This is a genomic window from Streptomyces sp. NPDC087787, assembly GCF_044743035.1.
Taxonomy (GTDB): domain Bacteria; phylum Actinomycetota; class Actinomycetes; order Streptomycetales; family Streptomycetaceae; genus Streptomyces.
Genome location: NZ_JBIUVQ010000003.1, coordinates 236,347 through 348,126, shown reverse-complemented (window position 1 = coordinate 348,126; position 111,780 = coordinate 236,347). Strand labels below are relative to the sequence as shown.

Genomic DNA, 111,780 nt, shown 5'->3' with positions numbered 1-111,780 from the left:
TGGCCATCACGGCGGCCGAGCACTGGCAGGGCGCCGCCCGGGGACACGACAACGCGCTGTGCATGGTCGTCTCCACGGGTGTCGGCGGCGGACTGGTCCTCAACGGGCGGCTCCACCCGGGCCCGACCGGCAACTCCGGGCACATCGGCCACATCAGCGTCGACCTCGACGGCGACCCGTGCCCGTGCGGTTCGCGCGGCTGCGTGGAGCGCCTCGCGAGCGGCCCGAACATCGCCCGCCGGGCCCTGGCCCAGGGCTGGCGCCCGGGCCCCGACGGCGACACCTCGGCCGCCGCGGTGGCCGCCGCCGCCCGCGCCGGGGACCCGGTCGCCATGGCCTCCTTCGCCCGCGCCGCCCGCGCCCTGGCCGCGGGCATCGCCGCCACCGCGACCCTGGTCGAGATCGACATCGCGGTGATCGGCGGGGGAGTGGCCAAGGCGGGGGACGTGCTCCTCGCCCCACTGCGCCGGGCCCTGACAGACTACGCCACCCTCTCCTTCGTACGGCGTCTGAAGGTCGCCCCGGCCCAGACCGGCACGGACGCCGGCCTGGTGGGAGCGGCGGCGGCAGCGCTCGCGGCGCGGACGGACGTCACGGCGGCCGGGGTCTGAGGCGGCGGCCGCCGCCCCGTGACCGCGGCTCAGCACACCAGGCGGGCGTCCGCCCAGTCCGCGTGGTCGGAGTCGATGCCGTCGCCGCCGTCCGTGACGACGAGGCGGACCACCTGGGCGCCGGAGACGTCCGCCGACAGCGGCCGGGCGCCCATCGCGTTGGTGAGCACTCCGGTGGCGGCTGCCTTCCGGCCGTCCGCCCAGATCTCGAACGCCACCGTGCCCCTGCCGTCCTTCTCGTCGTCGACGCCGACGTCCGCGGTGACCGTCCGGCACGACGCGCCCGTGTAGAACTCGACGGCGCTGTCCGCGTGGACGCCGAGCCCCTTGGCGTACACCACCCCGCCGAGGGTGATCGGATGACCGTCGCCTGCTGCGCTCTCCCCGTTGCTGGTGTCGCGCTCCACCGGGCCGTAGCCGTTGGCGGCCGACAGCCAGGGGAGGTCGCTGAGGTGCGACGTCCCCGCGGGTGGCCGCACCACCACGCCGGCGGCGAAGGCCAGCGCGCCCTCGACGCGCACGCCGCCGGGGGAGCGGTGGCTCGTCCTGAGCGTCAGGTCGTATGAACCCGTCGGTGTTCCGGCCGGTGCGCTGACCGTCCAGCGGGTGCGCAGCGCCTTCCCCGTCGGGACGGCCGGGGCCCGCACCGCGGACTCGGGCCGTACCGTCCAGCCCGCGGGGCCGGTCAGGGACACGGCGACCCGCGTGGCCGGCGTACGGCCCAGGTCGGTCACGGTCGTGGTGAGCGTCGCCGGCCGACCCGCCTCCAGCAACAGGCTGCCGTCCAGGCCGAGTTCGACGGCGGGCGGGTTCGCGGCCCAGTCGCGGTCGGGCTGGACCCGGACGAGGACGGTGCCGTGGGCCGGAACGGTCGCCGAGATCGTGCCCGCGGTGTTGTAGGAGCGGTGCTCCCACAGGTCGCGCAGGGTGTAGGCGGCGGCGCCGGGCAGGCCCACGGCCCGCGCGGTAGTGGCGATGCGCTGCGGGCTGCCGGTCTCGTTGAACAGGGCGACGGCGCGGCTGCCGTCCTTCATCTCCTTGGCCACCACCCAGCGCCCGTCCTCGGAGGAGACGACGGCACCCTGCCGGCCCAGCGGGTCCTGGTCGACGGCGATGACCTCCCGGTTGCCCAGGATGTCGAGGGTCGCCTCGGATGCCTTGCGCAGGTCCGAGCCGATGAGGAGGGGCGCGGCCATCACGGACCACATCGAGAAGTGGGTGCGGTACTCGGTGTCCGTCATGCCGCCGTTGCCGACCTCCAGCATGTCGGGGTCGTTCCAGTGGCCCTGACCGGCGTACGGGGCGAGTGGCAGGTTCTGCTTCAGGATCGACAGCATCGAGCCCCAGTTGTCGCTGATGTCGTCGGTGGTGCGCCACAAGTGCCCTATGCCGGCGGCCCATTCCCAGGGCTTGTTCTGGCCCCATTCGCAGATGCTGTACACGATGGGCCGACCGGTCGCCTTCAGCGCGTCCCGCATGGTGGTGTACCGGAGCCTGGCGTCCACGCCCTGGTTGTTGCAGTTGTCGTACTTGAGGTAGTCCACGCCCCAGTCGGCGAACTGCTGGGCGTCGCTGTACTCGTGGCCGAGCGCGCCGGGGAAGCCTGCGTTGTTGCACGTCTTGGTGCCGGCGCTGGTGTAGATGCCCAGCTTGAGTCCCTTGGAGTGCACGTAGTCGGCGACGGCTCCGATGCCGCCCGGGAATCTGACCGGGTCGGCTACGAGCCTGCCGTTCGCGTCGCGGGCGGGCAGGGCCCAGCAGTCGTCGAGGTTGACGTACTGGTACCCGGCGTCCTTCAGGCCCTTGGTGACGAAGAGGTCGGCGATGCCCTTGACCATGGACTCGTCGAACTCGGCACGGCAGTTCGTGGAGTTCCAGTTGTTGAAGCCCATCGGAGGGGTGAGGGCGAGTCCGTCGGCCCGCGTGGGCGTGACGGAGGCTCGGGCGGAGGTCGCCGGGGCGGGCGCGGCGACGGCGGGGACTGCGAGTTCCGTGGCGCACAGCAGTCCTGCGGCCAGGGCCCCGACCACGGTGCGGCGGGCGGTGCGCGTGTGCGGGTGACGCATGAGAACGCTCCTCCGGACTCGCGAAAGTTGAGATGACGTCATGTCCGCGTCATCAGTGCGCGGTTATGGTAGGACGTGTTCAACTCTGTTGGAAGGGGGGCCGTAACGGTTGTTTGAGGCGCAATGTCCTGTGCGGCGCAGCCGCCGGAGCGGGCATGGGCTCGACGAAGGACTGTGTGCTCCCAGTCGGGTGCACGGCCGTGACCCCCGGGCGGCCGGCGCAGTTGAACCGAGCATGAAGAAGCGCAGCATGCTCGCCCTCGCGTCCCTGGCCACCGGTTTCGTCGTGGCCGCCGTCTCTCCGTCGCACGCCGTCGACCACGACGGGCTCGGCGACCGGAGCGTGAAGGACATCGTGGGCACCGTCGACCAGGTCGTCGGTGAGGAAGGCCTCGCCACGGGCGACGACGCGTCCGGGCAGCACCACGGCTGACGCCCGTCGGCCGAGCGCGGCGCCGGCACCCCCACCGCGGGGGTGCCGGCGCCGTCCTGTGGGCAGCCCTCAACTGGGCTGGTTTCCGTGGCAGGGTGGAGCGGGCAAGCCACAGGGGGCCGACAGCAGAGGGGGACCCGTGATCGTCTGGATCAACGGCGCTTTCGGTGCGGGGAAGACGACCACCGCACGGGAACTGATCGAACTGATCCCGAACAGTACGCTCTTCGATCCCGAGGTCATCGGCGGTGCGCTGGCGCATCTGCTGCCGCCCAAACACCTCGCCGAGGCCGGCGACTACCAGGATCTGCCGATCTGGCGGCGCATGGTGATCGACACGGCGGCCGCGCTGCTCGCCGAGCTGGGCGGGACCCTCGTGGTGCCCATGACCCTGCTGCGCCAGGAGTACCGCGACGAGATCTTCGGCGGGCTCGCCGCCCGCCGCGTCGCCGTACGGCACGTTCTCCTGGCCCCGGCCGAAACGATCCTGCGTGAGCGCATAGCCCATCGGGAGGTCCCGCCCGACCTGCCCGACGGCGAGATACGCGTCCGCCAGTGGGCCTACGACCACATCGAGCCCTACCGGACCGCCCTGGCCTCCTGGCTCACCGCCGACGCCCACCCCGTCGACACCAGCGCCCTCACCCCGCACGAGACGGCCGTCCGCATCGTCGAGGCCGTCAGCAATGGTGCCGCGCCCGTCTGCGACATCGTGCAGACCCCGGAGCCCACGGCCGAGACCGTCGCCTCCGGAGTGCTGCTGTTCGACGAACAGGACCGCGTGCTGCTCGTCGACCCCACCTACAAGCCCGGCTGGGAGTTCCCCGGCGGTGTCGTCGAACCCGGCGAGGCCCCGGCCCGCGCGGGGACGCGCGAGGTCGCCGAGGAGACGGGTGTACGGCTGGACGAGATGCCCCGGCTCCTCGTCGTCGACTGGGAGCCGCCCGCACCGCCCGCCTTCGGTGGTCTGCGCTTCCTCTTCGACGGCGGCCGCCTGGACTCGGCGGCGGCCACGCGCCTGCTGCTGCCCGGACCCGAGCTGCGCGACTGCCGCTTCGTCACCGAGCGGGAGGCCGCCGACCTGCTCCCGCCCGTCCGCTACGCCCGGCTGCGCTGGGCACTGCGGGCCCGCGAACGCGGCGCGGCGGTGTACCTGGAGGCGGGCGTGCCGGTCGGCTGACGCCCCGTGCCTACGCCGATGGCGCGGACTGCGCGGAGCTGTCGCCGGCGCCTCGCAGTTGACGGAGGCGCAGTAAACCCCTCACCACCACAACGCGCAAGCCCACGCGGCACGACGCTGCCGCCGTGGCGATCGGACGACGCGCCCTGGGACACCCGATCCGGCGTCGGACGACACCGCCCCCACACGACCGGAGCGATCGTGTGGGGCATCGGACCGTCCAGGCCCGACCGGGCACCCTGGGGCGTGAGGGACCCCGCCCCCGCGTTCCCGGACCACGGACACGATCCGTGCCGCCCGGACGCGGAGCGAAAGCGGGCGACCAGTGTGCCCACAACCGTTCGGGGCACACGGCTGAGCACGAGCCCTGGACCCAGGACTCACTCCCGCTCAGTCCATAGGAACGGTCAGCTCGCCGCGTAGTTGCGCAGGAACAGCGCCTCCGCGACCGACAGGCGCTCCAGTTCCTCGGGGGAGACGCTCTCGTTCACGGCGTGGATCTGCGCCTCCGGCTCGCTCAGGCCGATCAGCAGGATCTCGGCCTGCGGGTAGAGGGCGGCGAGGGTGTTGCAGAGCGGGATGGAGCCGCCCTGACCGGCGTACTGCATGTCCTGGCCGGGGTAGGCGACCGCCATCGCGTCGGCCATCGCCCGGTAGGCCGGGCTGGTGGTGTCGGCGCGGAAGGCCTGGCCCTGGCCGATCTGCTCGGTGCTCACCCGGGCGCCCCAGGGGGTGTGGGCCTCCAGGTGGGCCTGGAGCAGCTTGGTCGCCTCGCCCGCGTCGACGCCCGGCGGCACCCGCAGGCTGACCAGGGCACGGGCACCGGCCTGCACGGACGGGGTGGCGCCGACGACCGGCGGGCAGTCGATGCCGAGCACGGTGACGGCGGGGCGGGCCCAGATGCGGTCGGCGACCGTGCCGGAGCCGATAAGCTCCACGCCGTCCAGCACCTTGGCGTCCTTGCGGAACTGCTCCTCCTCGTAGGCCAGGCCGTCCCAGACGGAGTCGCCGGCCAGGCCGTCGACGGCCGTCGAGCCGTCCTCGGCGCGCAGCGAGTCGAGGACGCGGATCAGCGCGGCGAGCGCGTCCGGGGCGGCACCGCCGAACTGGCCCGAGTGCAGGTTGCCTTCGAGGGTGTCGACCTGGATCCGGACCATGGTCATGCCGCGCAGGGTGCTGGTGACGGTGGGCAGACCGGCGCGGAAGTTGCCGGTGTCGCCGATCACGACGGTGTCGGCGGTGAGGAGTTCCGGGTGCTCCTCGGCGTAGCGCTCCAGGCCGCCGGTGCCCTGCTCCTCGGAGCCCTCGGCTATCACCTTGACGTTGACCGGGACGCCGCCGTCGGCCTTCAGGGCACGCAGGGCGAGCAGGTGCATGATGAGGCCGCCCTTGCAGTCGGCGGCACCACGCCCGTACCAGCGGCCGTCGCGCTCGGTCAGCTCGAAGGGCGGGCTGGTCCAGCCGGCCTCGTCCAGCGGCGGCTGCACGTCGTAGTGGGCGTAGAGCAGGACCGTCCTCGCGCCCTCGGGACCGGGCAGGTAGCCGTAGACCGACTGGGTGCCGTCCGGAGTGTCGAGCAGAGCCACGTCCGTGAAGCCCTCGGCGCGCAGCGCGTCGGCGATCCAGTTCGCGGCGCCCTCGCTCTCGCTCCTCGGGTACTGGTCGAAGTCCGCCACCGACCGGAAGGCCACCAGCTCGGCGAGTTCCGCCCGCGCCCTGGGCATCAGGGACGCGACGGTCTCCGCGACCGGATTAGACGACATGGGCACGCTCCTTGTAGGTGCGAAGGAGAACTCATGGGTATCGGGGAGATACTTCCGAGCACTTCTGTATTGCGGATGATCGTGTCAGCGTAGGCGCGACCCTGTGTACGGGGCACGTACGCTGCTGATCCTCCCACAGCGGCCCACCACCGGGGCCGCCGTAGGATGCGGGAGACAGCAGCGGCAGGCGGCTTGATCGGGAGCGGTAGACCATCGTGAGCAGCGACAACTCTTCGGCGGACGACGTGCAGCGGGTGTGGGACGTCGTCGTGGTGGGCGCGGGACCCGCGGGGGCCTCGGCCGCCTACGCGGCGGCGGTCGCGGGACGACGCGTGCTGTTGCTGGAGAAGGCGGAGCTGCCCCGCTACAAGACGTGCGGCGGGGGGATCATCGGCCCCTCGCGCGACTCGCTGCCGCCCGGCTTCGAGCTTCCGCTGAAGGACCGCGTGCACGCGGTGACCTTCTCCCACAACGGCCGCTTCACCCGCACCCGCCGCTCCAGGCAGATGCTGTTCGGCCTGATCAACCGGCCCGAGTTCGACCAGCAGTTGGTCGAGCACGCGCAGAAGGCCGGCGCCGAGCTGCGGACCGGCGCCGCGGTCTCGCGGGTCGAGCAGCACGGTTCGGCGGTACCGGACCGGCGCACGGTCGCCGTGGTGCTCCAGGGCGGTGAGACGGTGCTCGCGCGCGCGGTGGTCGGCGCCGACGGCAGCGCCGGCCGGATAGGAGCCCATGTCGGGGTGAAGATGGACCAGGTGGACCTCGGCCTGGAGGCGGAGATCCCGGTGCCGGAGACCGTCGCCGAGGACTGGCGCGGACGGGTGCTCATCGACTGGGGGCCGATGCCGGGCAGTTACGGCTGGGTCTTCCCCAAGGCGGACACGCTGACCGTCGGGGTGATCTCGGCGCGTGGCGAGGGCGCCGCCACCAAGCGGTACTTGGAGGACTTCATCGCCCGGCTGGGCCTGGCCGGGTTCGAACCGAGCATCTCCTCGGGGCATCTGACGCGCTGCCGGGCCGAGGACTCGCCGCTCTCGCGGGGGCGGGTGCTGGTGTGCGGGGACGCGGCCGGACTCCTCGAACCGTGGACGCGCGAGGGCATCTCCTTCGCGCTCAGGTCCGGGCGGCTCGCGGGGGAGTGGGCGGTGCGCGTCGCCGAGGCGCACGACGCGGTGGACACCCGGCGCCAGGCCCTGAACTACGCGTTCGCCATCAAGGCGGGGCTGGGCGTGGAGATGGCCGTGGGCAAGCGGATGCTCGCGGTGTTCGAGCGGCGGCCGGGGATCTTCCACGCCGTCCTGACCGGCTTCCGGCCCGCCTGGAAGGCGTTCAAGGAGATCACGCAGGGTTCGACCTCGCTCGGTGAGCTCGTCCGCACCCACCCCATGGCCCACCGCGCCCTGACGGCGCTGGACCGGCGGCCGGCGCCGCCCGCCGCCGAGGACACGGTCAGTTCCTGACCGTGATGCGGAAGACCGGGTGGTCGGGGGCGGACGCGGCGATCTCCTCGTCGGAGGACTTCGCCGTGACGCCCTTGAAGTACCCGTCGACCTGCCAGCCCCACCGCTCCAGGTAGGTCCGCAGGACCGGGAGCTTCTCGGCGTCGGGCAGCTCCACCGCGGTGAACTCGCGGACCTTCCGCCCGACGCGCAGTTCCCCGCCGCCCGCCGCGCGCATGTTGCGCACCCACTGGGAGTGGCCGCGCGCCGAGACGAGGTACTGCGCGCCCTCGTACGTGTGCGGGTTGACGGGAATGCGCTGCGGATTGCCGCTCGTACGGCCGCGCACCGTCAGCTCGGCCGAGCCGGCGAGGCTCAGCCCGCGGCGGGCCAGCCAACCGATGACGCCGTTGAGACGGACTGCCGTCGGGCTGCCCTTGAGGTAGTACGGCGACGAAGACGAGGAGGGCGAGGAGGACGACGAGGACGACGACATGGTGACCCCCATGGGTTCGGTTCGGGAGAGCAGTGCTCTCGTTCGATGAACAGTGTGGGGTGGATCGGCGATCCAAAGCAAGAGCAGTGCTCTTTTTTGTGTGCAGTGCTCTGGATTCATGGAACACTGGTCGGCATGAGCACCGCACAGGGAGCCCGCGCCCGGGCCAGGACGGAGATCACCGCCGCGATCAAGGACGAGGCCCGCAGACAGCTCGCGTCCGAGGGTGCCGCCAAGCTCTCGCTGCGTGCCGTGGCCCGCGCGCTCGGCATGGTCTCCTCCGCGCTGTACCGGTACTTCCCGAGCCGGGACGATCTGCTGACGGCGCTCATCATCGACGCCTACGACTCCGTGGGCGAGGCCGCGGAGGCGGCGAACGCGGAGGCGGCCGGCGCCGAGCCCCTGGCGCGCTGGACCGCCGTGTGCGAGGCGGTGCGCCACTGGGCGCTCGTACACCCGCACGAGTACGCCCTCATCTACGGCACTCCCGTGCCCGGTTACACCGCCCCGATGACCACCGTCCCGGCCGCGGCCCGCGTCGGTCTGGTCCTCATCGGCGTCGTGCGCGACGCCCATGAGCGGGACGGGTTGACCGGGCCGCCGCTCCCCGCCGAGCTGCGGGGCGAGGCCGAGCGGATCACCGCGGACCTGGCGCCCGGCCTGCCGCCCGAGGTGGGGCCCGCGCTCGTCGCCGCGTGGGCGCAGCTCTTCGGGCTGGTCGGGTTCGAGCTGTTCGGCCAGTTCAACCGGGTCGTGGAGGACCGCGAGCCGTTCTTCCGGCACGCGGTGACGCGACTCGCGCACGGGATCGGGCTGAGGGCCTGACCGCAGCCGGGACGGGACGGGAACCTGCCGGGCGTTTGAGAGGGCGCCGTGCTTTCGGGGCGGCGTGAGGGCGCGTACTTCCCGGGGAGTAGGTGTGATCACCTCGTCCGGCTGACGCCCCCGGCGGCGCCGGCGTCTAGCGTGGCGGTCATGACGGAGCAGCGCGTACGCCGGGGCGGCCCGCCGCAGTGGTGGCGGCACGGACCCCCGTGGTGGCACCGTGCCGTCGGCGAGGAGGCGGAGCCCGGCCGCCGTCGGCCATGGCTCTCCACCGCGCTGTTCACCGTCTTCGTGCTGGTCGGCACCCACTTCTCGGCCCACAACCAGCGCGGCCACCGGGAGCCCTTGGACGCCTTCGGGTTCGCGTTGCTGCTCGTGACCTCGGGGATGCTGCTGTGGCGCAAGCGGTGTCCGGCGTTCGTGGTGTGCGGCACGGCGGCGACGACCCTCGTCTACTACGCCGCCGGATACCCGTACGGACCCGTCTTCCTGGCCGTCGTGGTCAGCTGCTTCAGCGCCGTCGTCGCCGGGCACCGCAGGGCCGCGTGGGCGGCGCTGGGCACCCTGTGGGCCGCCCACGCGCTGATCTCGCTCTGGCTGTACCGATGGTTGCCCCCGCCCGGGGACACCGCGGCCTCCTGGGGACAGGAACTGGCCGTCGCCACCTGGGTGGTGGCCGTCGTCGCGGTCTCGGAGCTGGCCCGGGTGCGCCGCGAGCAGTGGGCCAAGGAACGCGCCGAGCGCGCCCAGTCGGCCCGGCGGCGGGCCGACGAGGAGCGGCTGCGGATCGCCCGTGAACTGCACGACGTCCTCGCGCACAGCATCTCCGTCATCAACGTCCAGGCGGGCGTCGGCCTCGCCCTGCTGGACACCGACCCGGAGCAGGCGCGCACGGCGCTGGCCACCATCAAGGCCGCCAGCAAGGAGGCGCTGGGGGAGGTTCGTCAGGTGCTCGACACCCTGCGTACCCCCGGTGACGCCCCCCGTGCTCCGGCGCCGGGCCTCGGCCGGCTGTCCGAGCTGGTGGACCAGGCGGCGGCAGCCGGGCTCGCCGTCGAGGTGCAGGGGGCGCCGCCGCGGCTGCCACCAGGCACGGACCTCGCCGCCTTCCGCATCGTTCAGGAGGCGCTCACCAACGTCGTACGCCACTCGGGATCGCGGCACGCGCGCGTGCTCCTCGACCACGGCCGCCGCGCGCTGCGGCTGCGCGTCGACGACGACGGGCCCGCCACCGGGGCGGACGCCGGCGGCAGCGGCAACGGCCTGGCCGGGATGCGGGAGCGGGCCGCCGCGCTCGGCGGCACCATCGACGCGGGCGCGCGCCCCGACGGCGGCTGGCGGGTGCTGGCCGTACTGCCCCTGACGACCGAGGAGGAGAACCGGTGATCCGGGTACTGCTGGCCGACGACCAGTCGCTGGTACGGGCAGGCTTCAAGGCGCTGCTCGACGCCCAGCCGGACATAGAGGTCGCCGGGGAGGCCGCGGACGGGGAGGAGGCCCTGCGCAAGGTGCGCGAGCTGAGCCCCGACGTGGTGCTCATGGACATCCGCATGCCGCTGCTCGACGGACTCGCCGCGACCCGCCGTATCACCGGCGAGCCGCGGCTGAAGGACGTCAAGGTGGTCATGCTCACCACCTTCGAGCTCGACGAGTACGTCTTCGAGGCGATCCGCTCGGGTGCCTCCGGCTTCCTGGTCAAGGACACCGAACCCGACGAACTCCTGCGCGCGGTACGGGCGGTGGTCGGCGGCGACGCCCTGCTCTCTCCCGGCGTGACGCGGCGCCTGATCGCCGAGTTCGCCGCCCGCTCCAAGGAACCGGCCGCCGCCGGCGCCCTCGCTCAGCTCACCGAACGCGAACGCGAGGTGATGGCCCTGGTCGGTATCGGCCTGTCCAACGAGGAGATCGCCCGCCGCCTCGTCGTCAGTCCCCTGACCGCCAAGACCCACGTCAGCCGCACCATGGTCAAACTCGGCGCGCGCGACCGTGCCCAACTGGTCGTCCTGGCCTACGAATCGGGCCTGGTGCGCCCGGGCTGGCTGGGCTGACCGCCCGGAGCGGCGCGCGGCGGCTCGTCGGCGCCGTCCACGGCGAAGCCCGTGCCGAACGTGTCCTGGGCGCCGCCGCGAGCGGCCTCGGTGTCGCCCCCGGGCGCGGTGGCGTGCGGGTACGGGGCCTGCGGTCCGGCTGCGCACCGTGCCCGTGCCACGGCAGCGCCCCGTGGCCGTCCCGGACGCCCGCGCCCCGGTGCCGGGCCCGTCCGCTCGGCGGTGGGTGCCGGTCCGGCGGCCCGGACGGGACGGTACGGCGCGGTCTCCGCCGGAGGCGACGGCACTGGACCGGCGTAGGCCGCGTTGCGATACTCCATTCGGCGGGTTGGGCTGGAAGGTGACTCATTGCCCACGTTCCGGACGGCGATCATGACGATGTCCCCCTTCGGCGCCTCCTTCGGCGGCCAGGACCCGTTCTCCGAGATCCTCAACCGTTTCTTCGGCATGACGCCGGGCGCGGCGCCCCCGCAGGTGCAGCGGGTGCCGATCGGACGGCTGCTGACCGACTCCGCGCGCGAGCTGATCAACCAGGCCACCGGGCGGGCGGCCGAGGACGGCAGCTCCGACCTGGATACCGAGCACCTGCTCTGGGCGTGCACCCAGGTGGAGCCGGCCCGCGGCCTGCTCGCCCAGGCCGGAGCCGACCCGGACCGCCTCGGCGCGGCTCTCGCCGAGGCGCTGCCCGGCGAGAGCGGCACCCCCTCCGCGCAGCCCGGCCTCACCCCGGCCGCCAAGCGGGTGCTGCTGCGCGCCTACGAGCACTCGCGGGCGGCCGGAGTGTCGTACATCGGCCCCGAGCACATCCTCGGCGCGCTCCTCGACACCCCGGGCGCCGCGGCGGCACGTGCCCTCAGCGCCCACGGCATCGAGACGGACGCGCTGCGCCGCAGCGCCGACACCGCCTCCCGCCCCGACACGGCACCCGGCGGCGCCGAACCCCGGAGCGACACCCCGACCCTGGACCAGTACGGACGCGACCTGACCGAGGAGGCCCGTGCCGCGAAGCTGGACCCGGTGGTGGGGCGGGCCGCGGAGATCGAGCAGACCGTCGAGGTCCTCTCCCGCCGCACGAAGAACAACCCCGTGCTGATCGGCGAGCCCGGCGTCGGCAAGACCGCGATCGTCGAGGGGCTGGCCCAGCGCATAGTCAACGAGGACGTGCCGAAGACCCTGGAGAACAAGCGGGTGGTCGCCCTGGACCTCACCGGACTGGTGGCGGGCGCCCAGTACCGGGGCCAGTTCGAGGAGCGGCTGAAGAACGTCATCGACGAGGTCAAGGCGGCCTCCGAGTCGACGATCCTGTTCCTGGACGAACTGCACACGGTGGTCGGCGCCGGTGCCACCGGCGAGGGCGCCATGGACGCGGGCAACATCCTCAAACCGGCCCTCGCCCGTGGTGAGCTGCATGTCGTCGGCGCCACCACCCTCGACGAGTACCGGCGGTACGTGGAGAAGGACGCCGCCCTGGAGCGCCGCTTCCAGCCCGTCATGGTGCCCGAGCCGAGCGTCGAGGAGACCGTGCAGATCCTGGAGGGGCTGCGCGACTCCTACGAGGCCCACCACCAGGTCCGCTACAGCGACGACGCCCTCGTCGCCGCGGCCGAGCTGTCGGACCGCTACGTCACCGACCGGTTCCTGCCCGACAAGGCCATCGACCTGCTCGACCAGGCCGGCGCCCGGGTGCGCCTGCGGTCCCTGGGCCGGTCCACCGAGGTCGTCGAGCGTGAGGACCGGCTGGCCAAGCTGCGCCGCGAGAAGGACCAGGCCGTCGCCGCGGAGGCCTTCGAACGGGCCTCCGAGATCAAGGACCGGATCGCCGAGACGGAGACGGAACTGGAGGGTCTCGCCGAGCGCCGCGAAGGCGTCCTTGAGGTGACCGTCGACGACATCGCCGACGTGCTGTCCCGGCGCACCGGCATCCCCGTCGCCCAGCTCACCGAGAGCGAGAAGGAGCGGCTGCTGAAGCTGGAGGACGCGCTGCACTCACGGGTCGTCGGCCAGGACGAGGCGGTGACCGCGATCGCGCAGGCGGTGCGCCGCAGCCGCGCCGGCATGAGCGACCCCAACCGGCCTGTCGGCTCCTTCCTGTTCCTCGGCCCCACCGGGGTCGGCAAGACCGAACTGGCCAAGGCGCTCGCCGAGTTGCTGTTCGGGGACGAGGACCGGATGGTCCGCTTCGACATGAGCGAGTTCCAGGAGAAGCACACCGTCTCCCGGCTCGTCGGGGCCCCGCCCGGCTACGTCGGCCACGAGGAGGCCGGCCAGCTCACCGAGAAGGTGCGCCGCCAGCCCTACAGCGTGCTGCTCTTCGACGAGGTGGAGAAGGCGCACCCCGACGTCTTCAACACCCTGCTCCAGGTCCTCGACGACGGCCGCCTCACCGATGCCCAGGGCCGTACCGTCGACTTCCGCAACACCGTGCTCATCATGACCTCCAACATCGGCGCGCAGCGGATCCTGGTCCACCACGGGAACGTCGCAGCGATCAAGGACCAGCTGATGGAGGATCTGCGCGGACGGTTCCTGCCGGAGTTCCTCAACCGCATCGACGACATCATCATCTTCCACGGCCTCAGCGAGGAAGACCTCGGCCGGATCCTGGACCTGCTCCTCGACCACAGCCGCCGGCGCGTGCGCGCCCAGGGCCTGGACCTGGAGGTCACCGACGCCGCGAAGAGGCTGCTGATCGCCCACGGTCACCAGCCCGAGTTCGGCGCCCGTCCGCTGCGCCGCACCATCCAGTCCGAACTCGACAACCGCATCGCCTCCCTGCTGCTGAGCGATTCGGCCGACCCCGGTGACACGATCGTCGCGGACGTCGTGAACGACGCCCTGGTCTGCCGGGTCGAACACCCGGAGGTGCCCGGCCGGATGACCTGATGAGGCAGGCCGGCGCGGGGGACGGCCGGGATCAGCCATCGGCGCGGCGCCCGCTGCGGCGCGGCGCCGGATCAGCGCCGTCCAGCAGGGAACGGTGGCCGGGCACTCCCTGGGGCGAGGCGGCCTCCCCCGTCCTCCACCCGCCGTCAGCCGGTCTTCCATCCCCAGGGCGTGTCCGCGCGCGCCCACTCCTCGTCCCACTGGGCGAAGCGCCGGCGGTCGAGCCGGGTCCGGGCCAGCTTGGCACCGCCGATGACGACACCCGCGGTGGTCGTTCCCGCCCAGAGGCCGCCCAGGGTCGTCTGGAAGGCGATGTCGGCCGATGAGGCCGGCGGGGGCGCCGGCAGGGCCCGCCCGTTCGTCCACACCGTGACGTGGTCGCCGGGTGCCGCGGAGACCGGGACCCTGGTCCGGCCCGTGTGCGCCGAGCCGTCCGCGTCCGTCCAGCGGACCGTCCCCCACCCCAGGGCACTGCCCACCGGCCGGACCGCCCCGCGGGCAGCCTCCTGCGTCACCACGGCCCGCACCGAGTGGGTGTCGGCGCGGACCCGCTCCGCGGCCTGCTGCATCGCGCCCGCCGTCAGCACGCCCGCGAGGACGCCGCCCGCCACGGCCAGGACCCAGGCGACGAGCAGGATCCACGCCTCGACCACGTCACTGGTGCGCCGGAGCGGATTGCGCCGCCAGCGCCACAGCCACACTCCCGAACGACGTGCCACCTTCGACACCCCCTCGTGAGCATCGACGGCCCCTACTGCCAGTGTCCCCCCGGAGGCGGTCCAAGGCCTGCGGGGAGCCCGGAAAGGGACGGCCGGGGCCGGTGGCACGGCCCCCGTGGGACCGCCGTGGAACGCACGGGCCGACGGGCCGCGCCGGGTCTTTCGGACACGGATCGGTTAAGGCTTTCTCACCGGGCCGTTGCCGTACGGTGAGCACGCCATGATGGAACCATGACGCTCGCCGCGCGTGCTCTCGCCCAGCTGGCAACCTGGCCGGACCTCTCGGAGGCGGTGCCGAGCTGCGGCAACGGGCAGGCGCTCAGCTCGGCGGGCGGGGAGATCGCCCACTTCCACTCCGACCGCGACGTCGACCTCCGCCTGACCGTCCGGGCGATCCGCCGCCTGGAACGCGACCTGCGGCGCTTCGCCGCGATCCGCGTCGTGCCGGGCTCCTCGTGGGTGACGGTCCGCCTCGACGGCTCGGCCGACGTCGATCTGCTGATGAGTCTGACGAGCGTGGCGCTCAAGGCCCAGCAGGGGCCGCCGGACGACGGCCGGACCGCCCCCTGCGGCTGCAACGACGTCCGAGGCGTGGGCTTCGTGCGGCTGTAGTCCGGATGCGGGACCGGCGCTGTCACACGGTCAGCACCCGCAGGCCCGCCTCCTCGAACGCGCGCACCGTCTCCGGCCCCGCCGCCGTGTCCGTGACCAGGGTGTCCACCGACTCGGCGGCGCAGATGCGGGCGAAGGCCCGCCGGCCCAGCTTGCTGGAGTCGGCGGCCACGACGACACGCTCGGCACGCTCGCACAGCAGCCGGTTGACGGCGGCCTCGGCCTCGTCGTGCGCCGCCGCGCCGTGCGCCACGTCGAAGCCGACCACCCCGAGCACCGCCACGTCGAGCGTGATCTGACTCAGCACCCCGTCCGCGAGTGGCCCGATGAGCTCGTACGACTGCGGCCGCGCGACTCCTCCGGTCAGCACGATCTTGAACTGGGGCCGGACGGCGAGCTCGTTGGCGATGTTGAGCGCGTTGGTCACCACGGTCAGCGCGGGCGAGCCGACGGCCAGGTCGGCGCGCACCGCCAGGGCGCGGGCCACTTCCGTGGTCGTCGTGCCGCCGGTCAGGCCGACCGCCTCGCCGGGCGCTACGAGTTCCGCGACCGCCTTCGCGATCCGCTGCTTCTCGGAGGCGTGGCGGGCCGTCTTGTACCGCAGCGGCAGCTCGTAGGAGACGCCGTGCACCACGGCCCCGCCCCGGGTGCGGACCAGCATCTGCTGCTCGGCGAGCTGGTCGAAGTCCCGCCGGATCGTCGCGGCCGACACCCCCAGTCCGGACGCCGCGTCCTCGACGTCCAGCCGGCCGCGCTCCACGAGCAGCTCCAGCAGTGCCTTCCAGCGGGCGTCGCGTGACATCCGCCTCCTCCGTTCCCTCGATCCTTCGTGACCCTAACGCACCGGGAACACCTCAAGATGCTTGATTGTGCTTGAAATTCGGCGCTATCTTGCAGAAAAGCGCATCCGCTGGAGCAGGAGGAGGGGCCGTGAGCCATGTCGAGGACGAACTGACCAGTCAGCCCGAGTGCTGGGCCCGCGTCGCGGCCGACGTAGCCGTCCACGGCCGGGCGCTGCCCGCGCAGGGGGAGCGGGTCGCCATCGTCGGCTGCGGCACGTCGTACTTCATGGCCCAGGCCGCCGCCGCGCTGCGCGAGGGCTCCGGGCAGGGGGAGACCGACGCCTTCGCCGCCTCGGAGTTCCCCTGTGAACGCTCCTACGACCGGGTCCTCGCCCTCACCCGATCCGGCACCACCACCGAAGTGCTCGACGTGCTGCGGGAGCTGAAGGGACGCACCCGGACGACGGCGGTCACCGCCGACGCGGGCACCCCCGTGATGGACGCCGCCGACGAGATCGTGGTCCTGGACTTCGCGGACGAACGCTCCGTGGTGCAGACGCGGTTCGCGACCACCGCCCTCACCCTGCTGCGCGCCCACCTCGGCCTGCACACCGACGAGGTGGTCGTCGACGCCCGCACGGCTCTGTCCGCCCCACTGCCCGAACAGCTCCTCTCCTGCGAGCAGTTCACCTTCCTGGGCCGGGGCTGGACCGTCGGACTGGCCAACGAGGCCGGGCTGAAGATGCGCGAGGCCTCGCTGTCCTGGACCGAGGCGTACCCGGCGATGGAGTACCGGCACGGCCCCATCAGTGTCACCACGGACGGCACGGCCACCTGGATGCTCGGCCGGGCACCGGACGGGCTCGCCGAACAGGTCCGCGCCACGGGCGGGTTGTGGATCGAGGGCGAACTCGATCCACTCGCCGAACTGATCCGCGCCCAGCGGCTCGCCGTCGCCGTCGCCGCCGCTCGCGGCCTCGACCCGGACCGGCCCCGCCACCTCACCCGCTCGGTGATCCTCGCGCCCTGACGCGCCGTCACCCGATCCAGCACCGGAAAGGACAGACCGTGCCGCTTGCAGCCACCGGCGAGCTGGTCGCCCGCGCCGCCGCCGCGCGCTCCGCAGTCGTCGCCTTCAACATCATCACGCTGGAACACGTCGAGGCCGTCGTCGCCGGGGCCGAGGCGGCCGGCGCACCCGTCGTCCTCCAAGTCAGCGAGAACGCCGTCTCGTTCCGCTACGGACGGCTGCTGCCGCTCGCCCGCGCCGCCGCCACGGCGGCCGAACGCGCCGCCGTACCCGTCGCGTTGCACCTCGACCACGTGCAGAGCGACGACCTGCTGCGCCAGGCGGCCGACGCCGGCTTCAGCTCCGTGATGTACGACGCCTCCCGGCTGCCCTACACGCGGAACCTCGCCGCGACCAGCGCCGCCGCGGCCTGGGCACACGCCCAGGGGCTCTGGATCGAGGCCGAGTTGGGCGAGGTCGGCGGCAAGAACGGCGCGCCGCCGCTGGACGCCCACGCCCCCGGCGCGCGCACCGACCCCGCCGAGGCGCACGCGTTCGTCGCCGGCTCCGGGGTGGACGCCCTGGCCGTGGCCGTCGGCAACGCCCACGCCATGACCGAGCGCACCGCGGCCCTCGACCACGACCTCATCAAACGGCTCTCCGGAGCGCTGGACGTGCCGCTCGTCCTGCACGGCTCCTCCGGCGTCCCCGACGGCGAACTGACCGCCGCCGTCACCGGGGGCATCGCCAAGGTCAACGTCGGCACCGCCCTCAACATCGCGATGACCGCCGCGATCCGTGACTTCCTCGCCGCCCACCCGGAGGCCGTCGACTCCCGCAAGTACCTCAGCGTGGGCCGCGAGGCCATGGTGGGGGAGGTGGAGCGCCTCGTCGGCGTGATCGGCTCACGCCGTACCGCTCCTACCTCTTGACGGCCCGCAGCACCACGAACTTCGGATCGCTCGCGACGAGCCGGCTGTTGCCGAACAGCCGGCGCAGCTTGACGTGGTAGCCGAGGTGGCGGTTGCCGATCACCCACAGCTCACCGCCGGGGCGCAGCGCGCGCCGCGCCCCGGTGAACATCCGCCAGGCCGCCCCGTCCGTGGTCGCCTGGTGCGAGTGGAAGGGCGGGTTGTTCAGGACCAGGTCCACGCTGCCGGCCGGCACCCCGGCCAGCGCGTCGCCGACCCTGAACTCGGCCTGCCCCGGCACGCCGTTCGCCCTGTACGTGTCCTCCGCGGAGGCGACGGCCTGGAACGACTCGTCCGTGAACAGCACTTCGGCGCCGGGGTTCGCCAGCGCCAGCGCCGTACCGACGACGCCGTTGCCGCAGCCCAGGTCCACCACCCGGCGGCCATCACCGGCTTCCGGCAGGTGCCCGAGGAAGAACCGCGTGCCGATGTCGAGCCGGTCGGCGCAGAAGACGCCCGCGTGGTTGACGACGGTCCGCCCGGAGGCGGCGCCGATGCCGCCGGGCAGCGTGTAGGTGTGCGGCCACGGGTTCGCGGGCCGCTCCAATGAGGGATCCGGCGTACAGAGGATCAGGCGGGCCTTGCGCCGCGCGAGCGAGGTCCGGGTGGGACCCAGGATCCGCTCGAACAGCGCCAGCGTGGAGGTGTGGATCTCCTTCACCATCCCGGTGCCGACGACGACCGTGCCCTCGTGCACCGAGGGCGCCAGGCGCAGCAACTGGTCCTCCAGCAGCGCCAGGCTCTTGGGCACCCGCACCAGCAGCACGTCGATCCGGCCGGGCGGCGGATCCTGCGTGGTCAGCAGGCGTACCGTGCCGGGCTCCGCACCGCACCGGGCGAGGTTCGCGCGGGTCGCCTCCTGGGTGAGGAAGGAGTCGGTGATCTGCACCGGCTGGTGCGCGGCCAGTGCCGTGACCAGGGCGCCCCAGCGGTCGCCGACGACCACGACGGTCCCGGACAGTTCGGTGCCCTGCTCGTCGAGGTGCCCCAGCAGGTACTCGTCGGAGGCGTCCCAGGCCCGGAGCCGGTCACGCGGGTCCTGCGGGAACCGGGCGAGCTCCAGCTCGCCCCACGGTGTGGTCATACGGTCGTTCATCGCCCGTCAAGGCTAGCGGAGCGCCAGCTCACGCCGCGTCCGGCAGGATGGGAACCATGGATGCCGAGCTGTTCCCGCGCGACCGCAGGCAGATGGCGCCGGGCGCCGTGCACCTGCCGGACTGGCTGGATCCGGGCCGGCAGCGCGCGCTGCTCGCCGCCTGCCGCGAGTGGGCCCGCCCGCCGGCAGGCCTGCGCACGGTGCGCACACCCGGCGGCGGCACGATGACCGCCCGGCAGGTCTGCCTGGGCCGGCACTGGTACCCGTACGGCTACGCCGACACCGTGGTCGACGGCGACGGCGCCCCGGTGAAGCCGTTCCCCGCATGGCTGGACGAGCTGGCCCGCGGCGCCGTGAGCGACGCCCTGGGCCCCGGCGCGGCCGGTCCGGCGCCGTACGACATCGCCCTGATCAACTTCTACGACGCCGACGCGCACATGGGCATGCACCGCGACAGCGACGAGACGTCCGGCGCGCCCGTGGTGTCGCTGAGCCTCGGCGACACGTGCGTGTTCCGCTTCGGCAACCCCGAGACCCGCGCCCGGCCCTGGACCGACGTCGAACTGCGCAGCGGCGACCTGTTCGTGTTCGGCGGCCCGTCCCGCCTCGCCCACCACGGCGTACCGCGCGTCCATCCGGGCACGGCACCGCCCGAGTTGGGGCTGACCGGACGGCTGAACCTCACCCTCAGGGTGAGCGGCTTGTGACCAGGACCGCCGGACGAGTCGCTGGCCGACGGATGTGCGGATCATGGGAGACTCACCCCCATGAGCGGCAAGGCGGACCCCCGGACGCCGGGGGAAGGGAGCACCTCCAGGACACGGCTGGACCGGGGGCGCGGCGCGCTCGGGCCCGCGTTGGAGCTCGTGCACACCGGCCGTGCCCCCACCCGCGCGGTCCTCACCGCCGAGCTGGGGGTGACCCGGGCGACGGCCGGCGCGGTGGCCGCCGAACTGGAGGCGCTGGGCCTGATCCGGGTCGACGCCCGGCCCGCCGCGGCGGCCGGTTCCCAGGGGCGCCCCTCGCACCGCCTGGCGGTCGCGGAGGATGGGCCCGTCGCCCTCGCCGCGCAGGTGCACGCCGACGGCTTCCGCGCCGCCCTGGTGGGCCTCGGCGGCCGGATCGTGGCGACCGCGCCCGGTTGCGGGACCGTCGACGCCGACCCCGCGAAAGTGCTCGGCTCCGTCGTCGAGGCCGGCGCCGAGCTGCTGCGCACGACCGGCCTGCGCTGCGTCGGCGCCGGACTCGCCGTGCCGTCCGCGGTCGCCGAACCGGACGGCCTCGCCCTCAACCCGCTCCATCTGGACTGGCCCGCCGGAGCGCCGGTCCGCCGTATCTTCGCGCAGTACGTGCGCGCCGCCGGGATCACCGGACCGGCCTTCGCCGCCAACGACGTCAACCTCGCCGCGCTCGCCGAGCACCGGCACGGCGCCGGGCGCGGCGCGCGCGACCTGCTGTGCGTGGCGACCGGGCACCGGGGCGTCGGCGGCGCGCTGGTCCTGGACGGGCGGCTGCACACGGGCAGTTCGGGCCTGGCGCTCGAGGTCGGCCACCTCACCGTCAACCCCGAGGGCCGTCCCTGCCACTGCGGCAGCCGCGGCTGCCTGGACGTCGAGACGGATCCGCTGGCGTTCCTGACCGCCGCAGGCCGCGAGATGGGCCCCGAGGTGTCCCTGCTGCGGCAGGCCGAGGACCTGGTCCGCGACCACTACGACGACCCGGCCGTCCGCGGGGCCGTCGAGACCCTCGCCGACCGCCTGGGCCTGGGCCTGGCCGGGCTGGTGAACATTCTCAACCCGGACCGGATCATCCTCGGCGGACTGCACCGCACCCTGCTCGACGCCGCCCCCGACCGTCTGCGCGCCGTCGTCGCCGACCGTAGCCTGTGGGGCCAGAGCGGTGTCGTCCCGGTCCTCTCCTGCACCCTCGACCACAACAGTCTGGTCGGCGCCGCCGAACTGGCCTGGCAACCGGTCCTCGACGACCCCCTGACAGCCCTGACCTGATTCGGCCCCGGCGCCCTGGAGCGGCGGGGGCGCGGACCCGCGTACCGCGCCTGGTGACCGCGCGCCTCCACGTGCCCCGGATGCCCCCCACGCCCCGACCCGTGGCCGGGGCGTGCGGTCACCGGGCCCTCGTACTTCCGGCGCGGCAGGCCGCATGTCCCCGCCCGCCGGACCGCGGCCCGCGCCGGATCAGCCGGGGCCTGCCGCACGGAGGAGCCGCCGCACGCCCCCGTACTCCCCGGGAGGTAGCCGCACTGCCGCTGGCCGTACGACGACCCGGAGCCCCTCCCCGAGCCACTGTCGACGCAGCACCGGAGAACTCTCCGCGGCTTTCTCGGCAGACCCCTCTAGGGAGATGAACCAAGATGCAGACCCTGGCGAACTGGGACGGCGGCCCCGGGCCGTGGATCCTCTTCTTCCCACTGTGCTGGGCGGCCGTCGCCGTCGGCGTCGTCACACTCCTGCGCCGCACCGCCCGGCGCGGCCGCGGCACCCCCTGGCGCGGCATGGACACCGGGCTCTGGCGCGGTCCGGACGGGCGTCCCGCCCCCGACTCGCCGCTCGCCGTCCTCGGCCGGCGCTTCGCCTCCGGCGAGATCGACGAGGACGAGTACTGGCGCCGGCTGTCGGTGCTGGAGGAGCAGTTCGGCCGCACCGGCAACGGCGGTGCCCGGTGACCACCACGCCCGCCTCCACCGCCTCTTCCACCACCACGTCCGCGACGGCCGCGCGGGTCGTCGACGCCGTGAAGGTCCGCGGCGCAGGCGACACCGCCGTACGGGCCCTGGACGGCGTGAGCGTCGGCTTCCCGGCCGGGCGCTTCACCGCGATCATGGGCCCCTCGGGTTCCGGCAAGTCCACGCTGATGCACTGCGCGGCCGGGCTCGACACGCTCACCTCCGGCAGCGCGTACATCGGCGACACCGAACTGGCCGGCCTCGACGACCGCCGGCTGACCCTGCTGCGCCGCGACCGCGTCGGCTTCGTCTTCCAGGCGTTCAACCTGGTGCCGACCCTGACCGTCGCCGAGAACATCACGCTGCCGCTCGGCCTGGCGGGCCGGCGGGGCGACCCCGAGTGGATCGACGCGCTCGTCGAGGTCGTCGGGGCGCGTGGGGTTGTGGCCCGTGGCCGGGGCAGGGCCCGCGACCTGGTCCCGGCCGGGTCCTGGTCACGGTCCGGGGCCCGGTTTCGGCCCGTGGCGCGGTTTCGGCCCGCGTTCCGGTCTTGGCAGCGGTCCGGTCATGGCCCGCGGTCCGGTCTCGGCCGCGGTCCGGTCTTGGTAGCGTCGCCGGTCATGGCCCGCGTTCCGGTCTTGGCAGCGTCCCCGGTCATGGCCCGCGTTCCGGTCTCGGCAGCGTCCCCGGTCTCGGCAGCGTCCCCGGTCACGGCCCGTGGCGCGGTTTCGGCCGCGTCCCGGTCTCGGTCCGTGGCCCAGTTATGGCCCGGGGCCCGGTCACGGCCCGTGACGCGGTCATGGCGCGCGTCCCGGTCTCGATCCGGGGCCCGGTCACGGTCCGTGGCGGTCACGGTCCGCTGTCCGGTCGCGGGTATGGCCCGCGGCCCGGTCACGGTCCGCGGTCCGGTCGCCGTCCGCGGGCCGCGCGGGCCGTCAGCCGTCATGGCCCCGGCCTCATCGCCCACGCCGTCGCCCGATCGGGCGACGGCGTGGATGTGGATGTGGACGTGGTCAGCCGACCACGGCCGATCCGGCCGGGGCGTGGACGGGCCGGACGGGCCTTATGCCGTCGAGCGCGGAGGCGGCTTCGGCCAGGCGGCGTGAGGAGTGCTCCCCGGTCACGAGCGCCGGCACCCGGGCCGGCACCGCGATCGAAGGGGCGGCGGTCGGCAGGATGAACCAGACGACCTTCCCCTGCTCGCCCTCCGGCCGCGCGCCCCAGCTCTCGCTCATCGCGGCCACCATCGCCAGCCCCCGCCCTTCGGTGGCCAGCGGCGCGATGTCGCCCATCTCCTCCACCACGGGAAGACGCGGGTCGTGGTCGCGCACGGACACCGTGAGCCGCTCGAGCAGCAGTTCGAGCTCCACGGTGCACAGCTTGTCGGGCTGGGCGTGCTGGTGGACGTTGGTCAACAGCTCCGTCACACCGAGCGCGGCCCGGTCTATCAGAGCGTCAAGATGCCAGTAGCGCAGATGCGCCGATACGATTCTGCGGACCTGGCCGATCCGCGACGGCAGGGCTTGGAGCTCCACCGTGCAGTGCCTGCTTGGGTGACTGATCACGGCTGCGACTCCCCGACGTTGAGGTCCGGAAGAACACGACGTTTCGGATGCAGCAGGACGCCTGCGTGACATTGCCGCCTGCTGTCTGGCCGGCGGGCTGGTTCGCAGCGTTATCGCCGGTAAACCCTGAGTGACGTGAGACCAGCGTGACCCACGGGGTGATGTCACGCAACTCGCCTTGCTCAGCCGCCGCGCCCAGCCGCCCGGCGGACGGCCTCGACGAACCGGCGGGCCGCGGGCGGCCCCGGTTCGCCCGGTGCGGGGTCGTGCTCGCCCAGGGTCAGCAGGTACCGGTTGCCGCCCAGGTCGGCCAGTGCCCGGTCGTCCGGGGCGTACCAGGGCTGGGACGCGCGCACCGACCGCACCGGCGCGCTGTCGATCTCACTGCCGTAGCTGGTCAGCAGCTCCAGCCTGCCGTCGCGGATCCGGACCCGTCCGGCCCGGGTGAGTGAGCGCAGCCGCTTGTCGATCCGTACGCCCGTGGCCGTGAACTCCGGTTCGGCCATCTCCCCGCCCCTTCGTGCGTGTCGCCTTCGTGCCTGTCGCCGGCTCCCGTCCCGCCCGGTCCACGAGCCGGCCCGGCTCGTTCCAGATTGCTGTGCCCCGTCGGGCCCTTTGCCCCGCCGCGGTGCAGTCTGCACGCCTTCGGCACGCAGCACCAGTGCGCGGGGAGCGCTCGCGGGCGGCACCCGGAGCACTCGCGCGCATGCGCTCCCCGACCCGTGCGCCCCCTTGTCGTCGGCCAACCCGGGCGAAAGGTGCTCCCAAGCGTCGCCTTGAGCCGCTCAAAGGTGTGTTTATGCAGGTGAGAAGCGTGTTGAAGGTGTCTATCATCGAGGGCGTCCGGCCGCGCGCGACGCCGCCGGCGCACAGCGTAAGGAGCCACGCCGTGAGCACCACCGAGCAGCGCAGGACCGGCGACACCCTCGACGTCGACCGCAGCGACAGCGGCTACCGGGACTGGCTGAAAGAAGCCGTCCGCAAGGTGCAGGCCGACGCCAACCGCTCGGCCGACACCCATCTGCTGCGCTTCCCGCTGCCCGAGGCGTGGGGCATCGACCTGTACCTGAAGGACGAGTCGACGCACCCGACCGGCAGCCTCAAGCACCGGCTGGCGCGGTCGCTGTTCCTGTACGGCCTGTGCAATGGCTGGATCCGTCCGGGCCGCCCGGTCATCGAGGCCTCCAGCGGCTCGACGGCCGTCTCGGAGGCGTACTTCGCGAAGCTGATCGGCGTGCCTTTCATCGCGGTCATGCCGCGCACGACCAGCGCAGAGAAGTGCCGCCTGATCGAGTTCCACGGCGGGCGGTGCCACTTCGTGGACGACCCGCGCACCATGTACGAGGCCTCCGCCGCCCTCGCGGCCGAGACCGGAGGCCACTACATGGACCAGTTCACCTACGCCGAGCGCGCCACGGACTGGCGCGGCAACAACAACATCGCCGAATCCATCTTCCGGCAGCTCGAGTTGGAGCGCTTCCCGGAGCCGGCGTGGATCGTCGCCACCGCGGGCACCGGCGGCACCTCCGCGACCATCGCGCGCTACGTCCACTACATGCAGTACGACACCCGTATCTGCGTCGCCGACCCCGACAACTCATGCTTCTTCGAGGGCTGGACCACCGGCGATCCGGACGTCACCTGTGACAGCGGCTCGCGCATCGAGGGCATCGGGCGTCCGCGCATGGAACCGAGCTTCGTCCCCGGGGCCGTCGACCGCATGATGAAGGTGCCTGACGCGGCCGCCGTGGCCGCCGTACGCGCCCTGGAGAGGGCCATCGGCCGCAAGGCGGGCGGCTCCACCGGGACGGGCCTGTGGAGCGCCCTGAAGATCGTCGCCGAGATGCTGCGGCAGGGCCGCCGGGGCAGCGTCGTGACCCTGTTGTGCGACCCGGGCGACCGCTACCTCGACAAGTACTACTCCGACGCCTGGCTGGCCGAACAGGGCCTCGACAGTGCCCCGTACACGCGCACGCTGGAGTCGTTCCTGACGACCGGGGTGTGGCCGGGCTGAGGCGGCCCTCGACGGCGGGCCCTCAGATGTCGGTCTCGTCCTCGGGCTCGCCCGCCACCACCAGCCGCAGGTGCTCCGCGATCTCGGCGCGTGCCTCCGCGGGCAGCCCCGCGTCCGTCACCAGCGTGTCGATCCGGTCCAGCGCGGCGAAGGAACTCAGGCCCACCACACCCCACTTGGTGTGATCGGCGACCACCACCACCCGGCGCGCCGACTGCACGAGGCGCCGGTTGGTCTCGGCCTCCGCCAGGTTCGGCGTGGACAGGCCCGCCTCGGCCGATATCCCGTGCACACCCAGGAACAGCACGTCGAAGTGGAGCGCGGCGATCGCCTGGTCGGCCACCGGACCCACCAGCGAGTCGGACGGGGTGCGCACCCCGCCGGTCAGCACGACCGTCGCCGCGCCCGTCCGCTGACCGGAGGTGCGCTGCGCCGAGTGGAAGACGTCGGCGACCCGGACCGAGTTGGTGACCACGGTCAGATCCGGCACGTCGAGCAGGTGCTGGGCCAGCGCGTACGTCGTCGTGCCGCCCGAGAGGGCGATCGCCGTGCCCGGCGCGACCAGCCGGGCCGCCGCCCGCGCGATGTCCTCCTTGGCCGTCAGCTCCAGACCCGACTTGGCCTCGAAACCCGGCTCGTGCGTACTGGCCTCGACCACCGGTACCGCGCCGCCGTGCACCTTCTCCAGCACGCCCTGCCGGGCCAGCGCGTCCAGATCGCGGCGCACCGTCATGTCCGACACGCCGAGCTTCCGGGTCAGCTCGTTCACCCGGACACCGCCGCGGCGCCGGACCTCGTCCAGGATCAGGGCGCGCCGCTGCTCCGCGAGGAGGTTCCCATTCTCACTCACGTGTGCTCCGGTTCCTTTCGCCTCAAGCCGTCCGACCCGCCCCGCGCGCCCGTCGGCGACGAGAAGGACCGTCATGCCCTCCGGGGCGTGGACGTCCCATCCTGTCATGGGGCGGTTCCCACCGCGTCGGCACCCGACCCACGCGCACACCCCGCCTCGCCCCCGTGCGCGGCTCCCGTCACCAGGATCGGGCACCGTCGCCCGCGGCCCGCGGCCCGCGGCCGGCGGCCGGTGGAGCGCCCGGCCGCCGCCTCGCCCTGGCCGCCCTGGTGCCCGCCGCGCTCACCGGGCTCCTGTGGTACCTGGCGCACCGCACCTGGAGCGCCTACGAGTCCACTCAGCCGATCTCCCGCGACCCGGAGCCCGAGGACGGCACAGGCAGCGGATCCCTGAGCCGCCCCGGCTTCTGGTACGGGCGCCGCTTGGTGGCCCGGCTGCGCGCCGCGCACACCGCCGCGGGCCTGCTGACGGTGGCCGCGACGATCGCCGTGCCCACGGGGCTCTCGACCGCGGCCACGGCGGCGACGGGGCCCTCGACACGGCGGGCCGGCTCCTGCTCGCCGCACTGCTCGTGTGGTCCGCCGCCATGATCCGGGTCGTCTGCCGCCGCGGCCGCACCGAGGACCTGCTCGACCGGCAGGTGGACGGCCACCTCGTCCGGCGGCTGCCGCTCGGCGCCCTCCTGCTGCTCCTGCTCACCGCGGTGTACGCCGAATGGTCCCGCCCGGGCTGGGGAGTCGACAGGCCGGCCGGCGGGGCGACACCGCCTTCGGCGGCATCGCACTGGGCCAGGGCCTCCCGGTCGTCGCCCTCGCCGTCGTCGCCCACGTCCTGTACCGCACCCGGCCCGAGACCCGGGTCGCGCTCCGGGGCCCGGGCGGACCCGCGGTCGCGGTGCCGGCCTGCGCGCTCGGGGGCGTGATGTCCGGCGGGGTCTGCCGGCGCGTGGCCGACTGGCTGGACGGCACCGGCGCCTCGATCCCGGGCCCACCTGTCCTGCTGACCTGGCAGGCGTCCGGCATCCCGCCGCTGCTCGTCGTGCTGCCGGCACTCTGCGGCCGGCCGGCCCTGCGTGCCCGGCGTCCGGCCCGAGCCGAGCGCCCCGCGGTGGAACGCGACCACCCCGGCCTTCCTACTACCAGGCGGACCCGGCCTTCGACGAGGAACGCCGGTGGCTGCTCGCCCGGCTGCGCCCGGACCTGCCGGCACCCCGCGACGGGCAGCCCGACGTCCCGGCCGGAGAACCGCACAACGGCCCCGAGCCGCCGGACGATCCCGCCTCTCAGGGCAGCGCGGGCAGGTCTTCGGCGTAGAGCAGCGTCAGATCGTCCGTGCTCGGCTCGGCGAGCTGGGCGACCCGCCCGGCGTGCCGCTCCACCATCGCCTCGAAGGTCTGCCGCGCGGTACGGCCGTTGCCGAACGCGGGGCCCTTGGGGACCGCGGAGAAGTACGCCAGCAGGGCCTCGGCCGTGTCCGGGGCCAGCCGGTACTCGTGCTCCTCCGCCTGCTGCTCCACAATCCTCAGCAGCTCGTCGGGGCCGTAGTCGCTGAAGGTGATGGTGCGGGAGAAACGGGAGGCCACACCCGGGTTGACGGACAGGAAGCGCTCCATCTCCGCCGTGTAGCCGGCGACGATCACCACCACCGCGTCCCGCTGGTCCTCCATCAGCTTCACCAGCGTGTCGATGGCCTCCTTGCCGAAGTCGCGCCCGGCGTCCTCCGGGGAGAGCGCGTACGCCTCGTCGATGAACAGCACGCCGCCACGGGCCCGTTCGAAGGCCTCCTGGGTGCGGATCGCGGTGGAGCCGATGTGCTCGCCGACCAGGTCGACGCGGGACACCTCCACCAGATGGCCCTTCTCCAGGACACCGAGGGAGGCCAGGATCTCGCCGTACAGCCGGGCGACCGTGGTCTTGCCGGTGCCGGGGGAGCCGGTGAAGACCAGATGACGCTTGACCGAGGCGGCCTTCAGACCGGCCTGCTGACGGCGCCGGCCCACCTCGATCATGTCGGTCAGGGCGCGCACCTCCCGCTTGACGCTGTCCAGGCCGACCAGTGTGTCGAGTTCGCCGAGGACGTCCTTCGCCGTCCGCGCGGGCGCCTCCGGTTCGGCGGCGGCCACCAGCGGCTCCTGCTCGGTGGCGCGCTGTCCGGGGATCGCGCCCAGCAGACCGGTGGTCGGGAGCGCGGTCTGCACGGCCGTCTCCCGGGCCGCCGGCGGGCGTACGCCGCCGCTCTCGTCGCTGGTGCAGTCCTCGACCACGGGGCCCGACCCGTTCCCGGCGTCCGGCCCGCCGTCCGCGAACTCGTAACCCCCGCGGGCGCATCGCTCCGTACGGCACTTCCTGAGCGTCGTACGGCAGCCGTCGATCACATGGAAGCCGTAGCCGCCGCTGCCCGTCACCCGGCAGTCCAGGAAACTGCCGCGACCTCCGGCGGAGACGTAGAAACCGGCCTCGGCGGGGGAGGCGACCGTGCACCGCTCGATGGTGGGGTCGGCGCCCTTGGTGACGATCACCCCGGTCTGGATGTCGTCCAGGGTGCAGTTGTTGAGGGTGCCGCCGCTGCCGTGGTCGCGGAACCAGGCGCCCGTGGCCGCGTCCTTGATCCGGCAGTCGTCGAGCTGCGCGGTGGCGCCGTCGCTCACCGACACCGCCGTGTTGCGCACCTGCGACAGGTCGCTGTCGACGACGTCCGCGCGGGAGCCGCGGTCCAGCACGAACAGCGCGTCGGGCACGTCGTGCACCCGGCAGGAGTCGAGCACCGCGGTGGCGCCGTCGCTGACCCACACCGCCGGGTAGTCGCCGGTGCTGTCGAAGATCTCGCACTGGTTGGCGTCCACGCGCGTGCCCGGGTCCCACACCGAGAGGCCGTTGCGCCCGAACTGTCGCACCGTCGTCCGGGTCAGCGTGAGCACGGAGCGGGAACGCAGGTCCACCGCGTTCTCCGGAATGTCGTGGATGCGGCAGTCGGCCAGGGTCAGCACGGCGTCGGTGTCGAGCGTGACGCCGTCCCCGGCGGTGCGGTGCACATCGCAGTCGGTGAGGTGCGCGGTGGCGCGGCCGGTGATCTGGACACCGCTGCCGCGGACCTCGTAGACCTCGCAACCCACCGCCTCCAGGGCGGAGTTGTCGCCCGTCGCGGTCAGGCCCGCGCCGGAGACGTGGTGGACACGGCAGTTCTCCAGCCGGGGGTGGGCGCCCCCGCGGACCGTCACGCCCGACTGCCCGGCCGCGACGACCTCGCACTCCTCGAACACCCCGCCGGCGCCGTCGAGTACGGCGATGCCGACGCCGGCCGGGTTGTCGACCGTGCAGCGGCGCACGGTGGGCCGGGCGCCGCCGCGCACCTCGATGCCGACCGCGGACCGGGTCACGATCCGCACGTCCCTGAGTTCCGGCGCGCCCTCCTCCACCAACAGGGCGGGCGCGGTGGCGTCCTGGCCCTCGACGTGCAGGTCCTGGACCACCGCGGAGGCGCGCACGGTAAGCGGCACCCCCTCGGTGGGGGCGATGCGCACCGAGCCCGGGGCGCCCTCGGGGCCGCGCAGGGTCACCGCCCGCTGTACGACGAGGTTCTCCCGGTAGGTGCCCGGGGCGACGGTGAGCACGTCACCGTCGGCCGCGGCCTCCAGCGCGGCGGCGAGCGATGCGTACTCACCCGTGCGGCGCCGCCACCGCGATGTACCGGTGTGCGTCACCTGGACCGTGCCCTGTGCCATGGCGCTGCTGTGCCCCCACCTCGTGGTACGCGGGTTGGTTGATGCCGAGTGCGTCGGCCGGTCCACCGTAGCGTGCGCGCGGACGCTCGGTTGACCAGAGCCCAAAGGCCGTCAGCTGCCGGTGCCGGTACGGCCCCAGTCCGGGCCCGCGCGGTCCCAGGCCTGGTCCCAGAGCGCGTACCGCCGGCGGTCCAGGCGCCAGACGATCAGCCGGCGTATCCCCTCCACCAGGAGCGCGGTCAGCATGCCCGCGCCGCAGCCGGCCAGCACGGCATGGGTCGTGGCCGTCGTGGAGTCCAGGGGCCGGGTCACCGTCCGGCCGTGCTCGTCCGTCCACAGCGTGAAGTGGTCGCCGGGGCGGGGGGATCTCAGGGTCGTGGTGACCGGGCCGTGCCGGCGGGTGCCGTCCGGGGCCGTCCAGTCGGCGAGGACGCGGCTGCGCGGGTCCCGTCCCGTGGTGATCTCCGGATCCGGATCGAGCCGGTTCAGCCTCTGCACCACCGTGGCCGTCACCGGGTGCCGGGACCGGCCCTGTTCGCGGACGGACTGCTGAAGGGCGTCCTGGGCGAGGAATCCGACGAGGCAGCCGATCACGGGGGCGGCGACGAGGACGAGCAGCAGCGCGACCAGGGTCACCCAGGCCTCGGCGAGATCGGTCCCGCGCCGCAGCGGGTTGTGCCGCCAGCGCCGGAGTCCGGCGATCGTTCGCACCGTTGTCGCACCCCCTTCCCCTCCGCGACGACTCCGGTCCGTGATGACTACGGCCGGAACCGTTCGCCCGCTCGTCGGCCGAAGAGAGAGGGAAATCACCTCGGGCCGGTGAATCTCATCCATTCCTCACGAAAGCCCAACGACCGGGCCCCGCTCCCGGGTTCCCGGCCGCGGCCGGTGGTCATTCGAGGACGGTGACCGGGTCGCCGAGCCGGATGGTGCCGGTGGACTCGGGCACCAGGTTCTGGCCGAAGATCAGCTCGCCGCCGAAGCGGCGGTGGCGGCCGAGGGTGCGCAGCGGCTCCTTGCCGCGGACGCCGGTGTCCTGGTCGGTGGTGGTCACCACGCAGCGTCCGCACATCTTGACGACCCGGAAGGCGACCTCCCCGATCGCGATGCGCGTCCAGTCGTCCTCGGCCCAGGCGGGGGTCCCGGCCACCACCACGTTGGGCCGGAAGCGGTTCATGGGGAGCGGGCCCTCGGCGGCGTGATCCCCCTCGGCGATCAGGGAGTTGAGGGAGGCCAGGGAGGAGACGGCGGTGAGCAGCAGCGGGAAGGCGTCGGCGAAGCTCACCGTCTCGCCCGGCAGGGCGTAGTCCGGGTCGACGGGCCGGCGCGTGGCGGGGTCGTCCAGGTGGACCAGACGCACTCCGTCCCCGGCGAGGGCGCCGCACCAGGCGTGGGCGGCCTCGTCCGCCGGGACGGCCTCCACCTTCTCGCCGAAGATGTCCACGGTCACCGTCTCGCCGGGCGGGGGGACGGCGACCGTGACCGGGGCCCGTCCGGGCGCGGAAAGACGCAGACCGCCGCCGGGCTCGGGCTCGGCGGCGGCCAACGCGAGGTGTGGCTGCTGGCGTTGCGTGACGACCTTTCCCCCGTCGTCGATCAGCGCCCAGCGCCGGTCCCCGGCCAGCCCCCAGGGCTGGACGACGGCTTCCGCGAGCGTGACGGCTCGCAGCGCCTTGACCGGGTGGATGTGCAGCGCGTGCAGTTCCGCGTTCCCCATGACCTCATCCTGACAGGAGGCACGGACAGCCGGGGAGCGGATCAGTATCCGCGGTACTGCTGGTTCCCGTACGGGTCCTGGTAGGGCGCCGGGGCGGGCCGGGGGGTGGCGGGACGCATGGCCTCGTAGCCGGTGCCGGGCGCCATCGGGCGCGGTGGCTGCGGCTGCTGCGGGCCTGGGTACCCGCGCGGCGCGGAGGCCTGTTGCGGGATGTAGGCCGTGGGCGCCGGCTGCGGGGGAACGGGCTGCGCCGCCTGCGGGTAGCCGTAGGAGGGCTGGGACGGGGCCGCCGGGAGGGCGGGCAGCGCCGAGGGCAGCGCGGGCAGGTGACTGCCGGTGCTCATCTGGCTGCCCGGGCTCAGGTGGCTCCCCGAGTCGTACGGGGCCGGAACACGGATGGGAGCGATCTGCGGGGTACCTCGCTCGGCCACGAGCGAGTCGTAGATCGGGGTGTCCGGGAAGGAGGCGGAGTAGTAGCCGCCGCCATAACTGGAGCGGGGGGAGGTCATGGCCATAAGTAAAGCCCACGATGTGCTGGTTGGGGAGACCGATAAGAGGGTTGTTTTCCGTGTCGGCGGTGACGTGAGGTCGCCAATCTGAGCGAACTTGGCTAAAAAGGGGCATCGGGCGATGCTTGAATGGTGTATAGGCCGATCTTGAGGCCGGGTTACCGGCGGTCGGCCAGCGTGTTCCGGTCCTTTGTCATGGGAGTTCGGCGGGACCGGGACTAGGTTGGTCGGGTAGCGAGCCGACGGACTGCCGGGCACGGCCTGTCCGACACGTGATGGGGGCGAAGGATGTCCATGCCGAAGGGGTCGAACACGCCGGTGCCCGCCACCGCCCTGCGCGTCGAGGTGGGCTGGCGCCGCGGACCGGGCGTTCCCGACGCGGACGTCTCCGCGCTGCTGCTGGCGGGCGGAAAGGTACGGTCCGACGCGGACTTCGTCTTCTACAACCAGCCGGCCCACCCCTCCGGCGCGGTCCGCCACCAGGGCAAGGACACCCTCGGCGACCAGGTGACCGACACCCTGCTCGTCGACCTCGCGCGCGTGGAGCCCTCGATCGAGAAGGTGGTGCTCGCCGCCTCCGCGGACGGCGGCACCTTCGGACAGGTGCCCGGCCTCCACATCGAGGTACGGGACGCCGCCGGGGGGACGGTGGCCGCGCGGTTCGACAGCACCGGCGCGACCGTGGAGACCGCGTACGTGCTCGGTGAGTTCTACCGCCGCCAGGGCGCCTGGAAGTTCCGGGCCGTGGGGCAGGGCTACGGCAGCGGGCTCGAGGGCCTGGCCACGGACTACGGCATCACCGTGGACGAACCCCAGCACACGCCGCCGCCCCCGGCGCCGGCCCCGCGGGCACCCGGCATGGCGCCGCCGCCCGCGCCGGCCCCCTTCCCGGCCACGCCCCCGCCGCCGGTCGGCCCGCCGGTGCCCCTGCCGCCACCGGCCGCGGCCCCGGTCACCATGCCCGCCTCCGGCACTCCCGTGCCCGCGATGCCCGCATCCCCCGCACCCGCGCCTGCCGCGCCCACGCCCGCGGCCGCCCCGGTCCGCCTGAGCAAGGTGACGCTCACCAAGGCGGCCCCCTCGGTGTCGCTGGCCAAGCAGGGCGGAACCGGGGGCGCCATGCGCGTGAACCTCAACTGGCAGGTGCGCAAACAGTTCTCGGGCTGGGGCAGCAAGCGCGGCCGGGCGGTCGCCATGCACAGGGACCTCGACCTCGACCTGTGCGCCCTCTACGAGCTGTCGGACGGCCGCAAGGGCGTCGTCCAGGCCCTCGGCAACGCCTTCGGGGCGCTGCACCGGCCGCCGTACATCCATCTGGACGGCGACGACCGCACCGGCGCCGCAGCCGACGGTGAGAACCTCACCATCAACCTCGACCACAGCGGCGACTTCCGCCGCATCCTCGTCTTCGTGACCATCTACGAGGGTGCCCGCTCGTTCGCCGACCTGCACGCCACGGTCACCCTCCAGCCGCAGCACGGCGCCCCCGTCGACTTCTCCCTCGACGAGTGCACGGTGCCCTCGACGGTGTGCGCCCTCGCCCTGATCATCAACAACGGCGGCGACCTCGTGGTCCAGCGGGAGGCCCGCTACCTGGTGCCCGAACGCGGCGTGAGCCCGCAGCGCACCATCGACCGCGCCTACGGCTGGGGCATGAACTGGACCCCCGGCCGCAAGTGAACGGCCGCCGGCTCACCCCTCGTCGGGCACGGCGTCCGGACGCGCGTACGTGCGGCCCTTCCAGGCCGCACCGCGGCCCCGGTAGTGCAGCACCGCCGAGTCGACCGTCATCAGCAGATACAGGAACGCGGTGAACGGCAGCAGGGGAGCGAGCCACAACCGCTGCCGGTAGTGACGGAGCATCGGGACGTACGTCGCCGTCATCACCAGCCAGGCCGCACCGCCGGCGAGCGCCGTCACCGCGTCGCCCGCCGCCAGGCCCACGGCCAGGGCCACCGGCGGCACCAGGTACACCAGCGCCAGCCCGGCGACCGTGCCGAGCAGCAGCAGAGGGTTGTGTCGCAGCTGCGCGTAGGCGCTGCGCGAGACCATCCGCCACAGGTCGCCCAGCCGCGGATAGGGGCGCACACTGTCCACCCGCTCGGCCAGCCCCAGCCAGATGTGGCCGCCGCCGGCCTTGACGGCCCGGGCGAGGGCCACGTCGTCGATCACCGCCTGCCGGATCGCGTCCGGGATCCGCGCCCGCTCGGCGGCCTCGGCGCGCAGCAGCACACAGCCGCCCGCGGCCGCCGCCGTCCGCGCGCCGCGGCGGCCGATCCGGCGGAACGGGTACAGCTGCGCGAAGAAGTAGACGAAGGCCGGTACCACGACCCGCTCCCACCGGCTCTCCGCCCGCAGCCGGGCCATCTGCGAGACGAGGTCGAAGCCGCCGGTGCGCGCCGCCGCCACCAGTTCGCGCAGGCTGTCCGGCGCATGGGCGATGTCGGCGTCCGTCAGCAGGAGGTAGGCGGGGCCACGCGCGCGTGCCAGGCCGATGCCGTGCCGTACCGCCCACAGCTTGCCCGTCCAGCCGGCGGGCGGCTCACCCGGTGAGGCCACGCTCAGCGGCAGCCCGCCGTGGAGCCGAGCCAGTTCGCGGGCCAGCTCCCCGGTGCCGTCGCGGCTGCCGTCGTCGATCAGGAAGACCTCCGCGCGGCCCGGGTAGTCCTGGGCGAGCAGGGAGGGAAGGCTCTCCGGCAGGACGGCGGCCTCGTCCCGCGCGGGAACGACCACGCACACCGGCGGCCAGTCGTCGGGCGGCGGGTCCTCACGGGGCGGGAGCCTGACGTCCGTACGCCAGAAGAAGCCCTGGCAGAGCAGCAGCCACAGCCAGGCGGCGAGTGATCCGACGGCACTCCACTCGATCACGCTCACCCGCGCAGTCTGCCCCACCCGGGCGGCCGGTTCGAGGGGATCGACTATCGTGGCCGGGTGAAGATCGCGCTCATGGACTCCGGGATCGGGCTGCTGGCGGCCGCGGCCGCGGTACGGCGGCTGCGCCCCGACGCGGAACTCGTGCTCTCCCTCGACCCCGCGGGCATGCCGTGGGGCGCGCGCACGCCGGAGAACCTGACCGAGCGCGCCCTGGCCGTCGCCGAGGCCGCCGCCGCGCACAGTCCGGACGCCCTGATCGTCGGCTGCAACACCGCGACCGTGCACGCGCTCACCGCCCTGCGCGCCGCCCTGGAACCGGACCTGCCGGTCATCGGCACGGTGCCGGCGATCAAACCGGCCGCGGCCGGCGGCGGGCCCGTCGCCATCTGGGCGACGCCCGCCACCACCGGCAGCCCCTACCAGCAGAACCTCATCCGCGACTTCGCCGACGGCGTGCCGGTCACCGAGGTGCCCTGCTGGGGCCTCGCCGAGGCCGTGGAGCACGCGGACCAGACGGCGATCGACGAGGCCGTCGCCGCGGCCGCCGAACTCACCCCGGCGGACGTGACGACCGTCGTCCTGGGCTGCACCCACTACGAACTGGTCGCCGAGCGGATCCGGGCCGCGGTCCGGCGACCGGACGGCCCGCCGCAGGCCCTGCACGGCTCGGCGGGCGCCGTCGTCGCCCAGGCGCTGCGCCGGCTCGGCGCCCGGCCCGAACCGGAGGCCGGGACCGAGGGGCGGGTGACCGTGCTGCTGAACGGACGGGAGGGCGCCCTGCCCGCCCCGGCCCTCGCCTACGCGGAGGGCCGCCTCCTTCAGCAGGCCGCCCCCGTCCGCTGACCCGGGCGGGCCACCGGACTCGTCCGTCCAGGTACGGCCGCCCCCGGTCCGGTCACTCTGCGCGACGCGCTACCGGCGCAGCGAAACCTGAGTAACCTCATGGGTATGAGGGACCACCCCGAGAACAGTTCCCATTCCGAGGTGTGGACCGGACGGGCCACCAACCGGATGCAGTGGCTGCTGGCGCTCGTCGGCGCCGCCTGCATGGCACTGGGCATCGAGTTGGCCGTCGACTCCGCCTGGAACTCGGGCGTCGCCCCGCTGGTGATGTCCGTCGTGGGCTGCATCGCGGCCGGACTGCTGGTCCTCTTCGGCACCCTCGCCTTCGTGCACGTCGCCGTGCGGGTCGACCACGAGTGCCTGGAGGTCCGCTGCGGGCACATCGGCCTGCCGCGCCGCCGCATCCCGCTCGCCCATGTCGCGGGCGCCGAGTTCGCCCCCCACGTCACCCCGCGCCACTGGGGCGGCTGGGGCTACCGGTGGCGGCCCGAGAAGGGCACCGCGGTCGTCGTACGACGCGGTGAGGGCGTCGTGCTGCGCCTGTGGGACGGCCATACCTTCACGATCACGATCGACAACGCCGAGGCCGCGGTGCACGTGATCAGGGACCGCCTGCACCCCTCGGCCTCCGGGCGGGTCTGACCGGCCTGACCAGCACGCGGACGACGACGGGCCTGATCGGAACGGCGAGGACGACCGGCCGTACACTCCCGGAGTGACCGTCACCGCAACTTCCGTCGACGCGTCGGACCCACTGCGACCGCAAACCGCGCCCGCGCCCCTGAGGACGAGGCTCCTCCGGCTCGTGCCCGCCGCCGCTTCCGCCCTGTCCGGCGTCCTGCTCTACCTCAGCTTCCCCCCGCGCCCCCTGTGGTGGCTGGCCCTGCCCGCCCTCGCGGTCCTCGGCGGGGTGCTGCGCGGACGCACCTGGAAGGCGGCCCTCGGCCTCGGCTACCTCTTCGGCCTCGGATTCCTGCTGCCGCTGCTGGTGTGGACCGGCGTGGAGGTCGGCCCCGGTCCGTGGCTGGCGCTCGCCGCCGTCGAGGCGGTCTTCGTCGGGCTGGTGGGGGCGGGTGTCGCGGCCGTGTCCCGGCTGCCCCTCTGGCCGCTGTGGGCGGCGGCCCTGTGGACTGCCGGCGAGGCGGTACGCGCACGCGTACCGTTCCACGGCTTCCCCTGGGGCAAGATCGCCTTCGGGCAGGCCGACGGCGTGTTCCTGCCGCTGGCCGCGGTCGGCGGCACCCCGGTGCTGGGCTTCGCGGTCGCCCTGTGCGGCTTCGGTCTGTGCGAGGCCGTGCGCCTTGGGGTGCGAAGGCGGCGCGGAGACGCGGTACGGGGTCCGGCCGCGGCTGCGGCCCTGCTGAGCGTCGCCGTCCCGGTGGCGGGCGCGGTGGCCGCCCGGCCGCTGGTGAGCGACAGGGCCGAGACCGGCACCGCGACCATCGCCGTCATCCAGGGCAACGTGCCCCGGGCGGGCCTGGAGTTCAACGCCCAGCGGCGTGCGGTCCTCGACTACCACGCGCGTGAGACGGAGCGGCTGGCCCAGGCGGTGAAGGCGGGCAGGGCCCCCAAGCCGGACTTCGTGCTCTGGCCGGAGAACTCCTCCGACATCGACCCCTTCGTCAACCCCGACGCGAGTGCCGTGATCAGCATGGCCGCCAAGGCGGTCGGGGTGCCGGTCTCCGTCGGGGGAGTCGTGGAGCGGGGCGGCGAACTGTTCAACGAGCAGATCCTGTGGGATCCGGCCAAGGGGCCCGTCCAGACGTACGACAAACGGCAGATCCAGCCCTTCGGCGAGTACCTTCCGCTGCGCCCCCTGCTCGGGGCGATCAACAAGAACTGGACGTCGATGGTCCGGCAGGACTTCAGCCGGGGCACCAGGCCGGGCGTGTTCACCATCGACGGCACGAAGGTGGGCCTGGCCACCTGCTACGAGGCGGCCTTCGACTGGGCCGTGCGTGACACCGTCACGTCCGGCGCGCAGCTGATCTCCGTGCCGAGCAACAACGCGACCTTCGACCGCAGCGAGATGACCTACCAGCAGCTCGCCATGTCCCGGATCCGCGCGGTCGAGCACAGCCGCACCGTCACCGTCCCGGTGACCAGCGGCGTCAGCGCGATCATCATGCCCGACGGGCGGATCACGCAGAAGACCGGCATGTTCGTGCCCGGCCACCTGGTCCAGAAGGTGCCGCTGCGCTCCTCCGAGACGCCCGCCACCCGGCTGGGCACCCTGCCGGAGATCGCCCTGGTGCTGGTCGCGGCCGGAGGACTGGGCTGGGCCGTCGGCGCCGGACTGCGTCGGCGACGCGCCGGGACCGTGTAGCCCCGGACCGCGGGGGCGGCGTGCCTGGAACGCGTACCGCGCCAAACTGCGCGGGTGGCGCGCCCGGCACGTGTGACCGTACGCCGGACGTACGCCCCCCGGATGCCCCGGACCGGGCCAAGGCCCCGGGCGCCCGCCCGTTAGGGTCGGCTCCATGGCCATTCCCGACTTCATCCGTACGCTCCGGGCCTCGGCCGGCAGCCAGTTGCTGTGGCTGCCCGGAGTCACCGCCATCGTCTTCGACGACGACGGCAGAGTGCTGCTGGGCCGCCGCTCCGACACCGGCAGGTGGTCGGTGATCGGCGGCATCCCGGACCCGGGCGAGCAGCCGGCCGCCTGCGCCGTGCGGGAGGTCCACGAGGAGACCGCGGTGCACTGCGTCGCCGAGCGGGTGGTCCTCGTCCAGGCGCTGGAGCCCGTCACCTACGGCAACGGCGACGTCTGCCAGTACATGGACATCACCTTCCGCTGCCGTGCCGTGGGCGGCGAGGCACGGGTCAACGACGACGAGTCGCTGGAGGTGGGCTGGTTCGCGGTGGACGCGCTGCCGGACCTCGACGAGTTCAGCGTGTTCCGGATCAAGCAGGCCATGTCCGACGCACCCACGTGGTTCAACCCCATTGAATTGGCCTGAAGTATGTGCCGTGCCCATATGTGGTGCGGCGGGCGACCTGCCTAGGGTCACCCCATGACCTCGCCGCTCCCCGCTCCGCACACCCCCTCGCTCGACCTCGGCGGCCGCACCGCGCTCGTCACCGGCGCCGCCGGCGGCATCGGCCGCGCCTGCGCGCTGCGGCTGGCCGCCGCCGGGGCGAGGGTCAGAGCCGTCGACCGGGACGCGCCGGGCCTGGACGCGCTCGCCGAGCGGGCGGGCGGGCTGGCCGGCTCCGTGGAACCGCTGGTGCTCGACCTCACCGACCTCGACGCCGCCGAGCGGGCGGCCGTGGGCACCGATGTGCTCGTCAACAACGCCGGCCTGCAACTCGTGCGCCCCATCGAGGAGTTCCCGCCCGAGGTCTTCCACACCGTGCTCACCGTGATGCTGGAGGCACCCTTCCGCCTCATCCGCGGCGCCCTGCCGCACATGTACGGGCAGGGGTGGGGCCGGATCGTCAACATCTCCTCGGTGCACGGCCTGCGCGCCTCCGCCTACAAGTCGGCCTACGTGGCCGCCAAGCACGGCCTGGAGGGACTGTCCAAGACCACCGCCCTCGAAGGCGCCCCGCACGGCGTCACCTCCAACTGCGTCAACCCCGGCTACGTGCGCACGCCCCTGGTCGAGGCGCAGCTCGCCGACCAGGCGCGGGCCCACGGCATCTCCGAGGAACGCGTGCTGTCCGAGGTCCTGTTGAAGGACAGCGCCGTCAAACGGCTGCTCGAACCCGAGGAGGTCGCCGAGGCCGTGGCATACCTGTGCGGCCCGCAGGCCTCCTTCGCCACCGGCACCTCGCTGGTCATGGACGGCGGCTGGACCGCGCACTGAACGGGCCGTCCGGCCCACTGACCGGCCGCCCCGGTTCCTCTTCGCGGCCGGGTTGTCCACAGGCTCCAGCGGAGAACCGGCCGATGGGTGATCCTGTGGGCATGTCCAGCGATCACGTGCAGTCCGCCCGGCGACCCGCCGTCAGGATTCCGGCCGGCAGCGCCGAGACCCCGTTTCTCGAGCTGCTGGCCCGGGGCGCGCCCACCGCTGCCTACGAACAGCCCGTGCTGCTCGCCCGCGCCGAGGGCCGGCCGGCCGAGTGGATCGACGCGCTCGAACGGGCCAGACAGAACGCCCTGCGCGTCCGCGCGGAACTGGAGGGCCGGCGGCGCCGCGAGGCGGAGCTGTCGGCACTGTTCGAGACCGCCCACGACCTGGCCGGCCTGCGCGACCTGGACGCGGTGCTCCCGGCCATCGTGCAGCGCGCCCGCTCGCTGCTCGGCACGGACGTCGCCTACCTCACCCTCAACGACCCCGCGCGCGGCGACACCTACATGCGCGTCACCGAGGGCTCGGTGGCCGCCGCCTTCCAGCAACTGCGCCTGGGCATGGGGGAGGGGCTGGGAGGCCTGGTCGCGCAGACGGCCCGCCCCTACGTCACCGACGACTACTTCAAGGACGCCCGCTTCCAGCACACCGGAAGCATCGACGCGGGCGTGCGGGACGAGGGCCTGATCGCGATCCTCGGCGTGCCGCTCATGCTCGGACCGCAGGTGATCGGCGTGCTGTTCGCGGCCGACCGGCGGGCCCGCGTCTTCGAACGGGAGCAGATCGCCCTGCTCGGCTCCTTCGCCGCCCTCGCCGCTGCGGCCATCGACAGCGCCAACCTGCTCACCGAGACCCGCTCGGCACTCGCCGGCCTGGAGCGCGCCAACGAGATCATCCGCGACCGCAGCGGCGTCATCGAGCGCGCCTCGGACGTCCACGACCGGCTCGCCGAACTGGTCCTGCGCGGCGGCGGAGTGCACGACGTGGCCGCCGCCGTCTCCCAGGTGCTGGACGGCACCGTCGAGTTCGCCGAGGCCGCCGCCGCACCCGCCGACGCCCTGGAGGCCTCCCGGGCCGAGGGACACGCGGTGCCGCACGGCCCGGACTGGATCGCCGCCGTCGCCGCGGGCGGCGAACTGCTCGGGGCGCTCGTGCTGCGCGGCCACCCCGGCCTCGACCCCGTCGACCAGCGCACGCTGGAGCGAGCCGCGATGGTCACCTCGCTGCTGCTGCTCGCCCGGCGGTCCGCCGCCGAGGCCGAACAGCGCGTCCGCGGCGAACTGCTCGACGACCTCCTGGACGCCCGTGACCGCGATCCCCGCCTGCTGCGCGAGCGCGCCGCCCGGCTGCACGCCGACCTCGACGCCACGCACGTCGTGCTCGCCGCCTGCCTCGGCGCCCCGTCCGCCGACGCCGAGCAGGAGGCCGCCGCCCGCCACCGTCTGTGGTCGGCGGCCTTCCACCTGGCCGCGACCCGGCACGGACTGGCCGCCGCCCGCGACGGCGGCACGGTCCTGCTGCTGCCGCTTCGCCGCGGGGACAGCGCCACCCAACTGGCCCGCCGCACCGCCCGACACCTCGGAACCACGGTGCGCGAGGCGGTCACCGTAGGCGCCTCCGCCCCCGTCGAGAACCCCGCCGCCCGCCCCGAGACCGTCGCCGCCGCCTACGAGGAGGGGCGGCGCTGCCTCGACGCCCTGCGGCTGCTCGGCCGCACCGGCGACGGCGCCGCCGCCCAGGACTTCGGCTTCCTCGGCCTGCTGCTGGCCGGCGACCGGGACATCGCCGGCTTCGTGGACCGCACCGTCGGCCCGGTCGTCGCCTACGACGAGCGGCGCGGCACGGAGCTCATACGCACGCTTGAGGCGTACTTCGCCCGCGGCATGAGCCCGGCACGCACCAAGGACGCGCTGCACGTCCATGTGAACACCGTCGCCCAGCGCCTGGAGCGCGTCGGCCGGCTGCTGGGCCAGGACTGGCAGACCCCGGCCCGCGCCCTGGAGATCCAGCTCGCCCTGCGCCTGCATCGCCTGTCGGGACCGGCGCGGAGCTGACCCCCGTACGCGAGCGGGCCCACGGGGCCGGCCGGCCCGGGGGAGCGGGCGGAAGCAGACGGATCAGACGGGACCCGCACCCGTGACGGGGTCGGCCGGTGGCGGGCAGGGAGCGGCGTCCGGCGGGTTCAGCAGATGGGCGACGTCGCGGGCGGCGGCGGTGACCTGCTCGTCGGTCGCGTCCAGTCCCTGGGCCGCGAAGAAGGCGAGGTTGACGCTGAACAGGGCCATGCGGATGCGCAGCGCCTCCTCCACGGAGGCGTCCGGGCCGGTGAGGGCTTCGAAGAGGGCGGTGAGCCGCTCGAAGACGTTCTCCCGGCCGGGATGCAGTTCCTTGACGACGTGCTGGTTGGCGAAGGCGAACCGGATGGCCTGCAGGCCCTGCTGGGAGATCAGGTCGATCATCCGGTCGATGACCTGCGCGCGCAGTCGTGGGCCGGGAGGCTGAGTGCGGGCCCACTCGACCAGGTCGTCGAGGGCCGCCAGATGTTCGGTGAACAGCGAGCGGACGATGTCTTCCTTGCCGTCGAAGTGGTAGTACAGCGCCGCCTTGGTGATGCCCAGCCGCTCGGCGATCTCCCGCAGGGAGGTGGCGTCGTAGCCCTGGGCGGCGAACAGTTCCAGGGCCACCTTGCGGATCTCGGCCTTGGTGTCGCTGCCTCGCCGGTGTCCCGCGCCCGCCATCTACACTCGCCTTCTTCCTGCTGCGCCGCGCCCGACCGCTCGCCGTCGCCCGGGATCTCGCTTGCCAGCTTACCGTCCGGCAAGTAATTTACTTAACGGCCGGTAGGTGACCCTTCGTCGGCCGCCGCTGTCGCACACCTCCGCTCCTCGGTCCTCCCCGGGCCACCATCCGGAGCGAGGTTCTCCCCGTGCACCGTCCGTCTTCGCGGGCGCTGGGGGGCGGTGTGCCACGTGCGGCCCGCCACCTGCCAGAACTCCAGCTTTCAAGAAAGGCAGTCCCATGTCGTCGACCGCAGCCCATCCCGACCAGGAGTCACCGCCCCGCTTCACCCACCGCGAGATCATGGTGACGATGAGCGGTCTGGTCATCGCGCTGCTGCTGGCCATGCTCGACAACATGATCGTGGCTCCCGCCCTGCCGACGATCGTGGGCGACCTGGGCGGTCTCAATCACCTGGCATGGGTGACCACCGGCTACATCCTGGCCTCCACCGCCGCCACTCCCATATGGGGCAAGCTCGGCGACCTGCTCGGCCGCCGGATCACCTTCCTGTCCTCCATCGTGATCTTCCTCATCGGCTCGGCGCTGTGCGGCATGTCGCAGAACATGGGGGAGCTGGTCGGCTTCCGTGCGCTCCAGGGCCTGGGCGCGGGCGGCCTGATGGTGGGCGTCATGGCGGTGGTGGCCGAGATCGTGCCGCCGCGTGAACGCGGGAAGTACCAGGGCGTGATGATGGCTGTGATGCCGGTCGCCATGATCGGCGGTCCGCTGGCCGGCGGTTACATCACCGACCACCTCAACTGGCGCTGGGCCTTCTACGTCAACCTGCCGCTCGGCGTGGTCGCGCTGCTGGTGTGCTGGTTCACCCTGGCCAGGCTGCCGCGCGGCACCGGCCGGGTGCGCATCGACTGGACCGGGGCCGCCCTGCTCACCGTCTGGATCACCGCGCTGGTCCTGATCACCAGCTGGGGCGGCAACGAGTACGACTGGTCCTCTGCGGTGATCATCGGCTTGGCGGTGCTCACCGTGGTGGCCTTCGCCGCCTTCGTGCTCGTCGAACGCCGCGCCGCTGAGCCGATCATGCCGTTGTCGGTCTTCGGCAACCGCAACTTCTCCCTGGCCGGGGCGCTCAGCTTCATCGTCGGCTTCGCCCTCTTCGGCGGAGTGACCTTCCTGCCGCAGTTCCAGCAGTTCGTCCAGGGCTCCTCCGCCACCAACAGCGGCCTGCTGCTGATGCCGATGATGCTCTCCTCGATGGTGCTCTCGCTGGCCGGCGGTGCCGTGATCAGCCGCACCGGCCGCTACCGCAGCCTGCCGATCGCCGGCAGTGTCCTGATGGCCGTCGGTCTCGGCCTGTTCGCCACCATGGACACCGGCACCTCCCGCACCGTCACCTCGCTGTACATGATCGTCCTCGGTGCCGGCATGGGCTGCCTGATGCAGACCACCATGCTGATCGCGCAGAACAACGCCCCGCTGAAGGACATGGGCGCCGCCACCGGCGCCGCCACCTTCCTGCGCAACATGGGCGGTTCCCTGGGTGTCTCGCTGCTGGGCTCGGTCTACGCCACCACCCTCACCGACTCCGTCGTCTCCCACGGCGGCATGGCGGCGGGCTCCGGTGGCTCGGCCTCGGTGTCGCAGATGACGCCGGAGGTGCTCAAGAGCCTGCCCGAGGCGGCCCGCCAGGTGTTCCAGCAGGCCGTCACCGAAGGTGTCGGCTCCGTCTTCACCTGGGGCGCCGCGGTGGCCTGCGTGGGCCTGTTGATCGCCCTGTTCATCCGCCACGTACCGCTGCGGGGCTTCGACGCCCCGGCCGGTGGCGACACCGTCGCGAAGCCCGGAGCGGCCCTGGACGACCAGGCGGCGCCGGCCGGCGCGGCCCCGGCCGGCGGCTGAGGGCCCAGCACCGTCGCACGACGACGCACCAGCGCGAGAGCCCTGCGGTCCGACAGGAACCGGCAGGGCTCTCGCACTGCTGCTCGTGCTCGTGCTCGACGGAAGCGGTCGCGGGGGGCGCGGAAACTCGGAGGCGCCGCCTCCCGGTGTCTCGTACGATCGGCGCGCACCGACCGTCGAGTACCACTGCCGAGTACCACCAAGGATCTTGTGAACCACTCCGATCTCCGCGCCAAGGTCCCTTCGCTCGCGGCCGGCATGGCCGCCGCCGAGCACAGCCCGGACGTCCAGTTGTCCCAGACCCGCCACCGTGCCGCGCTGGTGGCGGGCTGGCGCATCCCTCCCGGCTCGACCGTCCTCGAACTGGGCTGCGGGCAGGGCGACATGACCGCCGTCCTCGCGGAGGCGGTGGGACCCGAAGGGCGCGTGGTGGCCGTCGACGTGGCCGAGCCCTCCTACGGAGCACCGGTCACGCTCGGGGAATCGGCGGCCAGGCTCACGGCGGGCCCCCTCGGGCCGCGCATCGAATTCCGCTTCGGCACGGACGTTCTCGACCCGGCGGTCGGCTTCCCCGAGGGCGCCTTCGACCACGTGGTGCTCGCACACTGCTCCTGGTACTTCGCCTCACTCGGGCAACTGCGGGACACCCTGGCCCGGGTACGTCCGTGGGCGCGGCGGCTGTGGTTCACCGAGTGGGACATGACGCCGGCCTCCGACGGGCAACTGGCTCACCTGCTCGCCGTGCTGATCCAGGGCCAGATCGAGGCCGCGGGCTCGCGCGGCCAGGGCAACGTCCGCACGCCCTTCTCCCGTGAGGCGCTGCTGCGGCTCCTGCCCGAGGCCGGCTGGACGGCCGACGGCGGCGGTCCTGTGGACACCGGAGAGCTGCAGGACGGCGACTGGGAAGTCGCGGCATGCCTCGAACTGGCCGGATCGCAGGAGCGCCTGGCCGTGCTGCCGGAGCCGGTGCGACAGCTCGTCCTGAGTCAGGCCGACGTCCTCCGGGCCCTGGCCGAGCCGCGCGGCAACCGTGCGCTCGCCGCGTATTCGGTCACCGCGCGCTGACACCCCGCCTGCCCATCAACTCCGCTGCGAGTCAGTGCCGTTGGCGCCCCCTGTGCTCAGCACTACCGTTTGAGAGCGCTCTCACGCCTCGCCCGCCGGCTCAGCAGGACCGGCCCGGCGCGGTCCGTCCACCCCTGACGGGCCGCGCCGACCGCCGCGTCGCACCGCGGCCTTGTAGCGTATGCGGGTAACTGCACGGAGTGATCATGGCCGGGGCGTCCGCACGGAGACCTCCGGCCGAAAGAAACGAGGTTGCGATGAGCCTGACGAAGCCCGAGGTCGACTTCCCCGGAGGCGACGCCCCCGACGACTTGCAGATCAGGGACATCGTCGTCGGGGACGGAGCCGAGGCGAAGGCCGGCGGCATGGTCGAGGTCCACTACGTCGGCGTCACCTTCGCGTCCGGAGAGGAGTTCGACGCCTCCTGGAACCGGGGTCAGCCCTTCCGGTTCCCGCTGGGGGCCGGCAGGGTCATCAAGGGCTGGGACCAGGGCGTCGAGGGGATGCGGGTCGGCGGCCGACGCGAGCTCATCATTCCCCCGCACCTCGCCTACGGCGACCAGTCGCCCAGCCCGCTGATCCCGCCGGGCTCGACGCTCATCTTCGTCGTGGACCTGCTCGGCGTCTGACGGGACGTCACCGCTGCCCGGCCCCGCGCGTCGAGCGGGGGGCCGGGCAGCGCCGTGCCAGGCAGGACGCCGATCCGCTCCCCAAGGAGGGCGCCGACACGGCCCCGCTGTACTGCCCCCGGCACGAATGGGCCGGCCGCTGCCGCGACGCGGTCACCGGCCGGCTCCGTCGTGGGTCTGGCCGCCGCCGGTCCGGGGGCCGTGCCAGTCCAGGCACATGACGGTGGCGTCGTCGGCCAGATGTCCGCGGCAGGCGTAGGTGACCGTGGCGGTCACGATGCGGACGACCTCGCGGGGGTGCTCGTCGGCGGTGTTGCGGATCAGGAGTGGCAGGTCGACGAACTCGGCTTGGCGTTCTTGCAGGCCGTCGGTGTACAGCACGAGACGGTCGGCGGGGCGCAGGTCGAGGTCCTGCACACGGTAACGGGTGGACGCGGGGACACCGAAGGGCAGGTTGGGCTCCAGAACCACTTCCTCGACCGCGTTGTCACGCAGGCGCAGGGGCCGTGGGTGGCCGGCGTTGACGACCTGGGCGCCGCTGCCGTCGAGGGCGATGCGCAGGAGCTGGCCGGTGGCGAGGGTGTGGCGGCCGTGCTCGATGAGGGCCTGATGGATCCGGCCGGCCTGCTCGGTCAGGCCGGCTCCGGCGCGGCGGGCTCCGCGGGAGGCGTTGACCAGGAGGGTGGCCATGAGGGCGGCGTCGACGTCGTGGCCCATGGCGTCGGTGACGGACAGGTGCAGGGTGTCGTGATCGAGGGCGTAGTCGTAGGTGTCGCCGGCGATGCTGTCCGCGGGGACCAGGGCGCCGGCCAGGACGAACTCCGGTGCCTCGCACGAGGGGGCGGAGGGCAGCAGCTGGCGCTGGATCTCGGCGGCCAGACTGACCGGCGTCGTGCGCTGCCCCCAGTGGTAGAGGTCGGTGAAGCGGCGGTCGGCGACGACGATGTACGCCAGCGCGTGCGCGGCCTCCTCGACCTGCTCCAGCATGTCCTGCGTGAAGTCGGGGAGGAACAGCTCCAGTACGCCGATGGTGTCGCCGCGGTTGGTGACCGGGGCCATCACCCACTGGCCCCGCTCGCCCTCAGTGACCTGCACCAGCTTCTGGGAGCGCAGGACCTCGTCGTAGACGCTGCCCGGCAGGTCGATCTGATCGGCTCGGCGGCCCTGCTGGGTGGCCGCCTCCTCGCTGACCCGCACCACCTTCTGGCCGACGATGTCGACGAACAGGAACGACACGTACCGTGCACCGAACCGGTCGCGCAGATTGCGCGCCACCACATCGAGAGACGCCACCGGTGCGGCGTCCTCGGCCGCGGCGAGCACCTCACCCAGAACGATCTGCTTGTGTGCCATGGCCGCCTCCCAGCCTCTTTCTTCGCGTGCCCCATGTGGCCGCTGGCATCACACTCTGTCGTGACCCTTGTAGATCTTTGGAGGTATTTGCGTATTTCCTGTCATGCGTGGGGCACGTAGGCAGCAGAGGCCGTTACTTCCGTGTGCGACCGGAGCGGGCCGGTGGAGGTCACTCGTGACGCAGCGTGACGGCGCCATCCGGCGCATGCTGACGGGGCTGCTGGCAGAAAGCCACGTCACGCCGTTCGAGGGCCTGCCCTCACGCGTGGCCCACCACGCCGCGGCAGCCGGCTTTCACGATGTTGTGATCTACCTGGGTGACCTTCGGCGCGAGGTCCTGCGCCCGGTCGTCGGTGACGGGCTCGATGCCGCCGCGGACGCCCCGGAGGGCGGTGCGGACCTGAGCATCGAGGGCACCGTCGCCGGCCACGCCTATCAGCACGGTCGCATCGTGTCTGCCCCCGGGAGCGCGGACGGCCCCCAGGGATGGTGGGTGCCGCTGCTGGACGGCACCGAACGTCTCGGCGTGCTGCACGTGACCACCGCCGAGGCCGGGAAGGACGCACACCAGGACATGCTGGCACTGGCCTCGCTGGTGGCGGTGCTGGTGGTCGGCAGCCGGGACATCAGCGACTCCTACGCCCGCCTGACCCGTACCCAGCCCATGAACGTCGCCGCGGAGATGCAGTGGACGCTGATGCCGCCGCGCACCTACGCCGACCACCGGGTGGTCATCAGCGCCGTGATGGAGCCCGCCTACGAGGTCAGCGGCGACGCCTACGACTACGCCACCTCCACCGGCACCGTCCACCTGTCGATCTTCGACTCCATGGGGCACGACACGTCGGCCGGTCTGACCGCCAACCTCGCCATGGGTGCCTGCCGCAACCACCGCAGGCAGGGCACCGGCCTGGAGCATCTCGGCGATGCCGTCGAGCGGGTGCTGCTGGAGCAGTTCGGCCCGTCGCGTTTCGTCACCGGCATCCTGGCCGACCTCGACACCACCACCGGGATGCTGACCTGGACCAACCACGGCCACCCTCCGCCCGTCGTCATCCGCGGCGGACGCTGGACCACGCTCCTGCGGTGTCCGCCCGCACATCCCATGGGCACCGACCTGGGCCTGCCCACCGAACCGTGCCGCGAGCCGCTCCAGCCCGGCGATCGTCTCGTCCTCTATACCGACGGCATCACCGAAGCCCGCACTTCCGGCGGTGAGGAGTTCGGTCTCATCCGCTTCATCGACCTCCTCATCCGCTATCACGCCGACGGGCTCAGCGTCCCCGAGACCCTGCGCCGCCTCATCCGCGCCCACCTGCGCCACCACGGCGACCAGTTGCAGGACGATGCCACCATCCTGCTCTGCGAATGGCTCGGCCCCCACGCCGACTTCGTCACCGGGGCCGCACCCTTGGCAGGCGTGCCCGACCTGACGGTCGGCGGAGTGCGCGCCGGCTGACGGCGTGAGCCGAGGCGCCGCTCACGTGTCGTCAGGACGCCCCGCGCCGGCGCCTGATGGGCTCGCCCACCCGGTGCAGGTGGGTGAGTGCCTCGCGGTAGGACTGGAACAGGCCGGTCTCGTGGTACGGCACGTCGATCTCCGCGCAGTACGCGCGTACGACGGCCTGGGCCCGCCGCAGATGAGGGGTGGGCATGCTCGGGAACAGGTGGTGCTCTATCTGGTAGTTGAGCCCGCCGAGCATCACGTCGGTGAGCCGGCCGCCCCGCACGTTGCGGGAGGTGAGCACCTGGCGGCGCAGGAAGTCGGGGCGGTCGTCGCCGGTGAAGGTGGGCATGCCCTTGTGGTTCGGGGCGAACGTGCAGCCGAGATACACACCGAACAGGCACTGGTGCACGGCGAGGAACGCCACGGCCTTGCCGGGGGAGAGCACCACGAACAGCGCGGCCAGGTAGGCCGCCATGTGCAGGAAGAGCAGAGTGCCTTCCAGCAGGCGGCTCTTCATCGACGGTGAGCGCAGTGCCCGCACGCTCGCCACATGCAGGTTGAAGCCCTCCAGCGTCAGCAGCGGGAAGAACAGGAACGCCTGGTGGCCGCCGATGAAGCGGGCCAGGCCGTTGCTGTCGCGGGCCTGCTCGGTGGACCACACCAGGATGTCCGGGGCGACATCGGGGTCGAGTTCCTCGTGGTTGGGGTTAGCATGGTGGCGGGTGTGCTTGTTCATCCACCAGCCGTAGCTCATGCCGATGCCCAGGTTGCCGAAGAGCCGGCCCCAGATCGCGCTCGCGCGGCGCTTCGGGAACACCTGTCGGTGCGCCAAGTCGTGGGCCACCAGGGCGACCTGGCCGAACATCAGGGCCATGAAGGCGGCGACCGCCAGTTGCCACCAGGTGTCGCCCAGCACGACGAAGGCCGCCCAGCCCGCCGCCAGCAGCCCGATCACCAGACCGAGCCGCACCGTGTAGTAGCCGGGCCGCCGCCGCAGCAGACCCGCCTCGGTGATGCGCTGCGACAGCCGGGCGAAGTCGCTGCCGGCGTCGCGGCGGGACCTGGGGGGACGCACGGCGGTTGGTGCGGTGGTGACCGGGGCGTCGGAGGAAATGGTCATGCGGGCGAGTCTGGCCGCGGCCGGCCCCTCGCCACCAGCCTGTCAGCCGGAGGCCTCGTGGGGGGCCGGGCCCCCGCCCACCCGGGGGGTTGTCCCCACCCCTCTACCGCCTGAGCTGGGCATTCGCAGGTGTGTCACTGGGGGCAGGCCTGACGGACGCGGGCGATCAGCAGCGCGACGTCGTCGTGGGAGTCGGGGTGGTGCAAGGCGTCCAGCAGCAGATCGCAGGTGTCCTCCAGCGGGGGCTGGGGACCGGCGAGCCGGTCGAGCAGCGCCTCGAGCCGGGTGTCGAGGGCCTGGTCACGGACCTCGACCAGGCCGTCGGTGTAGAGCGCCAGCCGGTCCCCGGGGGACAGCGCGATGCAGGTGGACCTGAAGGGCACGCCCCCGACGCCGAGGGGCGCGCCGGTGGGCAGGTCCAGCAGTGCGGGGGCGCGGTCCCGGCGGATCAGGACCGGCGGCAGATGGCCGGCGGAGGAGAGGTGGCAGCGGGACCGGTGCGGGTCGTGCACGGCGTAGACGCAGGTGGCGAAGCGGTGGTCGAGGTCCGAGGTGGTGCGGTCCAGGTGCTGGAGGAGGGCGGCGGGGTCGAGGTCCAGCGTGGCCAGGGTGCGCGTGGCGGTGCGCAGTTGGCCCATGGTGGCGGCGGCGTCGATGCCGCTGCCCATGACGTCGCCGATCACCAGGGCGGTCTTTCCGCCGGGCAGCGGGACGACGTCGTACCAGTCGCCGCCGACCTCGTAGGCGGCTCCGGCGGCCCGGTAGCGGCAGGCGATCTCCAGGCCGGGCCGGTGGGGCGGTCGCAGCGGCAGCAGGCTGCGCTGGAGGGTCTCGGCGGTCTGCCGCTGCTGCTGGTACCACAGCGCGTGGTCGATGCACACGGCGGCGCGGGCGGCCAGTTCGACGGCCAGGAGGACGTCGTCGCCGTTGAACGGGACCGGGTTGCGGGCGCGGGCCAGGTCCAGGACACCGAGCACCCGGCCGCGCACGATCATGGGCACCGCCAGATAGGAGTGCACCCCGGCTCGGGCCAGAACCGTGGCCGCGTCCTGGTCGGCGGCGATGCGGCCCAGGTCCGTGCTGTCCACGTGAGGGACGAGGAGGGGGCGCCCGGAGGTCACGCACTGGGTGACCAGACGGTCGGGGCCGTAGCGGGCGATCTGGCCGGCGCGGTCGGCGGCGCCGGTGGCGGGCGTGGGATAGGCCGCTGCCACCGCGAGAGCGCGGAAGAGGAGGTCGCCGCCGGAGAACACCTTGGAGGGGCCCTTGCCCTCCAGAACGGCGTCGAGCACGTCGACCGCGGCCAGGTCCGCCAGGGCCGGCACGCACATCTCGGCCAGTTCTCCGGCGGTGGTGTCCAGATCGAGGGTGGTGCCGATGCGCGCGGAGGCGTCGGCGATGCGGGCCAGGCGCTGCCGCGCCGCGATGGCCTCGGTGGCCGCGAGATGCTGCTCGGTGATGTCCACCAGTGACACGGCCAGGCCCAGCACCCGCCCGGCGGCGTCCTCCATCCGGTAGTACGAGGCCGACCACGAGTGGTCCCGGCCGGGGTCGGAAGGGGTGGGGGTGACGACGACCTGGGCCAGCACCGGGGTGCCGGTGGTCAGCACCTGGCGCATCGCGGACTCGATGGGGTCCGCGTCCAGGAAGGTGAGGACCTGGCGGACGGTGCGGCCGACATGGTCCCGGGCGGGCACTCCGTTGATGCGCTCCAGGGCCGGGTTGACCACGATGTACCGCAGGTCGGTGTCCAGGACCGCCAGCCCGATCGGGGACTGGGAGATCAGCTGCGCGGACAGGGCGAGATCCCGCTGCACGCGTTGCAGGATCTCGTGCTCCGTGATCACGCCGAGCCTGCAGTGCTCCCCACGCTCTCCCTGGAGCACCACGCTGTGGCACTCCATCAGCCGCGTGCTGCCGTCCTTGTGCCGGGCGGGGAAGACCCCCGCCGCTCCCCCCTGCGACCTCACCCGGGCGAACAGGCCCGTCACCTGCTCCAGGTGCTTGCCGTCGACCAGCAGCCGGCGCGCGGGCCGGCCCAGGGCCTCTTCCGCGGGGTAGCCGAACAGTTGCTCCGCCTGCGGGCTCCACCAGATGATCTTCCCGTCCGTGTCCAGGACCACCGCGGCGAGATTCAGGACGTCCAGGAGCGCGCCCGGCAGCGAGGGGAAGCCCCCGACCGGTCCGAGGTCGGCCCGGACGGATTCGGCGACACTCATGCCACCCCCTCCTTCCGCCACCGCGGCAGGGCTCTCGTGCTGGTCCGGTCCGTTCCGGCCGACACGTCCATCGTCCCCCCGGACCGGCCGCCCCGCAGCTCCCCCCGAAGCCGTCCGACGACCGCCGCACCGCCGGCCGCGGGGGAGGGCGACGGCCATCTGCCCGCCGTCGAGGCCGGGGCCCGTCGGATCGCGTCCTGCTACGTGCACGCGGAGGAGCATGTCGTCGCGTCGGCCGGCGCCCGCTCCGTGCTCGCCGCGCTGTGGCCCGTCGACGACGAGACGGCGCCCGATCTCATGGCCGACCACCACCGGCGTCCGGCGCGCGGGGTGCCGCCGGCCGCGGCGCCGGCCCAGGCGCAGCGCCACGCCTCCGGGACCCTGCCCCCGGCCCCGTGGGCCTCCTTCGTCCACGTGGGCCGATGACCGTTCGCGCTCCACAGGGGCTCAGACGGCGGGCTTGCTGCCGCCGTCGACGACGTGCTCGGCGCCCACGATCGCCGAGGCGCGGTCGGACACCAGGAAGGCGACCAGCTCGGCGACCTCGTCCGGACGGACGGGCCGGCCCAGCGGGATCCCGATGTCCGCCATCAGCCGTGCGCGCGCCTGGTCGTAGCCGGTGCCCGCGTGGTCGGCGAGCGCCTGGACGAAGGAGCGGCCCCAGGAGCTCTCCGTGAATCCGGGAGTGACGCTGTTCACCCGCACACCGAAGGGCGCCACCTCGTTGGCGAGGCCCTTGCTGTAGTGGCTCAGCGCCGCCTTGGCGGCTCCGTAGGGCACCCGGTTCGGGTTCGGCATGGAACGGGACAGCGACGAGACATGGACGACGCTCCCTGTGCCGCGCTCGACCATGCCGGGGACCAGCGCCCGGTCGAGTCGTGCGGCGGAGAAGACGTTGACGTCCATCACCAAAACTGCCAGACGTGGTCACTCTGCTTCAGGAGCGGCACGTGCTGCTCGCCGTCCGCGCCCACGGTGTGGACGAGGATGTCGACGCCGCCGAGCCGGTCGTGGACATGCTGGGCGACGGCCTCGATGCCCGCGGCCGTGCCGACATCGGCCTGGACGAACAACTCGGTCGCCTGCTCGGGCGGCGGGGCGGTGCGGGCGGTGCGGGCCACCGTCGCGCCGGCGCGGCTGAGCCGGTCGACGATCGCCCTGCCGATCCCGCGGGTGCCCCCGGTGACCAGGGCGCGCCGGCCGCTGAGCTCGTCGGGGCCGCTTCGATCGGCGGTGTCGGCTGACATGGATTTCCTCCGTGCTGGTCGGACTGGGTCTTGCCTGCATGCAGCCTATGAAGACCCTGCTGGACGACCTATGACCGTAAGAGCCAGGAATTTGTCCATCCGTCTACCGGCAGCGGGGCGCTGTGTACGATCGGACAGTGGACGTAGTCAGCGACGCGGTCGCCACCATTCGCACCGGGCGGCCGCACGCGGCTCGCAGCCGCCGGACGGCGCCCTGGGGGCTGCGGTTCCCGGCCGCCCGCGGAACCGGCTTCCATGTCGTCCTGCAGGGGCGGTGCTGGCTGTTGTTCGAGGGCCGTGATCCGGTGCCGCTGGGCGCGGGGGACGTCGTCCTCGTTCCGCACGGCCAGGAGATCGCTCTCGCCGACTCGCCCGACAGCGAACTCGTCGACGTGGCACGGGAGATGGACGACTCCTGAACGCCGGCGCCCGACCCCGTCGCCGCCACCGACGAGCTCACCGTCCTGATGTGCGGCTCCTACCAGCTCGAACGGGCCGGCGCCCACCCGTTGCTCGCCGAGCTCCCCGCCTTCATCCACCTGCCGCGGAGGGTGGGCCGGCGCGCCGCGCTCAACGCCGTCGTCGACCTGCTCGGGGACGAACTCGACCAGCGCAGGCCCGGCACCGACGCGGCGATTCCGGCGCTGCTCGACGCCATGCTGCTGTACATCCTGCGGACCTGGTACCAGGACCACGCGCCGCGCGGCCCGGGCGGCTGGGCCGCGGCGCTCGCCGACCCGGCCGTCGGATCCGCGCTCCAGCACATGCACGCCGAGCCCGCGACGGCCTGGACCGTCGAGCGGCTGAGCCGCCGGGCCGGACTGTCCCGGGCCGCGTTCTCCCGGCGCTTCACCGAACTCGTCGGGCGCCCGCCGATGACGTACCTGAGCTGGTGGCGGATGACCACGGCCGGACGGATCCTCCGCAGCGACGACGACGCACCGCTCCAGAGCGTCGCCGAGCGCGTGGGCTACCGCTCCGAGTTCGCCTTCAACCGCGCCTTCAAGCGCGAGTTCGGCGTCAGCCCGGGCGCCTACCGGCGGCGGGGCGCCGCCTCGCAGGACCGCCGCTCCCGAGACCGCTCGGCGTGAGCACGGCCACCTGACGGGCCCCGGTCAGCCGCTCGACGGGCCGGGGCTGTGGGGCCCGGCCCGCCCTGCTCCGCCCGCGCTTGTTCCTGACCGCACGCGGTGGTTCCGACCAGGCGCCCGGACCTGTCCTCCTGGGCGAGGCGGCGCAGGCCCCGCTGCGCCACTCACTCACGGGTTGAACGGGACAACGGATCGCGCGACTACCCAGTACGGCGGTGATCTCCGGGGGAACTGTCCGACGCGGATGGGGCACATTGGAAGCATGCACATCCGGCAGCGCCTCGCCCGGCCGCGGCAGCCGTGGCGGTCGCGGCACGCCTTGGTGGCGATTCCGCTGGTGCTGATCGTCGCGATCACCCTGGCGGACATCCACTCGCCTGAATCCATCCACCTCGGCCCGCTGCTCGTCGTGGCCCCCGCCCTCACCACCTCGTTCGGCGGCTACCCGCTGACCGGGCTGATCGGGGCCCTGGCGGTGGGGGCGCAGGTGCTCCTCGGCGTGGTCCACGGGGGAATGACCGCCCCCAACCACATCTCGCAGCTCATCGCGCTCACGATCCTCACCGCCTTCTGCATGGTCGTGTGCTTCTTCCGCGACCGGCGGAAGGCGGAACTGGCCCGGGTGCGGTCCGTCTCCGAGGCCGCCCAGAGAGCCCTGCTCCGTCCGCTGCCCGACCATCTCGGCGGCCTGCACATCGCCTGCTCGTACCTGGCCGCCGAGAAGGAGGCATGCATCGGCGGCGACCTGTACGCGGTGACGCGCACCGGTGACCGCACACGGGTGATCGTCGGTGATGTACGGGGGAAAGGGCTGGCCGCGATCGGAGAGGCGGCCACGCTCCTCGGCTCGTTCCAGGAGGCCGCCCACCACCACCCCACGCTGCCCGCCCTCGCGGAGGCCCTGGACCGCAGCGTCTGCCGCTACCTCACCGAATTCCCGGAAGCCGACGGAGAAGTCCAGGAGCACTTCATCACCGCGCTGCTGCTGGAGATCCCCGAGCACGGCCCCGTGGCCCGGGTCGTCCACTGCGGGCACCCGCCGCCCTTCCTGATCCGGCAGGGGCACGTCGTCTCCCTGACGAGTCCCCGCCCGGCGCCTCCGCTGGGCATGTCGGGACTGCGGCCGGGTGCCTACGACACGCACGCCTTCTCGTTCCGGCCCGGTGACACGCTGCTCCTCTACACCGACGGTGTGGTGGAGGCCCGCGACAGCAGCCGGGCCTTCTACCCGCTGGAGGAACGCATCGCCCAGTGGGCCAGGTGCAGCCCGAGGACCCTGGTGCAGCACGTGGAACAGGATCTTCTCGCCCACGCCGACGGCGCTCTCGGCGACGACGCCGCCCTGCTCGCCATCCGGCGCGCCACCGCGCCACACAGCGGTCTGCACCTCAGCCATCGGGTGCACGGCGCCGCCTGACGTGGCCCGCCAAGGATTCCTGGAGGAACAGTCATCTTCTTGGAAACTCTCCGCGCAATCCTCGCGTATGGGAAAAAGTCTCTCCGCTCGCCTGTTGGTACAAGCAGGCGGTGAAAGACGGGCCGGGCCGGTCCGGCCGCCGACGGAACGCACCGTCGAGGATGGGAGTTCTCCGATGCCGCTGACGTCGACGGGTCCGCGTACGGGCCGCGCGTCCGAGGAAAGGACCGGGCGAGCCGGGCGCCCGGGCTCGGTGCTCCGGTACGGCGCGGGGTTCTGGACGGTCGCCGCGGTGTTCGTGACGGCCATGGCGTTCTCCACCGTTCCCACCCCGCTGTACCCCCTCTACGAGACCCACGACGGGCTCTCCACGTTCACCGTCGTGTTCGCCGTCTACGCGGTCGGAGTGCTGATCAGCCTGCTGCTCGCCGGGCACGTATCGGACTGGCTGGGCCGCAAGAAGGTCATGGCGGCGGCGCTGGGGCTCGAACTGCTCGCCGCCGTCCTGTTCCTGTCCGCCACGACCCTGCCCGTACTGGTCGTCGCCCGGCTGGTCACCGGTCTCGGCGTCGGCATGCTGACGGCGACCGCCACCGCGTACCTGCAGGAGCTGCACAGCGCCCACCGGCCCGACGCCTCGGCACGGAGGTTCGAGATCGTGTCGACCGCGGCCAACATCGGCGGACTCGGCCTCGGGCCCGTCGCCGCGGGAGTGCTCGCCCAGTACCTCGGTGCGCCGCTCCGGCTGCCGTACGCGGTCTTCGTCGTGCTGCTGGCGGCCGGGGCGGCCGCCGTCGCGCTGATGCCCGAGACCGTCACCAAGCCCGCGGTCAGGCCCGCCTACCACCCGCAGCGGGCCGGGACCGCCCTCCGCGACCCCCGATTCCTCGCCCCCGCCGCGGCCGGTTTCACCTCCATGGCCGTGTTCGGCCTGTTCACCTCGGTGGTTCCCGGCTTCGTCGGCGGCACCCTGCACCACCCGTCCCGGGCGCTCGCCGGACTGGTCGTATCCGCGGTGTTCGCGGCCGCGGCGGCTGCCCAGACGGGCACCGGCCGGCTCGGTGCCCGTGCACGCTGGTACGCCGGGCTGCTCGCCCAGGCCGTGGGCATGGCCGTCCTCACGGCCGGCATCCGCCTCGCCGGCCTGCCCGTGTTCCTGCTCGCCGGGATCGTCGCCGGAGCGGGCGCCGGCCTGCTGTTCAAGTCCGCCGTCGAACAGGTCGCCGACGCGGCCGAGCCGGCCGGGCGCGGCGAGGCCCTCGCCGGTCTGTTCCTCGCCTCCTACCTCGGCCTGGCACTGCTTCCCGTCGGCCTGGGCGCCGCCAGCAGCGCCATGAACCTGTCCGACGCGACGACGTGGTTCTCCGTCGTCGTCCTCGCTCTGCTCGCGGCCGTCGCCGTACGCGGCCGCCGCCACGGCCCCGCCACGCCACGTCCTCGTGCCTGATCACGCGGCTCCCGGCCCGTCCGCGTGACGGCATCCGCCGTGCCCGGTGACGGCCCGGGATCCCTCAGCCGGACGGTGACCGGGTGTCCTCGCGAAGGCAGGGGAAGCTGTCGGGCGGGGTGCCCCACTTCTCGGGGTTCTGCCGGTTGGGCAGGATTCCGCAGCTGAGCAGCGTCGTCGTGGCCCCGCCCGGCTGGGCGATCTCACGGATGTAGACGGCCTTGTCGGGTGGGAACTTGTTCCTGGCGTCCAGTTGCAGCACACCCGACGCGCCGGGGTACTGGGACACGCCATGGGCGGTGAGCCACAGGTAGATGTCGTTGGGCTGGACGTCGGGGGAGGCGGGCAGGAGGTTCTCGATGACCTTGGAGACGATGCCCACGGTGTCGAAGCCGCTGGCCGCGTCGGCGTCGGCGCTGTGGTGGCCGAAGACGTCGGCGAAGTCCTGGGTGAACTGGGAGTAGGGATCCCGGGGGTCCCGCGTGGGTGCGTTCGTCGTCTCGTAGAAGAGATTCATGTACGGGTAGGCGCGCGCCGTCCGAGCGGGTCGGAGCTGGAAGTCGAGGGGGGCGCTTTCCGAGATCAGGGGAATGGTCGTTCCCTGCGGTGGCTGGCACTGACCACCGGCACCCCGCATGGCGTTGAGAAGACTGGGCAGTACTCCGGACCGTGCCAGATAGACGACGATGCCGTGGGTCGCGGTGACCTTGTTGCACACGTCGGTGGCGATGCTGTCCGGCGTTGTCGCGCCGGGCTTCTCGCTGTAGGTGACCTCGTCGATGTCGCCGTGCGCACGGTAGGCGCGCACGAATACGTTCCTCAGATCCGTGCTGAAGGAGGTGTCGGTCGGGTCGTAGACGACGACGGCGTGGGGCCTGTCGCTGGTGAGGCGGTGAATCTCGGGGGAGTGGCGGATGAAGTCCGCGAGGATCGGACCCAGGCGTGTGTCGGGCGCCGAGATCTGGAAGTAGCGCTGCGGGGAGTCGGGTCCGACCATGCTGCTGCCGGAGACGCCGTTCGCGATGACGGGAATCCCGGCATGGTCGAACTCCTGGACCGCCTTCAACGACTCGGGACGGCTCTGCGTGATGCCGATGACCGCCGCGATGTGGTCCGTGCGCTGCCGGTCGATGATCATCTGTGCGACGTCCGGGTTCTTCGGCGCTGCGGCGTTGCGGGCCCCGTACCGGAAGTACTGGCCGGTGTTGGCGATCAGCAGGCGGATCGGCATCTTGTTCTGGCGGACACCGGAGTTCAGCCTGTGCTGCTGCGCGATCGCGCCGCGCAGGATCTGCAGGCCGAGCGGCGGATCGTCGTACACACCGTCCTGCAGGCTCAGGGGAGCGAGAAAGACCAAGGTGCGGTACGGCCCGTCGGGAATCCGGGCGTTCTCCTCGGCGACCTGACGCTCCAGGTCCCGCAGTTCCTTCCCGCGGTCTCCCGGCACGCCCAGATCGCATTGCTCGCCGTCGGTGACACCCACCCGCTCACCGGTCCCCACGGTCAGGCACGAGGGAGGCGCGCCGGCCGGAGGGGACCAGAGATGGCTCGGAGCCAGCAGGAGCCCCGCGGTCGCCACGCCCACGACGGGCAGGACCGACGGACGGAGCCAGTCCAGGGGGTGGTCCTTGCGGGCCATGACTCCCGGACCGTTCTCGATCTTGTTCTTGGCCGTACCGTCCGAGTCGTCCGCGGCCGGCAGCGTGACGAGGCGTACGGGCTCGGCACTGTCTTCGCCGAGGACGGTGCAGACCTTGTCGGCGATGCCGTTCGGCCGGTCGAGGCCGGCGTCGAGCGGGATGGCGTAGTCCGGCGGTGGGCCCGCGCAGGCGGCCAGAACGAGCAGCGGCCTGGTCGGATGGTCGCCGGCCAGTTCCTCGAAGGTGCCGAGGAACGCCCGACCGGGGCCGTCCGGGTCGTCGATCTCCGGGATGAGAACGACGAAGGACCACCGGCGCCGGTCCCGCAGGTGACTCAGCCAGGTCCTGCCCCGGGTCGACCTGCGCAGGTCGGTCAGGAGCGCCCGCAACAGGATGCGCCGCACGCGCGGGTCCTCACGGTCCAGTTCGCCGTCACGGCAGAAGTCGAGCGCGGCGTCCAGGAAGCTGCCCCGGTTGCATTCGCCGGCCACCCAGCGCAGGCCCCAGTGCCGCAGATGGAACCGGTAACACACCTTGGGAAGGCCGACGATCACGGCGGCGACGAGTCCTTGGAGCCAGCCGGTCAGAGCATGCCGGCCCAGGAAGTCCGCCACGTAGGCGCCGGCACGCAGAGACCTCCGCCTCTGCAGCATTTCCGCGTAGAGGATCTCGACGATGGGCTGCTGCTCGGCCTGGACGTCTCCCGCGCCGCGTTCCGCATCCAGTACGGCCCGGCACGTGTGGAAGGCCCGCAGCCGCAGACGCCCCGAGGGCATGGTGCGCTGGAACGTCCGCGCCACACGGTCGATCGCCGGAAGGAAGCCGTCGGTCGGTATCGCGTCGTCGACGACCGCATGCGGCACCCGGCAGCGCGCGTTGCCGTGGCCTCGTGACAGTCGGTTCTCGTACTCCCGGATCATGAAGGCGGGCCATGTGGCATCACCGCCGTCCTGTCTGCTGAGCACCAGGGCGGGCACCCTCTCGGCCCCTGACCTTCTGGCCGCGAAGGCGTCCAGTTGGCGTATCAGACGGTCCGACCACCTGGGGTAGCCCGGCGTCGAGTCCCTGGGGCCGGGAGAGTTGGGCACGCGTGCCTCCGGGGGAGAAGTAGGGAGGTCAACATGCCATGAGCAATCGGCGTGAAAGTGCTTTGTGTCCGCCAATGGCCCGTACTGAGTGGTTCGGATCGTTTCGGGGTCGCGCATGGCCGGCCCCGTGACGCAATGAGCCCGCGCGTTGACGGCGGTACATCAAGCGCGCGGGCGCCGGCCGGCGATGGGTGTCCCGGAGCGCCGTCAGCCGTGGACCGGCGCGTGCCCGCCGGTGGCACGGGCGCGGGAGGCGTCGATCTCGGCGTAGGCCTGCTCGCGGCCCTCCCAGTGCGAGCCCTCGACGGACTTGCCGGGTTCCAGGTCCTTGTACACCTCGAAGAAGTGGGTGATCTCCAGCCGGTCGAAGAGGGAGATGTCGTCGATGTCCTGCACGTCCGCGTACCGGGGATCGTGGGCGGGCACGCAGAGGATCTTCTCGTCGGGGCCGCGCTCGTCCTTCATGGCGAACATGCCCACCGCCCGGCACTCGACGAGGCAGCCGGGGAACGTCGGCTCGCCGGTCAGCACGAGCGCGTCCAGCGGTGGACCGGGTACTCGGAAAGCCTCCCGGTGAAGGTGAAGGAGTGATGGGCTCATGGCAGGAGAGGACGACGACTTCTACACCCGGGATCGTCCGGAGAACCCCGGCCTCGAGGAGGACCGCCCGCGCGGTGGCGGCGGCGAGCCCGCCGGCAAGGGTGCGCGCGGGTCCTTCTGGGTGCTGTACATCGTGGTGGCGGTGGTGGTCGTGATCATGTTCGTGACGCTCATCTGACGCGGGGCGGCCTGCTCACGGGCGACGTTCCGCGGCCGTCAGAAGGCCGTGGGTGACCAGTCCGTACAGCAGGTGCGGCACCGCGTCCGACAGCCAGTCCTTGGCCGGCCAGTCAGCCGGGTCACTCACTCCCAGCCGGGCCATCGGCACGTCCGTCGCGGCCATGGCCAGGGCGCCGGTGACCACACCTCCCAGCCACCAGGGCATCCTGACCCCCGCCCTGCGGGCCAGCGCGACGGCCGTTCCCGTGCCGACGCCCACGGCGATGCCGGACAGCGCACCGAGGCCGGAGAGCCGGTTGTCCCGGCTGCCGTCCGGTCCGGCGACCGGATGGCCCAGGTCCTCCGCGAGCTTCTCCACCACCTGCGCGGGGGCCTGGCTGGCCGGCCTTCCCCGCCATGCCATGTCGGCGTAGGTCACGGCGTTCAGTACGGTCGTTCCGGCGGCACCGGCGACGCCGCCACGCACCATGCTCCCGATCATGTCGGGCCGGGTTCCCCCAGCCTCGGGTACGAATCGCCCGGGGGCGGAAGTCCCCGCGAGTCCCCCGCGCGAGGTCACGCGCACGGTGGCGGAGTGCCTCGCGCAAGGCCGTGCGCAAGGCCGCGCGCAGGGCCTGCCCACAGGGCTTTGCGAACGCGGCCGCCTCCGGTGGCCGGGATGTGGCATACCCCTTGCCTCTCTTGGGCACTCGGGGCTCGTCATCGAGGGGCGGACGGCCGCGGCCAGTGACCGCGCCACGGACCGTGATTGACGATCACTGGCCGCGGACCCGGCCCCACGGATTCCGACGGTGGAGGAGAGCGTGATGGCGAGGAACACCGAGACCGGCAAGGTCACCGGCACCCTGGACAAGGACTACAACCTGCTCTGGTACGTCGAGGAGTGCCTGGGCAACGCCCTGCGCCTGGAGACCTACATCGACGACGCCGAGCGCGAGCACGACGACGACCTGGTCGAACTCTTCCGCAAGGCGCAGGCCGACAGTCGCAAGGGTGCCGAGATGGGCAAGGAACTGCTCCGCGGCCGGCTCGCCGGCTGACCCCTGCCCTCCCGTGACTCCCGCACCTGTGCAGCCGGCCGCGTCGAACGCGGCCGGCCTTGAAGCCGCGCTGCTCGCCGAGACCGACGCCGAAGTCCGCTTCGACGCCGGCAGCAGGGGTGCGTACGCCACCGACGGCTCCAACTACCGGCAGGTCCCGATCGGGGTCGTCGTCCCGCGCGACGTCGAGTCCGGCGCCCGGGCCGTCGAGGTGTGCGCGCGGTTCGGCGCCCCGGTCCTGTCCCGGGGCGGCGGGACCAGCCTGGCCGGTCAGGCGACCAACGCGGCGGTGATCGTCGACTGGACGAAGTACTGCAACCGGCTCGTGTCGGTCGATCCCGGCGCCCGCACCTGCGTCGTGGAGCCGGGGATCGTCCTTGACGAGCTCAACCGCCAACTGTCACGCCACCGCCTCCAGTTCGGGCCCAAGCCGTCGACGCACACCCACTGTGCGCTGGGCGGAATGATCGGCAACAACTCCTGCGGCGCGTCCGCGCAGGCGTACGGCAAGACCGTGGACAACGTGCGCCGCCTGGAGATCCTCACCTACGACGGCACACGGATGTGGGTGGGGCCCACCCCGGAGGCCGAGCGGAAGCGGATCGCGGCGGAGGGCGGCCGCAGGGCCGAGATCTACGCCGGCCTCGACCGCATCATCACCGAGTACCTCGCGGACGTGCGGCACGGCTATCCGGACATTCCGCGCCGCGTCTCCGGCTACAACCTGGACTCCCTGCTGCCGGAGAAGGGCTTCGACGTCGCAAGGGCCCTGGTGGGCAGCGAGGGAACCCTCGTGACCGTGCTGCGCGCCGAGCTCGACCTCGTGCCCGTACCGCCGTTCCAGTCGCTGCTCGTCCTCGGGTACGACGACATCTGCACCGCCGCCGACGACGTGCCGCGCCTCCTGGAACACAGCGAGCCCAGCCAACTGGAGGCCCTGGACGACCGGATGGCGCAGCTGATGCGGGAGGAGCACGCCTACCTCGACTCCCTCCACGCCCTGCCCGAGGGGAACAGCTGGCTGCTGGTGCAGTTCAGCGGCGACAGCCAGGAGGCCGTCGACGACCAGGCGCGCGAGCTGCTGTGGTCGCTGAGCCGCAGTGAGCAGGACCCCGCCGTGGCCCTCTCCGACGACCCGGAGCGCGAACAGGAGATGCTCAAGGCACGCGAGGCGGGGCTGGGGGTGACCGCCCGCCCCCCGGACGGCCGGGAGACCTGGGAGGGCTGGGAGGACTCCGCCGTCCCGCCCGACCGCCTGGGCGACTATCTGCGCGGCCTGAAAGGCCTGTTCGACGAGTTCGGCTACGACCGTCCTTCGCTCTACGGCCACTTCGGTCAGGGCTGTGTGCACACCCGCATCCCCTTCGGGCTGAAGACCGCCGAGGGCGTCGCCGAGTTCCGCCGCTTCCTGGAGCGCGCCGCCGACCTGGTGGCGTCCTACGGCGGATCCCTCTCCGGAGAGCACGGCGACGGACAGTCGCGGGGCGAACTGCTGACCCGGATGTTCGGCGAGCGACTCGTCGCCGCCTTCGGGGAGTTGAAGGCCCTGTTCGATCCCGGTGACCGCATGAACCCGGGCAAGGTCGCCGCGCCGAACCCGGTCGACGGACAGCTGCGCCTCGGTCCGGCCTGGCGGCCCGCCACCGTGGAGCACCATTTCGGCTATCCAGAGGACGAACACTCCTTCAACCGCGCCGTGATGCGCTGCGTCGGCATCGGCAAATGCCGCAGCCACCACGGCGGCGTGATGTGCCCCTCCTACCGGGCCACCAAGGAGGAGGAGCACTCCACACGGGGCCGGGCCCGGCTGCTGTTCGAGATGCTCGACGGCCACGCGGACTCCGCCGTCAAGGACGGGTGGCGCTCCACCGAGGTCCGTGACGCCCTCGACCTCTGCCTGGCCTGCAAGGGGTGCCGCTCGGACTGCCCGGTGGGCGTCGACATGGCCACCTACAAGGCCGAGTTCCTCGCCCACCACTACGCGGGCAGGCCCCGCCCGGCCGCCCACTACTCGATGGGCTGGCTGCCGCTGTGGGCCCGCCTCTCCCGCCTCGCCCCCTCCCTGGTCAACACCGTGCTCCACGCGCCCGTCCTGTCCGGCGCAGGCAAACGGCTCGCCGGTGTCGACGGCGCACGCCAGGCCCCCGTGTTCGCGCGGGAGTCCTTCCTCCAGTGGTGGCGGGCCCGGGACGGCGAGGAGCCGGAACCCGGCGACCCCCGGGCCGTGGTGCTGTGGCCCGACACCTTCAGCACCTACTTCCACCCAGCGATCGCCCGGTCGGCCGTCCGGGTCCTGGAGGACGCCGGATTCCGTGTCGCCGTCCCCGACAGGCCCGTGTGCTGCGGACTGACCTGGATCTCCACCGGGCAACTGCGCACGGCCAAGAAGGTGTTGCGGCACTCGCTCGACGTCCTGCGCCCCTGGATCGAGGCAGGCACCCCCGTCATCGGCCTCGAACCCTCCTGCACGGCCGTGTTCCGGGCGGACGCCCCCGAACTCCTGCCGGACGACCAGGACATGCGGCGCCTGGCCGGCCGGTTCCGCACCTTCGCCGAGCAACTCGTCCACCACGCGCCCGAGAACTGGCAGCCGCCCGCCGTGTCCCGGCAGGCGACCGTGCAGACCCACTGCCACCAGCACGCGATCCTGCACGACGACGCCGACCGCGAACTGATGCGCCGCGCCCACATCGACGCCGACGTCCTCGACGAGGGCTGCTGCGGACTGGCCGGCAACTTCGGGTTCGAGCGCGGCCACCACGAGGTGTCCATGGCCGTCGCCGAACAGGGCGTCCTTCCGGCCGTCCGCGCTGCGGCTCCCTCCGGCCTGCTCCTCGCGGACGGCTTCAGCTGCCGCACCCAGATCGAACAGGCCGGCACCGGCCGCGAGGCCCTGCACCTGGCCGAGGCACTGACACTCGGACTCGACGGGGCACTCCCCGGCCACCTGCCCGAACGTCTCGCGCAGCGCCCCGCGAAGCCGTCACGGGCCGGCGGCCGGGCGGCCACCGCCGTCGCCGCCGCCCTCGCGGCCACCGCCGTGACAGCGGCCGGCCGCGGCGCGGCGCGCCGCCTGCACCGTGCCCCCTAGCCCCCGCACCCTCTCCGCTCCACCGGAAAGGCTCCCCGCATGTCCAGCAAGGTCTCCGACTACCTTCTCCAGCGTCTGCGCGAGTGGGAGGTGGAGCACGTCTTCGCCTACCCCGGCGACGGCATCAACGGCCTGCTCGCCGCCTGGGGGCGGGCCGACAACCGGCCGAGGTTCATCCAGGCCCGCCACGAGGAGATGGCCGCCTTCGAAGCGGTCGGCTACGCCAAGTTCTCCGGCAAGCCGGGCGTGTGCGCGGCCACCTCGGGGCCCGGGGCCATCCACCTGCTCAACGGCCTGTACGACGCCAAACTGGACCACGTGCCCGTGGTCGCCGTCGTCGGCCAGACCAACCGCAGCGCCATGGGCGGCTCCTACCAGCAGGAGGTCGACCTGCTGTCCCTCTACAAGGACGTCGCCTCCGACTTCTGCGAGATGGTCACCGTCCCCGAGCAACTGCCCAACGTGCTCGACCGCGCCATGCGCACCGCCCTGGCCCGGCGTTCGGTGACGGCCGTCATCATCCCCGCCGACGTGCAGGAACTCGACTACTCGCCGCCCGAGCACGCCTTCAAGATGGTGCCGTCCAGCCTGGGCATGTCCTACTACGCGCCGGTGCCCTCCGAGGAGGCGCTCGCCCGGGCGGCGGAGGTTCTCAACTCCGGGCAGAAGCCCGCGATCCTCGTCGGCCAGGGCGCGCGCGGCGCACGGCAGGAGGTCATGCAGGTCGCCGAGCACCTCGGCGCCGGCGTCGCCAAGGCACTGCTGGGCAAGGACGCCCTCGACGACGAACTGCCCTACGTCACCGGCGCGATCGGGCTGCTGGGCACCCGCCCCTCGTACGAGATGATGCGGGACTGCGACACGCTCCTGGTCGTCGGCTCCAGCTTCCCGTACACGCAGTTCCTGCCCGAGTTCGGCCAGGCGCGGGCCGTGCAGATCGACATCGACCCCCACATGATCGGCCTGCGCTACCCCTTCGAGGTCAACCTGGTCGGGGACGCCGCCGTGACGCTGCGCCGGCTGCTGCCGTCGCTCAAGGTGGCCCGGGAGCACGGCTGGCGCCGGAAGATCGAGCAGGACACCGCGGACTGGTGGGAGGTCATGCGGCGGCGCGCCGCCGTCGAGGCCGACCCCATCAACCCCGAGTACGTCGCCCACGCGCTGAACGACCTGCTACCCGACAACGCCATCCTGGCCGCGGACTCCGGGTCCGCCGCCAACTGGTACGCCCGCCACCTCAAGCTGCGCGGTGCCATGCGCGGTTCGCTGTCGGGCACCCTCGCCACGATGGGGCCCGGCGTGCCGTACGCCATCGGCGCCAAGTTCGCGCACGGCGACCGGCCGGCGATCGCCCTGGTCGGCGACGGGGCGATGCAGATGAACGGCATGGCCGAGCTGATCACCGTCGCCAAGTACTGGCGGGACTGGGCCGATCCGCGACTGATCGTCGCCGTCCTCAACAACCGGGACCTGAACCAGGTGACCTGGGAGATGCGCGCCATGGAGGGCGCACCGCAGTTCCTGCCGTCGCAGTCCATCCCCGACGTCGCCTACGCCGACTTCGCCCGCTCGCTCGGTCTGGAGGGCATCCGGATCGAGAAGCCCGGCGAGGTGACGGGGGCGTGGGAGGCCGCCCTGGCGACGGACCGGCCCTGTGTGCTGGACTTCGTGACCGATCCGGCCGTACCGCCCATCCCGCCGCACGCCACCCTCGACCAGATCGAGGCCGCCGCGACCGCCGTCCTCAAGGGCGACACTGACCGTGCGGCGGTGGTCCGCCAGGGCTTCAAGGCCAAGGTCCAGGAATTCCTCCCCACCCACCGCGACCGGGCCCCCCGCTCGGGCCGCTGACAACGGGGGCCGCCCCCGAACGGCGCCTCCCGCACGGCCCGCCACGGTGCCCCCCACCGGCGCCCGGCGGCGCCCCCCACGCGCCCGGCCGTCAGCATGCCCTCGCTGTCCCGCCACCCTCCGCGTCGGCGGTGGCCGACGGCGTTCGCCTCACGCGTCCAGCGGTCAGCGTGCCGGCGCGGTCCACCGCTGTCCGCCACCCGGTGCGCCGCCGTCCGCGCGGCGGTGAGAGCGGCCGACCACTGGCGGCCGCGCCCCCCGCCCGGCCGTCGGCGCGCCGCCTGCCGCCGCCCGGCGCGGCGGTGGCCGCCGGCGTTCGTGCGCCCGGGTGCCGGTGTGCCGAGCGCCGATCCGCCGCCGTCCGCCGGGCCGGTGGCGGCGACGGGTGGCAGCGCGTCCCGGGCCGGCCGTCAGCGGACCCGTCGGCAGCGGACCTGCCGTCAGCCGCCCCTGACGTCAGCGCGTCGCGTAGTGTCCCGCTGCCGTTCGGCCCGTCTCGGAGACTGACCAGGCCCACCAGTAATCCAGGAGCTGTGGCGTCAGGGTGTCCGCCGTCAGCAGTGCGGGCCAGCCCTGGGCTCGGGCCTGGGCGCTGACCTTGGCGCCTCCCGTGACGGGGTCGACGGCGATCACGGGCGTACCGGCGCGCAGGGCCAGGACCAGGCCGTGCAGCCGGGTGGTGACCACCAGGTCGAGGCGGGAGACGAGCGCCAGGAACTGCTCTCCCGTGGCGCACAGCCGCCAGTCGTCGGTGGCGAGGCGGGTCTCGGCAGGTACGCGCGCGCAGTCCTTGGCCGCCGGCCAGTCGGTGAGGCGCGCGTTCACCTCCGCGTGCCGGCGGCGGCCGCCGTACTCGCCCTGCCCCCCGAGAGCACCACCCCCACGACGGGCGGCAGCGGCCCGAGCGGCGCGGCCGCCGCCAGGTCGGGGCGGGCCGGGGCGGGCGTGCCGTCCCGCGCCAGCACCTCGCTGAAACCGGTGACCGCCGGGTCCGCCGGCTCGACCACGCTGACACCGACCGCCAGCCTGCGACAGGACCCGAACCTGCGGTGCAGGAGCTCGAACTGCGGTCCGTGCACGGGACCGCACGCGAAGACGAGAGTGTCGTAGCGCCGCGGATCCGCGGTCGTCAGCGACAGCGCGTCCGGGCGGAATACGGGGCTCCACGCCGTGTCGTGCGGGACGCCCGCCCGGGCCAGCGCGGTCGACAGATGCCGCTGGGCGAGCACGTCACCGGCTGTCGCCTCGCCGTCGCGGAAGCTGAACCAGCCGGTGAGCAGCAGCCGCCCCGGACGCCGCTTCGGCGTGCGCAGGGCGGCGAGCGGCTCCGCCGCGAGATCGTCGGCCGTGGGCCTCCACGCTGCGTCCATGGTCCTTCCCCGGCTGCGGTGACTCACAGGGGTCACGCGAGTACCCGGACGTCGAAGAAAGAACCAACGTGTGAAGCCAACCGCCAGGGGAACCCGGCCGTCGACGGCGGGCGACCACCAGGGCGGTCCTTCGGACCGGCGGAACCCGAGCCCTACCCCGTCTTCCTTCTCAATGGGCCGAAGACAGGACCCGGCGACATAGAGGCGTCCGAAGCGCAGGCCAGAACGTATTACCCGGCCACGGGCACGGACGCACGCACGAAGGAGTGCCCTGATGGTTGGTGAGATCCTGCCGTTTTCCTGGAAACGGGCGGTCGTGACCGGTGGTGCCGGCTTCCTCGGCTCCCACCTGTGCGAGCGGCTGCTGGATTCAGGCGTCGAAGTCGACTGCGTGGACAACCTGGCCTGCGGGCGGCGGGAGAACATCGCCCATCTGGAGGACCGGCCCGGATTCCGGTACCTGCACTGCGACGTGTCCGCGCCCGACTGCGTGGAGCCGCTCCTCGGCCCCTACGACCTCGTACTGCACTTCGCCTGCCCCGCGTCACCGGCCGACTACCTCAGGCTGCCCCTGGAGACCCTCGACGTGGGCAGCCTCGGCACGCGCAACGCCCTCGCGATCGCCGAACGCTGCGAGGCGCGCTTCCTGCTCGCCTCCACCTCGGAGGTGTACGGCGACCCCCTCGTCCACCCGCAGCACGAGGGCTACTGGGGCAACGTCAACCCGATCGGGCCGCGCAGCGTGTACGACGAGTCCAAACGGTTCGCCGAGGCCCTGGTCACCGCCCATGCCGGAGCCCGGGGGACCGACGCCGGGATCGTCCGGCTGTTCAACACCTACGGTCCGCGCATGCGCGCCCACGACGGCCGTGCCGTGCCCACCTTCATCAGCCAGGCCCTCGCGGGCGAGCCGCTCACCGTCACCGGCGACGGCAGCCAGACCCGCTCGCTGTGCTACGTGGACGACACGATCGACGGGGTCCTGCGGGTGGCGGCGAGCCGGTCCGTGCGGCCCGTGAACATCGGGGGCTCCGACGAGATCACCATGGTCGAGCTGGCCCGCCGCGTGGTCGCGCTCACCGGCTCCGACTCGCCCATCGACTTCGTCGACCGGCCCGCCGACGACCCCTGCCGGCGCCGCCCTGACACCACCCTGGCGCGCGAACTGCTCGGCTGGTCGCCGCAGGTGCCGTGGGAGGAGGGCCTGAAGCAGACGATCGCCCACTTCGCCTCCCCGCCCGCCGCGCCCTCGCCGGCCCGGCGGCCCTGACCTGCGGTCCTCCGCCGAACGGACCACCGGCCCTCCGCCGATCTGGAGACAGCCCATGCACGTCCTCGGTATCAACGCACTCTTCCACGATCCCGCCGCCGCTCTCCTCACGGACGGCAGGGTCGTGGCCGCGGCGGAGGAGGAGCGGTTCTCCCGCCGGAAGCACGGCAAACGGCCCGTCCCCTTCGCCGCCTGGGAGCTTCCGGAACAGTCGGCCCGCTGGTGTCTGGAGCAGGCCGGGCTCACGCCGTCCGACCTGGACGCCGTCGCCTACTCCTACGACCCCTCCCTCGCCCGGCCCGCCGAGCGGATGGGGCTGCACGACCCCTGGGACCACCTGCGCCAGGAGTACGCCCGCCAGGCACCCGGCTTCCTCGCCGAGGCGCTGCCCGGCCTCGACCCGGCCAAGGTCCGCTTCGTACCGCACCATGTGGCGCACGCGGCCTCCGCGGGACCGGTCTCCCCCCACCCGGACTGCGCCGTGCTCGTACTGGACGGCCGCGGCGAATGCGGCTCCCATCTGGCCGGCCGGTACACGGGCGGGCAGCTGACCGTCCTCGGCACACAGGAACTGCCGGACTCCCTCGGCCTGTTCTACGAGGACCTCACCCAGCACCTGGGCTTCCTGCGCAGCAGCGACGAGTTCAAGGTGATGGCGCTCGCCTCCTACGGCACCCCGCGCTTCGCAGACCGGCTGCGCGCGTACGTCCGGGCCGACGACCGGGGCGGCTTCCGGGCCCGTCCCGTGCCTTGGGCGTCCCTGGTGCCGCCGCGCCCGCCGGGCGGCGCCTGGAGCCAGGACCACGCCGATCTCGCGGCCAGCGCCCAGCTGTGCCTGGAAGAGGCCCTGCTCGCCCTCGCCCGATGGCTGCGCGAGAAGACGGGCGAGGACGCCCTCACCATGGCCGGCGGTGTCGCCCTCAACTGCGTCGCCAACACGCGCCTCCACCGGGAGAGCGGCTTCCGGCACGTGTGGGTGCAGCCCGCCGCCGGAGACGCCGGCACGGCGCTCGGCGCGGCCGTCCACGTGGCGGGGGAGAAGGACACGGTGGAGCCGATGCCCACCGCCGCGCTCGGCCGCGGCTGGAGCGACGGCGAGCTGCGCGACTGGCTGGAGCGGGCGGCGGTGCCGTACGAGGAGCCCGCCGACATCGCCGAGACGGCGGCCGAGGCGCTGGCCGCCGACGGCGTCGTGGCCTGGTTCCAGGGACGCGGCGAGTACGGGCCGCGCGCGCTCGGCCACCGCTCGCTGCTCGCCCACCCCGGGCACGCGCGCAATCTGGAACGGCTGAACGCGGTCAAGGGCCGCGAGGAGTTCCGGCCCGTCGCGCCGATGGTCCTCGCGGAACGGGCGGCCGAGATCTTCGACGGCCCCCTGCCCAGCCCCCACATGCTGTTCGTGCACGACGTGGCGGACGAGTGGAAGGCCCGTATCCCCGCCGTCGTGCACATCGACGGCACGGCCCGCGTCCAAACCGTGGACCGCGCCGACGAACCCCTCGTGGCCCGCATGATCGACGGCTTCGAGCGGCGGACCGGACTGCCGGCGGTCGTCAACACCAGCCTGAACACCGCCGGGCGGCCCATGGTCGACGATCCGCGCGACGCCCTGGAGTGCTTCGGCTCGGCCCCCGTCGACCTGCTCGTCCTCGGGCCCTTCGCGGTCCGGCGCGGGAAGGCCTTCGCATGACCGCGGCCCCCGCCTACACCGTCGTCGTCCCGACGGTCGGCCGCGCCTGTCTCGCCGCGTGTCTGCGCGCGCTCGCCGCGGCGGACGGGCCCGGGCCGCGGGAGGTGGTCGTCGTCGACGACCGCCCGGCACCCGGCCCCGGCCTGCCGCTCGCGGAGGCCGGACGGCTCCGGGACCGGGTCCGCACCCTGCGCACGGGCGGCCGTGGACCCGCCGCCGCCCGCAACGCCGGCTGGCGGACCGCCACGACCACCTGGGCGGTGTTCCTCGACGACGACGTCCAGGTGCTGCCGGACTGGTCCCGGCTGCTCGCCGAGGACCTGCGCGAGGCCGGCGAGGACGTCGGCGGAGTCCAGGGGCGGCTGCGGGTCCCGCTGCCCGCGGACCGCCGCCCCACCGACTGGGAACGCAACACCAAGGTGCTGGAGGACGCGGCCTGGGCCACCGCCGACATGGCGTACCGGACCGATGCGCTGCGCGATGTCGGCGGCTTCGACGAACGCTTCCCGCGGGCCTTCCGGGAGGACGCCGACCTCGCGCTGCGCGCGCTGCGGGCCGGCTGGTCCCTGAGGCGCGGAAGGCGCGTCACCCGCCACCCCGTCCGCCCGGCCCCCTGGTGGGTCTCGCTGCCGGCCCAGCGGGGCAACGCCGACGACGTCCTGATGAACCGGCTGCACGGACCCGACTGGTGGACCCGGGCCGACGCGCCCGGGGGACGGCCGCGCCGCCACCTGGTGGTGACGGCCGCCGCGCTCGCCGCGGCCTGCTGCCTCCTGGCGCGGCGGCACCGGGCCGCGACCGCCTGCGCGGCGCTGTGGACGCTCGGCACCGCCGAGTTCGCCCTCGCCCGCATCCTGCCCGGCCCCCGCACCGGGCGGGAGATCGCCGGGATGCTCGGCACCAGTGTGCTCATCCCGCCCCTCGCGGTGGGGCACCGCCTGCGCGGAGCCGTCCTCCACCGGCACGCCGGACTTCTGCGAGGCACCCCATGAGCGCGCGCCGGCATCCCGTCCGCGCCGTCCTGTTCGACCGCGACGGAACCCTCGTGGCGGACGTGCCGTACAACGGCGATCCGGACCGTGTCCGCCTGCTGCCCGGTGCCGCCCGGGCCGTCGGGCTCGCCCGCGGCGCTGGTCTGGCCACCGCGGTGGTCAGCAACCAGTCGGGGATCGGCCGCGGCCTGCTCACCGACGAGCAGGTCCGCCGCGTCAACGCACGCGCCGACGAGCTGCTCGGCGGCGTCGACGTCTGGGTCTTCTGCCCGCACGCGCCGGACACCGGCTGCGCCTGCCGCAAGCCGCGGCCGGGCCTGGTCCTCGCGGCCGCGGAGCGGCTCGGCGTCGCTCCCGCCGCCTGCGTGGTGGTCGGTGACATCGAGGCGGACGTCCTGGCCGCGCGGTCGGCGGGCGCGCGGGGCCTGCTCGTGCCGAACTCGGCCACGGCGCCCGATGAAGTGAAACGTTTCGCGGATGTGTGCGCGCCGGACGTGCTCGACGCGGTGCGCCAGGTGGTGGGGTCCGCCCGGGGCTGCGTCCCGGAGGGGAGGGGTGCCCGGTGAAGGCCCTCGTCGTCCGACTCGACAGCTTCGGGGACGTGCTGCTCGCCGGACCGGCGGTACGCGCGGTGGCCGCCCGGTGCGGCCACGTGACCATGCTCTGCGGGCCGCGCGGCGCCGACGCGGCCCGGCTGCTGCCCGGCGTCGGCGAGGTCCTGGTGTGGGAGGCGCCCTGGGAGGGCTTCGACCCGCCCCCGGTGAGCGCGCCCGGCATCGACGCCCTGCTCGCGCGCCTGCGCGCCCGCGCCTTCGACGTCGCGCTGGTCCTCACCTCCTTCCACCAGAGCCCCCTGCCGACGGCGCTGCTGCTGCGGCTCGCGGGAATCGGCCGTATCGGAGCCGACAGCGCCGACCACGCCGGGCGGCTGCTGGACGTGCGCCACCGGCGGCGGCCCGGACGCCACGAGGCCGAGGCCGCACTCGACACCGCCGTCGCGCTGGGCTTTCCACCACCGCCCGGGGACGACGCCCGGCTGCGGGTCCTCCCGCCGCCCGACACCGGCACACTGACCGGCCGCGGGCCCTACGTCGTCCTGCACCCCGGCGCCAGCGCCCCCGCCCGTGCCTGGGGCCCCCACCGGTGCGAGGAGGCCGTCGCGCTGCTCGCGGACGCCGGACACCGCGTGGTCGTCACCGGCGGCCCCCAGGAGCGGGACCTCACCCGCAGGGTGAGCGCCGGCGCGGCCGTCGACCTCGGCGGGCGCACCACCCCGCGCACCCTCGCCGGGGTGCTGCGCAGGGCCGACGTCCTGATCAGCGCCAACACCGGGCCCGCCCACCTGGCCGCCGCGGTCGGCACCCCGGTCGTCTCGCTGTTCGCCCCCGTCGTACCGGCCGGCCGCTGGGCGCCGTACGGCGTGCCCGTCATCCTCCTCGGCGACCAGGCGGCGCCCTGCGCGGACAGCAGGGCCCGCCTCTGCCCGTCGGCGGGACACCCCTGCCTGAACGAGGTCACCGGACAGGACGTGGTCCGCGCGGTGCACAAGCTGATCCAGGAGCGGAACTCATGAACATCCTCGTGTGGCACGTGCACGGATCCTGGCTCACGGCCTTCGTCCAGGGCCCGCACACCTACCTGCTCCCGGTGATCGGGGACCGGGGCCCGGACGGCCTGGGCCGCGCGGTGACCTGGGACTGGCCGGCGAATGTGCGCGAGCGCACCCCGCGGGAGCTGCGGGACTGCGAGATCGACCTCATGGTGCTGCAACGCCCGCACGAACCCGGCCTGGCGCGGCGCTGGACCGGCCGCGGTCCCGGAGTGGACGTGCCGGCCGTGTACGTCGAGCACAACAGCCCCGACGGCTCACCGGTGGACACCCGCCACCCGCTGGCGGGGCAGACCGGCATCCCCGTCGTCCACGTCACCCACTTCAACCGGCTGATGTGGGACAACGGCAGGGCCCCGACGGCGGTCGTCGAGCACGGCATCCTCGATCCCGGCCACCTGTGGACCGGCTCCGAGCCGCGGGCGGCCGTCGTGGTCAACGAACCCGTGCGCAGGGGCCGGACCACGGGAACGGACCTGCTGCCCCGTTTCGCCCGGTCGGCGCCGCTGGACGTGTTCGGGATGCGCACCGAAGGACTCGCCGGGCAGCTGGGACTACCGCCCGAGCGGTGCCGCACCCGCGACCTGCCGCAGCACCGGCTGCACCAGGAGATGGCCAGGTGCCGGCTGTACCTGCACCCGGTGCGCTGGACCTCGCTCGGCCTGTCCCTGCTGGAGGCCATGTTCCTCGGCATGCCGGTGGTCGCCCTGGACACCACCGAGGTCCGCGAGGCCGTGCCGGAGGGGGCCGGCGTGGTCTCGAACCGCATCGACGTGCTGGAGGACGCCGTGCGCGGGTTCCTCGCCGACCCGGAGCACGCGCGGCGGACGGGGGAGAAGGCCCGGGCCGCCGTGCGGACCCGCTACGGAGGACGGCGCTTCGTGGACGACTGGGAACGCCTGATCAAGGAGGTCACCCGATGAGCCGCACCCCGACACCGGCCGGGCACGTCGCCATGGTCTCCGAGCACGCGAGCCCGCTGGCGGCGCTCGGCGGACCCGACGCCGGCGGCCAGAACGTGTACGTGGCGCAGGTCGCCCGGCAACTGGCCGGAAAGGGCCACCGGGTCACCGTCTACACGCGCCGTGACGCGACCGGTCTGCCGGACTGCACCACCCTCACCGACGGGATCCGCGTGGTCCATGTGCCCGCAGGCCCGCCTGCGCCGGTACCCAAGGACGAACTCCTGCCCTACATGGGCGAGTTCGGGGACTTCCTCGCCCGGCGGTGGGCCGCCGCCCCGCCGGACGTGGCGCACTCCCACTTCTGGATGTCCGGCCTGGCCGCCCTGTCCGGCGCCCGCGGCCTCGGCATCCCCGTCGTGCAGACGTACCACGCCCTCGGCACGGTCAAGAAGCGCCACCAGGGCGCCGCAGACACCAGCCCGCCGCAGCGCATCACCATCGAGAGGGCCGTCGGGCAGGCGTGCGCGCGGATCATCGCCACCTGCTCCGACGAGGTCGCCGAACTGGAGGCGATGGGCCTGCCGCAGGAGCGGACCGAGGTCGTCCCGTGCGGCGTGGACCCCGACGAGTTCACCCCGCTCGCCCGGCCCCGCCCGGCCGGCGGGCGCAGGCGGCTGCTCGCCGTCGGCCGGCTCGTGCCCCGCAAGGGCTTCGACCGGGCGATCCGCGCCCTGGCCCGGATTCCGGACGCCGAACTGCTCGTCGCGGGCGGCCCCGAGGCCCGTCTGCTCGGCGCCGAACCCGAGGCCGAACGGCTTTGGCGCATCGCCGGCGAGTACGGCGTCCTCGACCGGGTGACCCTGCTCGGCGGTGTCGGCCGCGACCGGATGCCCGATCTGATGGCAGGCGCCGACCTCGTCCTGTCGCTGCCCCGCTACGAACCCTTCGGCATCGTGGCCCTGGAGGCCATGGCCTGCGCCAGACCCGTCGTCGCCAGCGCGGTCGGCGGCCAGCTCGACACCGTCGTCCACGACCGGACGGGCCTCCTGGTCCCCGCCGACGACGACCGCGACCTCGGCACCGTCATCGGCGCGCTGCTCGACGACCCGTACCGGCTCGCCCGCTACGGGGACGCCGGCCGCCGGCGCGTCCTGGCGCACTACACCTGGGACCGCGTCGCCGACCGGATCGCCGGGGTCTACGCCTCCGTGTCCTCGACCGCCTCGCTCCGGGAGGCCGTCCGATGAAGACCGTCACCGGCACCACGCACTGCGACGACCTGATCAAGGCCCTGGAGGCGTTCCGCGACCGCGGCCCCGTGATCGAGCGCTGGGGACGCGAACTCGCCCGGCGCCTCGGCTCCGGCGCCAGGCTCCTCGTCGCCGGCAACGGCGGCAGCGCGGCTCAGGCACAGCACCTCACCGCCGAACTCGTGGGCCGCTACCGGGACGACCGGCCTCCGTTCTCCGCTGTCGCCCTGCACGCCGACACCTCCTCCACCACCGCGATCGCCAACGACTACGGCGTCCAGGAGGTGTTCGCCCGCCAGACCGAGGCCCACGGACGGCCGGGCGACGTCCTGATGCTGCTGTCCACCAGCGGCGCGAGCGCCAACCTGCTGACGGCAGCCGAGCGCGGCCGCCGCCTCGGCATGACGGTGTGGTCGCTGACCGGCCGGGCGCCGAACCCGCTGCAACTCGGAAGCGACGAGTCGCTGTGCGTCGCCGCCCCCGTGGCCGCCACCGTGCAGGAACTCCACCTGGTGGCCGTCCACATGCTCTGCGAGTGCTTCGACGCGGCGGTGGAGCGCGGCGAGCCGGAGCCGCCCGGTCCCGCGAACCGGTCCGTCGTCTCCCGGAAGGGCCGCACATGACCGCCTCCCCCACACCCCTGCTCGTGGTCGGTGACGCGCTGCTCGACCACGATCTGCGCGGCCGGGCCGACCGGCTGGCCCCCGACGCGCCGGTGCCCGTCGTGCACGGCGCTCGGCGCAGCTCCCGCCCCGGCGGGGCCGCCCTCGCCGCCCTCCTCGCGGCCGCCGACGGCCGGCCCGTCACCCTGGTCACCGCCCTCGGCGACGACGAGGCCAGCCACACCCTGCGGGACCTGCTGGCCGGCCGCGTCGAGCTGGTCGGGATCCCGCTGGAGGGCTCGCTGAGCAGCAAGACCCGGATCCTCGCGGGCGACCGGCCACTGCTGCGCCTCGACGACGGCGACGGACACGCCCGTGAGGCGAACGCGGCCGCCGCCGACGCGGTGGAGGCCGCCGCCGGGATCCTGGTCGCCGACTACGGCAGGGGCACCGCCGAAGTCCTCCGGGACGTCCTCGCCGCCGCCGCGGGCAGAGCCCCCCTCGTATGGGACCCGCACCCGAGGGGCTGCCCCCCGGTCCGCGGAGTGCGACTGGCCACGCCGTCCGCGCGGGAAGCCCGTATGTTCGCCGGGCGGACGGACCGGCACGCCGGGCCCGCCGAAACCGACGGCCTGCGCTCGGCCGGCCGGGACGCCCGCGCCCTGATCAGGGTCTGGCGGGCGCAGAGCGTCGCCGTGACCCTGGGCGAGCGCGGCGCGCTGCTCTCGCACGGCGAGACACCCCTGCTGGTGCCGACCCCGGCCACCGCGGTCGGCGACCCCTGCGGAGCCGGGGACCGGTTCGCCGCGACCGCCGCCGCGCTCCTGGCCGACGGCGCCTTCACCGAGACCGCCGTGCAGGCCGCGGTGCACGCCGCCACCCACTACGTCATGGCGGGCGGCGCGCGGTCGGTCGCCACAGGGACCGAGCCGCGGCCCGCACCCCGAAAAGCGCCCGCCGCCGGGGACGACACGGCCGACGCCGTCCGCACGGCCGCCCGGGTCAGGGCCGCCCAAGGCACCGTCGTCGCCGCGGGCGGCTGCTTCGACGTGCTGCACGCCGGTCACGTCGCCCTGCTCCAGGCGGCACGCCGCGTCGGCGACTGCCTGATCGTGTGCGTCAACTCGGACGCCTCGGTGCGCCGCCGCAAGGGCGCGGGCCGCCCCCTCGTGCCGGCCGCCGACCGGGTACGGGTGCTGCGGGCCCTGGAATGCATCGACGCGGTCGTCGTCTTCGACGAGGACACCCCGGAGCGGGTCCTGTCCGAACTGCGCCCGCACATCTGGGCCAAGGGCGGCGACTACGCCCTGACCAGCCTGCCCGAGCAGCCCCTGGTGGAGAGCTGGGGCGGACAGGTGCTCCTGCTGCCCTACCTCGACGGCCGCTCCACCACACGCCTCGCCCGCCGCGCCGCGCAGGCACCCGCCCCCGGAGGCGCCCGGTGACACCTGCCGGCCACACCCCGCGGGTCCTGGTGCTGCGCGCCCTGGGCCTCGGCGACCTGCTGGCCGGCGTGCCCGCGCTGCGCGGCATCCGCCGGGCCCTGACCGGCCGGCAGATCGTCCTCGCCGTGCCGCCCGGTCTCACCGAGGCCGCGTACGCCACCGACGCGGTCGACGCCGTCCTGCCGGCCGAGGCGCCCGCCAGGGCCGTACCCTCGCTCACCCACTGGCCCGGACCCCCGCCGGACCTGGCCGTCGACCTGCACGGCAACGGTCCCGAGAGCCGCGACGCCCTGGCCGCCCTCCACCCGCGCCGGCTGCTCGCCCACGCCTGCCCGGACGGGCCGCCCTGGCGGCCTCACGCCCACGAACGGGAACGCTGGTGCGCCTTCCTGCACGCCTACGGCATCCCCGCCGACCCCGCCGACCTGCTGCTCGCCCGTCCGGCCACACCCTCCCCGGCGCCCGGCGCGGTCGTGGTGCACCCGGGAGCGGCGTCGGGCTCCCGCCGCTGGCCGCCCGAGCGGTACGCCGCCGTCGTACGGTGCCTGCGCGCCGCCGGACACCACGTGGTGGTCACCGCGGGGCCCGGCGAGGACGACCTGGCGCGTTCCGTCGCCGCGCACGGCGGCCTGCGCGCGGCCGCCGCACTGACCGGGGGACTGCCCTTCCACGAGCTGTCCGCGCTGGTGGCGCAGGCGTCCCTGGTCCTCAGCGGCGACACCGGGATCGCCCATCTCGCGGTGGCGCACGGCACCCGCTCCGTCACCCTCTTCGGACCGGTCTCCCCCCGCCTGTGGGGACCGCCGCCCGGCTCACGCCATCTCGCCCTGTGGAAGCCCGGGCCGCCCGGCGACCCGCACGGCGGCACGGTCGACGCCCGGCTGCGGCGCATCGGCCCCGGAGAGGTCGCCGCCGCCTGCCTGGCCTCGCTCCGGCAGGCCGCACCCGGCCCACGGCGCCGAGGAGCGGAGGCGGCGCGTGTCCACTGAACCGGTCACCGCCACGACCCCCGGCGCCGCTCCGGGGCCCGATCCCCGGGTCACCGTGGCGGTGATCACCCGCGACCGGTGCGCCAGCCTGCTGCGCACCCTCGACGCGCTCGCCGCCCTGCCCGAACGGCCACCGGTCGTCGTCGTCGACAACTCGCGCGGCGACAGCACCATGAGAGCCGTACGGGGCCATCCGGCGATCACCCGCCTGCTGCGTCCCGACGTGAACACCGGCGCCCTCGGCCGCAACCTCGCCGCCCGCCACGCCCGAACCCCCTACGTCGCCTTCAGCGACGACGACTCCTGGTGGACGGCCGGATCCCTGCGCCACGCGGCCGACCTCCTGGACCGCCATCCGCGCCTCGGCCTGCTCGCCGCCCGCACCCTGGTGGGCCACGAGGCCGCCGACGACCCGCTGAACGCCGTCCTCGCCACCTCGCCGCTGCCCTGCGAGCCGGACCTCCCCGGCCGCCCGGTGCTCGGTTTCCTCGGCTGCGCCTGCGTGGTGCGCCGCGAGGCCTTCCTGCGCGTCGGCGGCTACCACCCGCTGCTGTTCTTCGGGGGCGAGGAGACCCTGCTCGCCTACGACCTCGCCGCCGGCGGCTGGGGCGTCGTCTACGAGCCGGCCCTGCGCGCCTGCCACCACCCGCACCGGGGCGAACGCGCCGGCCGCTCGGCGGTCGTCCGCCGCAACCAGGTGCTGACGACCTGCCTGCGCCGTCCCTGGCCCGTCGCGCTGCGGGCCGGCGCCGACCTGGCCCTGGCCGCCGCCCTGGGCCGGCCCGGCGCCCGCCGGGCGCTCAAGGAGACCGCCGTCCGGCTGCCGGCCGCCGTCGCCCGGCGCCGCACCCTGCCGCCCCACGTCGAACGGGCCGCGCGCCTGCTGGACGGGCGGACGGCCGGAGGAGGCACCGGATGACCGAGCGCGGCCGGGACCGGGCCGACGCCCGGACCACCGTCGTCGTGATCACCCGTGACCGCAGAGACGAACTGCTGCGCACCCTCGGCCAGTTGCGGCGGCTGCCCGAACGCCCTCCGGTGATCGTCACCGACAACGCCTCCACCGACGGCACCGCCGAGGCGGTCCGGCGCCACTTCCCGGAGACGACCCTGCTCACCCCCGGCCGCAACCTGGGCGCCGTCGGCCGCAACCTGGCCGTACGGCGGGTGCGGACGCCCTATGTCGCCTTCTGCGACGACGACAGCTGGTGGGCGCCGGGCAGCCTGCGGCGGGCGGCCGACCTGCTCGACGGACGGCCCCGGCTCGCCGCGGTCACCGCACGGATCGTCGTCGAACCGGACGGCACCGAGGACCCCGTGGTCCGCGAGCTGCGCGAGTCGCCCCTGACCGGACCCGACTGGCTCCCCGGCCCGGCCCTCGGCTCGTTCCTCGCCGCCGCCACCGTGCTGCGCACCGAGGCGTTCCGGTCCGGCGGCGGCTTCCACCCGGGCCTGTGGCTGGGCGGGGAGGAGGAACTGCTCGCCTGCGACCTGCAGTGCCAGGGCTGGTGGCTGAGCTACGCCGAGGAACTCACCGTGCACCACCAGGCGTCCGTGCTGCGCGACAGCACCGAGCGCCGGATCCTCGGGCTGCGCAACACGCTCTGGTTCACCTGGCTGCGCCGCCCCCTGCTGCCGGCCCTGCGGCGGACCGGTCACCTGCTGCGTACCGTGCCGCGGGACGCAGCTTCCGTCCGCGCGTTCGCGTACGCGGCGGCCGGACTGCCCTGGGTGCTGCGCGAGCGTGAGCCCGTGCCCAGGGAGCTGGAACTCCGGCTGAGCCGACTTGAGTCGGCCCGCAGGACCTCACCGGCTCGGCGGTACGTCGGCTGAGGGGCCGGGGCCGGCCGGCGCGGTCCGGCGGGGGCGCCGGACCGCGCCGCGGGTCAGCGGCCGGCTCCGAACTCCTGTGTCCAGTAGTTGCCGGGCTGGGCGAGACCGACGCCGATCTCCTTGAAGGAGCAGTTGAGGATGTTCGCCTTGTGGCCGGGGCTGCCCATCCAGCCCGCCATGACCTGCTCCGGGGTGGCGTAACCGTAGGCGACGTTCTCGCCGTAGCTCTGCCAGCTGTAGCCGGCCCGCGTGATCCGGTCGCCCGGGTTGGACCCGTCGGACCCGGTGTGCGACATGTTCTGATGGGCCGCCATGTCCTCGCTGTGCGCCTGGGCGGCCTTGGTCAGCTTGTCGTTCACGGTCAGGGCCGAGCAACCCACCTTGGAACGCTGGGAGTTGACGAGCTCCACGACGCGGGCCGTGGCCTTGGACGAGGCGGAGGTGTCCTTGGACGCGGCCGGTTCGGAAGGAGCCCTCGCGTCGGGCGCGCTCGGCTGGGCGGGCGCACCGGCGTCCGGGGCACTCGGCTGGGCGGGAGCACCCGTGTCCGGAGCACTCGGCTGGGCGGGCGCGCCGGCGTCGGGCGCGCTCGGCTGGGCGGGAGCACCCGCGTCCGGAGCGCTCGGCCGGGCGGGGGCGGCCGGGCCGGCCGGGGACGCCGGTGAAGCGGGGCTGGTCGGGGAGATGTGGTGGCCGTGCCGGCCCCAGCCGGGGCCGCCCGGCTGGGATGGGCCGTGACCGCCGTGCCGGAGCCCACCGGCTCCGTCCGGACGGCTCCCGGCGCCGAGGGAGGGGCTGCCTCCGGGGGCGGACGGACTGCCGTTGCAGGCCAGTGCCGTGGAAGGGACGGCGACGGCGCCCACGGCGACGGCGGCGACGACTATGCGCCGGTAGTGCTGCTGCTTGCGGTGCGTGCCCATGCGTTGACCTCGCTCGGGGTGGGGGTTCGTCATTCTTGGGACGGCTCCGCAAAGGGCGCAAAGGGCCCCTGGTACTACCTCACCTCGTACCTTCGCGAGACCCTTGCGAAAGCGAACGCGGGCGTGCTGCCTCCGGCCCCCACGGCCTCCGTAACCCTGGCGCGCAGTCAGAAGACCCTCGCGTGAGCGGCACCAGGAGACGCGGCGGGAGAGTGGCGCTTCGGCGGGCCCGTCGGGCCGGGCGCCCGCACGAAGGTGGACATATCCCCTATGTCTCCGGCAGGGCATCTACTATGCGGGACGCTTAGTTTCAGGATGGAACATGAGGGATGTCACGGAACCGCGGGTTCCGAGGTCCCCTCCCCTCGCGGTCACCGCCGCGGAGACACGGCAAGACTTTGACCCTTCGTTTTCTTGAGTCGTTCGTGTTTGCGGCGTAGGTTCGGCGCATGACCGGACCTCGGACCGAGGCCACCGCGGGTGAGCTGCGCGCCGCCGGCCTGCGCGTGACTGCCGCGCGGGTGGCACTGCTCGAAACCGTACGGGCAGGTGATCACCTCGATGCCGAGGCGATCGCTTCCGGGGTGCGCGAACGCGTGGGTCACGTCTCCCTGCAGGCCGTCTACGAGGCGCTGCGCGCGCTCACCGCGGCAGGGCTCGTGCGCCGTATCGAACCGTCCAGCGGCCCGGCCCGGTTCGAGGGGCGTGTCGGGGACAACCACCATCACGTCGTGTGCCGCTCGTGCGGTGCCGTCGCCGACGTCGACTGCGCCGTGGGCGACGCCCCGTGTCTGACCGCGTCCGAGGACCACGGCTTCTCGATCCACGAGGCCGAGGTCATCTACTGGGGCCTGTGCCCCGCCTGTTCCACCTCCGGCAGTACCTGAGCTCGTGATCCGCCCAGTCCGGAAGGAAGACCATGTCCGAGAACCCCGATGCAATCGTCACCGACGCCAAGACGGAGGGCACAGGCGGCTGCCCGGTCGCGCACGGCCGTGCGGCGCACCCCACCCAGGGCGGCGGTAACCGCCAGTGGTGGCCGGACCGCCTGAACCTGAAGATCCTCGCCAAGAACCCCGCGGTGGCCAACCCGCTCGGCGCGGACTTCGACTACGCCGAGGCGTTCCGGAGCCTCGACCTGCCCGCCGTCAAGCGGGACATCGCCGAGGTGCTGACCACTTCGCAGGACTGGTGGCCCGCGGACTTCGGCCACTACGGCCCCTTCGTCATCCGGATGGCCTGGCACAGCGCCGGCACCTACCGGATCAGCGACGGCCGGGGCGGCGCGGGCGCCGGCCAGCAGCGTTTCGCGCCGCTCAACAGCTGGCCGGACAACGGCAACCTGGACAAGGCCCGCCGCCTGCTGTGGCCGGTGAAGAAGAAGTACGGCCGGAACCTCTCCTGGGCCGACCTCATGGTCCTCGCCGGCAACGTCGCCCTGGAGTCGATGGGCTTCAAGACCTTCGGCTACGCCGGCGGCCGCGAGGACGTGTGGGAGCCCGAGGAGGACGTCTACTGGGGCCCCGAGACCACCTGGCTCGGCGACGAGCGCTACACCGGCGACCGCGAGCTGGAGAACCCGCTCGGCGCGGTCCAGATGGGCCTGATCTACGTCAACCCCGAGGGCCCCAACGGCAACCCGGACCCGCTCGCCGCGGCCCGCGACATCCGTGAGACGTTCCGCCGGATGGCGATGAACGACGAGGAGACGGTCGCCCTGATCGCGGGCGGCCACACCTTCGGCAAGACCCACGGAGCGGGCCCCGCCGACCATGTCGGCCCCGCTCCCGAGGGCGCCACGATGGAGGAGCAGGGCCTGGGCTGGCGCAGCACCTACGGCACCGGCAAGGGCGGCGACGCGATCACCAGCGGCCTGGAGGGCATCTGGACGGACACGCCGACCACCTGGGACAACAGCTTCTTCCAGATCCTGTTCGGCTACGAGTGGGAGCTGTTCAAGAGCCCGGCAGGCGCCCACCAGTGGCGGCCGAAGGACGGCGCGGGCGCGGACACCGTCCCCGACGCCCACGACCCGGCCAGGCGGCACGCGCCCACGATGCTGACGACGGACCTCTCCCTGCGGGTCGACCCGGCCTACGAGCCGATCTCGCGGCGCTTCATGGAGAACCCGGAGGAGTTCGCGGACGCCTTCGCGCGCGCGTGGTTCAAGCTGACCCACCGCGACATGGGCCCGGCCGTGCGCTACCTCGGCCCGGAGGTCCCCGCCGAGACGCTGATCTGGCAGGACCCGCTGCCGGAGGCGGACTACGAGCAGATCGACGCCGCGGACGTCGCCGAGCTCAAGGCCAAGGTCCTCGACTCGGGTCTGTCGACGGCGCGGCTCGTGTCCACCGCCTGGGCGTCGGCCTCCACCTTCCGCGGCAGCGACAAGCGCGGCGGCGCCAACGGCGCCCGCATCCGGCTCCAGCCGCAGAGCGGCTGGGAGGTCAACGACCCCGACGAGCTGGCGACGGTGCTGCGCGCCCTGGAGCAGGTCCAGGAGTCCTTCAACGCCGCCCAGGACGGCGGCAAGCGGGTCTCGCTGGCCGACCTGATCGTGCTCGCCGGCGGCGCGGCCGTCGAGCGGGCCGCCGCGGAGGCCGGCTTCGACGTCGAGGTGCCCTTCACCCCTGGCCGCGTGGACGCCTCGCAGGAGGAGACCGACGCGGAGTCCTTCGCCGCGCTCGAGCCGACCGCCGACGGGTTCCGCAACCACCTCGGCAAGGGCAACCGGCTCCCGGCGGAGTACCTGCTGCTCGACCGGGCGAACCTGCTCACGCTGAGCGCCCCCGAGATGACGGTCCTCGTCGGTGGCCTGCGCGCCCTGGGTGCCACGTACAAGGGTTCGCGGCTCGGCGTGCTCACCGAGACGCCCGGCGTGCTGACGAACGACTTCTTCGTCAACCTGCTCGACCTGGGCACGACGTGGCACGCGGTGTCCGAGGACGCCGGCACCTTCGAGGGCCGCGACGCCGCCACCGGCGAGGTCAAGTGGACGGGCAGCCGTGCCGACCTGGTCTTCGGGTCCAACTCCGAGCTGCGCGCGCTCGCGGAGGTCTACGCGAGCGACGACGCGAAGGAGCAGTTCGTCCAGGACTTCGTCGCGGCGTGGGTCAAGGTCATGAACCTCGACCGGTTCGACCTCGTCTGATCGCGTATCTCGATCGAGGATGACGACAACCGAACACATCTGATCACGCCCTGATCGGCTGATCATGGCATCGAGGCCGGCCGGCCCGCCCCGGGCCGGCCTCGACGCGTTCATGCCTCCCCGGATCGCGGAATCTTGTTTCGTCCTACACCTAAATGCATAATGCGCTTATGCATAAGCGGGTTGTGGACCCAGCGGGCCCCGAGGCGTCGCCCGAGGACCTGATGATCGCCGTCGAGCAGATGGTCCGGTACGTGCGCCGCAGCGCCACCGCCGGCGGACTGAGCACGGCCGCCTCCTCGGTGCTGTCCCGGCTGGGCCGCGAGGGCCCGTACCGGCTGACGGAGCTGGCGCGGGCGGAGAGCGTGTCCCAGCCCAACATGACCCAGCTGGTGACCCGGCTGGAGCGGGCGGGCCTGGTACGGCGCACCGCGGACCACAGCGACGGCCGGGGCGTCCTCGTGGAGGCCACCGACGCCGGTCTCGAGGTCTTCCGGCAGCGCCGCTCGGAACGGGCCCGGGCCCTCCAGCAGCTCGTCGAGGAACTGCCCGAGGCCGAACAGCGCGCGGTGCGTGTCGCGCTGCCGGCCCTGGCCCGCGTCATCGAGGACCGCCAGGCGCGCTCCTGACCCGCCCACGCCACCGCCGACCACCTCGGCCCACCTCACAGGAGAGGCGTACATGAGTGCACCGCACGCAAAGGCCGCCGGCCACGGAAAGGCCGCCAGCCCTTTCAAACAACCCAAGGCCGTCTGGGCCGTCGCGTTCGCCTGCGTCATCTCGTTCATGGGCATCGGCCTGGTCGACCCGATCCTGCCCGCCCTGGCCCAGAGCCTGCACGCCTCGCCCAGCCAGGTCTCCCTGCTGTTCAGCAGCTACCTGATCGTCACCGCTGTCGCGATGCTGATCGTCGGCTGGTTCTCCAGCCGCTTCGGGGCCAAGCGCACCCTCGTCACCGGCCTGGCCGTCATCGTCGTCTTCGCCGCCCTGGCCGGGACGTCGGGCTCCATCGACGGCATCGTCGGCTTCCGCGCCGGCTGGGGACTGGGCAACGCGCTGTTCATCGCCACCTCGCTGGCCGTCATCGTCGCCTCGGCCAGCGGCGGCTTCGGCGGCGCGATCATCCTCTACGAGACCGCGCTCGGCCTCGGTATCGCCGTGGGCCCGCTGCTCGGCGGCGAACTGGGCGCCATCAGCTGGCGCGGCCCCTTCTTCGGCGTCGCCGTCCTCATGGCCATCGCCCTCGTGGCCACCCTGGCCTTCGTCCCGAACCTGCCGAAGCCCGAACGCCGCACCTCGCCCCTCGCCCCCCTCAAGGCACTGCGCCACCGCGGCCTGCTGACCATGGGCATCATGGCCCTGCTCTACAACTGGGGCTTCTTCACCATGCTCGGCTACGCGCCGTACCCGATGGAGCTGGACGCCCACCAGCTCGGGCTGGTCTTCACCGGCTGGGGACTGCTCGTCGCCGCCTTCAGCGTCTTCTTCGCCCCGCGCCTCCAGGCCCGCTACGGCACCGCCCCCGTGCTCTACGCCAACCTGGCCGGCCTGAGCATCGTGATGGCCGTCATAGCCGCGGGTGTCGCCACCCCGACCGTCGTCATCGTGGCGGTCATCGTCAGCGGCGCGTTCATCGGCATCAACAACACCCTGACCACCCAGGCCGTCATGCTCGTCTCCCCGGTCGAGCGGCCCGTCGCCTCCTCCGCGTACGGCTTCCTGCGGTTCATCGGCGGCGGCCTGGCCCCCTACGCGGCCGGCAAGCTCGCCGACGCCACCGACCTGAGCGTCCCGTTCTACCTCGGCGCCGCCACCTTCCTCCTCGCTATTCCCGTGCTGGCCTGCGGCCACCGGCTGCTGCGGCAGGCCGAGACGGGCACCGGCGAAGGAAAGCCCGTCACACCGACGTTCACACCCGTCGGCCCCGCGCCGTCCACCAGCACGCCGCCCGTGGTCGTCGCCGTCGGCGCCCACGAAGGGGCCGCCGTGATCGTCGACGCCGCGGCCCGGCTCGCCCGGGACTCCGGCAGCCCCCTGGAGGTCGTGCACGTCCAGCAGACCGCCGTCGTCGAGGAACAGGCGGCCGACGCCGAGGACTTCGAGCAGGCCCGCGCCACCGTCACCGCCCACCTCGACCGCCTCGCCGCCCACGGTGTCGTCGCACGGGGCCAGATCCTCGGCAGCGTCGGAGACCACGCGGCGGCCGGCCGCGCCCTGGCCCGGCACGCCGCCGAGGTGGGCGCGCGTGCCGTGGCGGTGGGCCGCTCGCCGCGCGGTCCGCTGGCCCAGTTCGCCGACGGCAGTCTCACCGCGGCCCTGACCCATGCCGCCACCTGCACGGTGGTCCTGGTCGACCCCGGCAGCGAGCCCCGGCCGCTGACCGCGGCCACGCTGTCCGAACTGCGCGGCGCCGCGAGCTGACCGGCGGCGTGCCCCCGTACGGGGACCGCGGGGCGGCCGTCCGCCCCGCGGTCCCCGTACGTGCGGCGGGCGCTACCGCTCGCGTGACCCGCCCTGCGCGGGCGAGCGGGGATCGACGGCGACGGATCCCGCGGTGACCTCCTCCGGGTCGGGTTCCCCCTGGCCGCGCCGGTCGCCGAGGAGCAGGTCGCCGTACAGGTCCTCGAGCCAGGAGGTCTGGTAGATCGTGTCGAGGTAGCGCTCCCCGAGGTCCGGGGCGATGGCCACGGCGGTCAGGTCGCGGGCGTCGTTGCGCGACAGCCAGTCCACGGCCCCGCTGACCACCGTCCCGGTGGAACCGCCGAAGAGGAAGCCGCGCCGGGCCAGCCGGTGACAGGCGCGGATGGTGTCGGCCTCCTCGACCCGGATCACCTCGTCGACGAAGGACTCGTCGAGCAGCGGCGGGCGCATGCTCATCCCCAGTCCGGGGATCATCCGCCGGCCCGGCTGACCGCCGAAGGCGACCGAGCCGACGGTGTCCACCGCGACGATCCGCACCGGCCGGCGCCACTCGCGGAAGAAGCGGGCGCAGCCCATCAGCGTGCCCGTGGTGCCCGCGCCGACGAACAGCACGTCGAGACGCGGGAACTGACGGGCGATCTCCGGCCCGGTCCTGCGGTAGTGGGCACCCCAGTTGTTCGGGTTGGTGTACTGGCTGAGCCACACGTACCGCTCGTCGGAGGCGCACAGCGCGCGGACGTAGTCGATCCGCGCGCCGAGGAACCCGCCGTTGGCGTCCAGGTCGGCGATGACGTGCACCTCGCTGCCCAGCGCCTCCATCAGCAGCCGGGCGGACAGATTGCAGCGGGAGTCCGTCACGCAGAGGAACCGGTAGCCCTTGCTGGCGGCGATCATGCTGAGCGCCACGCCGAGGTTGCCCGACGAGGACTCGATGAGGGTCGAGCGGGGTGTCAGGAGGCCGTCCCGCTCCGCGGCCTCCACCATCTCTGTCGCGGCCTTCATCTTGATCGAGCCGGCGAAGTTGAAGCCCTCGCACTTCAGGTAGAGCGAGCGCCCGAATATCGACCGGAGATCAACGTAGAGTTGGCCTTCGTTGAAGGCGTGAGGGGCTGATATGACGGGCACGCTGGCCTCCTGATGCCTGAGCCGAGGGAAGGAACGTTCAGCCGTACCGGCGCAGCTCGTGGAAGAAGTCGTCGATGACGTGCAGGTTTCCGGCGCGAGCCACCTCGTCGTAGACGTACTTGCCGACGGCGAGGTCGAGGACTCCCAGGCCGAACGGTGAGAAGATCACCGGCCGGTCGGTGGGCGGATCCACCCGCCCGGTCATGACGTCGTCGAGGGTGCCGTTCAGGAAGTCCCGGCCGCCGGTGAGCTGCTCGGTCAGGTGCGGCGAGGTGTCGGCCTTCAGGCAGTGCTCGACGTCGTCGACGAAGTTGGCCGCCGAGAGCAGCACCTGCGGGGCGAGGTCGCGCAGCGACACGTGCAGGACGACCGGGTGGTGGGTGAACCAGGCCGGGTCGGTGACGTGCGGCTCGCCGGCGATCGTCGCGAAGACCAGCAGGTCGCTGGAGCGGATCAGATCCTCGGCGCTCTCGTGGACGGTGATCTCCGGAGCGTTGCCGTCCGCGCCGGACTGGCGCAGGTAGCCGCAGAACCCGGCGGCGCTGTCGGCGGACAGGTCGTACACGCCGACGCTGTCGAAGCCGAAGCCGGTCCCCGTCAGGAAGGTGTGGATGTAGCGGGCGATCAGCCCGGTGCCGAAGAAGCCGACCCGGGTGGGGCGGGGCCGGTTGCGGGTGAGCCAGTCGGCGGCCAGCGCCGCGGACGCGGCGGTCCTGGTGGCGCTGATGATGGAGCTCTCCAGGCAGGCGATGGGGTAGCCGGTGTCGTGGTCGTTGAGGACCAGGACCGCCGAGGCCCGGGGCAGTCCGGCGCCGACGTTGTCCGGGAAGCTGGAGATCCACTTCAGTCCGTCCACGCCCGCCGGACCACCGACGGAGGCCGGCAGCGCGATGATCCGCGACGTGGGACGGTCGGGGAAGCGCAGGAAGTACGACGGCGGGTTCACCGTGCTGCCGGACCCGTGCAGCCGGTACGTCGCCTCGACCAGTTCGGTGAGCTGCTTCTCGCGCCCTTCGAGCGCTTGCCTGACCTGGGCGCCGGAGATCACGGCGAAGGTGGGCACGGGGGCCGGCCCGGAGGCGGCCCGGTCGGTGGCGGGGGAGGTCACGGAGGTCATCGCCGGCTTCCCTTCGCGGTCGGGCCGTACTCGGCCAGGCGCTGGGGCTCGGCCATGGCGACGAGCACCTGCCGGTCACCGGTGAAGGCCTCTCTGCTGTGCGCGGTGCGTATGTTGTCGACCAGCAGCAGGTCGCCGGACTGCCAGGGCTCGCGGCGCGTGTGCGCCTCGTAGGTCTCGTTGAGCAGCTGGATCACCTCCTCGCCGATCGGTCCGCCGTCGCCGAAGCGGGTGTTGAACGGCAGCCCGTCCGCGCCGTACTCGTCCACCAGGTACTCGCGCACCTCCGGGGCCAGCGTCCACTCGTTGAGGAAGGCGATCTGGTTGAACCAGCAGCGCCGGCCGGTGACCGGGTGCCGCACCACGGCGCAGCGCCGCTGCCGGGTGCGCAGTCCGCCGTCGGGCTGCCAGGCGAACTCGATGGCGTGGGCGCGGCAGTAGTTCTCGACGGTCTCGCGGTCCTCGGTGCCGAACGACTCCGCCAGGGACGCCCCGATCTCGTCGTTGTAGCTGCGGGTGAGCAGCCAGCCCTCGCGCTCGAAGCGCTCGGTCAGCCCGGCGGGCAGCGCGCTCAGGACGGCCTCCGCGTCGGCCACCGCGGTCGCCCCGCCCCCGGTGGGCGCGGTCGGGCACGCGAACAGCATCAGGCCGGGCACCTTCAGCGCGTAACTCAGCTCGTGGTGCATGCACATGGGCTGGTTGGCGGGCCAGGCGGTGGAGGAGTACAGGCCGGGGCCGTAGGACTCGCGGGGGGCGAAGGCCTCCCGCTCCGGCATCAGGGGGCCGGCCAGTTCCGTGAAGACGGCGGATATCTGCTCCGCCTCCGCCAGTCCCAGGCCGCGCACGAACAGTGCTCCGTGCTCGGCGACCTGTGCCCGCAGCGCCTCGCGGTGCTCGGCCGCCCATCCGGTCGCGTCCGCAGGGGTGTCGACGCACAGGACGGGCGGTCTGCCCGGGCGCATCTCCACCTCCAGCACCGAAGCCGGGGATGAGAACGACATCTGGGTTTCCTTTCGTTCGTCACCGGCGAGGCTCACAGAGCGGGCCTCGGCGGTGTTCAGGAGGAGGCCAGCAGCCCGGCGGCGTCCAGTACGGCCGCCGCCGCGGCGGCCGGGCGGGTGCGGGGGAAGTAGTGGCCGCCGTCGGTGAGTTCCCGCAGGTCCACCTGTTCGGCCAGCAGCTCCCAGTCCCGCCAGTGGTCCCGGAAGCCCGCGGTGCTCGGGTCGTCGTCGGCGACGACCACGGTGACCGGCGCGGTCAGTCGCACCGCGGGTGGGCTGTCCAGGGTGTCGGCGAAGCAGCGGTGCGCCGCCACGCAGTCGTGCCGGTAGGCGGCCCCGACCCGTTCGGCGTGCTCCGCGTTCAGCTCGCCGAGTTCCGGGTAGCCGCCGTCCGCACCGATCCGGGCGGCGATCTCGGCGTCGCCGCGCTCGGTCAACTCAGCTGCGGCGGCGTGTCGTTCGGCGGCGGTGCCGAGCAACTGGGCGCCGAGGAACACCCGTGTCACCTCTACCCCGAGCGCGGAGAGCCTTCGGGCGGCCAGCAGGGCGGGCGCGGTGCCGGAGGAGTGGCCCCACAGCATGATCTGCTTCAGGCCGCGATCGGCGATCTCCGTGGCGACCCGCTCCACGACCTGTTCCAGCGGTGCGAACGGCTCCTCGCCGGCGGCCGGGTCGTGACCGGGCAGGTCCACCGCGAGGACGGCGACGCCGCTTTTGGACAGGGCGCCCGCCATCGGCTGGAAGTTGACCGCGTTGCCGCCCGCGTGGGGGAAGCACACCAGCGCGCACGCGGGGGAGGCCTCGTCCGCCGACAGCGGCTGGAGCAGTCCCGGCCGCTGCCGGGCCGTGCCGTCGAGGCACGCGGCGAGTTCGGCGAGCACCGGATGGCGGGTGATGTCCTTGAGGGACACCTCGCGGTTCAGGGCGATGGTGAGCTTCACCGCCGACAGGGAGGTTCCGCCGAGGTCGAAGAAGTGGTCCCGCCGGCCGATCGTCCGCCCGGGCAGGCCCAGCAGTTCCGCCCACGCGGCCGCCAGCCGCCGCTCGGTCGGGGTGCGCGGGGCGTCCTCGGGCTCCCCGGAACCGGCCTGGTCCGCCGCGGGCGCGCTGCGTTCGGCCAGTGCCGTCAGCGCCTTGCGGTCGATCTTCCCGTTGCCGGTCAGCGGCAGCGCGTCCTGCCAGTGGAAGGCCGACGGGACCATGTACGCGGGCAGCGCGGCACCGAGCGCCTCGCGCAACTCCTCCGGCTGAAGCCGCCGGCCGGTGTGGAAGGCGATCAGATGCGTGCTGCGGCCCGCGAGTTCGGCGACGACCACCGCGCCGTCCCGGACGCCGGGGACGCGCAGCAGGGTGTTCTCGATCTCCCCGATCTCGATGCGGAACCCGCGGATCTTGACCTGGCTGTCCCGGCGGCCGAGGAACTCCAGCTTCCCGCCGGGGTGCCAGCGGCCCCAGTCGCCCGCCAGATACAGCCGCTCGCCCGGCCGGTGCGGGTCCTCACGGTAGGCCTCACGGGTCCGCTCGGGATCGTTGACGTATCCGCGTCCCACACACACGCCGGAGAAGGCGATCAGTCCGGGCGCGCCGAGCGGCACCGGCGCGAGGTTCTCGTCGACGACGTAGACGCGCACGTTGTTGACCGGACGTCCCAGCAGTACCCGTTCCGGCACCGCGTCCATGACCTCGTGGTTGGTGTCGTCCGAAGTCTCGGTGAGTCCATAGGCGTTGACCAGTCTGATGCCGGGCTGGAGGGCGAACCAGCGCTGGACGAGCTCCCGCTTCAGCGCCTCGCCGGTCACCGACACGCAGGCCAGGTCGGGCAGTTCGCGGGGGTGGCGTTCCAGGTACGAGGCCACCACCTCCAGATAGGAGGGCACGACCTGCGCCACGGCGACCCGGCCGCGCACGAGCGTGTCGAGGAACCGCTCCACGTCCACGACGGCGTCCTGCTCGACCAGCAGGGTCCGCCCGCCCACCAGGAGCCCGGCCAGCAACTGCCACAGCGAGATGTCGAAACACTGCGGAGCCGTCTGCGCCACCACCCGCCCGGGGCCGAGCCCCAGGTCGTCGATCTTGGCGTACAGGTGGTTGAGCATGCCCGCGTGCTCGCACATCGCTCCCTTGGGCTCACCGGTGGAGCCGGAAGTGAAGTAGATGTACGCCAACTGGTCGGGGGCGACCTCCACTTGGAGGTCGCCGTCCGCATGCTGCTCCGCGTACGCCGTCTCGATCAGCAGCTTCTCGGTCCCCGCCGGCAGCGCGGCCCGCGCCTCGTCCAGGGTGCCGCTGCTGCCCGGCTCGGTCAGCACCAGCCGGCAGCCGGCCCGGGCGAGCGTCGCCTCGATCCGCCCGGCCGGGAAGTGCGGTTCGATCGGCAGGTAGGCACCGCCGGCCTTGAACACCGCCAGTACCGCCGCCAGCCAGTCGAGATTGCGTTCGGTGACCACGGCCACCACGTCCTCCCGGCGCAGACCGCGCGCCAGCAGGGCCCGGGCCAGCCGGTTGGCCCGTGCGTTCAGCTCTCCGTACGTCCACGACCGCTCGCCGTGCACCGCGGCCACCGCCTCGGGGTGGGCCCGTACCCGCTCCTCGAAGAGTTCGTGCGCCCGCGCGGACGGCAGTTCCCGGTGCGGCCCGGCCAGCCCCTCCAGCTGGTCGCGCCTCTCCTCGGGCGACAGCACGCTCTGCCGGGTGTGCTCGGCGTCCACGTCGGCGGCCATCAGGCGCAGCGCGGTCAGGTGATAGCCGCAGATCCGGGCCGCGGCGCCTGCGTCCAGCGCGTCCGTGCGGTACCGCAGCCGTGCCGTCAGCAGCCCGTCCGGCTCGCCGAACGCCACCCGCAGCACCGCGTCCGCGGGCAGGGCGCCGCCCCCGGTGTCCGCCGGGTCGAAGAGGACCTCGAACGACGGTCCCGAGAGCCCCAGCTCCCGGCGCAGCTCGTCCACGGGAAAGTCCCGGTGCGCGAGCAGGTTCCCCACGACGCGGTGGGCGTCGAGCACCAGCCGGCGCCAGGACGACGGCGTGACGGCCAGCCGGCAGGGCAGCGGGCCGGACTCCGGGCCCGGGACATGGCCCGTCACCACGTCCGGCTCACCGGACAGCACGGCCAGCACCTTGGCGTGCGCGGCCAGCAGGACCGCGCCGGGCGGCACCTCCAGCTCCGCCGCCAGGGCGCGCACCGCCCGCGCCGTCCCGGCCGGCACGATCTGCTCGTGCTCGGCCTCACCGGTCACCGGCTCGCCGGCCCACCGCGGAACGGCGGTGAAGCCGCCGGCGGTCAGCACCTCGCTCCAGAACTCCCTGTCCGCTGCCACGAGCGCTCCCATTGACTGGCCCTTCCTCACTTCGCCGTCGGCGCGGCGGGGTTTCCGCCCCATTCCGCCTTCGCAGGAACTTCCTCGCCCTTCATGAGGAAGGAATCGGGCGCCAGTACGGCCCCGTCGCCCACCGTCACGCCGTAGTGCACGTGCGCGCCGATCCCGAGCGTGCAGTCGGAGCCGAGCGTGGTGCGGTCCGACTTGAAGGTGCCGTCCTCCTGCGAGTGGCACTGGATCTTGCTGCCCGCGTTCAGCACGCAGTCGTCACCGATGACGGTGAGCGTCCGCTCCGTGATGTAGCAGCCGTCGTCGAAGACCCGGCGGCCGATGCGCACGCCCATCAGGCGCCAGACGAGAGTCTTGAACGGGGTCCCGTTGAACACCTCGAGCCATTCGTCCGGCACCTTCCACAGCCGCTCGTGCCACCAGAAGTACGGGTCGTAGATGGAGCACAGGCGGGGGCGCAGGGCGCGGAAGGCGGCGATGACCCGCTCCACCAGGATGAAGTAGCCGGCCGTGAGGGCCAGGGTGAGGGCCAGATACCCGGCGATCACCACGTGGCCCAGCGTGCCGTACAGGTCGACGCAGGCCAGAGCCAGTCCCGTGAGCATCGCGGCGAGCACCCAGCGCAGCAGCAGGAACAGCGCCATGGAGCGGAGGTTGTAGCGGTTCTTGGCGGCGAGGCTGCGGCGCAGGGCGTCGCCGGTCCTGAGGTGGTCGAAGCGGGTGTCGCGCTCCACCGAACGGGGGATCTCGAAGCACGGTGAGCCGAGCAGCCCGACACCTTCGCGCAGTTCGCCGTCGAGGGGGACCATCACCTTCGTCGCGAGCAGGCAGTTGTCGCCCGTCCTGGCCCCCGCCGGATAGGCGATGTTGTTGCCGAGGAAGTTGTGCGCGCCGATCGAAGCCCGGCTCACCTTGAAGGACGTGCTGGAGTACTCGGCGTTGATGACGGAGAGCCCGTCGGCCACCATCGTGCCGCTGCCGACGGACACCAGGAACGGCGTCTCGTGCTGCACCTCGGTGCCGAAGTTCGAACCGGTCTGCTCCACCCGGGACAGGTCGTATCCGAGCCGGCGCAGGTAGGGGACGATGTACGAGCTGTCACCGAAGAGCCAGGGGAAGAACTTGATGTTCGTCAGGCCGGCCACCGTACGGTGCAGCGCGTACTGGAAGCCGTAGAGCGGATAGACCCGGTCGGGCTTGACGGCCAGGCTCAGCAGCCGGGGCACCGTGAACAGCACGGCCAGGCCCACGACGAGCCCGCCGAAGAACAGCACGGCGGACACGACCAGGGTGTCGGCGAGGAACTTCGGCATCGTGGACAGGGTCGTCCCCGCGTCCAGCCGGTCGCGCAGCACCGGCACCTGCGAGAACAGTATGTAGACGCCACCGACGGCGAGCGGCAGGTACAGCAGGAAGAGCTGGAGCAGGGAGGTCAGCCCGAAGGCCGCCCGCCGCAGGGTGCCGCACCGGGCCGGTTCGACCCGGATGTGGTCGACCGACGTGGGCTGCGCCGGGGAGCCGTGACGGCGTTCGCCGGCCGGCACGTGCTGGCCCCGGTACAGGGCGGAGGAGTGGCCGAGCTGTGAGCCGTCACCCATCGAGGTGTCGATGTCGAGCACCGACTTCTCGCCGATGAAGACGTCCCGGCCGATGTCGATCCGGCCGGTCTGGATGCGTCCGGCGTGCGCGCGGTAGCAGAGGAAGAACGTGTCCTTGCGGATCACCGTGCCCGCGCCGATGGTGAGCAGGTCGGTGCAGACCGGCACGGAGTGGGAGAGGATCGTGACGTCCCTGCCGATCCGCGCGCCCAGGGCCCGCAGGTACATCACGTACACCGGATTTCCGATGAAGAGAACCATCGGATTCGCGTGCAGGAGCACCTTGACGATCCAGAAGCGGAGATAGGCCGCACTCCACACCGGGAATTCTCCCGCCTTCCAGCGGCCGACGAGAATCCACTTCGCCGCGACCGGGAAGACGCACAGGAGGATGAATCCGCCGGTCCCGAACAGCAATGACCGCAGATAGATGTCGGCGAGTCCCGACCCCGAGGCGACCCACTCGTACGCCCGGGCCGTGAACATTCCGACGACGACTGAATACCCGAGGAAAATGGCCAATTGGGCCGCTCCGCACAGCACGTAGCGCGCCGTGCTCGGTGCCGTCCCGGCCGGTGCCGGCGCCCCGCCCGCGGGTGCCGCCGGGGCCGCCGTCGCCGGGGTGCCGACGGCGGCCGGAGCGGCGACCGCGAGAGCTTCCGCCAGGCTGCGGACCGTGGGGTTGCGGTAGATGTCCTTCATGGACACCGACGGCAGATCGGATCTTTTCCGGACCCGTGCGCAGAACTGCGCCATGACCAGGGAGTTGGCGCCCAGGTCGTCGAAGAAGTGACTGTCGGGCGGGACGTGCTCGGCGTGTACGACGTCCGCCAGAATTCCGGCGAGTTCCTTTTCTGTCTCCGTCGCCGCCGGGATGGTGCCTGCGTGCCCGGCGATCACGGGTTCGTCCGGCCCGGGCATCAAGATGTCGGCAGACTTCTCCACCATGCGAGCTCCCTGAAGGAAAGGTCGAAAACCATCGGCCAGCGGTGCCCGGTCTCCGGGACCGTGCGTTTTCGCCTGATCACGAAACCATGGATCAGTCTTGTTCGGTCGCCGCGGGGTTGCCACTCGGATTCGGTGGCGCCGAGGCGGCCGGAGCGTTCGGAAAGCTGCTTTTCCTCGGTTCTTCGCACTGCCGGGATGAGTAATCTCACCCGTATGGGGGTTCACTCGCCGGGGGGATAGGGGCGCGGCCCGCCACCTCGCGCCGCATGCCGGGGCGCGGCGGCCGGTGGCCGGCACCGGGCCGAGTGGCCTCGGTCCGCACCGGCGCGCAGACTGGCAGTGAGGCGGGGCCGCCCGGGACTGGGCGGCAACGCGAGGCCGCCCTGTTCAGGGCCGTGCCCGGCCGTTCGCCGGACCGTTCGTTGAGGGGGCCGATATGGCCGTGGAAATCCCGCCCCTGCTGAGACCTTCACGGCTCAGGAGCCGTGGAGGGCTCGGGGGCGAATGCATGGCAGAGTTCCTGGGGACCCTCGTCCTCATCGCCTTCGGATGCGGTTCGGTGGCGATGACGGTCGCGGCGCTGCCCGGTTCGGGTCGCACGTCGGGGCCCACCACGTTCTTCCTCGGCGCCGCCGACTGGCTGGTGATCGGCTGGGGCTGGGCCTTCGCGGTGGCCTTCGGCGTGTATGTGGCCGGCGGCGTCAGCGGGGCGCACATCAACCCCGCCGTGACGCTGGCTTTCGCGGTGCGCCGCAAGTTCCCCTGGGCGAAGGTGGTGCCGTACTGGATCGCGCAGGTGACGGGCGCCTTCGTCGGGGCCGCGCTGGTGTACGCCGTCTACCACGATGCGATCAACACCTTCGACAGCGTGTCGAAGCCGCCGAAGACGCACGGGCACACCCTCGCCACGTTCTCGATCTTCGCGACCTTCCCCGCGCCCTACTTCCACGGCGGTTACTGGGGGCCCCTCGTGGACCAGATCGTCGGCACCGCCTTCCTGGTCATGCTGATCGCGGCGGTGATCGACCTGCGCAACATGGCGGTGAAGGCCAACCTCGGACCGCTGGTCATCGGCTTCGTGGTGGCCGCCATCGGCATCTCCTTCGGGGCGAACGCCGGGTATGCCATCAACCCGGCCCGCGACTTCGGGCCGCGCCTGTTCACGTTCTTCGCGGGATGGGGAGACCTTGCTCTACCCGGCAGCCTGGCGGGGTCGTTCAGTCACTACTGGTGGATCCCGATCGTCGGGCCGCTGATCGGCGGTGTCGTCGGTGTCCTCGTCTACGACCTGTTCATCGGCGACGTGCTGCACGCGCGTGCCCAGCAGAGCGAGTTGCCGGAGCCCGGACGCACCCGCCCGGCCGAGGAAGGCGACACGTAGCCGCTGCCGCCGCCGGACGGGTGCGTCCGCGACACTGACGTACTGACTGACGTACTGTCAGGAATAGGTCCATCGCCAGGCGTTGGAGCGGTACGAGCACGTGATCCTTGTGCCGTTCGCGGTGGTGGTGCTGGCTCCGTGGTCGCCGTTGCGGCAGTACTGCCCCGCCTGGTAGCAGTTGCCGGCGTTGGAGCGGATCGAGCAGGTGCCGACCGCGCTGCCGCCGCCACCGCTGCTGCGGGTGGTGCCGGTTCCGGCGGCAGCGGCCGCCCTGGTGACGGTGACCGTCGGGCCGGGCGTCCTGACGGTCTCGGTGGCGGTGACCGTCGCGGTGGGCGCGGGTGTGACGGTCTCGGTCGCGGTGGCCGTGACGGTGGCCGTGGCCGTGACCGTCACGGTGGGCTGCGGCTTCGCGGCCTCGCCGTCGGACTGTCCGCAGCCGAAGGCACCCACGGCGAGCAGGGCGATGCTCGCCGCCCGCGCGAGTGAGCGCCGGTGCGACGGACCAATGCCGGATCTGCCGCGCGGTCGCGGCTGGTGGTGCTGGTTCATGGTCCCCCCTGGGGCCGGTGCGAGGACGGGCCGGCTCAGCCGTGGTAGCGGATGTAGCCGTCGCCGTCGCGGTCGTCGCGGGCCTTGGTGTAGGAGTGGACGTCGGCCCGGGCACCGGAGGGCTTGAGCAGGTAGATGGTGTCCTTGTCGTTGTTCCAGAGGAAGTTGCAGTTCTGGCGGTAGACAACGTTCTTGCCGTCGGAGTCCGTGCCCTTGCCGCCGCGCAGCTTCACGTAGTCGCCGGGCTCGAGGTAGTGGTTGGCGCCGAACGTGAACCGGTTGCCGGCAGCGTCCTTGACCACGTAACCCTTGAGGTTGACCGTCGCCGTGCGCGAGTAGTTCTTGATCGTCAGGTACTCGTCCTTGGTGTTGCCGGTACGGCAGTTGTTGGAGTCCCGCCCGGGCGCGTCGTACTGGACGCCCTTCACCTTGAGCGCGGACGAGTATTCGGCGGCCTGAGCCGGAGCGGCGCCGACGACAGCGACGGTGCCGGCCGCGGCGGCCACGGCCAGCACGGAGCGTATCCGCATGAGGTTCCCCCCTCAGTGGAGCCAATGGAGCGTCAGGAGCATACACAGGTCGTGAGAACCGAGTGGCGGGGAGGTGGAGATGGCGTGAAGGTGGCCGTGTCTCCACGACACGCGAGCCGCTCCCGCCATCCCGGTGCGGCCGGGTCGACCGCCGGGCTCCTGGGCGTGTTGGTCAGCCGGTCGTGAGCACCATGCGGAACCGGGCGGCGCCGGCGAGCATCTTCGCGTAGGCCTCGCCGGCCTGGTCCAGCGGGACGGTCTCGGTCATCGGGCGGATGCCGTGCAGGGCGCTGAAGGCCATGGTGTCCCGCACGTCCTGCGCGGTGCCCGACGGGTGGCCGCGGATGATACGGGCGGCCGTGATCAGCTGGAGCGGGCTGATCCCCAGCGGCTGGGGCGCCGCCCCGATGACCACCAGCTCACCGCGGTGCGACAGTCCGTCGACGGTCGCCGCGATCGCCTCGGAACTGCCGGCCGTGGCCAGGACGACCTTGGCACCGCCCAGCGACTGCAGCGCGTCACCGACCGGGGTGTCCGTCGTACTGTCCACGTAGTGGTGCGCGCCGAGCCGCTTGGCGAAGTCCGCCTTGTCGGCCCCGCGGGCGATCGCCACCGTCTCGAAGCCCATGGCCGCCGCGTACTGCACCCCCAGGTGACCCAGGCCTCCGATGCCGAGCACGGCCACCAGATCGCCCGGCCGCGCGGAGCTGCGCCGCAGTCCGTTGAACGTGGTCACGCCCGCGCACGCCATCGGCCCCGCGTCGCTCGCCGCGAGCGCGTCGGGGATCCGGGCCAGCGCGTCGACCGGCGCGTTCACGCGCTCGGCGAAGCCGCCGTCGTACGACCAGCCCGGCACCTTGAGATTCGGGCACACGATGAAGTCGCCCTGCCGGCACGGGGTGCAGTGATGGCAGCTGCCGCCGAACCAGCCCACCGCCACCCGGTCGCCCACCTGCCATCCGTGGTCCTGCGTCCCCTCGCCGAGCTGCTCGATCCGCCCGGCGATCTCGTGCCCCGCCACCACCGGGAAGCTGATCCCGGGCAGCGCGGCGTCCACGAAGAAGGTGTCGCTGTGACAGACTCCGCACGCCTCCACGGCGATCGCGACCCGACCGCGGCCCGGCTCCGCCGCCTCACGCTCGACGATCTCGAACGGACCGCCGGCGGCGGTCGCCTGCGCGACTTTGTAGGTACTCATCGGTCTCTCCGGGAAAACGGGTACGACGGACCCCCGCAACCAGGACATCAGCTCCGCGCCGTTCGCGCGCGCCGTGCGGGAGGCGGCCCGGCCGCGGTCAGCCGCCCGGCATGGGGCGCACGGTGAGGATCTGCTGGGCGTGCCCGACCGGACCGTGCAGATCGTGCAGGACCGTGCTGGTCAGGCCCACGCCGGTGGGGCCAAAGGCCACGGTGGTGTCCAGACCGGTCCAGCGGCCCTCCGGGCGGCGGTGCAGGTGCACGGTCAGGTCGACGTTGGGGAACATCCACGTGGTCGGCGACTCGCGTACGGCGATGCCGTTCGCCGTGTCGACGAGGGCGAGGTAGGAGGCGAACGGGCTGCTGGGCTCCCCGGCGACCAGGGTGAGCGGGGTGGAGATCCAGGCGGTGGTGCGGCCCGGGGCCGGCGGCGCGAGCGGACGGATGTCCAGGGACGCGATGAAGCCGCCCGGCCACAGCTCGCTCATCGCCCAGGGCGCGAGTCCGTCGGGCGGGGTGAGCCGGTCACCGGCACCCCCGGCGACGGCCGCGGTGTCCTGGGCCGACAACAGCCAGACGCGGGCCCGGACCACCGGGCGCCCGGCGATGCGCACGACGGCTTCCAAAAGTTCGATGGTGCGGCCGGGGCGGAGGGTCTCCACCTCGATCTCGCACTCGTCCAGGGCCGGGGCGCCCAGGATGTCGTAGCTGATCCGGGCCGGTATCAGGGCGCTGCCCCCGCGCGCGGCCAGATGGTCCTCGACCGCGTGGACGACCAGCCCGCCCAGCGGGCCGAAGTGCTGCTCGCGCACGTCCCAGGCGCCACCGGCATGCTCGGTGGGCTTGAAGCGGTGCTCGTCGATGCGTTCGTAGTAGCTGCCGGGAACCGGGGCGCCGGTGTTCAACGCGTGCTTCTCCTCGGGCTGTTCACGGGAAGCCGATCCGGCACGGGTTTCTCGGGCCGGATCGGCCGGGCAGCCCCATCATGACCCAACCCCGACGGCGGCCCGATGTCGGAGATCGGTTGGATGGTGCTGCCGCGGTACCAGGGGCGCGGCCTCGGCGGCCGCGCGGCCCGCGCCCTGCTGGAACGGGCGCGGGACGAGGACCGCAGGGGAGAGGTGCACGCCTTCCCGGCCACCACCAACGCGGCGTCCAACGACGTCTGCCGCTCGCTCGGCTTCCGGTTCGTCGGCGAGCGCGAGGTGGAGTTCGCCGGCCGCACGCTGCGCACCAACCACTGGGCGATCACCCCGCGCGCGGACCTGACGCCGGGGTGAGGCGGCGTGGGTCAGCCGAGGCTCACCCACCCGCGCTCCTTGGCGGAGCGGGCCATCGCGTCCAGGGCCACCGCGGCGGCCACGGCGTCGTCGAGGGTGGCACCGTGGGCCCCGCCCTCCGTGACCGAGCGCAGGAAGTGGTACGCCTCGATGACCTTGAGGTCGTCGTAGCCCATGGCGTTGGCCGCACCCGGCTGGAAGGCCCCGTACTCGCCGTGACCCGGGCCCACATGGACCGTGCTGACGGGCTGGTCCTGGTACGTGGTGCCGCGGCTGACGCCGAGTTCGCCCATGCGCCGGAAGTCCCACCAGAGCGCGCCCCGGGTGCCGTGGATCTCGAAGCCGTAGTTGTTCTGCTCGCCAACCGAGACCCGGCAGGCCTCCAGGACACCGCGCGCGCCGGAGGTGAAACGCAGCAGGCAGCCGACGTAGTCGTCGTTCTCCACCGGACCGGGTTCGCCGCCCGCCGCCCGGGTGTGGCCCGCGGTGGCGCCGGTCGGGCGGGCCCGTTCGGGCACGAACACGGCGGTGTCGGCGGACAGCGACTCGATCTCGCCGAGCAGGTGGCGGGCCAGGTCCACCCCGTGCGAGGCCAGGTCGCCCAGCACCCCGCTGCCGCCGCGCTCACGCTCGTAGCGCCAGGTCAGGGCGCCCTCCGGGTGGGCCGCGTAGTCGCTGAACAGCCGGATGCGGACATGGGTGACGGCGCCGATGTCACCGGCCGCGATCATCTCGCGGGCGGCGGCGACGGCGGGCGCGTTGCGGTAGTTGAAGCCGACCGTGCCCCGCACACCGGCCCGGGCGGCGGCGTCGGCGACCGCGCGGGCGTCGTCGGCGCCCAGGCCCACCGGCTTCTCGATCCAGATGTGCTTGCCCGCCTCGGCCATGGCGAGGCCGATCTCCCGGTGCAGGAAGTTCGGGGCGGTGATGCTGACCGCCTCCACCCGGGGGTCGGCGGCGACCTCCCGCCAGTCACGCGTGGCGGAGTCGAAGCCGTACCGCTCGGCCGCCTCCTCGGCCCGGCCGGGCACCTCGTCGGCGACGGCGACCAGGTGCGGACGTACCGCGAGCCCGGGGAAGTGGTGGGACACGCGGGCGTAGGCCTGCGTGTGCACCCGTCCCATCCAGCCGAATCCGACGACGGCCACGCCGAGCGCAGACACCATGAAAGCCCCTTGTTTGGACCGATCCAAAACCTGGTGGCTCACGATGGGGCCGCCTCCGGGCAGGTGTCAAGCCACCGGATGCGGCTCCCTGTGGCACTTCCGGACCCGTCTCCGGCCCTTTACAAGAGCCCGCCCTCATGGAACGGTCCACATCGTGCGACCGCCCACCATCCGTGACGTCGCCGCGCGCGCCGGTGTGTCCAAGTCCCTGGTCTCACTGGTGCTGCGCGGCTCCGGCAGCGTGCGCCCCGACAAGCGGCAGGCGGTCCTCGCCGCGGTCGAGGAAATCGGCTACCGGCCCAACGCCGCCGCCCGCAGCCTCAGCGAGCGCCGCACCCGCACCGTCGGCGTGCTCCTGAACGACATGCGCAACCCCTGGTTCGTGGAACTCCTGGACGGTCTGAACTCCCGTCTCCACGACGCCGGTCTGCACATGCTGCTCGCCGACGGCCACCTCAACCGGCGCCTGGGCGAGGACCTCACCCGCACCTTCACCGAACTGCGCGTCGACGGCCTGGTCGCCGTCGGCACCCTGCGGGATCCGCGCGCGCTGCGCGTCGCGGCCGGCCGGGTGCCCACCGTCGTCGCCGGCGCCCGCGAACCCGAACTGCCGGGGGTGGACGTCGTCGCGGGCGACGACGAGCGGGGCGCACGGCTGGCCACCGAGCACCTCGTCGCCCTCGGCCACCGGCACATCGCCCATATCGCCGGCCAGGGCGCGGTCGGCGACCTGCGCCGCCGCGGCTTCGAGGCCGCCATGCGCGCGCACGGGCTCGCCGGCACGGCGGTCGTCGAGCAGGGCGACCTCACCGAGGAGGGCGGCTACCGGGCCACCGTGCGGCTGCTCAGCCGTACCCGGCGGCCCACCGCCGTGTTCGCGGTCAACGACATGGCCTGCGTCGGCGCGCTGTCCGCCGCCGAGGAGAGCGGCCTCCGGGTCCCGAGCGACCTCTCCCTGGCCGGCTACGACAACACCTATCTGTCGCGCCTGCGCCACTTGTGGCTGACCACCGTGGACAACGCCAGCCACGACGTGGGCCGGCGCGCCGCCCAGCGGCTGCTCGACCGCATCGACGACCCGAACCTGCCCCGGACCGTCGACCTGACGAGCCCGGCCCTGGAGGTGCGCGGCACGACCGCGCCGCCCGCCGCGACCGGCTGACGAGTACCTTCCAGGGGTGCCGGACGAGTGCCCTTCGGGGCGCTCGGTCGCCCGGACCCGGAATCGGCCCCGGCCCGCTGGTTACCCGGGCCCCGGGGTTCGGAAGTGAGCCCCCGGGGTCCTCCGCGCGTAGCGGAGGGCCCACTTCCGTTGCCGTGACCGGCCTCCCCGCCGATCAGCGCCCTCGCCCGGCCGGGCCAGGGGTGAGAACATGGCGTGTGTCGCTCATGGACCTACGGCGTTCACCATCGGGACGGGTGCTGGTCCTCATCCCCCTGGTACTGATCGCTGTGGTGGGCGTCGTGGACGCCCTGACCCCGCCCGACGTGCACCTCGGTCCGCTGCTGGTCGCGGCTCCCGCGTTCACCGCCGCGTTCTCCGGGCCCTGGCTCACCGCGCTGATCGGTGCGCTGGCCGTCGGAACCGAACTCTCCATCGGCGCCGTCCAGGGCACGCTGGGCACCCAGAACCTCCAGGCCGAGATCGCGTCGCTGATCATCGTCTCCGGTCTGATCGTGGTGTTCTGCCTGTTCCGTGACCGGCGCGAGCATCAGCTGACGCAGAGCCGGGTCGTGGCACGGGCCGTCCAGGACGTGCTCTTCCCGCCCCTGCCCGTCCGCAGCGGCCCCCTGCGGATCGCCTGCCTGTACCTTGCCGCCCAGGACGAGGCCACCATGGGCGGGGACCTCTACGCCGCCGCCCGCACCGGACACAGCACCCGGCTGCTCATCGCCGACGTGCGGGGCAAGGGGCTGCCCGCGATCAGTCATGCCGCACTGCTGCTCGGCGCCTTCCGCGCGGCCGCGCACCGCCGGCCGTCACTGCCGCGCCTGGCCGTGCACCTGGACGGCGCCATGCGCTGGGAGTTCCGGCAGTGGCAGACCGCGCAGATGCTCGACACCGACGAGTCCTTCGCCACCGCCCTGCTCGTCGACATACCCGACAGTGAGCCCTTGCTGCACCTCCTCAACTGCGGTCACCCCGCCCCGCTGCTCATCGGCGGGGAGACGGCCGAGCCGCTGACCGCGCGGGCCGTCGCACCACCGCTGGGCCTGGGGGCACTGTCCGACGCCGCGGACTACGAGGTCGCCTCGTTCCCCTTCCCACCCGACGGCACACTGCTCCTGCACACCGACGGCGTCCTGGAGGCCCGTAGCCCGCGGGGCGAGTTCTACCCCCTCGCCGACCGGGCCGGCGCCTGGGCCGGTGCCCCGCCGGAGGTAGTGCTGAGCCGGCTCCACGACGACCTCCTCGCCCACACCCACGGCCGCCTGGACGACGACGCCGCGGCCGTCGCGATCCGCCGCGGCCCTTCGTGACCGGCACTGGCCGCCGCCTTGGCGCCCGCCCCCGTGCCGCCTGCCGGTGGCACGGGGAATCCACCGGCACCTCGTGATTGCGCCGTGTGCGTTCGGGTACGCGTGCAGAGCCCATGCCCGGCCGGTCAGCTCCCGGGCGGGCCGTTCGAGCGCCGTGACCAGGGAATCCGCCATGCAGACACCAGCGAACGACAACACCCCGACGCCCGCCCAGCAAGCGCTGGACGTGCTTGCCGAGAACGCCGAGGACACGGTGGCACTGGAGACGCTCGCGAGCAGCGACGTACTGGTCCCCGTGCCCGACGACGCGAGCGAGGAGGACGCCACCAACCCCACGGCGGTGGCCCTGCCCGTTCTCGAACAGCCGGGCGGGGCGCCGGTGGTGCCGGTGTTCACCTCCGAACTGGAGATGTCCGACCTGCTGCCCTTCGTCTCCCGCTACCGCCTGGTACCGCTCGGCGCGCTCGCGTCCCAGTGGCCGGCCGACGACCTGTCGCTGACCATAGACGCCAATTCGCCGCACGGTCTGACGCTCACCTCGGAGGGAGTCCGCAGCCTGCTGGCCCGGCCCCACGGCTGAGCGGCACCGCGAGGACCGGCCGGAACGGCCGTCCGCGGTGGGAGCGGCACGCACCACCGTGGCACCGACCTCCGCGGTGGCCGGCTCTCAGGCGTCCTGAAGAAGGCCGATGAGATTGCCGTCGGCGTCCCTCGCCGAGGCGATCAGCCGGCCGCCGCCCACGTCCTGCACGTCCTGGAGCACCTCGGCGCCCGCGGCCATCAGCGCCGCCAGCCGGGCCCTGATGTCGTCGACGTGCCAGTACGGCACCGGTCCGGTCATTCCCTTGGCGTGCCCGTTCGGGTCCAGCCCCACGTCCTGCCCGGCGTCCTTGAACCCGACGTAGTAGGGCGCGTCGGCGTACGGCTCGACCTCCAGCAGCGCGCTGAACAGGGCCTTCGCCCCGGCAAGGTCCTTCACGGGGTAGATGATCGTCATCAGGCCGGCGGTCATGGCGGACTCCTTGATTGCTGTTCGGATCGATGTGCGGCCGTACGCGGCTCCGCACCCGGCGGAGGCGGCACGGGCCGACGGCTGCGTCGGTGGTTCCACGCTAGAACGGGCGGGTGCCGTGCGGCTTCTTCGATCCTGACCGGTTGCCGGTCGCCTGCCGGGGCGGCGTCACCCGGCTCGCCGTACACACCCCGCCGGGCGTGTGCGGTGCGGATCCCGTCGCGTTAGCCTGTAGCCCGGCCGCGAGGGATTCGCGGCGCGGCGGTGGGGCCCGCCGTACCGAAACCGTGGCACTGGTGCCGCCAACGGTCCCTACTCGCGTCACAGGAGCGTTCCGGCATGTCCGGGCGCGGGCGAGCAGGAGACGTACGAGCATGACTGTCCCGGAAACAGAGAACCGTCGGACGCGGGCCAGGCCCGCGCGTTGGCGGGCCTGGCGGGAGCAGGCGCCGGTGATCGCCGTGGTGGCACTGGGCGGAGCGTTCGGGGCCACCGCCCGGTACGCCGTCTCGCAGTGGCTGCCGACACCGGCCGGCGGCTTCCCCTGGGCGATCTTCTGGGTCAACGCCTCCGGCTGTGCGGTGATCGGCGTCTTCATGGTGGTCATCACCGATGTATGGGCCGCCCACCGGCTGGTCCGCCCCTTCTTCGGCACCGGCGTGCTCGGCGGCTTCACCACCTTCTCCACCTACGCCGTCGACATCCAGCGACTGGTGGACTCCGGCCACGCCCGTACCGGGCTGGCGTACCTCGCCGCGACCCCGTGCGCGGCGCTCGCGGCGGTGTGGCTGGCCATGACGGCGGCCCGCCGTGTTCTGAAGTGGAGGCAGCGATGACCAGGCTCACCGGCAGCGCGCTGCGCGTGACCGTCTTCATCGGCGAGAACGACACCTGGCACCACCGGCCCCTGTACTCGGAGATCGTCCACCGGGCCCATGCGGCGGGTCTCGCGGGCGCCAGCGTCTTCCGCGGGGTGGAGGGGTTCGGCGCGAACTCCCTGATCCACACCTCCCGGCTGCTCTCGTTGAGCGAGGACCTGCCGGTGGCGGTGGTGATCGTGGACACCGAGGAGCGGGTGCGTGCGTTCCTTCCGCAACTGGACGTACTGGTCGCCCAGGGGCTGGTGATACTCGACGACTGCGAGGTCATCCGGTACGTCGCCCGCGCGGCCGGACTCGGCGGCGCGGACGTCGAGAGCGGAAAGCCCTCGTGAACTGGCTGCTGGTGGTCCTCGGGGCCGCGGTCGGCGCGCCCCTGCGCTACCTCACCGACCGCGCGGTGCAGTCCCGGCACGACTCGGTGTTCCCCTGGGGCACCTTCGTCGTGAACGTCGCCGGCTGCCTGATCCTCGGCCTGCTGACCGGCGCGGCGGCCGCGGGCGTCGCCGGACCGCGTCTGCAACTGCTCATGGGCACCGGACTGTGCGGGGCCCTGACCACCTACTCGACCTTCTCCTACGAGACGCTGCGGCTCACCGAGACCGGCGCGGGCCTCTACGCCCTCGCCAACGTCGTCGGCAGCGTCGGGGCGGGCCTCGGCGCGGCTTTCGCCGGGGCGTGGATCGCCGGCGGCTTCTGACGGTCGCCGCGGATTCCGCTGCCCGTCACCGGGCTGTCACCTCAGCACCGTAAGTGTGTGTCCACCACTGTCGATCACCGTCCTCAGAACTGGATCCCATGAGCGCCATCTCCGTCGGTCAGGCCGTCGTACTCGGAGTCGTCGAGGGGGTGACCGAGTTCCTGCCCGTGTCCTCCACCGGCCACCTGAAGATCACCGAGGGGCTCATGGGCATCCCCGTCGACGACAAGTCGGTCGTCGCGTTCTCCGCCGTCATCCAGGTCGGCGCCATCGCCGCCGTGCTGGTGTACTTCTTCAAGGACATCGTGCGGATCGTGTCCGCCTGGTTCCGGGGGCTGGCCAACAAGCAGGAGCGCTACCACCACGACTACAAGTTCGCCTGGTGGGTCATCTTCGCGACCATGCCGATCGTCGTGGTGGGCCTGGCCGCGAAGCCCCTCATCGAAGGGCCGCTCGGCTCCCTGTGGGTGGTCGCCGGTTCGCTCATCGCCGGCAGTGCCGTGATGTGGTGCGCGGACCAGATGGGCCGGCACAAGCGCGGTGAGGACGACACCTCCTTCAAGGACGCGATGCTGGTCGGCAGCTCGCAGATCCTCGCCCTGCTCTTCCCCGGCTTCTCCCGCTCCGGCGCCACCATGTCGACCGCGCTCATCCTCGACCTCGACCGGGTCGCCGCCACCCGCCTGTCCTTCTTCCTCGGTCTGCCGGCCCTGACCGGCGCCGGCCTCTACGAGCTCAAGGACGCGCTCGGCGCGAGTGTGGGCACCGTCCCGCTGGTCGTCGGCACCGTCGTGTCCTTCGTCGTCGCCTACGGCTCCATCGCCTGGCTGCTGAAGTTCGTCGCCAAGCACTCCTTCAACGCGTTCGTCGTCTACCGGATCCTGATCGGCCTGCTGCTGTTCGGCCTGCTCGGCACGGGCGTCCTCAGCAGCTGAGCACCGGGTGGCGGCCGAGGCCCGCCGCCCTGCGTGCCCACCGCCGCGGAGCACCGCGACCGGCCCGGAGGCACAATGGCGATCATGACCTCGTCCCCGACCTATCTTCCGGTCCTCGAGCACATCGCCGAGGAGATCGGGCACACACCGGGCCGCGGGCGCCCGGCCGACTACATCCCGGCGCTCGCGGCTCGGGACCCCCGCGCCTTCGGCATGGCCGTCGCCGAGCTGGACGGCACGGTCTACGGGGTGGGGGACTGGCGGGAGCCGTTCTCCACGCAGTCCATCACCAAGGTGTTCACCCTCGCCCTCGACCTGGCGCGCGAGGGCGACGAACTGTGGGAGCACGTGGGCCGCGAGCCCTCCGGCAACCCCTTCAACTCCCTGGTGCAGCTGGAGTACGAGAACGGCATCCCGCGCAACCCGTTCATCAACGCGGGCGCCCTGGTGGTCACCGACCGGCTCCAGACCCGCACCGGCGACGCGGCGGGCGAGCTGCTGAGCTTCCTGCGCGCCGAGAGCGGCAACCCGGAGCTGGACTTCGACGAGGAGGTCGCCGCCTCCGAGACCGCGCACGGCGACCGCAACGCCGCCCTCGCCCACTTCATGGCGTCCTACGGGAACGTGGACAATCCGGTGCCGGTCCTGCTGGACCAGTACTTCCGCCAGTGCTCGATCGCGGCCTCCTGCGCCGACCTGGCGCTGGCCACCACGTTCCTCGCCCGGCACGGCATAAGGGCGGACGGCTCCCGGCTGCTCGCCAGCAGCCAGGCCAAGCAGGTCAACGCGGTCATGCTCACCTGCGGGACGTACGACGCGGCCGGTGACTTCGCCTACCGCGTCGGCCTGCCCGGCAAGAGCGGCGTGGGCGGCGGGATCATCGCCGTCGTACCGGGCCGGTGCGCGCTGTGCGTGTGGAGCCCCGGCCTGGACGAGCGGGGCAACTCGGTGGCCGGCGTGGCGGCCCTGGACCGCTTCACGACCCTCACCGGACTGTCGGTGTTCTGAGGGGCCGCCCGGCGGGGGTCGTCCGATCGCGTGCCGGTCGGGTGCGGACGGCAGCCCGGCGTCCCGGCCCGGTCGGCGTGCGCCGCGGTTCGGGCCGCGACGGCCTCCGGGGGGCGACGCCGACGTCCGCGGACCGTGCCCGGGTCGTCGGCAGGTCAGACGCGCGAGGCGCGCCTGCGCCGGAACCGCAGGCCGATCAGGAGGGCCCCCGCGCCCAGACCGGCGGCGCCCGCGATGGTCCCCGCCCCCGGCCAGTCCGACTCCTCCGGGCGAGGCGCACCGGCGGACGCGACGACCGCCGCTCCCGGCTTCTTACCGGGCTTCGCTCCTGGCTTCGTCCCGGACTTCGCTTCCGCCGTCGCCTCGTGCGAGACGGGCCGCAGGGCGTCGAGCGAACCCACCGGATCGACGTGACCGGTGGCGTCGAATCCCCAGTCCAGCAGCGCGCGCGCCTCCTCGTAGACGTTGCCGTCCTGAGGGTTCATCAACGTCACCAGGATGGTGCGCCCGTCCCGGTGGGCCGCGGCGACGAGCGTGTTGCCCGCGTTGGTGGTGTAGCCGTTCTTGATGCCGATCAGACCCGGATACGGCTCCACCCCGTTGGCACCGGTCAGCAGGCGGTTCGTGTTGGCGATCTGGAACGTGCCGTCGTTGCCGGGGAAGGCGGCGTGCGTGGTGGAGCAGTACCGCGCGAAGTCCGGGTTGCGCAGTCCGGCCCGCCCGAACACGGCCAGGTCGTACGCCGAGGAGTCCTGCCCCTCGGCGTCGTAGCCGTCGGGGGAGACGACCGTGGTGTCCAGGGCTCCCAGGGAGCGGGCCTTGGCCTCCATCTGCCGGGCTGTCTGCTCCCAGCCGCCGTTGAGCGCGGCGAGCACGTGCACGGCGTCGTTGCCGGAGTTGAGGAACACCCCGCGCCACAGGTCGGCCACCTGGTACGTGTGCCCCTCGACGACACCCACCAGGCTGCTGCCCTCGCCGATGCCCGTCAGCTCCTTGGCGCTGACGGTGTGCTGGATGCCCGCGGGGAAGGACGGCATCACGGTCAGGGCGAACAGCGTCTTCAGGGTGCTCGCGGGCGGCAGCCTGCGGTGCGCGTCGTGCGCGGCAAGCACCTCGCCGGACGCGGCGTCGGCCACCACCCAGGACAGCGCGGAGACGGCCGGAACGTCGGGCGCCCCGTCCCGGAGCCGGACCTGTGTGCCCTCGTCGTCCAGCAGTCCCGGCTGCGGCACCGTCGCCCTCGTCTGCACTATCGCTCCACGGTCCCCGGCGGCCGCGCCGGCGACCGCGACCGGGGAGGTCACCGCCAGCAGACTCGCCGCGCAGAACGCGCAGGCCGATACGGTGGTGCGCTTGGAAAATCTGATCTCCATATCGTAAACCTAGGGACAAATCGGTGCAGGCGGACCGCTGCCCAGAGCCGAACGGGGTCCGCGAGCACCCGGATGTCCTAGCGCGTACCCCGACGGGCGCACAGCGGGCGTGGTGCTGAGGGTGCGTCGGATGCCTGGCCGGCGGCCGTGGTTAGGGCCTCTCGTTTGGATCATGCCGGGCTCGCGGGACTGATCCAAACGAAAGACCCTGGTCGGTGGGCAGGGCCGGCCGGACGCGGCGCAGGAACGTGGCGTTGTCGGGCGTGTCGCGCAGCCGCTCCAGCAGCGTCTCCACGCCGGTCCTGCCCTCGCGGCCGCGCAGGGCCCGGCGCAGACCGCGAACCGCCGTCAACTCGGCCGGACTGACGAGGAGTTCCTCACGGCGGGTGCCCGAGGGGTCGAGGTCGACGGCCGGGAAGACGCGGCGGGAGGCGAGTTCGCGGCTGAGTCGCAGCTCCATGTTGCCGGTGCTCTTCAGCTCCTCGAAGAAGAAGTCGTCGGCGCGGGATCCGGTCTCCACCAGCGCGGTGGCGAGGATGGTGAGCGAGCCGCCCTCCTCGGCCGTCCGCGCCGCCCCGAAGAGCCGCTTGGGCCCCAGGAGCGCGCTCGCGTCGACACCGCCGCTGAGGGTGCGGCCGCCCGCCGCGGCCGCGTTGTTGTGGGCCCGGCACAGCCGGGTGAGCGAGTCGAGGAGGACGACCACGTCCTCACCTGCCTCGACGAGCCGTTTGGCACGTTCGACGACGAGTTCGGCGAGCGCGATGTGCTGCTTCGGGGACCGGTCGAAGGTGGAGGCGTACACCTCGCCGTGCACGCGGCGGCGCATGTCGGTGACCTCCTCCGGGCGTTCGTCGAGCAGCACCACCATCAGCCGGCACTCGGGGTGGTTGCCCGCGACGGCGGCGGCGATCTGCTGGATCAGCACGGTCTTGCCGGTCTTGGGCGGTGCCACGACGAGACCGCGCTGCCCCTTGCCGACGGGCGCGATCAGGTCGGCGACACGGCCGGTGAGCCCGGCGGCGGGGTGTTCGAGGCGCAGCCGCTCGTGCGGGTGCAGCG

98 protein-coding genes and 5 pseudogenes (2 of these 103 cut by a window edge) are annotated in these 111,780 nt (G+C 73.1%); 64 read left to right on the top strand and 39 right to left on the bottom strand.

Annotated features, from left to right (window positions below; all coding sequences use genetic code 11):
* Nucleotides 1–611: the 3' portion of an ROK family protein gene (locus ACIOWN_RS07535; protein ID WP_362349757.1), read on the top strand. It extends 343 nt beyond the left edge of the window; only the last 611 of its 954 coding nucleotides appear in the window; its start codon lies beyond the left edge, outside the window; it ends in the stop codon at nt 609–611.
* Nucleotides 612–640: 29 nt separating this feature from the next.
* Here ACIOWN_RS07535 and ACIOWN_RS07530 read toward each other — a convergent pair whose 3' ends face one another.
* On the bottom strand, nt 641–2,677 hold the full coding sequence (locus ACIOWN_RS07530) for an NPCBM/NEW2 domain-containing protein (protein ID WP_401981005.1): 2,037 nt from the start codon (nt 2,675–2,677) through the stop codon (nt 641–643).
* 235 nt (nt 2,678–2,912) lie between these two features.
* Here ACIOWN_RS07530 and ACIOWN_RS07525 point away from each other — a divergent pair, with 235 nt between their 5' ends.
* The 3 genes and pseudogenes from ACIOWN_RS07525 to ACIOWN_RS07515 form a co-directional block, all read left to right on the top strand.
* A complete protein-coding gene (locus ACIOWN_RS07525) occupies nt 2,913–3,110 on the top strand; it encodes a hypothetical protein (RefSeq protein WP_326801301.1) in 198 nt (65 codons plus the stop codon).
* Nucleotides 3,111–3,249: 139 nt separating this feature from the next.
* Nucleotides 3,250–4,290 (top strand): NUDIX domain-containing protein, encoded by a 1,041-nt coding sequence (locus ACIOWN_RS07520; RefSeq protein WP_362349752.1) that lies wholly within the window; start codon nt 3,250–3,252, stop codon nt 4,288–4,290.
* Between the two features lie 74 nt (nt 4,291–4,364).
* Nucleotides 4,365–4,691, top strand: a pseudogene (locus ACIOWN_RS07515) (IS200/IS605 family accessory protein TnpB-related protein); the annotation flags it as partial.
* A 6-nt stretch (nt 4,692–4,697) separates the two neighbouring features.
* On the opposite strand, the gene ACIOWN_RS07510 reads toward ACIOWN_RS07515, so the two are convergent.
* Nucleotides 4,698–6,053, bottom strand: a complete 1,356-nt coding sequence (locus ACIOWN_RS07510; protein ID WP_362349750.1) for a dipeptidase — start codon at nt 6,051–6,053, stop codon at nt 4,698–4,700.
* 215 nt (nt 6,054–6,268) lie between these two features.
* Here ACIOWN_RS07510 and ACIOWN_RS07505 point away from each other — a divergent pair, with 215 nt between their 5' ends.
* Entirely contained in the window at nt 6,269–7,513 is a 1,245-nt protein-coding gene (locus tag ACIOWN_RS07505; RefSeq protein ID WP_401981001.1) for a geranylgeranyl reductase family protein, read from the top strand.
* Here the strand turns inward: ACIOWN_RS07505 and ACIOWN_RS07500 are convergent.
* Nucleotides 7,503–7,988 carry a nitroreductase family deazaflavin-dependent oxidoreductase gene (locus tag ACIOWN_RS07500; protein WP_401980999.1) on the bottom strand — a complete coding sequence of 162 codons (486 nt, stop codon included), beginning with the start codon at nt 7,986–7,988 and terminating at the stop codon, nt 7,503–7,505. The two genes, ACIOWN_RS07505 and ACIOWN_RS07500, sit on opposite strands and share 11 nt — an antisense overlap.
* 135 nt (nt 7,989–8,123) lie before the next feature.
* Here ACIOWN_RS07500 and ACIOWN_RS07495 point away from each other — a divergent pair, with 135 nt between their 5' ends.
* The 4 genes from ACIOWN_RS07495 to ACIOWN_RS07480 all read left to right on the top strand — a co-directional run bounded on the left by ACIOWN_RS07495 (nt 8,124) and on the right by ACIOWN_RS07480 (nt 13,744).
* Complete coding sequence (locus ACIOWN_RS07495; protein ID WP_401980997.1) at nt 8,124–8,813, top strand: TetR/AcrR family transcriptional regulator; 690 nt, start codon at nt 8,124–8,126, stop codon at nt 8,811–8,813.
* Between the two features lie 150 nt (nt 8,814–8,963).
* The gene (locus ACIOWN_RS07490; protein WP_401980995.1) at nt 8,964–10,199 is read left to right on the top strand and encodes a sensor histidine kinase; all 1,236 of its coding nucleotides are present in this window, start codon (nt 8,964–8,966) and stop codon (nt 10,197–10,199) included.
* A complete protein-coding gene (locus ACIOWN_RS07485) occupies nt 10,196–10,861 on the top strand; it encodes a response regulator transcription factor (protein ID WP_362349742.1) in 666 nt (221 codons plus the stop codon). The genes ACIOWN_RS07490 and ACIOWN_RS07485 overlap by 4 nt, the downstream gene beginning before the upstream one ends.
* Before the next feature lie 372 nt (nt 10,862–11,233).
* Nucleotides 11,234–13,744, top strand: coding sequence for an ATP-dependent Clp protease ATP-binding subunit (locus ACIOWN_RS07480; RefSeq protein ID WP_401981092.1), 2,511 nt, complete (start codon nt 11,234–11,236; stop codon nt 13,742–13,744).
* Between the two features lie 146 nt (nt 13,745–13,890).
* Here the strand turns inward: ACIOWN_RS07480 and ACIOWN_RS07475 are convergent, their stop codons facing one another.
* Entirely contained in the window at nt 13,891–14,463 is a 573-nt protein-coding gene (locus tag ACIOWN_RS07475) for a hypothetical protein (RefSeq protein WP_401980992.1), read from the bottom strand.
* A 231-nt stretch (nt 14,464–14,694) separates the two neighbouring features.
* Here ACIOWN_RS07475 and ACIOWN_RS07470 point away from each other — a divergent pair, with 231 nt between their 5' ends.
* On the top strand, nt 14,695–15,075 hold the full coding sequence (locus tag ACIOWN_RS07470) for a luciferase family protein (protein ID WP_401980990.1): 381 nt from the start codon (nt 14,695–14,697) through the stop codon (nt 15,073–15,075).
* Between the two features lie 22 nt (nt 15,076–15,097).
* On the opposite strand, the gene ACIOWN_RS07465 is transcribed toward ACIOWN_RS07470, so the two are convergent.
* Nucleotides 15,098–15,877, bottom strand: coding sequence for a DeoR/GlpR family DNA-binding transcription regulator (locus ACIOWN_RS07465; RefSeq protein ID WP_362349739.1), 780 nt, complete (start codon nt 15,875–15,877; stop codon nt 15,098–15,100).
* A 128-nt stretch (nt 15,878–16,005) separates the two neighbouring features.
* On the opposite strand from ACIOWN_RS07465, the gene ACIOWN_RS07460 reads away from it, so the two are divergent.
* Together ACIOWN_RS07460 and ACIOWN_RS07455 are read left to right on the top strand one after the other, a co-directional pair.
* Complete coding sequence (locus ACIOWN_RS07460; protein ID WP_362349737.1) at nt 16,006–16,887, top strand: SIS domain-containing protein; 882 nt, start codon at nt 16,006–16,008, stop codon at nt 16,885–16,887.
* Nucleotides 16,888–16,925: 38 nt separating this feature from the next.
* Nucleotides 16,926–17,798, top strand: coding sequence for a ketose-bisphosphate aldolase (locus tag ACIOWN_RS07455; RefSeq protein WP_362349735.1), 873 nt, complete (start codon nt 16,926–16,928; stop codon nt 17,796–17,798).
* On the opposite strand, the gene ACIOWN_RS07450 is transcribed toward ACIOWN_RS07455, so the two are convergent.
* Entirely contained in the window at nt 17,788–18,921 is a 1,134-nt protein-coding gene (locus ACIOWN_RS07450; RefSeq protein ID WP_362349883.1) for a methyltransferase, read from the bottom strand. The two genes, ACIOWN_RS07455 and ACIOWN_RS07450, sit on opposite strands and share 11 nt — an antisense overlap.
* 68 nt (nt 18,922–18,989) lie before the next feature.
* Here ACIOWN_RS07450 and ACIOWN_RS07445 point away from each other — a divergent pair, with 68 nt between their 5' ends.
* The 4 genes and pseudogenes from ACIOWN_RS07445 to ACIOWN_RS07430 form a co-directional block, all read left to right on the top strand.
* Nucleotides 18,990–19,640, top strand: a complete 651-nt coding sequence (locus ACIOWN_RS07445; RefSeq protein WP_401980987.1) for an alpha-ketoglutarate-dependent dioxygenase AlkB family protein — start codon at nt 18,990–18,992, stop codon at nt 19,638–19,640.
* Nucleotides 19,641–19,700: 60 nt separating this feature from the next.
* Nucleotides 19,701–20,939: an ROK family protein gene (locus tag ACIOWN_RS07440; protein ID WP_362349732.1), complete on the top strand. Its 1,239-nt coding sequence runs from the start codon at nt 19,701–19,703 to the stop codon at nt 20,937–20,939.
* 365 nt (nt 20,940–21,304) lie between these two features.
* A complete protein-coding gene (locus ACIOWN_RS07435) occupies nt 21,305–21,616 on the top strand; it encodes an SHOCT domain-containing protein (RefSeq protein WP_401980985.1) in 312 nt (103 codons plus the stop codon).
* A pseudogene (locus ACIOWN_RS07430) lies at nt 21,613–22,053 on the top strand (ATP-binding cassette domain-containing protein); the annotation flags it as partial. The gene ACIOWN_RS07435 and the pseudogene ACIOWN_RS07430, both read left to right, overlap by 4 nt.
* A 576-nt stretch (nt 22,054–22,629) precedes the next feature.
* Here the strand turns inward: ACIOWN_RS07430 and ACIOWN_RS07425 are convergent.
* The gene (locus tag ACIOWN_RS07425; RefSeq protein ID WP_401980982.1) at nt 22,630–23,181 is read right to left on the bottom strand and encodes an ATP-binding protein; all 552 of its coding nucleotides are present in this window, start codon (nt 23,179–23,181) and stop codon (nt 22,630–22,632) included.
* 182 nt (nt 23,182–23,363) lie between these two features.
* On the bottom strand, nt 23,364–23,687 hold the full coding sequence (locus tag ACIOWN_RS07420; RefSeq protein WP_362349728.1) for a hypothetical protein: 324 nt from the start codon (nt 23,685–23,687) through the stop codon (nt 23,364–23,366).
* Nucleotides 23,688–24,070: 383 nt separating this feature from the next.
* On the opposite strand from ACIOWN_RS07420, the gene ACIOWN_RS07415 reads away from it, so the two are divergent.
* Entirely contained in the window at nt 24,071–25,195 is a 1,125-nt protein-coding gene (locus tag ACIOWN_RS07415; RefSeq protein ID WP_362349727.1) for a PLP-dependent cysteine synthase family protein, read from the top strand.
* A gap of 22 nt (nt 25,196–25,217) precedes the next feature.
* Here the strand turns inward: ACIOWN_RS07415 and ACIOWN_RS07410 are convergent, their stop codons facing one another.
* Nucleotides 25,218–26,045: a DeoR/GlpR family DNA-binding transcription regulator gene (locus ACIOWN_RS07410; protein WP_362349725.1), complete on the bottom strand. Its 828-nt coding sequence runs from the start codon at nt 26,043–26,045 to the stop codon at nt 25,218–25,220.
* Between the two features lie 208 nt (nt 26,046–26,253).
* Between ACIOWN_RS07410 and ACIOWN_RS07405 the strand changes: the two are divergent.
* A pseudogene (locus ACIOWN_RS07405) lies at nt 26,254–27,173 on the top strand (hypothetical protein); the annotation flags it as partial.
* Between the two features lie 154 nt (nt 27,174–27,327).
* On the opposite strand, the gene ACIOWN_RS07400 reads toward ACIOWN_RS07405, so the two are convergent.
* From ACIOWN_RS07400 to ACIOWN_RS07385, 4 genes are all read right to left on the bottom strand, one after another.
* A complete protein-coding gene (locus ACIOWN_RS07400) occupies nt 27,328–29,766 on the bottom strand; it encodes a right-handed parallel beta-helix repeat-containing protein (protein WP_362349723.1) in 2,439 nt (812 codons plus the stop codon).
* A 111-nt stretch (nt 29,767–29,877) separates the two neighbouring features.
* The gene (locus ACIOWN_RS07395; protein ID WP_362349721.1) at nt 29,878–30,477 is read right to left on the bottom strand and encodes a hypothetical protein; all 600 of its coding nucleotides are present in this window, start codon (nt 30,475–30,477) and stop codon (nt 29,878–29,880) included.
* 181 nt (nt 30,478–30,658) lie between these two features.
* Nucleotides 30,659–31,483 (bottom strand): MOSC domain-containing protein, encoded by an 825-nt coding sequence (locus ACIOWN_RS07390; protein WP_401980977.1) that lies wholly within the window; start codon nt 31,481–31,483, stop codon nt 30,659–30,661.
* 41 nt (nt 31,484–31,524) lie between these two features.
* Nucleotides 31,525–31,992: a DUF6643 family protein gene (locus ACIOWN_RS07385; protein WP_362349718.1), complete on the bottom strand. Its 468-nt coding sequence runs from the start codon at nt 31,990–31,992 to the stop codon at nt 31,525–31,527.
* A gap of 294 nt (nt 31,993–32,286) precedes the next feature.
* Between ACIOWN_RS07385 and ACIOWN_RS07380 the strand changes: the two genes are divergently transcribed.
* Entirely contained in the window at nt 32,287–33,672 is a 1,386-nt protein-coding gene (locus tag ACIOWN_RS07380; protein ID WP_401980974.1) for a TerD family protein, read from the top strand.
* A gap of 12 nt (nt 33,673–33,684) precedes the next feature.
* Here ACIOWN_RS07380 and ACIOWN_RS07375 read toward each other — a convergent pair whose 3' ends face one another.
* The gene (locus ACIOWN_RS07375) at nt 33,685–34,884 is read right to left on the bottom strand and encodes a glycosyltransferase (protein WP_401980971.1); all 1,200 of its coding nucleotides are present in this window, start codon (nt 34,882–34,884) and stop codon (nt 33,685–33,687) included.
* A 39-nt stretch (nt 34,885–34,923) separates the two neighbouring features.
* Here ACIOWN_RS07375 and ACIOWN_RS07370 point away from each other — a divergent pair, with 39 nt between their 5' ends.
* From ACIOWN_RS07370 to ACIOWN_RS07345, 6 genes are all read left to right on the top strand, one after another.
* Nucleotides 34,924–35,709 carry a glutamate racemase gene (locus ACIOWN_RS07370; protein ID WP_401980968.1) on the top strand — a complete coding sequence of 262 codons (786 nt, stop codon included), beginning with the start codon at nt 34,924–34,926 and terminating at the stop codon, nt 35,707–35,709.
* A gap of 105 nt (nt 35,710–35,814) precedes the next feature.
* Entirely contained in the window at nt 35,815–36,351 is a 537-nt protein-coding gene (locus ACIOWN_RS07365; RefSeq protein WP_401980966.1) for a hypothetical protein, read from the top strand.
* 73 nt (nt 36,352–36,424) lie between these two features.
* A complete protein-coding gene (gene lnt, locus ACIOWN_RS07360; RefSeq protein ID WP_401980963.1) occupies nt 36,425–38,035 on the top strand; it encodes an apolipoprotein N-acyltransferase in 1,611 nt (536 codons plus the stop codon).
* Between the two features lie 154 nt (nt 38,036–38,189).
* A complete protein-coding gene (locus ACIOWN_RS07355) occupies nt 38,190–38,669 on the top strand; it encodes an NUDIX domain-containing protein (RefSeq protein ID WP_362349707.1) in 480 nt (159 codons plus the stop codon).
* A 54-nt stretch (nt 38,670–38,723) separates the two neighbouring features.
* Nucleotides 38,724–39,518: a 3-hydroxybutyrate dehydrogenase gene (locus ACIOWN_RS07350; protein ID WP_362349706.1), complete on the top strand. Its 795-nt coding sequence runs from the start codon at nt 38,724–38,726 to the stop codon at nt 39,516–39,518.
* A 101-nt stretch (nt 39,519–39,619) separates the two neighbouring features.
* Nucleotides 39,620–41,560: a GAF domain-containing protein gene (locus tag ACIOWN_RS07345; protein ID WP_362349704.1), complete on the top strand. Its 1,941-nt coding sequence runs from the start codon at nt 39,620–39,622 to the stop codon at nt 41,558–41,560.
* A gap of 63 nt (nt 41,561–41,623) precedes the next feature.
* On the opposite strand, the gene ACIOWN_RS07340 is transcribed toward ACIOWN_RS07345, so the two are convergent.
* Nucleotides 41,624–42,244: a helix-turn-helix domain-containing protein gene (locus ACIOWN_RS07340; RefSeq protein ID WP_362349702.1), complete on the bottom strand. Its 621-nt coding sequence runs from the start codon at nt 42,242–42,244 to the stop codon at nt 41,624–41,626.
* 280 nt (nt 42,245–42,524) lie between these two features.
* On the opposite strand from ACIOWN_RS07340, the gene ACIOWN_RS07335 reads away from it, so the two are divergent.
* The 3 genes from ACIOWN_RS07335 (at nt 42,525) to ACIOWN_RS07325 (ending at nt 45,838) form a co-directional block, all read left to right on the top strand.
* Nucleotides 42,525–44,144 (top strand): MDR family MFS transporter, encoded by a 1,620-nt coding sequence (locus ACIOWN_RS07335; protein ID WP_401980958.1) that lies wholly within the window; start codon nt 42,525–42,527, stop codon nt 44,142–44,144.
* A 210-nt stretch (nt 44,145–44,354) separates the two neighbouring features.
* Complete coding sequence (locus ACIOWN_RS07330) at nt 44,355–45,209, top strand: methyltransferase domain-containing protein (protein WP_362349699.1); 855 nt, start codon at nt 44,355–44,357, stop codon at nt 45,207–45,209.
* A gap of 257 nt (nt 45,210–45,466) precedes the next feature.
* Nucleotides 45,467–45,838, top strand: a complete 372-nt coding sequence (locus ACIOWN_RS07325; RefSeq protein ID WP_362349697.1) for an FKBP-type peptidyl-prolyl cis-trans isomerase — start codon at nt 45,467–45,469, stop codon at nt 45,836–45,838.
* Nucleotides 45,839–45,991: 153 nt separating this feature from the next.
* On the opposite strand, the gene ACIOWN_RS07320 is transcribed toward ACIOWN_RS07325, so the two are convergent.
* Nucleotides 45,992–47,191 carry a PP2C family protein-serine/threonine phosphatase gene (locus ACIOWN_RS07320; protein ID WP_362349695.1) on the bottom strand — a complete coding sequence of 400 codons (1,200 nt, stop codon included), beginning with the start codon at nt 47,189–47,191 and terminating at the stop codon, nt 45,992–45,994.
* 205 nt (nt 47,192–47,396) lie between these two features.
* Between ACIOWN_RS07320 and ACIOWN_RS07315 the strand changes: the two genes are divergently transcribed.
* Nucleotides 47,397–48,650, top strand: coding sequence for a PP2C family protein-serine/threonine phosphatase (locus ACIOWN_RS07315; protein ID WP_362349881.1), 1,254 nt, complete (start codon nt 47,397–47,399; stop codon nt 48,648–48,650).
* Nucleotides 48,651–48,681: 31 nt separating this feature from the next.
* Here the strand turns inward: ACIOWN_RS07315 and ACIOWN_RS07310 are convergent, their stop codons facing one another.
* A complete protein-coding gene (locus tag ACIOWN_RS07310; RefSeq protein WP_362349693.1) occupies nt 48,682–49,758 on the bottom strand; it encodes an acyl-CoA desaturase in 1,077 nt (358 codons plus the stop codon).
* 134 nt (nt 49,759–49,892) lie between these two features.
* Nucleotides 49,893–51,977, bottom strand: a complete 2,085-nt coding sequence (locus ACIOWN_RS07305; protein ID WP_362349691.1) for a SpoIIE family protein phosphatase — start codon at nt 51,975–51,977, stop codon at nt 49,893–49,895.
* A gap of 36 nt (nt 51,978–52,013) precedes the next feature.
* Here ACIOWN_RS07305 and ACIOWN_RS07300 point away from each other — a divergent pair, with 36 nt between their 5' ends.
* Nucleotides 52,014–52,403 carry a CHAT domain-containing protein gene (locus ACIOWN_RS07300; protein ID WP_362349690.1) on the top strand — a complete coding sequence of 130 codons (390 nt, stop codon included), beginning with the start codon at nt 52,014–52,016 and terminating at the stop codon, nt 52,401–52,403.
* Between the two features lie 21 nt (nt 52,404–52,424).
* On the opposite strand, the gene ACIOWN_RS07295 is transcribed toward ACIOWN_RS07300, so the two are convergent.
* Together ACIOWN_RS07295 and ACIOWN_RS07290 are read right to left on the bottom strand one after the other, a co-directional pair.
* The gene (locus ACIOWN_RS07295) at nt 52,425–52,883 is read right to left on the bottom strand and encodes an SDR family oxidoreductase (RefSeq protein WP_401980953.1); all 459 of its coding nucleotides are present in this window, start codon (nt 52,881–52,883) and stop codon (nt 52,425–52,427) included.
* Nucleotides 52,883–53,224, bottom strand: a complete 342-nt coding sequence (locus ACIOWN_RS07290; RefSeq protein WP_401980950.1) for an SDR family NAD(P)-dependent oxidoreductase — start codon at nt 53,222–53,224, stop codon at nt 52,883–52,885. Before ACIOWN_RS07290 ends, ACIOWN_RS07295 begins: the two co-directional genes overlap by 1 nt.
* Before the next feature lie 122 nt (nt 53,225–53,346).
* Here ACIOWN_RS07290 and ACIOWN_RS07285 point away from each other — a divergent pair.
* From ACIOWN_RS07285 to ACIOWN_RS07270, 4 genes and pseudogenes are all read left to right on the top strand, one after another.
* A pseudogene (locus tag ACIOWN_RS07285) lies at nt 53,347–53,898 on the top strand (cupin domain-containing protein); the annotation flags it as partial.
* Entirely contained in the window at nt 53,881–54,315 is a 435-nt protein-coding gene (locus ACIOWN_RS07280; RefSeq protein WP_401981089.1) for a helix-turn-helix transcriptional regulator, read from the top strand. The pseudogene ACIOWN_RS07285 and the gene ACIOWN_RS07280, both read left to right, overlap by 18 nt.
* 262 nt (nt 54,316–54,577) lie before the next feature.
* Nucleotides 54,578–55,732: a PP2C family protein-serine/threonine phosphatase gene (locus tag ACIOWN_RS07275; protein WP_401980947.1), complete on the top strand. Its 1,155-nt coding sequence runs from the start codon at nt 54,578–54,580 to the stop codon at nt 55,730–55,732.
* Nucleotides 55,733–55,907: 175 nt separating this feature from the next.
* Nucleotides 55,908–57,179, top strand: a complete 1,272-nt coding sequence (locus ACIOWN_RS07270) for an MFS transporter (RefSeq protein ID WP_401980944.1) — start codon at nt 55,908–55,910, stop codon at nt 57,177–57,179.
* Nucleotides 57,180–57,243: 64 nt separating this feature from the next.
* Here ACIOWN_RS07270 and ACIOWN_RS07265 read toward each other — a convergent pair whose 3' ends face one another.
* Nucleotides 57,244–59,784, bottom strand: a complete 2,541-nt coding sequence (locus tag ACIOWN_RS07265) for an ABC transporter substrate-binding protein (RefSeq protein WP_362349682.1) — start codon at nt 59,782–59,784, stop codon at nt 57,244–57,246.
* A gap of 330 nt (nt 59,785–60,114) precedes the next feature.
* On the bottom strand, nt 60,115–60,507 hold the full coding sequence (locus ACIOWN_RS07260; protein WP_362349680.1) for an inorganic diphosphatase: 393 nt from the start codon (nt 60,505–60,507) through the stop codon (nt 60,115–60,117).
* On the opposite strand from ACIOWN_RS07260, the gene ACIOWN_RS07255 reads away from it, so the two are divergent.
* Nucleotides 60,506–60,685: a hypothetical protein gene (locus tag ACIOWN_RS07255; protein ID WP_362349678.1), complete on the top strand. Its 180-nt coding sequence runs from the start codon at nt 60,506–60,508 to the stop codon at nt 60,683–60,685. The two genes, ACIOWN_RS07260 and ACIOWN_RS07255, sit on opposite strands and share 2 nt — an antisense overlap.
* 15 nt (nt 60,686–60,700) lie before the next feature.
* Here ACIOWN_RS07255 and ACIOWN_RS07250 read toward each other — a convergent pair whose 3' ends face one another.
* Nucleotides 60,701–61,168, bottom strand: coding sequence for a hypothetical protein (locus ACIOWN_RS07250; RefSeq protein ID WP_362349677.1), 468 nt, complete (start codon nt 61,166–61,168; stop codon nt 60,701–60,703).
* 325 nt (nt 61,169–61,493) lie between these two features.
* On the opposite strand from ACIOWN_RS07250, the gene ACIOWN_RS07245 reads away from it, so the two are divergent.
* From ACIOWN_RS07245 to ACIOWN_RS07235, 3 genes are read left to right on the top strand one after another with little or no spacing between them, the layout of a single operon-like run.
* Nucleotides 61,494–61,727 carry a hypothetical protein gene (locus tag ACIOWN_RS07245; RefSeq protein ID WP_362349676.1) on the top strand — a complete coding sequence of 78 codons (234 nt, stop codon included), beginning with the start codon at nt 61,494–61,496 and terminating at the stop codon, nt 61,725–61,727.
* A 13-nt stretch (nt 61,728–61,740) separates the two neighbouring features.
* On the top strand, nt 61,741–64,818 hold the full coding sequence (locus ACIOWN_RS07240) for an FAD-binding and (Fe-S)-binding domain-containing protein (protein WP_401980939.1): 3,078 nt from the start codon (nt 61,741–61,743) through the stop codon (nt 64,816–64,818).
* 39 nt (nt 64,819–64,857) lie between these two features.
* The gene (locus ACIOWN_RS07235) at nt 64,858–66,669 is read left to right on the top strand and encodes a thiamine pyrophosphate-requiring protein (protein ID WP_362349675.1); all 1,812 of its coding nucleotides are present in this window, start codon (nt 64,858–64,860) and stop codon (nt 66,667–66,669) included.
* Nucleotides 66,670–67,125: 456 nt separating this feature from the next.
* Here the strand turns inward: ACIOWN_RS07235 and ACIOWN_RS07230 are convergent, their stop codons facing one another.
* Entirely contained in the window at nt 67,126–67,494 is a 369-nt protein-coding gene (locus ACIOWN_RS07230) for a polysaccharide pyruvyl transferase family protein (protein WP_401980936.1), read from the bottom strand.
* Nucleotides 67,491–68,039 (bottom strand): hypothetical protein, encoded by a 549-nt coding sequence (locus ACIOWN_RS07225; protein ID WP_401980934.1) that lies wholly within the window; start codon nt 68,037–68,039, stop codon nt 67,491–67,493. Before ACIOWN_RS07225 ends, ACIOWN_RS07230 begins: the two co-directional genes overlap by 4 nt.
* 274 nt (nt 68,040–68,313) lie before the next feature.
* Between ACIOWN_RS07225 and ACIOWN_RS07220 the strand changes: the two genes are divergently transcribed.
* From ACIOWN_RS07220 to ACIOWN_RS07165, 12 genes are read left to right on the top strand one after another with little or no spacing between them, the layout of a single operon-like run.
* The gene (locus ACIOWN_RS07220) at nt 68,314–69,309 is read left to right on the top strand and encodes a UDP-glucuronic acid decarboxylase family protein (RefSeq protein WP_362349673.1); all 996 of its coding nucleotides are present in this window, start codon (nt 68,314–68,316) and stop codon (nt 69,307–69,309) included.
* 55 nt (nt 69,310–69,364) lie between these two features.
* Nucleotides 69,365–70,999 carry a carbamoyltransferase C-terminal domain-containing protein gene (locus ACIOWN_RS07215; RefSeq protein WP_362349672.1) on the top strand — a complete coding sequence of 545 codons (1,635 nt, stop codon included), beginning with the start codon at nt 69,365–69,367 and terminating at the stop codon, nt 70,997–70,999.
* Nucleotides 70,996–71,991 carry a glycosyltransferase family 2 protein gene (locus ACIOWN_RS07210; RefSeq protein WP_401980930.1) on the top strand — a complete coding sequence of 332 codons (996 nt, stop codon included), beginning with the start codon at nt 70,996–70,998 and terminating at the stop codon, nt 71,989–71,991. The genes ACIOWN_RS07215 and ACIOWN_RS07210 overlap by 4 nt, the downstream gene beginning before the upstream one ends.
* Nucleotides 71,988–72,557, top strand: a complete 570-nt coding sequence (locus tag ACIOWN_RS07205; protein ID WP_362349668.1) for an HAD family hydrolase — start codon at nt 71,988–71,990, stop codon at nt 72,555–72,557. Before ACIOWN_RS07210 ends, ACIOWN_RS07205 begins: the two co-directional genes overlap by 4 nt.
* Entirely contained in the window at nt 72,554–73,564 is a 1,011-nt protein-coding gene (locus ACIOWN_RS07200; protein WP_362349666.1) for a glycosyltransferase family 9 protein, read from the top strand. Before ACIOWN_RS07205 ends, ACIOWN_RS07200 begins: the two co-directional genes overlap by 4 nt.
* Nucleotides 73,561–74,523, top strand: a complete 963-nt coding sequence (locus tag ACIOWN_RS07195; RefSeq protein WP_362349664.1) for a glycosyltransferase — start codon at nt 73,561–73,563, stop codon at nt 74,521–74,523. The genes ACIOWN_RS07200 and ACIOWN_RS07195 overlap by 4 nt, the downstream gene beginning before the upstream one ends.
* Entirely contained in the window at nt 74,520–75,752 is a 1,233-nt protein-coding gene (locus ACIOWN_RS07190) for a glycosyltransferase (protein ID WP_362349662.1), read from the top strand. The genes ACIOWN_RS07195 and ACIOWN_RS07190 overlap by 4 nt, the downstream gene beginning before the upstream one ends.
* Nucleotides 75,749–76,378 carry an SIS domain-containing protein gene (locus ACIOWN_RS07185; RefSeq protein WP_362349661.1) on the top strand — a complete coding sequence of 210 codons (630 nt, stop codon included), beginning with the start codon at nt 75,749–75,751 and terminating at the stop codon, nt 76,376–76,378. The genes ACIOWN_RS07190 and ACIOWN_RS07185 overlap by 4 nt, the downstream gene beginning before the upstream one ends.
* Complete coding sequence (rfaE2, locus tag ACIOWN_RS07180; protein WP_401980926.1) at nt 76,375–77,802, top strand: D-glycero-beta-D-manno-heptose 1-phosphate adenylyltransferase; 1,428 nt, start codon at nt 76,375–76,377, stop codon at nt 77,800–77,802. The genes ACIOWN_RS07185 and rfaE2 overlap by 4 nt, the downstream gene beginning before the upstream one ends.
* A complete protein-coding gene (locus tag ACIOWN_RS07175) occupies nt 77,799–78,791 on the top strand; it encodes a glycosyltransferase family 9 protein (protein ID WP_362349657.1) in 993 nt (330 codons plus the stop codon). Before rfaE2 ends, ACIOWN_RS07175 begins: the two co-directional genes overlap by 4 nt.
* Nucleotides 78,781–79,710 (top strand): glycosyltransferase, encoded by a 930-nt coding sequence (locus ACIOWN_RS07170; RefSeq protein ID WP_362349656.1) that lies wholly within the window; start codon nt 78,781–78,783, stop codon nt 79,708–79,710. Before ACIOWN_RS07175 ends, ACIOWN_RS07170 begins: the two co-directional genes overlap by 11 nt.
* Nucleotides 79,707–80,624 (top strand): glycosyltransferase, encoded by a 918-nt coding sequence (locus ACIOWN_RS07165; RefSeq protein ID WP_362349654.1) that lies wholly within the window; start codon nt 79,707–79,709, stop codon nt 80,622–80,624. The genes ACIOWN_RS07170 and ACIOWN_RS07165 overlap by 4 nt, the downstream gene beginning before the upstream one ends.
* Before the next feature lie 53 nt (nt 80,625–80,677).
* On the opposite strand, the gene ACIOWN_RS07160 is transcribed toward ACIOWN_RS07165, so the two are convergent.
* Nucleotides 80,678–81,544, bottom strand: coding sequence for a CAP domain-containing protein (locus ACIOWN_RS07160; protein ID WP_401980921.1), 867 nt, complete (start codon nt 81,542–81,544; stop codon nt 80,678–80,680).
* A gap of 449 nt (nt 81,545–81,993) precedes the next feature.
* On the opposite strand from ACIOWN_RS07160, the gene ACIOWN_RS07155 reads away from it, so the two are divergent.
* The 4 genes from ACIOWN_RS07155 (at nt 81,994) to ACIOWN_RS07140 (ending at nt 87,116) form a co-directional block, all read left to right on the top strand.
* Nucleotides 81,994–82,431, top strand: coding sequence for a Fur family transcriptional regulator (locus ACIOWN_RS07155; RefSeq protein ID WP_362349651.1), 438 nt, complete (start codon nt 81,994–81,996; stop codon nt 82,429–82,431).
* Nucleotides 82,432–82,463: 32 nt separating this feature from the next.
* Nucleotides 82,464–84,695 (top strand): catalase/peroxidase HPI, encoded by a 2,232-nt coding sequence (katG, locus tag ACIOWN_RS07150; protein WP_362349649.1) that lies wholly within the window; start codon nt 82,464–82,466, stop codon nt 84,693–84,695.
* A gap of 170 nt (nt 84,696–84,865) precedes the next feature.
* Nucleotides 84,866–85,324: a MarR family transcriptional regulator gene (locus tag ACIOWN_RS07145; RefSeq protein ID WP_362349647.1), complete on the top strand. Its 459-nt coding sequence runs from the start codon at nt 84,866–84,868 to the stop codon at nt 85,322–85,324.
* Nucleotides 85,325–85,376: 52 nt separating this feature from the next.
* On the top strand, nt 85,377–87,116 hold the full coding sequence (locus ACIOWN_RS07140; protein ID WP_362349645.1) for an MFS transporter: 1,740 nt from the start codon (nt 85,377–85,379) through the stop codon (nt 87,114–87,116).
* Between the two features lie 72 nt (nt 87,117–87,188).
* On the opposite strand, the gene sbnA is transcribed toward ACIOWN_RS07140, so the two are convergent.
* Genes sbnA through ACIOWN_RS07115 form a run of 5 tightly spaced genes read right to left on the bottom strand, consistent with a single transcriptional unit; the run spans nt 87,189 to nt 96,228 of the window.
* On the bottom strand, nt 87,189–88,241 hold the full coding sequence (sbnA, locus tag ACIOWN_RS07135; protein ID WP_362349644.1) for a 2,3-diaminopropionate biosynthesis protein SbnA: 1,053 nt from the start codon (nt 88,239–88,241) through the stop codon (nt 87,189–87,191).
* Nucleotides 88,242–88,278: 37 nt separating this feature from the next.
* Entirely contained in the window at nt 88,279–89,358 is a 1,080-nt protein-coding gene (gene sbnB / locus ACIOWN_RS07130; RefSeq protein WP_362349642.1) for a 2,3-diaminopropionate biosynthesis protein SbnB, read from the bottom strand.
* On the bottom strand, nt 89,355–90,359 hold the full coding sequence (locus ACIOWN_RS07125) for a TauD/TfdA family dioxygenase (RefSeq protein WP_362349640.1): 1,005 nt from the start codon (nt 90,357–90,359) through the stop codon (nt 89,355–89,357). Before ACIOWN_RS07125 ends, sbnB begins: the two co-directional genes overlap by 4 nt.
* 56 nt (nt 90,360–90,415) lie before the next feature.
* The gene (locus ACIOWN_RS07120; protein WP_401980916.1) at nt 90,416–93,685 is read right to left on the bottom strand and encodes an amino acid adenylation domain-containing protein; all 3,270 of its coding nucleotides are present in this window, start codon (nt 93,683–93,685) and stop codon (nt 90,416–90,418) included.
* Between the two features lie 14 nt (nt 93,686–93,699).
* Nucleotides 93,700–96,228: a Pls/PosA family non-ribosomal peptide synthetase gene (locus ACIOWN_RS07115; RefSeq protein WP_401980913.1), complete on the bottom strand. Its 2,529-nt coding sequence runs from the start codon at nt 96,226–96,228 to the stop codon at nt 93,700–93,702.
* A gap of 436 nt (nt 96,229–96,664) precedes the next feature.
* Between ACIOWN_RS07115 and ACIOWN_RS07110 the strand changes: the two genes are divergently transcribed.
* Nucleotides 96,665–97,609, top strand: a complete 945-nt coding sequence (locus ACIOWN_RS07110) for an MIP/aquaporin family protein (RefSeq protein ID WP_362349636.1) — start codon at nt 96,665–96,667, stop codon at nt 97,607–97,609.
* Between the two features lie 57 nt (nt 97,610–97,666).
* Here ACIOWN_RS07110 and ACIOWN_RS07105 read toward each other — a convergent pair whose 3' ends face one another.
* The 4 genes from ACIOWN_RS07105 to ACIOWN_RS07090 all read right to left on the bottom strand — a co-directional run bounded on the left by ACIOWN_RS07105 (nt 97,667) and on the right by ACIOWN_RS07090 (nt 100,793).
* Nucleotides 97,667–98,161, bottom strand: coding sequence for a hypothetical protein (locus ACIOWN_RS07105; protein WP_401980910.1), 495 nt, complete (start codon nt 98,159–98,161; stop codon nt 97,667–97,669).
* A 35-nt stretch (nt 98,162–98,196) separates the two neighbouring features.
* On the bottom strand, nt 98,197–98,691 hold the full coding sequence (locus tag ACIOWN_RS07100) for a lamin tail domain-containing protein (RefSeq protein WP_362349633.1): 495 nt from the start codon (nt 98,689–98,691) through the stop codon (nt 98,197–98,199).
* A gap of 172 nt (nt 98,692–98,863) precedes the next feature.
* Entirely contained in the window at nt 98,864–99,889 is a 1,026-nt protein-coding gene (locus ACIOWN_RS07095) for an alcohol dehydrogenase (protein ID WP_401980907.1), read from the bottom strand.
* Between the two features lie 97 nt (nt 99,890–99,986).
* A complete protein-coding gene (locus ACIOWN_RS07090) occupies nt 99,987–100,793 on the bottom strand; it encodes a thioesterase family protein (protein ID WP_362349629.1) in 807 nt (268 codons plus the stop codon).
* Nucleotides 100,794–100,892: 99 nt separating this feature from the next.
* Here ACIOWN_RS07090 and ACIOWN_RS07085 point away from each other — a divergent pair.
* Nucleotides 100,893–101,168 (top strand): annotated as a pseudogene (locus tag ACIOWN_RS07085) (GNAT family N-acetyltransferase); the annotation flags it as partial.
* Between the two features lie 11 nt (nt 101,169–101,179).
* Here the strand turns inward: ACIOWN_RS07085 and ACIOWN_RS07080 are convergent.
* Nucleotides 101,180–102,334 (bottom strand): Gfo/Idh/MocA family oxidoreductase, encoded by a 1,155-nt coding sequence (locus tag ACIOWN_RS07080; RefSeq protein WP_362349627.1) that lies wholly within the window; start codon nt 102,332–102,334, stop codon nt 101,180–101,182.
* Between the two features lie 154 nt (nt 102,335–102,488).
* Here ACIOWN_RS07080 and ACIOWN_RS07075 point away from each other — a divergent pair, with 154 nt between their 5' ends.
* The 3 genes from ACIOWN_RS07075 to ACIOWN_RS07065 all read left to right on the top strand — a co-directional run bounded on the left by ACIOWN_RS07075 (nt 102,489) and on the right by ACIOWN_RS07065 (nt 105,395).
* Complete coding sequence (locus ACIOWN_RS07075; RefSeq protein ID WP_362349626.1) at nt 102,489–103,496, top strand: LacI family DNA-binding transcriptional regulator; 1,008 nt, start codon at nt 102,489–102,491, stop codon at nt 103,494–103,496.
* A 257-nt stretch (nt 103,497–103,753) separates the two neighbouring features.
* Nucleotides 103,754–104,815, top strand: coding sequence for a PP2C family protein-serine/threonine phosphatase (locus ACIOWN_RS07070; protein ID WP_362349624.1), 1,062 nt, complete (start codon nt 103,754–103,756; stop codon nt 104,813–104,815).
* Nucleotides 104,816–104,987: 172 nt separating this feature from the next.
* Complete coding sequence (locus ACIOWN_RS07065) at nt 104,988–105,395, top strand: SseB family protein (RefSeq protein WP_362349622.1); 408 nt, start codon at nt 104,988–104,990, stop codon at nt 105,393–105,395.
* Between the two features lie 87 nt (nt 105,396–105,482).
* On the opposite strand, the gene ACIOWN_RS07060 is transcribed toward ACIOWN_RS07065, so the two are convergent.
* Nucleotides 105,483–105,827 carry a VOC family protein gene (locus ACIOWN_RS07060; RefSeq protein ID WP_362349620.1) on the bottom strand — a complete coding sequence of 115 codons (345 nt, stop codon included), beginning with the start codon at nt 105,825–105,827 and terminating at the stop codon, nt 105,483–105,485.
* Between the two features lie 374 nt (nt 105,828–106,201).
* Here ACIOWN_RS07060 and crcB (ACIOWN_RS07055) point away from each other — a divergent pair, with 374 nt between their 5' ends.
* The 5 genes from crcB (ACIOWN_RS07055) (at nt 106,202) to ACIOWN_RS07035 (ending at nt 109,348) form a co-directional block, all read left to right on the top strand.
* Nucleotides 106,202–106,663, top strand: coding sequence for a fluoride efflux transporter CrcB (crcB, locus tag ACIOWN_RS07055; RefSeq protein WP_401980903.1), 462 nt, complete (start codon nt 106,202–106,204; stop codon nt 106,661–106,663).
* The gene (locus ACIOWN_RS07050) at nt 106,660–107,040 is read left to right on the top strand and encodes a DUF190 domain-containing protein (protein WP_362349616.1); all 381 of its coding nucleotides are present in this window, start codon (nt 106,660–106,662) and stop codon (nt 107,038–107,040) included. Before crcB (ACIOWN_RS07055) ends, ACIOWN_RS07050 begins: the two co-directional genes overlap by 4 nt.
* Nucleotides 107,037–107,405: a fluoride efflux transporter CrcB gene (crcB, locus tag ACIOWN_RS07045; protein WP_362349614.1), complete on the top strand. Its 369-nt coding sequence runs from the start codon at nt 107,037–107,039 to the stop codon at nt 107,403–107,405. The genes ACIOWN_RS07050 and crcB (ACIOWN_RS07045) overlap by 4 nt, the downstream gene beginning before the upstream one ends.
* Before the next feature lie 98 nt (nt 107,406–107,503).
* A complete protein-coding gene (locus ACIOWN_RS07040) occupies nt 107,504–108,340 on the top strand; it encodes an undecaprenyl-diphosphate phosphatase (protein WP_362349612.1) in 837 nt (278 codons plus the stop codon).
* Nucleotides 108,341–108,415: 75 nt separating this feature from the next.
* Entirely contained in the window at nt 108,416–109,348 is a 933-nt protein-coding gene (locus ACIOWN_RS07035) for a glutaminase (protein WP_362349611.1), read from the top strand.
* A 155-nt stretch (nt 109,349–109,503) separates the two neighbouring features.
* Here ACIOWN_RS07035 and ACIOWN_RS07030 read toward each other — a convergent pair whose 3' ends face one another.
* Both ACIOWN_RS07030 and rho read right to left on the bottom strand, forming a co-directional pair.
* Nucleotides 109,504–110,721: a D-alanyl-D-alanine carboxypeptidase gene (locus ACIOWN_RS07030; protein ID WP_362349609.1), complete on the bottom strand. Its 1,218-nt coding sequence runs from the start codon at nt 110,719–110,721 to the stop codon at nt 109,504–109,506.
* A 151-nt stretch (nt 110,722–110,872) separates the two neighbouring features.
* Nucleotides 110,873–111,780, bottom strand: partial view of a transcription termination factor Rho gene (gene rho, locus ACIOWN_RS07025; RefSeq protein WP_362349607.1) — the 3' portion only. It continues 298 nt past the right edge of the window; 908 of the gene's 1,206 nt are visible here — the last part of the coding sequence; its start codon lies off the right edge, out of view; it ends in the stop codon at nt 110,873–110,875.

What these genes read in the sequence shown, in the direction of transcription:
- ACIOWN_RS07140 (WP_362349645.1), top strand. Translation starts at nt 85,377, where the DNA reads ATGAGTGCACCGCACGCAAAGGCCGCCGGCCACGGAAAGGCCGCCAGC.
- ACIOWN_RS07305 (WP_362349691.1), bottom strand. Translation starts at nt 51,977, where the DNA reads ATGAGTGTCGCCGAATCCGTCCGGGCCGACCTCGGACCGGTCGGGGGC.
- ACIOWN_RS07315 (WP_362349881.1), top strand. Translation starts at nt 47,397, where the DNA reads ATGCTGACGGGGCTGCTGGCAGAAAGCCACGTCACGCCGTTCGAGGGC.
- ACIOWN_RS07480 (WP_401981092.1), top strand. Translation starts at nt 11,234, where the DNA reads ATGACGATGTCCCCCTTCGGCGCCTCCTTCGGCGGCCAGGACCCGTTC.
- ACIOWN_RS07350 (WP_362349706.1), top strand. Translation starts at nt 38,724, where the DNA reads ATGACCTCGCCGCTCCCCGCTCCGCACACCCCCTCGCTCGACCTCGGC.
- ACIOWN_RS07335 (WP_401980958.1), top strand. Translation starts at nt 42,525, where the DNA reads ATGTCGTCGACCGCAGCCCATCCCGACCAGGAGTCACCGCCCCGCTTC.
- ACIOWN_RS07235 (WP_362349675.1), top strand. Translation starts at nt 64,858, where the DNA reads ATGTCCAGCAAGGTCTCCGACTACCTTCTCCAGCGTCTGCGCGAGTGG.
- ACIOWN_RS07155 (WP_362349651.1), top strand. Translation starts at nt 81,994, where the DNA reads ATGACCGGACCTCGGACCGAGGCCACCGCGGGTGAGCTGCGCGCCGCC.
- ACIOWN_RS07215 (WP_362349672.1), top strand. Translation starts at nt 69,365, where the DNA reads ATGCACGTCCTCGGTATCAACGCACTCTTCCACGATCCCGCCGCCGCT.
- ACIOWN_RS07040 (WP_362349612.1), top strand. Translation starts at nt 107,504, where the DNA reads ATGAGCGCCATCTCCGTCGGTCAGGCCGTCGTACTCGGAGTCGTCGAG.
- ACIOWN_RS07185 (WP_362349661.1), top strand. Translation starts at nt 75,749, where the DNA reads ATGAAGACCGTCACCGGCACCACGCACTGCGACGACCTGATCAAGGCC.
- crcB (WP_401980903.1), top strand. Translation starts at nt 106,202, where the DNA reads ATGACTGTCCCGGAAACAGAGAACCGTCGGACGCGGGCCAGGCCCGCG.
- ACIOWN_RS07530 (WP_401981005.1), bottom strand. Translation starts at nt 2,677, where the DNA reads ATGCGTCACCCGCACACGCGCACCGCCCGCCGCACCGTGGTCGGGGCC.
- ACIOWN_RS07310 (WP_362349693.1), bottom strand. Translation starts at nt 49,758, where the DNA reads ATGACCATTTCCTCCGACGCCCCGGTCACCACCGCACCAACCGCCGTG.
- ACIOWN_RS07345 (WP_362349704.1), top strand. Translation starts at nt 39,620, where the DNA reads ATGTCCAGCGATCACGTGCAGTCCGCCCGGCGACCCGCCGTCAGGATT.
- ACIOWN_RS07225 (WP_401980934.1), bottom strand. Translation starts at nt 68,039, where the DNA reads ATGGACGCAGCGTGGAGGCCCACGGCCGACGATCTCGCGGCGGAGCCG.
- ACIOWN_RS07030 (WP_362349609.1), bottom strand. Translation starts at nt 110,721, where the DNA reads ATGGAGATCAGATTTTCCAAGCGCACCACCGTATCGGCCTGCGCGTTC.
- ACIOWN_RS07390 (WP_401980977.1), bottom strand. Translation starts at nt 31,483, where the DNA reads ATGGGGAACGCGGAACTGCACGCGCTGCACATCCACCCGGTCAAGGCG.
- ACIOWN_RS07365 (WP_401980966.1), top strand. Translation starts at nt 35,815, where the DNA reads ATGAGGGACCACCCCGAGAACAGTTCCCATTCCGAGGTGTGGACCGGA.
- ACIOWN_RS07340 (WP_362349702.1), bottom strand. Translation starts at nt 42,244, where the DNA reads ATGGCGGGCGCGGGACACCGGCGAGGCAGCGACACCAAGGCCGAGATC.
- ACIOWN_RS07290 (WP_401980950.1), bottom strand. Translation starts at nt 53,224, where the DNA reads ATGTCAGCCGACACCGCCGATCGAAGCGGCCCCGACGAGCTCAGCGGC.
- ACIOWN_RS07355 (WP_362349707.1), top strand. Translation starts at nt 38,190, where the DNA reads ATGGCCATTCCCGACTTCATCCGTACGCTCCGGGCCTCGGCCGGCAGC.
- ACIOWN_RS07295 (WP_401980953.1), bottom strand. Translation starts at nt 52,883, where the DNA reads ATGGACGTCAACGTCTTCTCCGCCGCACGACTCGACCGGGCGCTGGTC.
- katG (WP_362349649.1), top strand. Translation starts at nt 82,464, where the DNA reads ATGTCCGAGAACCCCGATGCAATCGTCACCGACGCCAAGACGGAGGGC.
- ACIOWN_RS07210 (WP_401980930.1), top strand. Translation starts at nt 70,996, where the DNA reads ATGACCGCGGCCCCCGCCTACACCGTCGTCGTCCCGACGGTCGGCCGC.
- ACIOWN_RS07250 (WP_362349677.1), bottom strand. Translation starts at nt 61,168, where the DNA reads ATGATCGGGAGCATGGTGCGTGGCGGCGTCGCCGGTGCCGCCGGAACG.
- ACIOWN_RS07275 (WP_401980947.1), top strand. Translation starts at nt 54,578, where the DNA reads ATGCACATCCGGCAGCGCCTCGCCCGGCCGCGGCAGCCGTGGCGGTCG.
- ACIOWN_RS07320 (WP_362349695.1), bottom strand. Translation starts at nt 47,191, where the DNA reads ATGGCACACAAGCAGATCGTTCTGGGTGAGGTGCTCGCCGCGGCCGAG.
- ACIOWN_RS07065 (WP_362349622.1), top strand. Translation starts at nt 104,988, where the DNA reads ATGCAGACACCAGCGAACGACAACACCCCGACGCCCGCCCAGCAAGCG.
- ACIOWN_RS07080 (WP_362349627.1), bottom strand. Translation starts at nt 102,334, where the DNA reads ATGGTGTCTGCGCTCGGCGTGGCCGTCGTCGGATTCGGCTGGATGGGA.
- ACIOWN_RS07445 (WP_401980987.1), top strand. Translation starts at nt 18,990, where the DNA reads ATGGATGCCGAGCTGTTCCCGCGCGACCGCAGGCAGATGGCGCCGGGC.
- rfaE2 (WP_401980926.1), top strand. Translation starts at nt 76,375, where the DNA reads ATGACCGCCTCCCCCACACCCCTGCTCGTGGTCGGTGACGCGCTGCTC.
- ACIOWN_RS07095 (WP_401980907.1), bottom strand. Translation starts at nt 99,889, where the DNA reads ATGAGTACCTACAAAGTCGCGCAGGCGACCGCCGCCGGCGGTCCGTTC.
- ACIOWN_RS07420 (WP_362349728.1), bottom strand. Translation starts at nt 23,687, where the DNA reads ATGGCCGAACCGGAGTTCACGGCCACGGGCGTACGGATCGACAAGCGG.
- ACIOWN_RS07220 (WP_362349673.1), top strand. Translation starts at nt 68,314, where the DNA reads ATGGTTGGTGAGATCCTGCCGTTTTCCTGGAAACGGGCGGTCGTGACC.
- ACIOWN_RS07120 (WP_401980916.1), bottom strand. Translation starts at nt 93,685, where the DNA reads ATGGGAGCGCTCGTGGCAGCGGACAGGGAGTTCTGGAGCGAGGTGCTG.
- ACIOWN_RS07160 (WP_401980921.1), bottom strand. Translation starts at nt 81,544, where the DNA reads ATGGGCACGCACCGCAAGCAGCAGCACTACCGGCGCATAGTCGTCGCC.
- ACIOWN_RS07490 (WP_401980995.1), top strand. Translation starts at nt 8,964, where the DNA reads ATGACGGAGCAGCGCGTACGCCGGGGCGGCCCGCCGCAGTGGTGGCGG.
- ACIOWN_RS07035 (WP_362349611.1), top strand. Translation starts at nt 108,416, where the DNA reads ATGGCGATCATGACCTCGTCCCCGACCTATCTTCCGGTCCTCGAGCAC.
- ACIOWN_RS07435 (WP_401980985.1), top strand. Translation starts at nt 21,305, where the DNA reads ATGCAGACCCTGGCGAACTGGGACGGCGGCCCCGGGCCGTGGATCCTC.
- ACIOWN_RS07110 (WP_362349636.1), top strand. Translation starts at nt 96,665, where the DNA reads ATGGCCGTGGAAATCCCGCCCCTGCTGAGACCTTCACGGCTCAGGAGC.
- ACIOWN_RS07050 (WP_362349616.1), top strand. Translation starts at nt 106,660, where the DNA reads ATGACCAGGCTCACCGGCAGCGCGCTGCGCGTGACCGTCTTCATCGGC.
- ACIOWN_RS07165 (WP_362349654.1), top strand. Translation starts at nt 79,707, where the DNA reads ATGACCGAGCGCGGCCGGGACCGGGCCGACGCCCGGACCACCGTCGTC.
- ACIOWN_RS07525 (WP_326801301.1), top strand. Translation starts at nt 2,913, where the DNA reads ATGAAGAAGCGCAGCATGCTCGCCCTCGCGTCCCTGGCCACCGGTTTC.
- ACIOWN_RS07100 (WP_362349633.1), bottom strand. Translation starts at nt 98,691, where the DNA reads ATGCGGATACGCTCCGTGCTGGCCGTGGCCGCCGCGGCCGGCACCGTC.
- ACIOWN_RS07510 (WP_362349750.1), bottom strand. Translation starts at nt 6,053, where the DNA reads ATGTCGTCTAATCCGGTCGCGGAGACCGTCGCGTCCCTGATGCCCAGG.
- ACIOWN_RS07385 (WP_362349718.1), bottom strand. Translation starts at nt 31,992, where the DNA reads ATGACCTCCCCCCGCTCCAGTTATGGCGGCGGCTACTACTCCGCCTCC.
- ACIOWN_RS07260 (WP_362349680.1), bottom strand. Translation starts at nt 60,507, where the DNA reads ATGAGCCCATCACTCCTTCACCTTCACCGGGAGGCTTTCCGAGTACCC.
- ACIOWN_RS07125 (WP_362349640.1), bottom strand. Translation starts at nt 90,359, where the DNA reads ATGTCGTTCTCATCCCCGGCTTCGGTGCTGGAGGTGGAGATGCGCCCG.
- ACIOWN_RS07105 (WP_401980910.1), bottom strand. Translation starts at nt 98,161, where the DNA reads ATGAACCAGCACCACCAGCCGCGACCGCGCGGCAGATCCGGCATTGGT.
- ACIOWN_RS07245 (WP_362349676.1), top strand. Translation starts at nt 61,494, where the DNA reads ATGGCGAGGAACACCGAGACCGGCAAGGTCACCGGCACCCTGGACAAG.
- ACIOWN_RS07495 (WP_401980997.1), top strand. Translation starts at nt 8,124, where the DNA reads ATGAGCACCGCACAGGGAGCCCGCGCCCGGGCCAGGACGGAGATCACC.
- ACIOWN_RS07450 (WP_362349883.1), bottom strand. Translation starts at nt 18,921, where the DNA reads ATGACCACACCGTGGGGCGAGCTGGAGCTCGCCCGGTTCCCGCAGGAC.
- ACIOWN_RS07280 (WP_401981089.1), top strand. Translation starts at nt 53,881, where the DNA reads ATGCTGCTGTACATCCTGCGGACCTGGTACCAGGACCACGCGCCGCGC.
- ACIOWN_RS07060 (WP_362349620.1), bottom strand. Translation starts at nt 105,827, where the DNA reads ATGACCGCCGGCCTGATGACGATCATCTACCCCGTGAAGGACCTTGCC.
- sbnB (WP_362349642.1), bottom strand. Translation starts at nt 89,358, where the DNA reads ATGACCTCCGTGACCTCCCCCGCCACCGACCGGGCCGCCTCCGGGCCG.
- ACIOWN_RS07145 (WP_362349647.1), top strand. Translation starts at nt 84,866, where the DNA reads ATGCATAAGCGGGTTGTGGACCCAGCGGGCCCCGAGGCGTCGCCCGAG.
- ACIOWN_RS07115 (WP_401980913.1), bottom strand. Translation starts at nt 96,228, where the DNA reads ATGGTGGAGAAGTCTGCCGACATCTTGATGCCCGGGCCGGACGAACCC.
- ACIOWN_RS07195 (WP_362349664.1), top strand. Translation starts at nt 73,561, where the DNA reads ATGAACATCCTCGTGTGGCACGTGCACGGATCCTGGCTCACGGCCTTC.
- ACIOWN_RS07470 (WP_401980990.1), top strand. Translation starts at nt 14,695, where the DNA reads ATGACGCTCGCCGCGCGTGCTCTCGCCCAGCTGGCAACCTGGCCGGAC.
- ACIOWN_RS07400 (WP_362349723.1), bottom strand. Translation starts at nt 29,766, where the DNA reads ATGGCACAGGGCACGGTCCAGGTGACGCACACCGGTACATCGCGGTGG.
- ACIOWN_RS07440 (WP_362349732.1), top strand. Translation starts at nt 19,701, where the DNA reads ATGAGCGGCAAGGCGGACCCCCGGACGCCGGGGGAAGGGAGCACCTCC.
- ACIOWN_RS07465 (WP_362349739.1), bottom strand. Translation starts at nt 15,877, where the DNA reads ATGTCACGCGACGCCCGCTGGAAGGCACTGCTGGAGCTGCTCGTGGAG.
- ACIOWN_RS07190 (WP_362349662.1), top strand. Translation starts at nt 74,520, where the DNA reads ATGAGCCGCACCCCGACACCGGCCGGGCACGTCGCCATGGTCTCCGAG.
- ACIOWN_RS07255 (WP_362349678.1), top strand. Translation starts at nt 60,506, where the DNA reads ATGGCAGGAGAGGACGACGACTTCTACACCCGGGATCGTCCGGAGAAC.
- ACIOWN_RS07380 (WP_401980974.1), top strand. Translation starts at nt 32,287, where the DNA reads ATGCCGAAGGGGTCGAACACGCCGGTGCCCGCCACCGCCCTGCGCGTC.
- ACIOWN_RS07270 (WP_401980944.1), top strand. Translation starts at nt 55,908, where the DNA reads ATGCCGCTGACGTCGACGGGTCCGCGTACGGGCCGCGCGTCCGAGGAA.
- ACIOWN_RS07500 (WP_401980999.1), bottom strand. Translation starts at nt 7,988, where the DNA reads ATGTCGTCGTCCTCGTCGTCCTCCTCGCCCTCCTCGTCTTCGTCGCCG.
- ACIOWN_RS07205 (WP_362349668.1), top strand. Translation starts at nt 71,988, where the DNA reads ATGAGCGCGCGCCGGCATCCCGTCCGCGCCGTCCTGTTCGACCGCGAC.
- ACIOWN_RS07325 (WP_362349697.1), top strand. Translation starts at nt 45,467, where the DNA reads ATGAGCCTGACGAAGCCCGAGGTCGACTTCCCCGGAGGCGACGCCCCC.